General features: G+C 61.5%; 100 protein-coding genes and 2 tRNA genes (1 of these 102 running past the window's edge). 52 read left to right on the top strand and 50 right to left on the bottom strand.

All coding sequences use genetic code 11. The features are described from left to right. Positions 1-377: 377 nt before the first annotated feature. Positions 378-454: transfer RNA gene (locus M8997_RS00005), tRNA-Met, on the top strand. A gap of 429 nt (positions 455-883) precedes the next feature. Next, positions 884-2,446: an argininosuccinate lyase gene (locus M8997_RS00010; protein WP_250020241.1), complete on the top strand. Its 1,563-nt coding sequence runs from the start codon at positions 884-886 to the stop codon at positions 2,444-2,446. Between the two features lie 89 nt (positions 2,447-2,535). On the opposite strand, the gene M8997_RS00015 is transcribed toward M8997_RS00010, so the two are convergent. The 3 genes from M8997_RS00015 to M8997_RS00025 all read right to left on the bottom strand — a co-directional run bounded on the left by M8997_RS00015 (position 2,536) and on the right by M8997_RS00025 (position 5,490). After that, a complete protein-coding gene (locus M8997_RS00015; protein WP_250020242.1) occupies positions 2,536-3,513 on the bottom strand; it encodes a WD40 repeat domain-containing protein in 978 nt (325 codons plus the stop codon). Further along, on the bottom strand, positions 3,513-4,637 hold the full coding sequence (locus tag M8997_RS00020; protein WP_250020243.1) for a GTP-binding protein: 1,125 nt from the start codon (positions 4,635-4,637) through the stop codon (positions 3,513-3,515). The genes M8997_RS00015 and M8997_RS00020 overlap by 1 nt, the downstream gene beginning before the upstream one ends. Positions 4,638-4,728: 91 nt before the next feature. Beyond that, positions 4,729-5,490, bottom strand: coding sequence for a creatininase family protein (locus M8997_RS00025; RefSeq protein WP_250020244.1), 762 nt, complete (start codon positions 5,488-5,490; stop codon positions 4,729-4,731). A gap of 297 nt (positions 5,491-5,787) precedes the next feature. Between M8997_RS00025 and M8997_RS00030 the strand changes: the two genes are divergently transcribed. After that, complete coding sequence (locus tag M8997_RS00030) at positions 5,788-6,273, top strand: MarR family winged helix-turn-helix transcriptional regulator (RefSeq protein WP_250020245.1); 486 nt, start codon at positions 5,788-5,790, stop codon at positions 6,271-6,273. A gap of 170 nt (positions 6,274-6,443) precedes the next feature. Continuing rightward, positions 6,444-7,463, top strand: coding sequence for a LacI family DNA-binding transcriptional regulator (locus M8997_RS00035; RefSeq protein WP_250020246.1), 1,020 nt, complete (start codon positions 6,444-6,446; stop codon positions 7,461-7,463). A 3-nt stretch (positions 7,464-7,466) separates the two neighbouring features. On the opposite strand, the gene M8997_RS00040 is transcribed toward M8997_RS00035, so the two are convergent. Continuing rightward, the gene (locus M8997_RS00040; RefSeq protein WP_250020247.1) at positions 7,467-8,237 is read right to left on the bottom strand and encodes a gamma-glutamyl-gamma-aminobutyrate hydrolase family protein; all 771 of its coding nucleotides are present in this window, start codon (positions 8,235-8,237) and stop codon (positions 7,467-7,469) included. Between the two features lie 186 nt (positions 8,238-8,423). Between M8997_RS00040 and M8997_RS00045 the strand changes: the two genes are divergently transcribed. Together M8997_RS00045 and M8997_RS00050 are read left to right on the top strand one after the other, a co-directional pair. Beyond that, positions 8,424-9,530 (top strand): TRAP transporter substrate-binding protein, encoded by a 1,107-nt coding sequence (locus M8997_RS00045; RefSeq protein ID WP_250020248.1) that lies wholly within the window; start codon positions 8,424-8,426, stop codon positions 9,528-9,530. 142 nt (positions 9,531-9,672) lie between these two features. Beyond that, positions 9,673-10,422 carry an SDR family NAD(P)-dependent oxidoreductase gene (locus M8997_RS00050; protein ID WP_250020249.1) on the top strand — a complete coding sequence of 250 codons (750 nt, stop codon included), beginning with the start codon at positions 9,673-9,675 and terminating at the stop codon, positions 10,420-10,422. Here the strand turns inward: M8997_RS00050 and M8997_RS00055 are convergent. After that, positions 10,419-11,315: a branched-chain amino acid ABC transporter permease gene (locus tag M8997_RS00055; protein ID WP_250020250.1), complete on the bottom strand. Its 897-nt coding sequence runs from the start codon at positions 11,313-11,315 to the stop codon at positions 10,419-10,421. The two genes, M8997_RS00050 and M8997_RS00055, sit on opposite strands and share 4 nt — an antisense overlap. Before the next feature lie 66 nt (positions 11,316-11,381). Here M8997_RS00055 and M8997_RS00060 point away from each other — a divergent pair, with 66 nt between their 5' ends. From M8997_RS00060 to M8997_RS00090, 7 genes are all read left to right on the top strand, one after another. Next, the gene (locus M8997_RS00060; protein ID WP_250020251.1) at positions 11,382-11,984 is read left to right on the top strand and encodes a CGNR zinc finger domain-containing protein; all 603 of its coding nucleotides are present in this window, start codon (positions 11,382-11,384) and stop codon (positions 11,982-11,984) included. After that, positions 11,968-12,477 carry a hypothetical protein gene (locus M8997_RS00065; protein WP_250020252.1) on the top strand — a complete coding sequence of 170 codons (510 nt, stop codon included), beginning with the start codon at positions 11,968-11,970 and terminating at the stop codon, positions 12,475-12,477. The genes M8997_RS00060 and M8997_RS00065 overlap by 17 nt, the downstream gene beginning before the upstream one ends. A 99-nt stretch (positions 12,478-12,576) precedes the next feature. Next, positions 12,577-12,723: a DUF3096 domain-containing protein gene (locus M8997_RS00070; RefSeq protein WP_008124743.1), complete on the top strand. Its 147-nt coding sequence runs from the start codon at positions 12,577-12,579 to the stop codon at positions 12,721-12,723. 113 nt (positions 12,724-12,836) lie between these two features. Then, positions 12,837-13,058, top strand: coding sequence for an aa3-type cytochrome c oxidase subunit IV (locus M8997_RS00075; RefSeq protein WP_250020253.1), 222 nt, complete (start codon positions 12,837-12,839; stop codon positions 13,056-13,058). 133 nt (positions 13,059-13,191) lie between these two features. After that, positions 13,192-14,553, top strand: coding sequence for a Re/Si-specific NAD(P)(+) transhydrogenase subunit alpha (locus tag M8997_RS00080; protein ID WP_250020254.1), 1,362 nt, complete (start codon positions 13,192-13,194; stop codon positions 14,551-14,553). Continuing rightward, a complete protein-coding gene (locus tag M8997_RS00085; RefSeq protein WP_250020255.1) occupies positions 14,553-14,963 on the top strand; it encodes an NAD(P) transhydrogenase subunit alpha in 411 nt (136 codons plus the stop codon). Before M8997_RS00080 ends, M8997_RS00085 begins: the two co-directional genes overlap by 1 nt. Positions 14,964-14,973: 10 nt before the next feature. Beyond that, positions 14,974-16,374: an NAD(P)(+) transhydrogenase (Re/Si-specific) subunit beta gene (locus tag M8997_RS00090; RefSeq protein WP_250020256.1), complete on the top strand. Its 1,401-nt coding sequence runs from the start codon at positions 14,974-14,976 to the stop codon at positions 16,372-16,374. Positions 16,375-16,452: 78 nt separating this feature from the next. On the opposite strand, the gene M8997_RS00095 is transcribed toward M8997_RS00090, so the two are convergent. Both M8997_RS00095 and rpsU read right to left on the bottom strand, forming a co-directional pair. After that, complete coding sequence (locus M8997_RS00095; protein WP_250020274.1) at positions 16,453-17,316, bottom strand: tetratricopeptide repeat protein; 864 nt, start codon at positions 17,314-17,316, stop codon at positions 16,453-16,455. 135 nt (positions 17,317-17,451) lie between these two features. Then, positions 17,452-17,703, bottom strand: a complete 252-nt coding sequence (rpsU, locus tag M8997_RS00100; protein WP_099997993.1) for a 30S ribosomal protein S21 — start codon at positions 17,701-17,703, stop codon at positions 17,452-17,454. A gap of 367 nt (positions 17,704-18,070) precedes the next feature. On the opposite strand from rpsU, the gene M8997_RS00105 reads away from it, so the two are divergent. The 5 genes from M8997_RS00105 to M8997_RS00125 all read left to right on the top strand — a co-directional run bounded on the left by M8997_RS00105 (position 18,071) and on the right by M8997_RS00125 (position 24,621). Next, positions 18,071-19,324 carry a sarcosine oxidase subunit beta gene (locus tag M8997_RS00105; protein WP_250020257.1) on the top strand — a complete coding sequence of 418 codons (1,254 nt, stop codon included), beginning with the start codon at positions 18,071-18,073 and terminating at the stop codon, positions 19,322-19,324. 20 nt (positions 19,325-19,344) lie between these two features. Then, on the top strand, positions 19,345-19,698 hold the full coding sequence (locus M8997_RS00110; protein ID WP_250020258.1) for a sarcosine oxidase subunit delta: 354 nt from the start codon (positions 19,345-19,347) through the stop codon (positions 19,696-19,698). A gap of 2 nt (positions 19,699-19,700) precedes the next feature. Further along, positions 19,701-22,682 carry a sarcosine oxidase subunit alpha gene (locus M8997_RS00115; protein ID WP_250020259.1) on the top strand — a complete coding sequence of 994 codons (2,982 nt, stop codon included), beginning with the start codon at positions 19,701-19,703 and terminating at the stop codon, positions 22,680-22,682. Then, positions 22,675-23,232 carry a sarcosine oxidase subunit gamma gene (locus M8997_RS00120; protein WP_250020260.1) on the top strand — a complete coding sequence of 186 codons (558 nt, stop codon included), beginning with the start codon at positions 22,675-22,677 and terminating at the stop codon, positions 23,230-23,232. Before M8997_RS00115 ends, M8997_RS00120 begins: the two co-directional genes overlap by 8 nt. Before the next feature lie 123 nt (positions 23,233-23,355). Beyond that, positions 23,356-24,621 (top strand): alpha/beta hydrolase, encoded by a 1,266-nt coding sequence (locus M8997_RS00125; protein ID WP_250020261.1) that lies wholly within the window; start codon positions 23,356-23,358, stop codon positions 24,619-24,621. Here the strand turns inward: M8997_RS00125 and M8997_RS00130 are convergent. From M8997_RS00130 to M8997_RS00150, 5 genes are all read right to left on the bottom strand, one after another. Further along, positions 24,548-25,036, bottom strand: a complete 489-nt coding sequence (locus M8997_RS00130) for a MaoC family dehydratase (protein WP_250020262.1) — start codon at positions 25,034-25,036, stop codon at positions 24,548-24,550. The two genes, M8997_RS00125 and M8997_RS00130, sit on opposite strands and share 74 nt — an antisense overlap. A gap of 72 nt (positions 25,037-25,108) precedes the next feature. Next, positions 25,109-26,398, bottom strand: a complete 1,290-nt coding sequence (locus M8997_RS00135; protein ID WP_250020263.1) for an Hsp70 family protein — start codon at positions 26,396-26,398, stop codon at positions 25,109-25,111. Between the two features lie 141 nt (positions 26,399-26,539). Further along, on the bottom strand, positions 26,540-27,565 hold the full coding sequence (gene gnd, locus M8997_RS00140) for a phosphogluconate dehydrogenase (NAD(+)-dependent, decarboxylating) (RefSeq protein ID WP_250020264.1): 1,026 nt from the start codon (positions 27,563-27,565) through the stop codon (positions 26,540-26,542). 117 nt (positions 27,566-27,682) lie between these two features. Beyond that, positions 27,683-28,903: a YeeE/YedE family protein gene (locus M8997_RS00145; protein WP_250020265.1), complete on the bottom strand. Its 1,221-nt coding sequence runs from the start codon at positions 28,901-28,903 to the stop codon at positions 27,683-27,685. 170 nt (positions 28,904-29,073) lie between these two features. Beyond that, positions 29,074-30,798 (bottom strand): PAS domain-containing protein, encoded by a 1,725-nt coding sequence (locus M8997_RS00150; RefSeq protein ID WP_250020266.1) that lies wholly within the window; start codon positions 30,796-30,798, stop codon positions 29,074-29,076. A gap of 160 nt (positions 30,799-30,958) precedes the next feature. Between M8997_RS00150 and M8997_RS00155 the strand changes: the two genes are divergently transcribed. From M8997_RS00155 to M8997_RS00180, 6 genes are all read left to right on the top strand, one after another. Then, positions 30,959-31,591: a CerR family C-terminal domain-containing protein gene (locus M8997_RS00155; protein ID WP_250020267.1), complete on the top strand. Its 633-nt coding sequence runs from the start codon at positions 30,959-30,961 to the stop codon at positions 31,589-31,591. After that, positions 31,588-32,604: a secretion protein HlyD gene (gene hlyD, locus M8997_RS00160; protein WP_250020268.1), complete on the top strand. Its 1,017-nt coding sequence runs from the start codon at positions 31,588-31,590 to the stop codon at positions 32,602-32,604. Before M8997_RS00155 ends, hlyD begins: the two co-directional genes overlap by 4 nt. Then, the gene (locus tag M8997_RS00165; RefSeq protein WP_250020269.1) at positions 32,601-34,355 is read left to right on the top strand and encodes an ATP-binding cassette domain-containing protein; all 1,755 of its coding nucleotides are present in this window, start codon (positions 32,601-32,603) and stop codon (positions 34,353-34,355) included. Before hlyD ends, M8997_RS00165 begins: the two co-directional genes overlap by 4 nt. After that, on the top strand, positions 34,352-35,494 hold the full coding sequence (locus M8997_RS00170; RefSeq protein ID WP_250020270.1) for an ABC transporter permease: 1,143 nt from the start codon (positions 34,352-34,354) through the stop codon (positions 35,492-35,494). The genes M8997_RS00165 and M8997_RS00170 overlap by 4 nt, the downstream gene beginning before the upstream one ends. A gap of 3 nt (positions 35,495-35,497) precedes the next feature. Beyond that, positions 35,498-36,613: an ABC transporter permease gene (locus tag M8997_RS00175; protein WP_250020271.1), complete on the top strand. Its 1,116-nt coding sequence runs from the start codon at positions 35,498-35,500 to the stop codon at positions 36,611-36,613. 122 nt (positions 36,614-36,735) lie between these two features. Further along, a complete protein-coding gene (locus M8997_RS00180) occupies positions 36,736-37,026 on the top strand; it encodes a hypothetical protein (protein ID WP_250020272.1) in 291 nt (96 codons plus the stop codon). Between the two features lie 87 nt (positions 37,027-37,113). Here the strand turns inward: M8997_RS00180 and M8997_RS00185 are convergent, their stop codons facing one another. Next, positions 37,114-38,184: a porin gene (locus tag M8997_RS00185; RefSeq protein ID WP_250020273.1), complete on the bottom strand. Its 1,071-nt coding sequence runs from the start codon at positions 38,182-38,184 to the stop codon at positions 37,114-37,116. Positions 38,185-39,352: 1,168 nt separating this feature from the next. Here M8997_RS00185 and M8997_RS00190 point away from each other — a divergent pair. Both M8997_RS00190 and M8997_RS00195 read left to right on the top strand, forming a co-directional pair. Then, on the top strand, positions 39,353-39,781 hold the full coding sequence (locus M8997_RS00190; protein ID WP_250018328.1) for a VOC family protein: 429 nt from the start codon (positions 39,353-39,355) through the stop codon (positions 39,779-39,781). Between the two features lie 241 nt (positions 39,782-40,022). Next, a complete protein-coding gene (locus M8997_RS00195) occupies positions 40,023-41,342 on the top strand; it encodes a hypothetical protein (protein WP_250018330.1) in 1,320 nt (439 codons plus the stop codon). A 130-nt stretch (positions 41,343-41,472) separates the two neighbouring features. On the opposite strand, the gene M8997_RS00200 is transcribed toward M8997_RS00195, so the two are convergent. Both M8997_RS00200 and cpdR read right to left on the bottom strand, forming a co-directional pair. After that, positions 41,473-41,547 (bottom strand) — tRNA-Val (locus tag M8997_RS00200). A 169-nt stretch (positions 41,548-41,716) separates the two neighbouring features. Continuing rightward, entirely contained in the window at positions 41,717-42,079 is a 363-nt protein-coding gene (gene cpdR / locus M8997_RS00205; RefSeq protein ID WP_008124673.1) for a cell cycle two-component system response regulator CpdR, read from the bottom strand. Positions 42,080-42,341: 262 nt separating this feature from the next. On the opposite strand from cpdR, the gene M8997_RS00210 reads away from it, so the two are divergent. Further along, complete coding sequence (locus tag M8997_RS00210) at positions 42,342-43,232, top strand: N-formylglutamate amidohydrolase (RefSeq protein ID WP_250018564.1); 891 nt, start codon at positions 42,342-42,344, stop codon at positions 43,230-43,232. A gap of 222 nt (positions 43,233-43,454) precedes the next feature. Then, positions 43,455-44,237 carry a histidinol-phosphatase gene (gene hisN, locus M8997_RS00215; protein WP_250018336.1) on the top strand — a complete coding sequence of 261 codons (783 nt, stop codon included), beginning with the start codon at positions 43,455-43,457 and terminating at the stop codon, positions 44,235-44,237. A gap of 22 nt (positions 44,238-44,259) precedes the next feature. Here the strand turns inward: hisN and M8997_RS00220 are convergent, their stop codons facing one another. Both M8997_RS00220 and M8997_RS00225 read right to left on the bottom strand, forming a co-directional pair. Continuing rightward, entirely contained in the window at positions 44,260-45,216 is a 957-nt protein-coding gene (locus M8997_RS00220) for an alpha/beta fold hydrolase (protein WP_250018338.1), read from the bottom strand. 146 nt (positions 45,217-45,362) lie between these two features. Further along, positions 45,363-45,785 (bottom strand): hypothetical protein, encoded by a 423-nt coding sequence (locus tag M8997_RS00225; protein ID WP_250018340.1) that lies wholly within the window; start codon positions 45,783-45,785, stop codon positions 45,363-45,365. Positions 45,786-46,049: 264 nt separating this feature from the next. On the opposite strand from M8997_RS00225, the gene M8997_RS00230 reads away from it, so the two are divergent. After that, complete coding sequence (locus M8997_RS00230; protein ID WP_250018343.1) at positions 46,050-46,520, top strand: Hsp20 family protein; 471 nt, start codon at positions 46,050-46,052, stop codon at positions 46,518-46,520. Positions 46,521-46,565: 45 nt separating this feature from the next. Here the strand turns inward: M8997_RS00230 and M8997_RS00235 are convergent, their stop codons facing one another. After that, a complete protein-coding gene (locus M8997_RS00235) occupies positions 46,566-47,615 on the bottom strand; it encodes a low specificity L-threonine aldolase (protein ID WP_250018344.1) in 1,050 nt (349 codons plus the stop codon). A gap of 424 nt (positions 47,616-48,039) precedes the next feature. On the opposite strand from M8997_RS00235, the gene gltB reads away from it, so the two are divergent. Next, positions 48,040-52,758 (top strand): glutamate synthase large subunit, encoded by a 4,719-nt coding sequence (gltB, locus tag M8997_RS00240; protein ID WP_250018347.1) that lies wholly within the window; start codon positions 48,040-48,042, stop codon positions 52,756-52,758. Between the two features lie 108 nt (positions 52,759-52,866). Then, the gene (locus M8997_RS00245; RefSeq protein WP_250018348.1) at positions 52,867-54,321 is read left to right on the top strand and encodes a glutamate synthase subunit beta; all 1,455 of its coding nucleotides are present in this window, start codon (positions 52,867-52,869) and stop codon (positions 54,319-54,321) included. Positions 54,322-54,353: 32 nt separating this feature from the next. On the opposite strand, the gene M8997_RS00250 is transcribed toward M8997_RS00245, so the two are convergent. Both M8997_RS00250 and M8997_RS00255 read right to left on the bottom strand, forming a co-directional pair. Continuing rightward, positions 54,354-55,571: a DUF459 domain-containing protein gene (locus M8997_RS00250; RefSeq protein WP_250018349.1), complete on the bottom strand. Its 1,218-nt coding sequence runs from the start codon at positions 55,569-55,571 to the stop codon at positions 54,354-54,356. Positions 55,572-55,579: 8 nt separating this feature from the next. Then, entirely contained in the window at positions 55,580-56,806 is a 1,227-nt protein-coding gene (locus M8997_RS00255; protein ID WP_250018351.1) for a lytic murein transglycosylase, read from the bottom strand. A gap of 218 nt (positions 56,807-57,024) precedes the next feature. Between M8997_RS00255 and galU the strand changes: the two genes are divergently transcribed. Then, positions 57,025-57,924, top strand: coding sequence for a UTP--glucose-1-phosphate uridylyltransferase GalU (galU, locus tag M8997_RS00260; RefSeq protein ID WP_250018353.1), 900 nt, complete (start codon positions 57,025-57,027; stop codon positions 57,922-57,924). A 43-nt stretch (positions 57,925-57,967) separates the two neighbouring features. Here the strand turns inward: galU and M8997_RS00265 are convergent, their stop codons facing one another. Then, a complete protein-coding gene (locus M8997_RS00265; RefSeq protein WP_250018354.1) occupies positions 57,968-59,443 on the bottom strand; it encodes an NCS1 family nucleobase:cation symporter-1 in 1,476 nt (491 codons plus the stop codon). A gap of 200 nt (positions 59,444-59,643) precedes the next feature. On the opposite strand from M8997_RS00265, the gene hemH reads away from it, so the two are divergent. From hemH to M8997_RS00280, 3 genes are all read left to right on the top strand, one after another. Continuing rightward, the gene (gene hemH / locus M8997_RS00270; RefSeq protein WP_250018355.1) at positions 59,644-60,684 is read left to right on the top strand and encodes a ferrochelatase; all 1,041 of its coding nucleotides are present in this window, start codon (positions 59,644-59,646) and stop codon (positions 60,682-60,684) included. 134 nt (positions 60,685-60,818) lie between these two features. Further along, on the top strand, positions 60,819-61,820 hold the full coding sequence (locus tag M8997_RS00275; protein WP_250018357.1) for an SPFH domain-containing protein: 1,002 nt from the start codon (positions 60,819-60,821) through the stop codon (positions 61,818-61,820). Positions 61,821-61,846: 26 nt separating this feature from the next. After that, positions 61,847-62,305 (top strand): NfeD family protein, encoded by a 459-nt coding sequence (locus tag M8997_RS00280; RefSeq protein ID WP_250018359.1) that lies wholly within the window; start codon positions 61,847-61,849, stop codon positions 62,303-62,305. Positions 62,306-62,407: 102 nt separating this feature from the next. On the opposite strand, the gene M8997_RS00285 is transcribed toward M8997_RS00280, so the two are convergent. After that, positions 62,408-63,403 (bottom strand): SIS domain-containing protein, encoded by a 996-nt coding sequence (locus M8997_RS00285; protein WP_250018361.1) that lies wholly within the window; start codon positions 63,401-63,403, stop codon positions 62,408-62,410. A 221-nt stretch (positions 63,404-63,624) separates the two neighbouring features. Between M8997_RS00285 and M8997_RS00290 the strand changes: the two genes are divergently transcribed. Continuing rightward, positions 63,625-65,277 carry an outer membrane beta-barrel protein gene (locus tag M8997_RS00290; RefSeq protein ID WP_250018363.1) on the top strand — a complete coding sequence of 551 codons (1,653 nt, stop codon included), beginning with the start codon at positions 63,625-63,627 and terminating at the stop codon, positions 65,275-65,277. Between the two features lie 34 nt (positions 65,278-65,311). On the opposite strand, the gene M8997_RS00295 is transcribed toward M8997_RS00290, so the two are convergent. The 5 genes from M8997_RS00295 to M8997_RS00315 all read right to left on the bottom strand — a co-directional run bounded on the left by M8997_RS00295 (position 65,312) and on the right by M8997_RS00315 (position 72,393). After that, the gene (locus M8997_RS00295; RefSeq protein WP_371929501.1) at positions 65,312-67,171 is read right to left on the bottom strand and encodes a 5'-nucleotidase C-terminal domain-containing protein; all 1,860 of its coding nucleotides are present in this window, start codon (positions 67,169-67,171) and stop codon (positions 65,312-65,314) included. A gap of 139 nt (positions 67,172-67,310) precedes the next feature. Next, positions 67,311-67,700, bottom strand: a complete 390-nt coding sequence (locus M8997_RS00300; protein ID WP_250018365.1) for a hypothetical protein — start codon at positions 67,698-67,700, stop codon at positions 67,311-67,313. 209 nt (positions 67,701-67,909) lie between these two features. After that, on the bottom strand, positions 67,910-69,355 hold the full coding sequence (locus tag M8997_RS00305; RefSeq protein WP_250018367.1) for a homospermidine synthase: 1,446 nt from the start codon (positions 69,353-69,355) through the stop codon (positions 67,910-67,912). Between the two features lie 282 nt (positions 69,356-69,637). Further along, positions 69,638-70,537: a DUF3445 domain-containing protein gene (locus M8997_RS00310; protein ID WP_250018368.1), complete on the bottom strand. Its 900-nt coding sequence runs from the start codon at positions 70,535-70,537 to the stop codon at positions 69,638-69,640. Next, positions 70,537-72,393 carry a M3 family oligoendopeptidase gene (locus M8997_RS00315; RefSeq protein WP_250018374.1) on the bottom strand — a complete coding sequence of 619 codons (1,857 nt, stop codon included), beginning with the start codon at positions 72,391-72,393 and terminating at the stop codon, positions 70,537-70,539. Before M8997_RS00315 ends, M8997_RS00310 begins: the two co-directional genes overlap by 1 nt. Positions 72,394-72,798: 405 nt before the next feature. Between M8997_RS00315 and M8997_RS00320 the strand changes: the two genes are divergently transcribed. Then, a complete protein-coding gene (locus M8997_RS00320; RefSeq protein WP_250018565.1) occupies positions 72,799-74,703 on the top strand; it encodes a DUF882 domain-containing protein in 1,905 nt (634 codons plus the stop codon). Between the two features lie 102 nt (positions 74,704-74,805). On the opposite strand, the gene M8997_RS00325 is transcribed toward M8997_RS00320, so the two are convergent. After that, positions 74,806-75,444 carry a 2-dehydro-3-deoxy-phosphogluconate aldolase gene (locus M8997_RS00325; RefSeq protein ID WP_250018376.1) on the bottom strand — a complete coding sequence of 213 codons (639 nt, stop codon included), beginning with the start codon at positions 75,442-75,444 and terminating at the stop codon, positions 74,806-74,808. 190 nt (positions 75,445-75,634) lie between these two features. On the opposite strand from M8997_RS00325, the gene M8997_RS00330 reads away from it, so the two are divergent. Both M8997_RS00330 and M8997_RS00335 read left to right on the top strand, forming a co-directional pair. Beyond that, complete coding sequence (locus M8997_RS00330; protein WP_250018377.1) at positions 75,635-76,564, top strand: rhodanese-related sulfurtransferase; 930 nt, start codon at positions 75,635-75,637, stop codon at positions 76,562-76,564. A 96-nt stretch (positions 76,565-76,660) separates the two neighbouring features. Continuing rightward, on the top strand, positions 76,661-77,371 hold the full coding sequence (locus tag M8997_RS00335; RefSeq protein WP_250018379.1) for a tellurite resistance TerB family protein: 711 nt from the start codon (positions 76,661-76,663) through the stop codon (positions 77,369-77,371). A gap of 48 nt (positions 77,372-77,419) precedes the next feature. Here the strand turns inward: M8997_RS00335 and M8997_RS00340 are convergent, their stop codons facing one another. Next, complete coding sequence (locus M8997_RS00340; protein ID WP_250018381.1) at positions 77,420-78,589, bottom strand: pyridoxal phosphate-dependent aminotransferase; 1,170 nt, start codon at positions 78,587-78,589, stop codon at positions 77,420-77,422. Positions 78,590-78,677: 88 nt separating this feature from the next. On the opposite strand from M8997_RS00340, the gene M8997_RS00345 reads away from it, so the two are divergent. Both M8997_RS00345 and M8997_RS00350 read left to right on the top strand, forming a co-directional pair. Then, positions 78,678-79,364, top strand: a complete 687-nt coding sequence (locus M8997_RS00345; protein ID WP_250018383.1) for a GNAT family N-acetyltransferase — start codon at positions 78,678-78,680, stop codon at positions 79,362-79,364. Positions 79,365-79,477: 113 nt separating this feature from the next. Beyond that, entirely contained in the window at positions 79,478-79,960 is a 483-nt protein-coding gene (locus tag M8997_RS00350) for a class I SAM-dependent methyltransferase (RefSeq protein WP_250018385.1), read from the top strand. A gap of 23 nt (positions 79,961-79,983) precedes the next feature. Here M8997_RS00350 and M8997_RS00355 read toward each other — a convergent pair whose 3' ends face one another. Continuing rightward, positions 79,984-81,684: an adenylate/guanylate cyclase domain-containing protein gene (locus M8997_RS00355; protein ID WP_371929463.1), complete on the bottom strand. Its 1,701-nt coding sequence runs from the start codon at positions 81,682-81,684 to the stop codon at positions 79,984-79,986. Between the two features lie 150 nt (positions 81,685-81,834). On the opposite strand from M8997_RS00355, the gene M8997_RS00360 reads away from it, so the two are divergent. Together M8997_RS00360 and M8997_RS00365 are read left to right on the top strand one after the other, a co-directional pair. Continuing rightward, on the top strand, positions 81,835-82,935 hold the full coding sequence (locus M8997_RS00360) for a glycosyltransferase family 4 protein (RefSeq protein ID WP_250018389.1): 1,101 nt from the start codon (positions 81,835-81,837) through the stop codon (positions 82,933-82,935). Next, positions 82,925-83,695 (top strand): polysaccharide deacetylase family protein, encoded by a 771-nt coding sequence (locus M8997_RS00365; RefSeq protein WP_250018392.1) that lies wholly within the window; start codon positions 82,925-82,927, stop codon positions 83,693-83,695. The genes M8997_RS00360 and M8997_RS00365 overlap by 11 nt, the downstream gene beginning before the upstream one ends. On the opposite strand, the gene M8997_RS00370 is transcribed toward M8997_RS00365, so the two are convergent. Then, positions 83,677-84,507: an MBL fold metallo-hydrolase gene (locus M8997_RS00370; RefSeq protein ID WP_250018394.1), complete on the bottom strand. Its 831-nt coding sequence runs from the start codon at positions 84,505-84,507 to the stop codon at positions 83,677-83,679. The genes M8997_RS00365 and M8997_RS00370 overlap by 19 nt on opposite strands. A gap of 194 nt (positions 84,508-84,701) precedes the next feature. Here M8997_RS00370 and M8997_RS00375 point away from each other — a divergent pair, with 194 nt between their 5' ends. After that, entirely contained in the window at positions 84,702-86,381 is a 1,680-nt protein-coding gene (locus M8997_RS00375) for a metallophosphoesterase (RefSeq protein WP_250018396.1), read from the top strand. Between the two features lie 12 nt (positions 86,382-86,393). On the opposite strand, the gene M8997_RS00380 is transcribed toward M8997_RS00375, so the two are convergent. The 11 genes from M8997_RS00380 to M8997_RS00430 all read right to left on the bottom strand — a co-directional run bounded on the left by M8997_RS00380 (position 86,394) and on the right by M8997_RS00430 (position 101,902). Beyond that, on the bottom strand, positions 86,394-86,855 hold the full coding sequence (locus tag M8997_RS00380) for a cyclic nucleotide-binding domain-containing protein (RefSeq protein WP_250018398.1): 462 nt from the start codon (positions 86,853-86,855) through the stop codon (positions 86,394-86,396). Between the two features lie 29 nt (positions 86,856-86,884). Then, positions 86,885-89,599 carry an ABC transporter ATP-binding protein gene (locus tag M8997_RS00385; RefSeq protein WP_250018400.1) on the bottom strand — a complete coding sequence of 905 codons (2,715 nt, stop codon included), beginning with the start codon at positions 89,597-89,599 and terminating at the stop codon, positions 86,885-86,887. Positions 89,600-89,844: 245 nt separating this feature from the next. Beyond that, positions 89,845-90,981, bottom strand: a complete 1,137-nt coding sequence (locus tag M8997_RS00390; protein ID WP_250018402.1) for a glycosyltransferase family protein — start codon at positions 90,979-90,981, stop codon at positions 89,845-89,847. Continuing rightward, positions 90,966-92,210: a glycosyltransferase family 4 protein gene (locus M8997_RS00395; protein WP_250018403.1), complete on the bottom strand. Its 1,245-nt coding sequence runs from the start codon at positions 92,208-92,210 to the stop codon at positions 90,966-90,968. The genes M8997_RS00390 and M8997_RS00395 overlap by 16 nt, the downstream gene beginning before the upstream one ends. A 10-nt stretch (positions 92,211-92,220) precedes the next feature. Then, positions 92,221-93,432 (bottom strand): glycosyltransferase family protein, encoded by a 1,212-nt coding sequence (locus tag M8997_RS00400; protein WP_250018404.1) that lies wholly within the window; start codon positions 93,430-93,432, stop codon positions 92,221-92,223. A gap of 77 nt (positions 93,433-93,509) precedes the next feature. After that, positions 93,510-94,685, bottom strand: a complete 1,176-nt coding sequence (locus tag M8997_RS00405; RefSeq protein ID WP_250018405.1) for an ABC transporter permease subunit — start codon at positions 94,683-94,685, stop codon at positions 93,510-93,512. Continuing rightward, positions 94,682-95,680, bottom strand: a complete 999-nt coding sequence (locus M8997_RS00410; protein ID WP_250018406.1) for an ABC transporter permease — start codon at positions 95,678-95,680, stop codon at positions 94,682-94,684. Before M8997_RS00410 ends, M8997_RS00405 begins: the two co-directional genes overlap by 4 nt. After that, positions 95,681-97,591: an ABC transporter substrate-binding protein gene (locus tag M8997_RS00415; RefSeq protein ID WP_250018407.1), complete on the bottom strand. Its 1,911-nt coding sequence runs from the start codon at positions 97,589-97,591 to the stop codon at positions 95,681-95,683. Further along, entirely contained in the window at positions 97,585-99,480 is a 1,896-nt protein-coding gene (locus M8997_RS00420) for an ABC transporter ATP-binding protein (RefSeq protein ID WP_250018408.1), read from the bottom strand. Before M8997_RS00420 ends, M8997_RS00415 begins: the two co-directional genes overlap by 7 nt. A 119-nt stretch (positions 99,481-99,599) precedes the next feature. Next, positions 99,600-100,541, bottom strand: a complete 942-nt coding sequence (locus M8997_RS00425; protein WP_250018409.1) for a polysaccharide lyase — start codon at positions 100,539-100,541, stop codon at positions 99,600-99,602. Between the two features lie 17 nt (positions 100,542-100,558). Beyond that, positions 100,559-101,902, bottom strand: coding sequence for an adenylate/guanylate cyclase domain-containing protein (locus M8997_RS00430; RefSeq protein WP_250018410.1), 1,344 nt, complete (start codon positions 101,900-101,902; stop codon positions 100,559-100,561). Between the two features lie 369 nt (positions 101,903-102,271). Here M8997_RS00430 and M8997_RS00435 point away from each other — a divergent pair, with 369 nt between their 5' ends. After that, the gene (locus M8997_RS00435; RefSeq protein ID WP_250018411.1) at positions 102,272-103,609 is read left to right on the top strand and encodes a nucleotide sugar dehydrogenase; all 1,338 of its coding nucleotides are present in this window, start codon (positions 102,272-102,274) and stop codon (positions 103,607-103,609) included. Here M8997_RS00435 and M8997_RS00440 read toward each other — a convergent pair. Continuing rightward, positions 103,599-104,771, bottom strand: coding sequence for a DUF3095 domain-containing protein (locus tag M8997_RS00440; protein ID WP_250018412.1), 1,173 nt, complete (start codon positions 104,769-104,771; stop codon positions 103,599-103,601). The genes M8997_RS00435 and M8997_RS00440 overlap by 11 nt on opposite strands. Positions 104,772-105,073: 302 nt before the next feature. Here M8997_RS00440 and M8997_RS00445 point away from each other — a divergent pair, with 302 nt between their 5' ends. Then, a complete protein-coding gene (locus tag M8997_RS00445; protein ID WP_250018413.1) occupies positions 105,074-105,787 on the top strand; it encodes a helix-turn-helix transcriptional regulator in 714 nt (237 codons plus the stop codon). Between the two features lie 12 nt (positions 105,788-105,799). On the opposite strand, the gene M8997_RS00450 is transcribed toward M8997_RS00445, so the two are convergent. From M8997_RS00450 to motA, 7 genes are read right to left on the bottom strand one after another with little or no spacing between them, the layout of a single operon-like run. After that, entirely contained in the window at positions 105,800-106,240 is a 441-nt protein-coding gene (locus tag M8997_RS00450; protein WP_250018414.1) for a hypothetical protein, read from the bottom strand. Positions 106,241-106,265: 25 nt separating this feature from the next. After that, positions 106,266-107,327 (bottom strand): EscU/YscU/HrcU family type III secretion system export apparatus switch protein, encoded by a 1,062-nt coding sequence (locus M8997_RS00455; RefSeq protein ID WP_250018415.1) that lies wholly within the window; start codon positions 107,325-107,327, stop codon positions 106,266-106,268. 14 nt (positions 107,328-107,341) lie between these two features. Continuing rightward, complete coding sequence (locus M8997_RS00460; protein WP_250018416.1) at positions 107,342-108,370, bottom strand: flagellar motor switch protein FliG; 1,029 nt, start codon at positions 108,368-108,370, stop codon at positions 107,342-107,344. 8 nt (positions 108,371-108,378) lie between these two features. Then, on the bottom strand, positions 108,379-108,729 hold the full coding sequence (fliN, locus tag M8997_RS00465; RefSeq protein WP_250018417.1) for a flagellar motor switch protein FliN: 351 nt from the start codon (positions 108,727-108,729) through the stop codon (positions 108,379-108,381). Between the two features lie 24 nt (positions 108,730-108,753). Further along, positions 108,754-109,245 carry a BAB2_0123 family type IV secretion system effector gene (locus M8997_RS00470; protein ID WP_250018418.1) on the bottom strand — a complete coding sequence of 164 codons (492 nt, stop codon included), beginning with the start codon at positions 109,243-109,245 and terminating at the stop codon, positions 108,754-108,756. Beyond that, positions 109,226-110,164 (bottom strand): FliM/FliN family flagellar motor switch protein, encoded by a 939-nt coding sequence (locus tag M8997_RS00475; RefSeq protein ID WP_250018419.1) that lies wholly within the window; start codon positions 110,162-110,164, stop codon positions 109,226-109,228. Before M8997_RS00475 ends, M8997_RS00470 begins: the two co-directional genes overlap by 20 nt. A gap of 9 nt (positions 110,165-110,173) precedes the next feature. Continuing rightward, positions 110,174-111,049, bottom strand: a complete 876-nt coding sequence (gene motA / locus M8997_RS00480; protein WP_371929464.1) for a flagellar motor stator protein MotA — start codon at positions 111,047-111,049, stop codon at positions 110,174-110,176. A gap of 147 nt (positions 111,050-111,196) precedes the next feature. On the opposite strand from motA, the gene M8997_RS00485 reads away from it, so the two are divergent. The 6 genes from M8997_RS00485 to flgC form a co-directional block, all read left to right on the top strand. Further along, positions 111,197-111,976, top strand: a complete 780-nt coding sequence (locus M8997_RS00485; RefSeq protein ID WP_250018421.1) for a DUF1217 domain-containing protein — start codon at positions 111,197-111,199, stop codon at positions 111,974-111,976. Positions 111,977-111,979: 3 nt separating this feature from the next. Next, positions 111,980-112,705 (top strand): flagellar basal-body rod protein FlgF, encoded by a 726-nt coding sequence (flgF, locus tag M8997_RS00490; protein ID WP_250018422.1) that lies wholly within the window; start codon positions 111,980-111,982, stop codon positions 112,703-112,705. A gap of 35 nt (positions 112,706-112,740) precedes the next feature. Beyond that, positions 112,741-114,114 (top strand): flagellar protein export ATPase FliI, encoded by a 1,374-nt coding sequence (fliI, locus tag M8997_RS00495; RefSeq protein WP_250018423.1) that lies wholly within the window; start codon positions 112,741-112,743, stop codon positions 114,112-114,114. Next, positions 114,111-114,674, top strand: a complete 564-nt coding sequence (locus tag M8997_RS00500) for a hypothetical protein (protein ID WP_250018424.1) — start codon at positions 114,111-114,113, stop codon at positions 114,672-114,674. The genes fliI and M8997_RS00500 overlap by 4 nt, the downstream gene beginning before the upstream one ends. 96 nt (positions 114,675-114,770) lie before the next feature. Next, positions 114,771-115,151, top strand: coding sequence for a flagellar basal body rod protein FlgB (gene flgB, locus M8997_RS00505; protein ID WP_250018425.1), 381 nt, complete (start codon positions 114,771-114,773; stop codon positions 115,149-115,151). 1 nt (position 115,152) lies between these two features. After that, positions 115,153-115,343, top strand: partial view of a flagellar basal body rod protein FlgC gene (flgC, locus tag M8997_RS00510; protein WP_250018566.1) — the start only. Its footprint extends 232 nt past the window's final position; the window shows 191 of its 423 coding nt (coding positions 1-191); it begins with the start codon at positions 115,153-115,155; its stop codon lies off the right edge, out of view.

Here is a 115,343-nt window from a genome sequence, read left to right on the forward strand (position 1 = left end):
GCCCCAGCGCCAATGGTACTTCGTCTCAAGACGCGGGAGAGTAGGTCGCTGCCAGGTCTGCAAAACGCAACAGGAAACAACTCTTCAATCAATACCGGCCGCGCAAGCGGCCGTTGCCGTTTAAAAAACAACACGCCAAAAAACGTGACGCGGCACAGAAAACATCGATGTCAAAGGGCGTGCAGCGCCCCGCCCGACGAAGCCACAAGCTTCGAGCACGGGCAAACCCGGAAATCCGGGCTGCCAGCGGCATTCGCCGCAAATCTTGGTGACGCGGGGTGGAGCAGCCCCCGCCCGGTCGCAGAAGCCAAGGGCTTCGAGCACGGGCAAACCCGGAAATCCGGGCTGCCAGCGGCATTCGCCGCAAATCTTGGTGACGCGGGGTGGAGCAGCCCGGTAGCTCGTCAGGCTCATAACCTGAAGGTCACAGGTTCAAATCCTGTCCCCGCAACCAAACCAGACAAGCCAGCAGGCATCAAGCCAGACAAAGCCCCGCAAGGGGCTTTTTGCGTTTCCGGGCCTCCGAAACCGTGTCCTGTCCCATCAGCGCTTCGAGCGCGGCCGTCTCGCCCATGAAGCCGGCGGGCTTCTGGCGCAAGCGCCCGGAACAAACCCCGAAACCAGCTTCTCATCCCCAACTCCACACTCCGCCAGCTCCAGACAAGAAGCAGGCCAAATCCCTTTTTGTTGCATCAGCATAGTGCGTGCTTCGACAAGCTCAGCATGAGGGAGGTGGGGGCTCAGCATGAGGGAGGTGGAGTGCGGCATATTGCATAACCGATGATCTCGGAACCCTACCGATCGCGACCGTTCGTCGGGATTGGACAGATCCGCCAGCGCATGACAAAACTTCTGCAGAGGCCAAATCGCAGGAGGATCATTCATGACGGAGCAAATGGCGGCCAGGACAGGCGAGGGCAGGGCTATCAAGACGAACAGCACGAACAGGACCTTGAGAGCGGCGGTCTGCGCCCTTGTCGCCGGTCTGGCCGGCTCGATATCCATCGCGATGGCGGAACCTTCGTCCAAGCGCGACGAATTCTTCTGGCTCGCCGAGATCAACAAGGCCACCACGGTCATCAACAGCGATGAGGGGCTTCTCGACAAGGCAATGACACCCGCCATTGCCAAGGCACTCGGCAAGGTCATCGAAGCTGCCGACAAGCCGGGCGCGAAACGGCCGAGCACTGTCATCACCTTCGAGCCGCTGCTCATCGAGGCCGGCGGGATCGATGTGACATTGCTGCATGCCGGGCGATCGAGCCAGGACATGCACGCCACCTACCGCGCGGCGATATTGCGCGAAAAGCTGCTGCAGCTCGGCGACCAGCTCAACAAGACGTCGACGACTTTGGTCGAGCTTGCAGCCAGGCACGTCGACACGATCGTCCCCAACTATACCAATGGCGTCGCCGCCCAGCCCAACAGCTATGGCCATTATCTGCTGGGCCATGCGGCCGGCTTCGATCGGGACGCCCAGCGGATCAGGGAGGCCTATGCCCGCATCGATCGCTCGGCGATGGGAACGACGGTCCTCAACGGTTCGAGCTGGCCGCTGAACCGGCGCCGCATGGCGGATTATCTCGGTTTCGGCCAGATCGTCGAGAATGCCTATGATGCGTCGCAGATATCTTCGGCGGACGAACCGGTCGAAGTCGCAGCAATCGTGACCAGCATCGGGTTGCATATCGGCAATTATGTCGAAGACGTCATGACCCAATATGCGCAGTCGCGGCCGTGGATCCTGCTGCAGGAGGGCGGCGCCAATACCTATGTGTCGAGCGCCATGCCACAGAAGCGCAATCCCGGCATTCTCAATTCCACGCGCAGCGATGCCTCCACGGCGGTGACATTGGCCATGGGACCGGTGATCCAGGCCCACAATATCACCCCCGGCATGAGCGACCCGAAGGATGTGGATCAGAATTCGGAGATGATCGACGCCGCCATCAAGGCGCTGACGCGGCTCGACGATGTCTACCAGGCATTGGTCATCGATCCGCAACGGGCGCTCGAGGAGCTCAACAGCGATTGGACCGCATCGCAGGAACTGGCGGACATATTGATGCGCAAGCACAAGCTGCCATTCAGGGAAGGCCATCATTTCGCTTCGGAGGTGGTCAGCCATGCGCGGCAGCACGGGATCAGACCACTGGATTTTCCCTATGAAGAGGCGAAGAAGATCTATGCGCAGGCGGTCAAGGACACCGCGGCCGCCAAGGAACTTCCAATGACCGAGGCGGAGTTCCGCGCCGCGCTCGATCCTGTCGCCATCATTCGCAACAGGGCAACCGAAGGCGGTCCCCAGCCGCAAGAGATGGAGAAGATGATTGCTTCCTCGCGATCGCGGCTGGCGGCGCAGGGCAAGTGGATCGAGGAAAAGCGCCAGCATGTCGACACGGCGCTGCAAAAGCTGGACCAGGATTTCGCGCGATTGCTGAACTAGCAATTGCGTAGCTGGAACATTCACCCCGGCAACCGGCGCGATGCGTTGTTTCGCGCCGGAATGCCAGGCTGGCGGTTGGCAGGGAGAGACTAGGCGGCGGTTATGTCGACCACGCCGCAATCGCCCGGCTCGGTGCCGAAGACGAGGCGGTGGCCGATATCGTCCCAGCCCATGGCCGAGATCGCGCCCTTGCCGGGCCGCCGCAGCACGACTTCCTTCTGGTCGCCGAAACGGCCGACGAGGATCATGCCATCGGAATAGCCGATCGCGACGATTTCCTCGACAGGATGGCAGGCAACGGCAGTCACCATACTATCGCCGCGCGTGCCGAGCTCCAGCGGCGCCTTGCCCATCGGTCCGTCCTTGCCGGCGAACGGCCAGATGATCGCCGCAGGCGCGCCGGAGGTCGCGAGCCATTTGCCCTTGACGCTCCACGACCAGCTTTTCACCTTGGCAGGATAGCCCGTCATGCGCATGTGCCGGTTATCCTCGAGCCGCCAGCCATGCAGGGCATTTTCCTGCATCGAAGTCACGAGAAAGCGGTTGTCGGGTGAATAAATGACGCCGATATGGGCGCCCTTCCATTCCAGTTCGGTCGGCGGGCTTGCCGTAGCCGGCCAGTGCAGCGTCACGCCATTATAGCGCGCCACCGCGAGCCGCAGGCCCTTCGGCGCAAAGCCTATGCCTTCGACGCTGCGTTCATGCGCGATTTCCTTCGTGGTGCCATCGGGCAGGCGCGTCCAGACGAAACGCCCGGAGCCATAGGCTATGGCGCCGTTCGGCGCGGCAGCGAGGGAGGTGATCCATTTGCGCGGCTGGCTGGCGAGTTCCTGCACGGTCCCGTTCAATCCCGTCGAACAGACACGGCCGTCTTCGCCGGCGGTCAGCAGCGCCTTGCCGTCGGCCGTGGGGATGGCGCAAAGCAGCCCGTCATGAGCCTCGACGGTCTTGTGTCCATTGTCGAGCCGATGGACGGAGCCATCGGCGAGCGCGAAAAACGGGACGTTCTGTACGAAACGGGCATCTATGCAGTGCCCGTTCAAATCAAGCGGTGCGATTGTCGGCATCAGGCAAGGCAGCCCTCTAGTCCGGCTTTCAACGCCGCCTCGTCGAGATTGCGCCCGATGAAGACGAGGCGGCTGTCATGCTTCTCGCCCGGCTTCCAGGCGCGCTGATGGTCGCCCTCGATGATCATGTGAACACCCTGGATGACGTAGCGGTCGGGGTCGTTGCTGAATGCGAGAATGCCTTTCAGCCGCAGGATGTCCGGTCCCTGTTCCTGGGTGATCTTCTGTATCCAGGGGAAGAACTTGTCGGCGTTCAGTTCACCGCTGCGCAGCGATACCGAGCGGACAGTGACGTCATGGATCGGCGAGGCTTCGCCATGGTGATGGTGGTCATGATCATGATCATGGCCATGATGGTCGTGATGATGATGTCCGTCATGGTGGTGGTGATCATGGTCGTGATCGCAATCGGGACCGCAAACATGGTCGGGATGATCATGATCCAGGAAATGCGGGTCGCTCTCGAGCGCGCGCGACAGGTCGAACGCACCCCGATCCAGCACCTTGGCCAGATCGATGCCGGCGCGTTCCGTCCGGTGGATGACGGCATGCGGGTTGATGGCGCGCACGGTTGCCTCGACGGCGGCGAGTTCCTTTGCGTCGACGAGATCGGTCTTGTTGAGGAGGACGACATCGGCAAAGGCGATCTGGTCCTCCGCTTCGCGGCTGTCCTTCAGGCGGAGCGGCAGATGCTTGGCGTCGACAAGCGCGATCACGGCATCGAGCGCAGTCTTCTTGCGCACATCGTCGTCCATGAAGAAGGTCTGGGCCACGGGAACAGGGTCCGCAAGGCCGGTCGTTTCGACGATGATCGCGTCGAAGCGTCCCGGCCGGCGCATCAGGCCCTCGACGACGCGAATGAGATCGCCGCGAACGGTGCAGCAGATGCAGCCATTGTTCATCTCGTAGATTTCTTCGTCGGATTCGACGATCAGGTCATTGTCGATGCCGATCTCGCCGAACTCATTGACGATCACGGCGTAGCGCTTGCCATGATCCTCGCTCAGGATGCGGTTGAGCAGGGTGGTCTTGCCGGAGCCGAGATAGCCCGTCAGGACAGTGACCGGAATCTGCGATGTCTGCGCCTCGTTCGGTGACGCTGAAACGGTTTGAGCTTCACTCATCGTGTGCCTCTTTTCTTGATCAGACACAGGATATAGGTGATCGGGCCGGGTTTTGCCACACGTCCTTCGTGCAATAATTCTATGGAAAACATCAATCCTGCTGAAGTGGGGCGCGGCGCAGCGATGCCACGTCGAACGCCGCCACGTCCCCCAGCAGTTCGACCGTCGCCGCCAGGCAATGTTCGATGATCGCCTCGCCGGCCGCGGCACTGGCGAGATCGGCCCGTCCTGCCACACCCTGCGCATTGAGGTCCGTCATCTTCCAGCCAAATGCGTGCGGGCCATAGGCGCGCAGATGCTTGAACTTGCGGGCGAAAAGCGCCTGCCGGGAAGGGAAGTTCGCCGCCGCCGGAACATTCACCAGGTCCGGATGCAAAGCCAGCATCACCGAGGTTTCGATGAAGCCGCCATGGATGTCGAGCGCCTTCTCCTCAGGCGAAATCAGGCCCGCCGGCAGGCCGAACCGTGTCCAGCTCGTTGCGACGGCCAGCATGTCGAAACGGACGCGCAGTTCGGTCGCGACGATGGTCATCAAAGGCGAATTGCCGCCATGGGCATTGAACATGACGAATTTGGCGATGCCGCGCCTGGCCAGGCTTTCGCCGATGCCGATCCAGCGATTGACGGCCTCGTCGAACGAGAGGCTGCGCGTTCCTTCGATGTCCATATGCTCGACGGAGTAGCCGACGGTCTCGGTGGGGAGAAATTCCACGTCGAGTTCGCGCGGCAGCAGGGGTTTCAGCCTCTCGACAAGGCCGGAGGCGATAAGCGCGTCCGTTTCGAACGGAAGATGCGGGCCATGCTGCTCATGGGCGCCAAGCGGCAGGATCGCTATTCTATTGTTGGAAGCCATCCCGCGGTTCTAGCTCAAAACAGCGGCATTTTCACCATGGGAAATGAAAATAGGGCGCGCTGCTTAATCGCCTAGAAATTCGTCGGCAAATTTCATCTGATTGTCACACAAGCATAGTAACGCCATTCCAGCCTTGCAAATTCGGTGCTTCACGGCACTGCCCGACATGCGCCAATGGCGAGCCGACACGCGCCATTGGCGGAATGATTTGTAGAAGATTCACCTGGTTAATAAGTTAGACTAGTCCTGTCGTAGCCAACTCATCGTCATTGTAGTCCGTAAGGAGCAAGAGTTCGAATGGTCAAGGATCGCAAACCGTTAATTCTCCATCGCCTCCAGGCGACAGCGCGACTCACCCGGACAGCGCTCGCCATTCGGCTGCTCGGCCACGGGCTTTATGCCGGGCAGGATGCTGTGATGCTGCAGCTCGCCCATGAGGACGGGCTGTCTCCGAGCGTCCTTGCCAAGCGGCTGGGCGTGCGCCCGCCGACGATCACCAAGACGATTTCGCGGCTGCAGGCGCAGGGCTTCGTCAAGAAGGAAGGTTCGGCTACCGACCAGCGCCAGGCCCATATCTTCCTGACCGTCGCCGGCAACGAGGCGATAAAATCCATCGAGAAGTCGATCCGCAAGACGGAGAAGGACGCGATGAAGGGCTTCGACAAGAAGGATCGCAAGACGCTGGTGAAAATGTTGTCGCGCCTCGAAATGAACCTTTCGGCGGCGGACCTGCTGCGCCAGACCGGCTCCGAGGATGTGGACGACGATTCCGAAGATGAATGAAGGCGGCGCAGGATGTCCCGGCGGCCGATGGAGCATATCCGGCGCATCGGAAAGACGGTGGCAAAGTCCTGTTGCTTCGCAGATGAAAGAACTTTGATTTATCCGGCAGCAATGGCATAACGCGAGACGAATGTTCTGTTCGGCGAACAGAATCGCGGGAGGCCTTTCTTTTGGCGCAAAAAATTAAACTATCGACAATTGCCGACGCGCTGAAAGTGTCTACTGCCACGGTATCCCTGGCTTTGCGCGACAGTCCCTTGGTGGCGGACCAGACAAGGGAGAAAATCAAGGAACATGCACGGGCGATCGGTTATATCTACAATCGCCGCGCGGCAAGCCTGAGGACTTCGCGGTCCGGTATTGTCGGCGTCGTCGTGCACGACATCATGAACCCCTTCTTTGCGGAGATCCTGCGCGCCATCGAGGGCGAGCTGGACCGTTCCGGCCAGACCTTCATCCTGTCCAACCATTATGATCAGGTCGAGAAGCAGCGCACCTTCATCGAGACGCTGCTGCAGCTCGGCGGCGATGGCGTCATCATGTCGCCGGCAATCGGCACGCCGGCCGAAGACATCCGCATGGCGGAGGACAATGGCCTGCCGGTCGTGCTCATCGCCCGTACGGTCCAGGATGCCAATGTGCCGGTGTTTCGCGGCGACGACGCCTATGGGATCGGCCTTGCCACCAATCACCTCATCTCGCTCGGCCATACGCGCATCGCCATGGTCGGCGGCACCGACCAGACATCGACCGGGCGCGACCGTTACGAGGGCTATCTCCAGGCGATGCAGAAGGCCGGGCTCGAGGCCAAGCCCGAATGGCGTATCCCCGGGCCAAGGACGAAGCAGGCAGGTTTTGACGCGGCGCCGCAGTTCCTGGCGCTGAAGGACCATCCGACGGCGGCGGTGTGCTGGAACGATCTTTGCGCCATCGGCATGATGAACGGCATCGCCCGCGCCGGGCTGGTGGCCGGCGTCGATATTTCCGTGACCGGATATGACGATCTGGAGGAGGCGGCCATTGCGACGCCCGCCCTGACGACGGTGTGGAACGGCCAGCGGGAGGTGGGGCAGCGCGCGGCGCGGGCCTTGCTCGATCAGCTCAATGGCGCCGACACGCATGCGCGGCAGGAACTGATCAAGCCGGAACTGCGCATCCGGCAATCCACTTCGAAACCACGGGAACGGTAGGCTCTATTCGGCTGCCTGAAGCCCGGACCGGCGCGCCTTGTGCGTCCGTACCGCTTCGCCGAAGGCCTGGAACACCTTGCGCGAGGCGCTGTCGGTCTTGACCCAATATTCCGGATGCCACTGCACGCCCACGGCGAATGCAGCGGCATTCTTCACGGATACCGCTTCGATGGTGCCATCTTCGGCGGTTGCCTCGATTTCCAATTGTGCGGCCGGCCGGTCGATCGCCTGGCGATGGACCGAATTCACCTTGATCGTGCCTTCGCGCATGATGTCGGCCAGGCACGAGCCGGGCTTGATCCGCACCGGGTGGCGTATGGCGAAGCGCTCGGCCTGATCTTCCGATTGCGGCGCGCGATGGTCCATGCGGCCGTCCAGCTCCTGGATCTCCGTCGCCAGCGTGCCGCCGAGTGCAACGTTCAATTCCTGGATGCCGCGGCAGATGGCGAGAAGCGGGACGCCGCGCTCGATGGCGCGGCGGATCAGCGGCAGCGAGGTAGCGTCGCGGGCGGGATCGAAGGGTTCATGGGCTTCGCTCGGCTGGACACCGTAGAGCGACGGATGGACGTTCGACTTCGAGCCGGTCACCAATACGCCGTCGACGCCGTCGAGAACGGCATCGACATCAAGGCTGGCGCCGAAGGAAGGAACGATCAGCGGGATGACGCCTGCCGCATCGAAGGCGGCCATGAGATACTGGTCCGGGGCAGCATGCCATGTGTAATTCTCGAAACTGCGGACATCGGATGTGATGGCGACGAGGGGCTGCCGCATTGCATGTACTCCAACCAGGATTTCCACCAATGTAATGCGACTCGGGCCGAATTCCAATGGCATGGCCGCTCGTGATGCTGGACTAGCCGCGACGAGTGTGTAAGGTGCGCGAGAATCGGAGAACGAGGCGGAACGCCCGTCGATCGGGGCCGAGAATTGGTGGTGTACCCCATGGGAGGAGAATAGATGGATCGTCGTTCCTTTATCACGAAAGCAGGTTTTGCCGGCGCCGGCGCTGTTGCGGCTTCCGGTCTGGCGGCGCCAGCGATCGCACAATCCCTGCCAAAGATCACCTGGCGCTGCGCCTCGTCATTTCCGAAGACGCTGGCGATCCTTTTCGGCGCAGGCGAAGCATTCGCCAAGCGGCTGAGCGAAGCAACGGACGGCAATTTCACCATCCAGCCCTTTGCCGCCGGCGAAATCGTCCCGGCGCTGCAGGTGGCCGACGCAACGGCGGCCGGCACGGTCGAGATGTGCCATTCGGTCGCCTATTATTACTGGGGCAAGGACCCGACCTGGGCGCTGGGCGCCGCGGTTCCGTTCGCGCTGAATGCGCGCGGCATGAATGCCTGGCACTATCATGGTGGCGGCATCGACCTGATGAACGAGTTCTTCAACAAGCAGGGGTTGCAGGTCTATCCGGGCGGCAATACCGGCGTGCAGATGGGCGGCTGGTTCCGCAAGGAGATCAACACGCTCGACGATCTCAAGGGGTTGAAGATGCGCGTCGGCGGCTTTGCCGGCCGTATCCTCGAGACGCTGGGCGTCGTGCCGCAGCAGCTTGCGGGCGGCGACGTCTATCCCGCCCTGGAGAAAGGCACGATCGATGCCGCGGAATTCGTCGGTCCGGCCGATGATGAGAAGCTCGGCCTGCAGAAGGTGGCGCCCTATTACTACTATCCCGGCTGGTGGGAAGGCGGTCCGACCGTCAGTTTCATGGTCAACAAGGAAAAGTGGGATTCGCTGCCGCCCATCTACCAGTCGCTGTTCCGCACCGTGGCGCAGTCGGTCGATGCCAACATGCTGCAGCAATATGATTATCTCAATCCAAGCGCGATCAAGCGGCTCGTCGCCGGCGGTGCGCAATTGCGGCCGTTCAGCCCCGAAATCCTCAGCGCCTGCTTCACCACGGCCAATGATATCTATGCGGAACTCGAAGCCAATAACGAGCCGTTCAAGAAGATCTGGCAGTCGATCAAGGCATTCCGCAACGAGCATTTCCTTTATGCGCAGATAGCGGAATATACTTTCGATACGTTCATGATGGTGCAGCAGCGCAACGGCAAGCTCTGAGCCCTGTGGCCGGCGCGTCTCGATGCAGGCGCGGCGGCCATGCCCTCGATCAAGCTACTTGCGGCCAGCTACTTGCGGTTGTCTTATGCCGATGAGCAGGTTAACAGGATCGGATGAACGTGCGGCTCATCGGTGATGGTCAATGACAGTTGATGGATGTCTTTCCGTCGCGGGGAAAACCATCGTGGTTACCGGCGGCTCCTCCGGGCTCGGCCTGCAGATGGCGCAGGTATTGGCCGCCAATGGCGCCAATGTCGTTTCCATATCGCGCACGCCCGCGCCGGACAATGCCCGGCACCCGAACATATTGAACATCATTGCCGACGTCACGATAACCGACGACATAGCCCGCGCCTTCGATGAAGCCGAGCGCTCGTTCGGTCTCGTGACGGTGGTTTTCAACAATGCCGGCATTGCGTCCATCGAACGGGCGCTGACGACGACGCATGAGCAGCTGCGGCAGATTTTCGAGGTCAATGTCGAAGGCGCATTCTTCGTCGCGCAGGAAGCCGCGAGACGCATGATCGCGCAGAAGCGCGGCGGTTCTATCATCAACCTGTCCAGCATATTGGCCGATGCGCCGATCAAGGGCTCGTCAGCCTATGCCATGTCCAAGGCGGCGGTGACGCAGATGACGCGCTCCCTTGCGCTCGAATGGGCGCCATACGGCATCCGGGTCAATGCCATTGCGCCCGGCTGGTTTCCGACACGGTTGAACGAAACGATCATGGATGGACCCGCCAAGGGCTTCTTCCAGGGACGCAATCCGATGCGCCGGCTGGGTTCGCCCGACGATATCGACGGCACGGTGCTTCTGCTGGCCTCGGATGCCAGCAGCTATGTCACCGGCACCGTCATCACCATCGATGGCGGCCACAGCCTGCAGGGCTAGACGCGTTCATCGTGCGGAAACGTCCGCACGGCCAGGACGAACACCAGCAGCGAGAAAATGGCGGCATCCTTCCACAGGACAGGGAAATAGCCGCCCCATAGCGACTCCGCCATGCCGACCGCCGCAGCGCCCAAGGCGGCAAGCAGCGGCTGCGAAAAGCTGCCGGCGGCGGTGATGAAGAGGATCTTCAGGCCGAACACCATCCCGGTCGTGAAGCTGATATTGCCGTAGTAGAGCGCCGCCAGAAAGCCGGTCAGCGCACAGATCGCATAGGCGGCGAATACCGCGAGCATGCGCACCCGGCGCGGGTCGATCCCGCAGAGGGCGGCGGCGGCCGGTTCGTCGCTGACGGCGCGCCAGGTCCTGCCTGCCGCCGTCAGGCGCATGACGAACTCGCCGGCGGAGATGATGGCGATGGCAGCCGCGACATTGACGATCTGCATCCGTGTAAGGCTGACATCGAGCGCGCCGGCCATGCGCACCGGCTGTGCCAGCATGGGCGGCAGCCAATAATCGCGGGTATTGGCGGCGATCCGCGACAATTCCATCAGGAAGATGCTCAAGCCCAGCGTCGCGACGAGCACCGTGTTGCGGCTTCCCGCATCTTGCAGCGGCTCATAGATGTATTTCGTTATGAGACAGGCGCCGAGCCCGACATAGATCACGGCGACCATCAGGCCGAAGCCCATGGCCGCCGGCAATGTCATCCACAGGGCGGTCCAGCCGAATGCCGTGCCGAGAATGAAGGTCTGGCCGGAAAAGGCGAAAACCGAGCCGAGGGACAGGTCGGTCCGGTGCGTCAGGCCATGGATGAGGACATAGCCATAGGCCAGCAACGCATAGAGCGAGGCGTTATGAATGCCATTCAGGAGAAGTTGCAGAAAATAGCCCATTCGGTCTGTTCCAGCCTGAGCGCTATTCTAACTTGCAAAACGCTTTTTACCAGTTAGAATTTAGCCATGACATTTGCGTGGACGGAACATCGGTTCAGCGGCGGTGCGCTGGCGCTGGACCTCGTCAATACGGTGATCTACCGGCAGGCGCCGCAACGGGCGCTGGACCGTTTCGACGACCGCGTACAGATGGCGGCATTCGCCGCGGCGGCCTCGCGGTTTCGTGCGGAAGAACTGGGCGGCGCACGGCTGCGGGCGCCGGCGACGGAGGAACAGGCGAGCCGCCTGATCGATCTGCGCGAGGCGATCAACCGGCTGTTCCGCGATGCGGTGGCGGATGAGGCCTATGGCGCGGCGCATATGGCTAGCTTCCTGCGCCTTGCCGCCAATGGCGTTGAAGAACAGCCCGATGCGAGGCTGAGGCTTGCCGGCGGCGGCAATGGCGATTTGGGCGACCTGCCACTCAATGTCGCCGCCGTTCTTTCCGCCATGCGGCTTCTCGATCAGCGCTGGCAGTCGCGGATCAAGATTTGCCCGAATTGCCACTGGCTTTACCTTGATCAAAGCCGCAATCGCAGCCGCCGCTGGTGCGACATGGCGATCTGCGGCAACAGGGCCAAGGCGAAGCGCCATTACAGCCGCAGGAACGCCGATGAAACCGCGCTCTAGGCCGACAGGGGGGCTCCGCCATCCGGGCCTTTGGCTGGCCCTGCTGCTGGTCCTTTGTGCCTGCCGCGATGCCGGGCAGGCCGATTATCTGCAGGTGAGCGGAAAACTGTTCGTGTTCAATTACCGGATTGCAGAGGCGACTTACCTCCTGACGCTGAACAGGCTGCGGCCGCTGCCGGAGGAGACGCGCCTGAAGGCGACATTCGACAATCCGGCCGGCGGCGAGCCCCTCGTGGTCGAGCAAAGGATCTGGCCGACGATGGAGCGCATCACGGTGCAGAGCCCGCCGGTCAAATGTGTGAAGGCGCACAAGGAATATCATGTCGTGATCGAACTCGTGGACGCCGGCGGCGCGAAGCTGCAGACCATCGAGCGCATGATGGTCTCCGATACGGATCAGTCGCTGATGCCCGACAAGCCGCTCGTCGTCGGGCCACTCTATGATGCCAACCCCGACCGAACGCCGGACAAGCAGGATTGCCCCGCTTCATGATGCGATGATCTGGCGGCAAAGTCGCCTCCGGGCTTGCATTCGGTGGGGTTTTAGGCTCGTCTCCCTGTGGCCCATGGCAGGCACCAAGGAGAGATATCCATGATCACCCAAATCGCAATTGCCCCGCTTGTCGCGCTGATCGCCGGCATCCTGATCCTGATCGCGCCGCGCCTGCTCAATTATGTCGTGGCGCTCTATCTCATCATCATCGGCGTGCTGGGGCTGTTCCCGAATCTGCTGAACTGACGGGAAAAAGCCCGTTGGCCTCCGGCGAGGCGCAAGGGCGACTATCTGCGCATTGCGCTGGAACGCCGTTTTCGCTATTGCGAATGGGACGTCGATATTATGAGGATTTTGAGATGGCGGAACATCACGACACGGCTCCCGCAGAGCTTGGCGCACCCATGGACTACAAGGAGCATGAAAACACCTACAATCTGTTCCTGAACCTTTCGAAATGGGGCGTGATTACCTGCGTGGCATTGTTGATTGCCATGGCTTTCGGCTTCTTTGCCGGCGGTTTCTTCTCGGCGCTCGTGCTTTTCATCGTCATTTGCGTGGCCGCCTGGTTCTTTGTCTGAGGTACGGGCTTCGTACGCAGTTTCTGGCATTTGACCGGCGGTCGGACCCGCCGGCCGGCCGGGTGGGGTCGCGGATGTAATTTTGCGTGAGCGGCGGCAAGCCGTTCGGCGTGCAGCTTCAGGGGGGTAGAGCTTGGCTCAGACATTATTCATACCGAAAGAGACTGATGCCACCGAACCGCGTGTTGCGGGCTCGGCGGAGACGGTTCGCAAGCTTATAGGGCTTGGTTTTGCCGTCGTGGTGGAAAGCGGCGCCGGCACGGCATCGCGCATCCCGGACAGCGAGTTCGTAGCGGCAGGCGCGACAATCGGCAAATCATCCGATGCAAAGGCCGCCGACATCATCCTGAAAGTGCGGCGGCCATCCTCCGCCGAATTGAAGTCCTACAAGCGTGGCGCCGTGATCGTCGCCATGCTCGATCCCTATGGCAATGATGCTGCCGTGAAGGAACTTGCCGATGCCGGCGTGACCGCCTTCACCATGGAATTCATGCCCCGCATCACCCGCGCGCAGGTCATGGACGTGCTTTCGAGCCAGGCCAATCTCGCCGGTTACCAGGCCGTCATCGACGCCGCGGAGGAATATGACCGCGCCATGCCGATGATGATGACTGCTGCGGGCACGGTGCCTGCCGCGAAAGTCTTCATCATGGGCGTCGGCGTCGCTGGTCTTCAGGCCATCGCCACGGCGCGCCGGCTCGGTGCCGTCGTGACCGCAACCGATGTGCGGCCGGCGGTGAAGGAACAGGTCGCTTCACTGGGGGCGAAGTTCCTGGCGGTGGAAGACGAAGAGTTCAAGGCCGCCGAAACGGCAGGCGGCTATGCCAAGGAAATGTCCAAGGAATACCAGGCGAAGCAGGCGGCCCTCGTTGCCGATCACATCGCCAAGCAGGACATCGTCATCACCACGGCGCTGATCCCCGGCCGGCCCGCGCCAAGGCTCGTGTCGCGCGAAATGTATTCCCGCATGCGGCCGGGTTCGGTGATCGTCGATCTGGCGGTCGAGCGTGGCGGCAATGTCGAGGGCGCCAAGGCTGGCGCGACCATCGAGGTCGACGGCGTGAAGATCGTCGGCCATCTGAACGTTGCCGGCAGGATCGCCGCCACCGCGTCGCAGCTCTATGCCAAGAACCTTGTCGCTTTCGTCGAAACGCTGGTCGACAAGGAAGCGAAGGCGCTCAAGATCGATTTCGAGGACGAACTGGTGAAGGCCACCGTCCTGACCCATGACGGCCGGGTCGTGCACCCGAATTTCGCCAGCGCGCAAGCGCCGGCTGCCGGGAAGCCGGCGGTAAAAGCCGCCGCCCGCGCAAAGAAACCATCCACGGCCGAGAAGGCTCCAATCACGAAAGCCCCGGTCACAAAGGCTTCGGCCGAGAAAGCTTCGGCCGAGAAAGCTCCGGTCAAGAAGGCTCCGGCGCGCAAGGCCGCTGCTCCGAAAAAGACTGCACAGGCTAAGACTACGCCGCCCGTCAAGACGGAAGGAGAGGCATGATGGCTGAGGATACATTGAATAAAGCGCTCGAGACGCTGAACCAGGCGACGGAAATGGTGCGCCAGGCAGCCGAGACCATGCCGGACGCAGCGGGCGCCGCGGCGCATGCCGTTACCGGTGGGGCGGTGGATCCGTTCGTGTTCCGCCTTGCCATCTTCGTGCTGTCGATCTTCGTCGGGTATTATGTGGTCTGGTCGGTTACGCCGGCGCTGCATACGCCGCTGATGGCCGTCACCAACGCCATCTCGTCGGTCATCGTCGTCGGCGCGCTGCTCGCGGTCGGCCTTTCGGCCAGCGGCGCGGCAACGGGCTTCGGTTTCATCGCGCTCGTCCTGGCGAGCGTCAACATCTTCGGCGGGTTCCTCGTGACCCATCGCATGCTCGCCATGTACAAGAAAAAAGAAAAGTGAGACCAGAAGCATGAGCGTTGATTTCGCAGCTTTTCTCTATCTCGTCTCCGGCGTGCTTTTCATTCTTGCATTGCGCGGGCTTTCGCACCCGACCACCAGCCGGCAGGGCAATTTCTACGGCATGATCGGCATGGGGATTTCGATCGTCACCACGCTTGCCCTGGCCGAACCAAGCTTCAAGGGCCTGGGGCTGATCATTCTCGGCCTCGCCATCGGCGGCGGTGTCGGCGCCTATATCGCCAAGCAGATCGCCATGACCGCCATGCCGCAGCTCGTCGCGGCGTTCCATTCGCTGGTCGGCTTTGCCGCCGTGATGGTGGCGGCTGCCGCGATCTATTCGCCGGATTCATTCGGTATCGGCGAAATAGGCAGCATTCACGGGCAGGCGCTGGTCGAAATGTCGATCGGCGTCGCCATCGGTGCCATCACGTTCACGGGGTCGATCATCGCGTTCCTGAAGCTCGATGGCCGCATGTCGGGCAAGCCGATCATGCTGCCCGGGCGCCATTTCATCAATGCGGCCCTGCTTCTGGCGATCGTCGTGCTGGTGATTGCGCTGGTGATGACCGAAAGCCACACGGTATTCTGGCTGATCGTCATCCTGTCGCTGGTCCTCGGCGGTCTCATCATCGTGCCGATCGGTGGCGCCGACATGCCGGTCGTCGTCTCCATGCTCAACTCCTATTCGGGTTGGGCGGCGGCGGGCATCGGCTTCACGCTGGGCAATCTTGCACTGATCATCACCGGCGCGCTGGTGGGATCCTCAGGCGCCATCCTGTCCTACATCATGTGCAAGGGCATGAACCGGTCGTTCGTCTCCGTCATCCTTGGCGGTTTTGGCGGCGAAACGGCCGGGGCTGCCAGCGGCGAGGTCGAGCAGCGGCCTGTCAAGCAGGGTTCTGCCGACGATGCGGCCTTCATCATGAAGAACGCATCGAAGGTGATCATCGTCCCGGGCTACGGCATGGCAGTCGCGCAGGCGCAGCATGCGCTGCGGGAAATGGCGGACAAGCTGAAGGCCGAGGGTGTCGAGATCAAATACGCCATCCATCCGGTCGCCGGCCGCATGCCGGGCCATATGAACGTGCTGCTGGCGGAAGCCAACGTGCCCTATGACGAGGTCTTCGAACTCGAGGACATCAATTCGGAGTTCGCGCAGGCGGATGTGGCCTTCGTCATCGGCGCCAATGACGTGACCAATCCGGCTGCAAAGACCGATCCGAAATCGCCGATCTTCGGCATGCCGATCCTCGATGTGGACAAGGCCGGCACGGTGCTCTTCATCAAGCGCGGCATGGGTTCCGGCTATGCCGGCGTCGAGAACGAGCTGTTCTTCCGCGACAATACGATGATGCTTTTCGCCGACGCCAAGAAGATGGTCGAGAACATCGTCAAGGCTCTCGACCACTGACCAAAAAAAGCCCGGCACTGCCGGGCTTTTTCATATCCATGGATTGGGTAGGGGGCTCGGCCTCGGCAAATGGCCGCGTCAGGCGCCGCCGCCGCGCGTACGGGCGAGGCCGTCCTTGGCCGGCTTGTAGTTCGGATCGAGCTGAACGGCCTTGGCGTAGGATTTGGCCGCGCGGGCCTTGTCGCCGCGACGCTCATAGATCAGCGCCTGGTTGGCCCAGCCCTCGGCGATATCGCCATCGAGCTTGATCGCCGTATTGAAATCGTCAAAGGCATTGTCGTCGTCGCCAAGCGCCGCATAGGATATGCCGCGGCCATTATAGGGCTCGGCGGCATCGGGCTGCAGCGATATGGCCGTCGAGAAATCCTCGATCGCTTCCTTGTGCTGATTGCGCGCCTGGTAGATCAGGCCACGATTATGGTAGGCGCGGGCGTCCGTGGTGTTGAGCTGGATCGCCTGCTGGAAATCGCTCAGCGCTTCGTTCAGCCGGCCGGCCTGGCGGTACAGATTGCCGCGGCCGATATAGGCGGTGTCATATTGCGGGTTGATCTGGATCGCCTTGGAATAATCGGCGGCCGCCTGGGCGGTGTTCCCCATGTTGCGGTAGACGAGGGCGCGGTTCGCATAGGCCTGGTAGAAATTCGGATTGATCTGCAGCGCCGTGTTGAAATCCTTTATCGCATCATTGTTGCGGCCGGCGCGGCCAAAGGCGGACCCGCGCACATTATAGGCTTCGGGATCCTTGGGATTGTTGCGGATGACGTCGTTCAGCGAACTGATGTTCTCGGCCGACCCTTGCGCCTTGTCGATGCCCACCATGCTGGAGGTGGGGGTGCTCTGACAGCCCGCGAGCGCCAGAAGGGCGACGGAAGACAAGGCGAAACCAGTGGTGCGTATCGATCCGACCAGCGATCGGGCGCGGCTGCTTGATGGCGTTTCCATAGTCTTTTTCATCTTCCCTGTTCCCGTCCAACAAAAAGCTTTGGGTACAAAACCGTTCCCATGTCAAACGAAAAAGGGCGGTGTGACGCAAGCCACTCCACCCTTGACCTCGGTCAAGCCGACGTAAACTACGACTTAGCGTGCCGCTGATGCGCGAACCGGAGCCTTGCGGGCCGGCATCGGCAGAAGGCCTTCGCGCTGTGCCTGCTTGCGGGCAAGCTTGCGGGCGCGGCTGATGGCTTCGGCCTTCTGGCGAGCGCGCTTGATCGAAGGCTTCTCGTAGTGGTCATGCATCTTCATTTCGCGGAACATGCCTTCGCGCTGCATCTTCTTCTTGAGAACGCGGAGAGCCTGATCAACATTATTTTCGCGTACGAGTACCTGCACGTTATTTCCTGTCTCTTAGAATTTCGTTGAGCCCGGTCACCTGAAATTAGGAACAAGAACCAGACTTCGCGATGGGTCCCCACCGCAAACTGGTGTCGGCATTAGCAGAAAGTCTGCGCCATGTCCACCGGAGTCATTCATGCGCGGCAGCTTTTCCTTCGCGGCGGCCCAGCCTCAATCGCGGCTTTCAAAGCCTGAGCGCCAATCTCCGTCGCAAAATGGCAAAAGACCACTGGCCGAATGCGATACTGATGCATAAAAGCGTGGTTCTTCGTTCGGCGTTCGAGGGCGATTGCCGGGCAGGATTTACGCAGTATTCTCCGCGAGGCCGGTGCTTTTTCGGGGATGATTTGCCAAGGATTGGATGATGCGGAAATATTCGGTATTTGCATTGGCACGCGAGGCGATGCGCGCTCACAAGGGCTGGGACCAGCAATGGACCTCGCCCGAACCGAAATCGGAATATGACGTCATCATCGTCGGGGCGGGCGGGCATGGCCTTGCCACGGCCTATTACCTTGCCAAGGAGCACGGCATTACCAATGTCGCCGTCCTCGAGAAGGGCTGGCTCGGCGGCGGCAATACCGGGCGCAACACCACGATCATCCGCTCGAACTATCTCTATGACGAATCCGCCGGGATCTACGAGCACGCGGTCAAATTGTGGGAAGGCCTGAGCCAGGACCTTAACTACAATGTCATGTATTCGGCGCGCGGCGTCATGATGCTCGCCCACAACATTCACGACGTGCAGGTGTTCAAGCGGCACATCCACGCGAACCGGCTCAACGGCATCGACAATGAGTGGCTCACGCCCGAGCAGGTCAAGGAATTCTGCCCGCCGATCAATATCTCGTCGGATGCGCGCTATCCCATCATCGGCGCGGCGCTCCAGCGTCGTGGCGGCACCGCGCGCCATGATGCGGTTGCCTGGGGCTATGCGCGCGCAGCGGCGGATCGCGGCGTCCACATCATCCAGAATTGCGAAGTGACGGGCATCCGCCGCGCGCCGAATGGCGCGGTGGTCGGTGTCGATACCAGTCGCGGCCCGATCAACGCCAAGAAGGTCGGTGTCGTCGCGGCGGGCCACACATCCGTCATCATGAACATGGCGGGCGTGCGCATGCCGCTGGAAAGCTATCCGCTGCAGGCGCTGGTTTCGGAGCCGGTCAAGCCGCTGATACCATGCGTCATCATGTCGAATACGGTCCACGCCTATATCTCGCAGTCCGACAAGGGCGAGATGGTGATCGGCGCCGGCACGGATCAATATACGTCCTATTCCCAGACCGGCGGGCTCCATATCATCAACCATACGCTGGATGCGATCTGCGAGATGTTCCCGGTGCTGACGCGCCTGAAAATGCTGCGTTCATGGGGCGGCATCGTCGATGTGACGCCGGATCGCTCGCCGATCCTCGCCAAGACGCCGGTGCCCGGCCTTTATGTCAATTGCGGCTGGGGCACTGGCGGTTTCAAGGCGACGCCGGGCTCCGGCAATGTCTTCGCCCATACGATCGCCCGCGACGAGCCGCACCGGATCAACGCGCCATTCACGATCGAACGCTTCACAACGGGCCGTCTGATCGACGAAGCCGCCGCCGCCGCCGTGGCGCACTGAATCTGGAACGAGGCCAACACATGCTTCTCATCAAATGCCCCTATTGCGAAGAAGAGCGTCCGGAACTCGAATTCCGCCACGCCGGCGAGGCGCATCTCGTGCGCGAGGGCAAGATCATCGACCAGTCGGACGAGGATTTCGCTGCCTTTCTCTATCTGCGGCAGAACCCGAAGGGCCTTGTCTATGAGCGCTGGCGGCATATTCACGGCTGCGGCCGGTTCTTCAATGCCATACGCGACACGGTTTCCGACAAGTTCCTGACCGTCTACAAGGCCGGCGAGCCGCGCCCCGACTTGACGGCGATCAAGGCGGAGGGCGCCGCCGCTCCCACCACCAGAAAACGCCGCTCCCGCACCACCAAATCGGAGCTCTGACAATGAGTTCGTCACTTTCTTCCGGAAGCAACCGCATTGCCGGCAAGGGCCGCCTCACGCCGGCGAAGACTGTCCGCTTCACTTTCGACGGCCAGAACCTGACCGGTCTTGAGGGCGACACGCTGGCTTCCGCGCTGCTCGCCAACGGCATCCACCTCGTCGGGCGCTCGTTCAAATATCACAGGCCGCGCGGCATTCTCTCCGCCGGCAGCGAGGAGCCGAATGCGCTTGTCGATATCGAGCGTGACAAGGCGCGCCGCCAGCCCAATGTCCGGGCGACCGTCCAGGAAATCTACGATGGTCTGAAGGCGAAGTCGCAGAATCGCTGGCCGTCGCTGACCTTCGACGTCGGATCGGTCAATGATCTCTTCTCGCCGATGCTTCCGGCCGGCTTCTACTACAAGACGTTCATGTGGCCGAAATTCGCGTGGAAGTCGATCTATGAGCCGAAGATCCGCGCTGCCGCCGGCCTCGGCGTGGTGCCGGGAGAGGCCGATACCGACCGCTACGCCAATCGCTTCGCCCATTGCGACCTGTTGGTGGTGGGCGGCGGCGCCGCCGGTCTTGCCGCCGCGCTCGGTGCCGCCGAAACCGGCGCAAAGGTCATCCTGTGCGACGAGCAGCCGGAAATGGGCGGCGCGCTTCGCTATGAAAGCGGCGTCACGATCGATGGCCTCGATGCCTATGCCTGGGCCGAGGCGACCGCAGCCAGATTGCGGAACATGAGCAATGTGACGGTATTGTCGCGCACCACCGCCTTTGGCTATTACGCGCAGAATTTCGTCGGCCTCGTCGAACGGATCAGCGACCATCTGAGCCGGCCTGCCGCCGATATGCCGCGCGAGCGGCTGTGGCAGGTGCGCGCCAGGAAGGTCGTCCTCGCCACCGGCGCCATCGAGCGCCACATGGTCTTTGCCAATAATGACCGTCCGGGCATCATGCTCGCCTCGGCGGCGCGGCTTTTCCTCAATCATCACGGCGTGGCGGTCGGCCGCAAGGTCGGCGTCTATACGGCGAACGATTCCGCCTATGCCGCCGCGATCGATCTCAAGCGGGCAGGGATCGACATCCCCGTCATCGTCGATACGCGCGACAATCCGGCGTCGCCGGTGGTCGAAGAAGCGCGCGCGCTCGGCATCGAGGTCCTGGCCGGACACGCGGTGTTCAGTGCGGGCGGCAAGCGCCGGGTATCGTCCATCCAGGTGAAGCCCAACAAGGGCGGCGGCAATGAGCGCAGGATCACGGTCGATGCCCTGATCATGTCGGCCGGCTGGACACCATCTGTGCACCTGTTTTCGCAATCGCGCGGCAAAGTGGCCTGGGATGCGGCAAATGAACGTTTCCTGCCGGGCGATCATGCGCAGGATTGCGTTTCGGTCGGCGCTTGCAACGGTACCGACGATCTGCAGGCAACGCTGGACGAAGCCCTCTCCGCAGTCGCCGCCAGCGGGACCAGGCTTGCAGCGTCGGGCGGTTCGGGCTGGGTCGGCGGCATGGTGGGTTCGGCCCCCGGCGCCGGTGCGGATACGACCGTAAAGGCCTTTGTCGACTTCCAGAACGACGTCACCGCCAAGGATGTTCGCCTCGCCGTGCGCGAGGGCATGCACTCGATCGAACACGTCAAGCGCTTCACCACGAACGGCATGGCGACCGACCAGGGCAAGACCTCGAACATGCACGGGCTTGCCATCGCCGCCGAAGCGCTGGGCAAGCCTATCCCCGCGGTCGGCCTCACCACCTTCCGCGCTCCGTTCACGCCGGTGACGTTCGGCAGCATCGTCAACAATGCGCGGCACGGCCTGTTCGATCCGACCCGGCGCACGCCGATACATGCGTGGCACGCCGCCCAGGGGGCGCCGTTCGAGGATGTCGGCCAGTGGAAGCGCGCCTGGTATTACCCGCAGGCGGGCGAGGACATGCACGCCGCCATCAATCGCGAATGCGTCGCGGTGCGCAATCATGCCGGCATTTTCGATGCCTCGACCCTCGGCAAGATCGAGGTGGTGGGACCGGATGCGGCCAAGTTCCTTGAACTGCTCTATACCAATCCGTGGGAAAAGCTCGGCGTCGGGCGCTGCCGCTATGGCATCATGCTGCGCGAGGATGGCTTCATCTATGATGACGGCGTCGTCGGCCGCCTCGCCGAGGATCGGTTCCATGTGACGACGACCACGGGCGGCGCGCCGCGTGTGATGCACCATATGGAGGATTATCTCCAGACGGAATTCCCGCATCTCGATGTCTGGCTCACCTCCACGACGGAGCAATGGGCCGTCATCGCCGTGCAGGGGCCGAAAGCCCGGCAGATCATCGCGCCATTGGTGGAAGGCATCGACCTTTCCAACGAGGCGATGCCGCATATGAGCGTGCGCGAGGGCAGGATTTGCGGCGTTCCGACCCGTCTCTTCCGCATGTCCTTCACGGGCGAGGCCGGCTATGAGATCAATGTGCCGGCCGATTACGGCCAGGCGGTGTGGGAGGCCGTCCATGCCGCGGGCAAGCCGCTGGGCCTGACGCCCTATGGCACCGAGGCCATGCATATCCTGCGCGCGGAAAAGGGCTATATCATCGTCGGTCAGGATACGGACGGTACCGTCACGCCGCATGATGCCGGGTTGAGCTGGGCCATCGGCAAGAACAAGACGGATTATGTCGGTATTCGCGGCCTGCTCCGGCGCGACCTGGTGGCTCCGGGCCGCAAGCAGCTCGTCGGCCTGCGCACGAAGAACCCGAGGACGGTGCTCGAGGAAGGGGCGCAGATCGTGGCCAACCCGAACCAGCCGGTTCCGATGACGATGATCGGCCATGTGACGTCGTCCTACTGGTCGGAAAATTGCGGCCGTTCGATCGCGCTGGCGCTGGTCGTGGACGGGACGAAACGCATGGGTGAAACGCTTTATGTGCCCATGCCCGACGGAGTGATCGAAGTGGAAGTGACCGGCACCGTGTTCTTTGACGAAAAGGGAGAACGGCTGAATGGCTGACATGAGCTCCGCAACCCGCCTCCATCCCCTGCGCGCCGACAGGCAAAGCGGGCGCACGGTCAGCGTGACGCCGGCTGGCGACGCGACGCGCATATCGCTGAGGGCACGCCCCGATGCGGTGGCGAAGCTTTCGCGCCTGCTCGGGCTTTCCCTGCCCACGCGGCCAAAATCCACCGCCGTCGCGAAAGACGGGCGAGCCGCACTCTGGCTCGGGCCCGACGAATGGCTGCTGATCGACGCGCCGGACAGCGACGTTGCTGCGGTGCTGGCGCGCGCCGACGTGCTCCATTCCGCGGTCGACGTCTCGCACCGCAATGTCGGGATCATCGTGTCGGGCGAAGGCGCCGACCGCACCATCAGCGGCGGTTGCCCGCAGGACCTGTCACTGGCCGCTTTTCCCGTCGGCGCGGCATCGCGTACGGTGCTCGGCAAGATCGAAGTGATCGTCTGGCGCACCGGCGAAGACAGTTTCCGCATCGAATGCTGGCGCTCGTTTTCCGAATATGCCTATTCATTTCTGCAGGAATCTGCCAAGGATTGCGGCATCTGACAGGGTGACCGCGCGGCACTTATTCTTCAGGTGTGGTTCAACCACACCACAATTACGCCGTGCTTTTTTCTGAATAGACGCAGGTGATTGCCATCCGGCGGTTACAACTGCCGAGAAAAGAAGATGGCGATCAGGAAGCGTCTGGTAATTAATTTTACGGGTTACGAGGGCCTGCGGCCGAACGCCGTGCGCGACCGCTACCTGAACAGTGCGGCGGATTTCGACCAGTTGTGGCATGCCACGACCTCGTCCACGCCGATGGCGCCCGCCGGCGGCGACATCGCCGCCATGACCCTCACCACGACGGGAGCCGATTGGGAAACCGAGACGGAATTCGTCCAGTTCGGCACGGCCGGCATATTCGAGGATTACGCGGCCAGGAGCGTGCCGACCCGTTTCGCCTCCGGCCTTTCGGCCTTTCTCGATATCATCCTTTCCGGCACCTTCTATCGTTATTGGCGCACGAGCTGGCGTTTCTGCCTGTTCTTCCTGTGGCCTTTCGCGCTCGCCTGCTTCCTCGTCTCGTTTCTCGTGGCGGCGGGCCTTGCCCCGCTGTTTCTCGAATCCAACCCATGGCATCTTGCCTGGACCATCCCGACGGCGGCGATCATCTGCCGCATCCTGATCCGCTGGCCGGGAGACCGCCTGTTCTTCTCCTATCTGCTCGATGACTGGGCGGCTGCCTCCGACCGGATCCACGGCCGCAGCGCATTGCAGCGCGCGGCGAAATTGCGGTTCGCCGAGATGTTTGCCGAGAAGCTGCGCGCGAGCGAGGCGGAGGAGATCGTGGTGGTGGCGCATAGCCTCGGCACCGTGCCGGCGGTCGAGGCCATGGCCGATCTATGGCGCAGCAATCCGGAGCTGATGCGGAAGAAGCCGATTTCGCTGGTCGCGGCCGGCTCGTGCCTGCTGATGATTGCGCTGCACCCGCGCGCGGGGATGCTGCGCGAGGATGTGCGGTTGCTGCTCGAGGAATCGCCGCTGCTGTGGACAGAGTTCCAGGCGGTGACCGACATCATCCATTTCTATCGCTCGGACCCGGCCAGTTCCCTCGGCATCCGGCCGAAACAGGCGCCGATCATCAAGCGGATCGGCTTCAAGAACATCCACAGGCCGGCGCGCTATGGCCGGGCGAAGAACAATTTCTTCAAGATGCACCTGCTGTTCCTCAAGGGCGCGCAGATCCGCAACGAGTACGACATGGGCATGTTCGTGCAGGGGCCGATACCGTTCCGCGAACTGGTCACCACCTATGCAGGAGAGCCGGCGCCGCTCGACGAACTTGGCAGGCTGGCGCCGGCGAGGGCGGACAATGTCAGAGTTCGTCCATCTCGGGCGGATTTTCCAGGACCGCCAATGTCAGCCAGTTCGCTACCAGCGCGGGCTTGAGCGTGTTCTCGATTTCGAGCGTCACCTCGTAATTGTTGAGCACGCGCCCGGATGGCCGGATGTCGGCATCGGCGAGCTTGAAGCGCGCGCGCACGCGCTTTCCCGTGTGCACCGGCGACATGAACCGGACCTTGTCGAAGCCGTAATTGATGCCTATCGTCGCGCCTTCCAGCATGGGCAGCGCCTCATATGCCAGGGTCGAAAGCAGCGACAGCGTGAGGAAACCGTGCGCGATCGTGCCGCCGAAAGGGGTTTCCTTTGCCGCACGTTCAGGATCTGTGTGAATGAACTGGTGATCGTCGGTGGCGTCGGCAAACTGATCGATCATTTGCTGGGTGACGACGCGCCATTCGGAGCAGCCGATCTCGGTGCCGATCGCTGCCTTCAACTGTTTCAGGGAGATCGCGTCCTTCATGGGTTCCTATCCTGACTCTCTGCCATTCCGGCTGCTCTAGCGCTTTATCGGCGCATTGTCACCCCGGCTGGCTCAGGCCGTCCATTGGGCGATATCGTCGCGTTCGCCGATGAGGGCAAGCCCATGGGCGATGGACAGCAATTCGCCGCCGCTTTCTATGCGGCCTTCGTCGAAGCGCCGCGTGAAGATGCGGCGCACGGCGGGAACGAAGGAGGTGCCGCCGGTCAGGAACACCTTGTCGATCTGCGCCGCGCTGGTGGCCGTCCGTTCGAGCACGTCGTCGAGCGCCGCTTCGATCTTTTGCAGGTCGGGCGCAATCCAGCTCTCGAATTGCGGCCGTGTCACCACCCTGCTGCCGCCGGGTCCGAGCGGTGCGAATTCGAAGCGGGCCTCTTCCTCGGCGGACAGCGCGATCTTGGTGGCGGAGACGGCCTGGTAGAGCGGGTAGCCCTCGTCATGCTCGACGAGATCGATGAAAAGTTCCAGCTTGTCCGGGTCGAGGCTGTCGCGCAGGAGCTTCTTCAATTCGGTGAATTCGCGCGAGGTCTTGAAGATGGAGAGCTGGTTCCAGCGGCCGAAATTGGCGTAATAGGACGATGGCACTTCCAGGACCTTGTCGAAGCTCCTGAAGAAGGTGCCCTTGCCGATCTGCGGGGCGACGATGTTCTCGATCATCCGCGAGTCGAAATGGTCTCCTGCGATGCCGACGCCCGAGTGGCCGACGGGAATGGCGCGCAATCTGCCGGCGGAACGTTCGAAGCGAATGACGGAATAGTCCGTCGTGCCGCCGCCGAAATCCGCGACCAGCACGGTTGCGTCACGGGTCAGGCTCTGGGCGAAGTAGAAGGCCGCGGCGACCGGCTCGTAGACGAAGTGAAGTTCGGGAAAGCCGAAGCGCCCCAGCGCTTCGTTGTACCGCTCGATGGCAAGCGCGGGATCGGGCCTCGCCCCGGCGAAATGCACCGGCCTGCCGACGACCACGCGCGAGATCGCCGATGGCCAATCCGCCTCGGCATAATGGCGCAGGCGGCGCAGGAACACCTCCATCAGGTCTTCGAATGTCTGCCGCTTGGCAAAGACCAGCGTGCCTTGGAACAGCGCGCTGGCGGCGAATGTCTTGATGGATTGCAGGAACCGGCATTCGCCCGGATTGTCGATGAACTGGCGGATGGCCGAATGGCCGGCCTCGACCTTGAGCGCCGTTGCGCCGACGACCGGGTCCTTCATGAAGGAGAGGGCGGTCCGCATCGTATCCGAACTGCCCGTCGGACTGTTGAAGCGGACGGAGCGTGTGCCGTTTCCCTCCGTCAGGGCGAGCACCGTATTGGTCGTGCCAAAATCCAAGCCGAGAGCCTGTGCCATGGGTGCATCCTGTGTGGAATCCATCGAAAATCAGGAGCGCGGCGCCGCGCGCCCCGAAGGGGACGCGCCTAATGACACATCATCGCCCAGGGTGCAAGTCTGGAGGGTGCAAGTCTGTGGGGGTGCAAGTTGGGCTGCGGATCAATCCGGCTTCTTGGGCTTCTCCGAATGGCCGCCAAATTCGCTGCGCATGGCGGAAAGGACCTTGTTGGCGAAATCGGCATTGCCGCGCGAGCTGAAACGCTGTTGCAGCGCGGCGCTGAGGACCGGCGTCGGCACCGCCTCGTCGATCGCGGCAATGGCGGTCCAGCGGCCTTCGCCGGAATCGGAGACATGGCCGGCGAAACGTTCCAGGGCGGGGTCTTCATGCAGCGCATCCGCGGTCAGGTCCAGCAGCCAGGAACTGATCACGCTGCCGCGCCGCCACACTTCGGTAATGTCCGGAATGCTGAACTGGTATTGATAATGCTCGGGATTTTTCAGCGGCGTCGTTTCCGCATCGACCTCATGGCTCTGGAGACCGATATCGGCATTGCGCAGGATGTTGAGCCCCTCCGCATAGGCGGCCATCAAGCCGTATTCGATGCCGTTATGGACCATCTTGACGAAGTGGCCGGCGCCATGCGGCCCGCAATGCAGGAAACCCTGGTCGGCCGTATTGGCCGGGTCTTCGACGCGGGTCGCGGTGGGCGCGACGCTGCCCTTGCCCGGGGCGAGGGAAGCGAAGATGGGGTTGAGGCGGGTCACGGTCGCCTTTTCGCCGCCGATCATCAGGCAATAGCCGCGTTCCAGGCCGAATATGCCGCCGCTGGTGCCGACATCGACATAATGAATGCCTTGTGCCGCGAGATCGCGGCCGCGGCGGATATCGTCATGATAATAGGAGTTGCCGCCATCGATGAGTATATCGTCCTTGTCGAGCAGGGGGACGAGTTCGGCAATGACACTGTCGACGATCGCCGCCGGCAGCATGAGCCAGATCGCCCGCGGCTTGGCCAGAAGCGACACGAATTCGCCGAGAGACGTGCTGCCTTTCGCCCCAAGAGCCTGCAATTCAGTCATGCTTTCGGCCCGTTTGTCATGGACCACGCATTCATGTCCATGTTTCATCAGCCGCTGGGCCATATTGCTGCCCATGCGTCCAAGTCCGATCATACCAAGCTGCATCTCATGTCTCCGGGAGGAAAGTTGGAAATAATTAGGTGATGGCCGCCGGCGATGCCGGCGGCGTCCATTTATAGCCAATTTTGCAGCGATGCTCAGTGAAAAAAACTTGAAGAGCAGCTATCCGTCCGCGCGGGATACGGCCTTGCGTTCGAGGAAGAAGAACGGACGCAGTTTCACGCCGAACACATTGCCCGCAAAGGCCGCTGCCGCCCAGAGCCAGCCGTGAAGGCTGCCGGAGGCGATGCCGGAGAAATAGGCGCCGATATTGCAGCCATAGGCGATGCGGGCGCCATAGCCGAGCAGCAGGCCACCCGCGACGGCGGCCAAAAGTGACCGCAGCGGTATGTTGAACGACGGCGCGAACTTGCCGGCGAGCGCCGCTGCCAGCATCGCGCCTGCGACGATGCCGAAATCCATCACCGAGGTGATATCGGCGAAGACGCTTTCGCCGAGCGCCTTGGCATTGCCGGGTGTCTGCCAATAGGCCCATGCGGACGGGTCCACGCCGATGATCTGCGCGCCCTTCGCGCCCCAGAGGGCGAATGCGGAGGTGATGCCCCACGGCCGGCCGGCAATGGCCAGCGTGACGAAGTTCAGGAGCGCCAGCGCGACGGCGCCGAATACCAGCGGCCAGGGTCCGCGCAGATAGCGCGGCAGGCCGTGGCGCGGCGAGGGCGCCGGTGTTTCGAGCGCGCCATGGCGACGCTTCTCGACCAGTACGGTCAGGCCGGCGATCGCTAGGAACAGCAGCAGCGAAATCGCGATGCCGCCCGCCGCGCCGAACGTGCTGACCAGCGATATGGGCGGAAGCGCCGGCAGGCTCGTCCACCAGTCGAAATGGACCGTGGCGACGACCGAGCCGATGATGAAGAAAAGCAGGGTGACCAGCATGCGCGCATTGCCGCCACCGGCGGTGAACAGCGTGCCGGAGGCGCAGCCGCCGCCAAGCTGCATGCCGACGCCGAACATGAATGCGCCGATGATGACCGACAGTCCGGCCGGCGATACGGAGCCCTTGACCGCGGTGCCGAAGAGCGATCCGCTCGCCAGCGGCGGGAAGAACAGCAGGACGGCGAGCGCCAGCAGCAGCATCTGCACGCGCAGGCCCCGGCCGCGGCCATCGGCGATGAACACGCGCCAGGCGGAGGTGAAGCCGAAGGCCGCATGGTAGAGCGTGATGCCGAGGGCGCCGCCGACGAGGAACAGCGCGCCCTGCGCGGGTCCGTAGGCGAGGCCCAGCGCAAGCGTGCCGATGGCGAGCACGAGGAGCGCTCCCAATCCGGGCGTGCCGAGCGGCGAATGCGCCGTCGGGTTCTGGTCGAGGGTGGTTGCAGACATGATCGATATCCTTCTTTGCGCGGACCATACGCCTGCGCCGGAAGCCATGCCAGAAATCACCTTGCCCTTATTGGTTGGGTAAGGAACGATATTCTCCGGTTCCGGATAATAGTGGAACGATATTCCAATCGGGCTGTTGCAAACTTGCAGGAGAACCACCTCCCGGTGGATCAGGACGAGGGAGTTGGGCGATACAGCGCCACGCGGTTGCGGCCCTGCGCCTTGGCCGTGTAGCAGGCGGCGTCGGCCTGTGCCAGCGCCTCGCCAAGGGTGATCGCACCATCGCCCAGCAGCGTGACGCCGATGCTCGCTCCGACGTCCCTCAACTCGCTCGGACTGGCGGGACCCACGCCGAGCGCGCCGACGAGCTCGTTGGCGAGCGCAATGGCATCTCCCTCGCTGCCCACAGTGACAAGCACGGCGAATTCGTCGCCGCCGAGCCGCCCGGCAATGGCGCCATGCGGCAGGATGCGCAGCAATATCTCGGCGAAGGATTTCAGCAATTTGTCGCCGGCGGCATGGCCATAGGTGTCGTTCACCGACTTGAAATGATCGAGATCGATGTAATAGAGCCCGTACTGGACGCCGGCGGCCAGCCGGGCGAGGGCCGAGGTGGCCGCCGTCTCGAAGGCGATGCGGTTGCTCAGTCCGGTCAGCGGGTCATGCGACGCGGCATGGGCGAGCTGGCGCTGCAATTGCCGCGCGGCGGTGATGTCCTGGACGATGAGAACCGCGCCCGTGATGCGGCCGGTCAGGTCGAACAGCGGCGATGCAAGATTGCGCAGCGCGCGCCGCTCGCCGTCGGGGCGGAAAAGCAGATTGTTCTCGGCGCCCTCCACGGTCCGGCCGCTCCTGATCGCCAGCATGCTGCTCAACAATACCGGTTCGCCGGTCAATTCGTCCCGCAGGGCAAAGACCGCGTCCACCGTCTCGCCGATCAGGTCGGCCTTGCTCTTCAGCAGAAGGCTTTCCGCCGCCGGATTGGCGAAGGTGATGCGGTTTTCCACGTCGGTCGTCAGCACCGCATCGCCGATGGAATTCAGCGTGATCCGGTAAAGCTCCTTCTCCCGCGCCAGCGCTTCCGCGCCGACGACTTCATCGGTGACGTCCCAGATGCTGCCCATCAGCAGCGTCGACGCCCCATGCGTCACCCGCCTTGCAAGCGCGATCACATGGCGTATATCGCCGTCGGGCTTGACGATCCGATAGCGCATCTTGGCCGGCTGCCCGGTTTCCAGCGTGCTTTCGATCTGCGCTTCGGCGCTGGCTGCGTCGTCGGGATGGAGCAGTTCGTGCCAGGTTTCGCGCGCAATGGTGCGCTCGCCCGGCGGCAGCCCGAAAATCTCGCGCATGCGCCGGTCCCAATAGACCGTTTCGGTCGCCGGATCGAATTCCCAAAGCCCGATCTGGCCCGCATCGAGCGCCAGCTGCACGCGCTCGTTCGAAAATTTCAGCTGGCTTTCCACCTGCTTCTGGCTGGTGATATCGGTCTGCACCCCGATCATGCGGGTGGGCTTGCCATCCGCATCCCATTCCACCACGCGGCCGCGATCCAGAACCCAGACCCAGTACCCGTCCTTGTGGCGCAGCCTGAACTCGGTCTCGACACTGTCGCTGAGCCCCTTCACATGGCGCTCGCCGCTTTCCACGGCGCGCAGCCGGTCTTCGGGATGAATGAGGGTGAGCCAGAGGTCGCTGCGGTCGCCGAGCTCCTCCGGGCGGTAGCCGAGCATGCGCTTCCAGGTAGGAGAATAATAGCACTGGCCGGTGACGAGGTTCGAATCCCAGACGCCAAGACCGGCCGATTCCAGTGCGAAGCTCCAACGATTGGCCTCCGCATCTTCCTTCGTAACATTCGGGCCGGAATGCAGCCTGATATTGGGAACGTCCGTCATGGCCGGATGCTAGCACAGAATAGGGCAACTGACAGTGTCCTCGCACGCATCGGGACTCAATTCATTCGATTGACTTAATTTGTCTCGCGCCTATAATGCGGGCATGGAAAAAGTCGCGAAAGATGAAGCCAGGGTCCCGGACCGGGGCGAAGCCACGCGGATGAAAATCCTCCCTGTCGCGCTCGACATGTTCGGCCGCTACGGCTTCGACGGAACCAAGACGCGCATGATCCGCGATGCCGCGGGCGTGAACCTGCAGGCGATTCCGTACCATTTCGGCGGCAAGGAAGGGCTGTACCTGGCGACGGCCGAATATCTCGGCGACCGCATCGACGCCCATGTGGCGGAGCTGCGCGGCCAGATCCGCGGCCGGCTGGAGCAGCTCGCCGCGGAGGGGCTCGCTCCCTCGCGCGAGGAGGCGGGAATGCTGCTCGGCTCGATCCTGAAAAAGATGGCGGCGGTGTTCGTCAGCGATGAATCCGCGCCGTGGGCGCGGTTCCTGCTTCGCGAGCAGATGGAGCCGACTGCGGCATTCCAGATCATCTATGGCCGCGTCATGAAGCCGATGCTCGAAGTCGGCACGCGGCTTGTCGGAACCATGCTCGGCGAAGACCCGGCATCCGAACATGTGCGCCTGCGCATGCTGGCGCTCATCGGCAGCATGCTCGTCTTCCGCATGGCCAATGCCGCCGTGATGGCGCAGATGCAGTGGTCCGGCGCTGGCCCTGCCGAAGTCGAGCGCATTCAGGCCCTCGCCGAGGAACTGATCGCCGATCTTGGAGCGAAACGATGAACAGGCGGGCGCTGATCATCGGTCTTGCCGGCATAGCCCTGCTCGCTGGCGCCGGCTGGTGGTTCGACGTTCCGGCACGCATGGGCTGGGCCGAGCCGTCGGCGGCGGAGCGGACGCTCTACGGCAATGTCGATATCAGGCAGGTCCAGCTCGGATTTCGCGTCAATGGCAGGATCGACAGGCTCTTCGTCGACGAGGGCGACGATGTGAAGGCGGGGGCGGTCATCGCCCAGCTCGACGACGAACCCTACCGCAATTCGGTTGCGGCGGCGGAGGCCGATGTGGCGGCGCTGCGATCGACATTGGAAAAGCTTGTCGCGGGGCCAAGAAAGACCGAGATCGCCCAGGCCGAAGCGACGCTGAACGAACGCCTGGCCGATTTGAAGAACGTCTCGCTTGCCCATGAGCGCGCGGCGCGGCTGCGCCCGAACGGCACGATTTCGCAGGCGGGGCTCGATGAAGCCGCCGCAGCCAAGGCCGCAGCCGCCGCGCGGGCGGATTCGGCGCGCGAGGCATTGGCGCTGCTCAACGAGGGCTCGCGCAGCGAAGACATCGCAGCGGCGCGCTCCAATCTTGCGGCAGCCGAGGCGCGGCTTGCCTCGGCGCGCACGTCGCTTGCCGATACGCAGCTGCGGGCGCCCAATGACGGCGTCATTCTTTCGCGGGTTCGCGAAGACGGCGCAATCGTCAGTCCGAGCGACATCGTGGCGGTCCTGTCGCTGCATGAGCCGCTATGGGTGCGCAGCTATGTTTCCGAGACCGAACTCGGCAGCATCCGCCCGGGAATGGAAGTATCGGTGTTTACCGACAGCGATCCCGGCATGGCGGTGAAGGGCAAGATCGGCTTCATATCGCCAGTGGCGGAATTCACGCCGAAATCCGTCGAGACGCCGGATCTGCGGACGGACCTCGTCTACCGGCTGCGTATCGTCATCGACGGCCGCGCGGCCGGCCTGCGCCAGGGCATGCCGGTAACGGTGAGGCTGCCGCCGCCGGCAGTTGCATCGAGATGACAAACATCGCCTCCAGCGCGCAGGAACCGGCCGATGTGGTTCGCTTGGACGATGTGAGGAAAACCTTCGGCGACGGGCCGCCGGCGCTCAATGGCATTTCCGGGCGGATCGGCTCGGGCCAGATCGCCGGCCTTGTCGGCCCGGACGGTTCAGGCAAGACGACGCTGGTGCGCCTGATGACGGGGCTGATGCAGCCCGATAGCGGCAGCCTCACGGTGCTGGGCTTCGATGCCGCGCGGGAGGCGCGTTCCATCCAGCAATCCATCGGCTATATGCCGCAGCGATTCGGCCTCTACGAGGACCTTTCGGTCAGGGAAAACCTCGATCTCTATGCGGATCTGCGCGGCCTTGCGCCGGATATCCGCAGCGCGACTTTCGACGAACTCCTGACCTTCACCGATCTCAAGAGCTTCACCGGGCGCCTCGCCGGAAAACTTTCCGGCGGCATGAAGCAGAAGCTCGGCCTCGCCTGTGCGCTGCTGCAGAAGCCCCGGCTGCTGCTGCTGGACGAACCGGGCGTCGGCGTCGATCCGATCTCGCGGCGCGAATTATGGCGGATGGTCGAGGACCTGACCAGGGAGGGCGTAAGCGTCGTCTGGTCCACCGCCTATCTCGACGAGGCCGAGGCCTGCGACAGCGTGCTGCTGCTCAATCAGGGCGAACTGCTCTTCGCCGGCGCGCCGGGCGAACTCACCGACCGCGTTGCCGGGCGTGTCTTCCGCATCAGCGGCGTTTCCGGCGGCAAGCGGGCGGCCCTCGGCAGGATATTGGAGCGCGAGGATGTCATCGACGGCGTCATCCAGGGCGACGCATTGCGGATCGTGCTCAAGCAGGCACCGGAGGCCGGGGCGCCGCGCGCCGACCTGCCGGCGGGGGCGAGCATGGCGCCGGCCGAGCCGCGCTTCGAAGATGCCTTCGTCGATATGCTCGGCGGCGGACCGGGCGGCCGTTCCGCCCTGGCGGAAGCGGCGACGGCGCGGGACCCGACCGGCGGCGACATCGTCATCGAGGCGAAGGGCCTGACCAAGCGTTTCGGCGATTTCACCGCTGCCGATGATATCAATTTCGACATTCCGCGCGGGCAGATATTCGGCCTTCTCGGCCCGAATGGCGCGGGCAAGTCGACGACCTTCAAGATGCTGTGCGGGCTGTTGAAGCCGACGCTGGGCGAGGGGCGTGTCGCCGGATATGATCTGCGCCGGGATACGGCGCAGGCGCGCAACCGGCTCGGCTACATGGCGCAGAAGTTCTCGCTCTATGGCGATCTCAGCGTCGCCCAGAACCTCGATTTCTTTGCCGGTGTCTATGGGCTTTCGGCCGGGCTGCGGCGTGAACGCACCCGGCTGATGAAGGAGATATTCGCCTTCCGGCCGGTCGAGGCGATGTCGGCCAAGGACCTGCCGCTCGGGCTGAAGCAGAGGCTGGCGCTGGCCTGCGCCGTCATGCACGAACCGGAAGCGCTGTTTCTCGACGAGCCGACATCCGGCGTCGATCCGATCACCCGCCGTGAGTTCTGGACCCATATCAACGGCCTGGTGGAAAAGGGCGTCACCGTGCTCGTCACCACGCATTTCATGGACGAGGCGGAATATTGCGACCGGATATCGCTCATCTACCGGGGCAAGTCGATCGCGCTCGGCTCGCCCGACGAACTCAAGGCGAGCGTCACCGGCGCCGACATGCCGGACCCGACCATGGAAGATGCGTTCATCGCCCTCATCAGGCAATCGGATGCCGGGAGCAGCGCATGAGCGAGGCGACAAGGCCGCAGGCAAGCAGCTCCGTCCGCCGCCTCGCCGCGCTGGTGCGCAAGGAGACGTATCAATTGCTGCGCGATCCCAGCAGCATGTTGATCGCCTTCGTCCTGCCGCTGGTGCTGCTCTTCCTCTTCGGCTATGGCGTCTCGCTGGATACGACCCGCGTCAGGATCGGCCTCGTCGTCGAGGAGCAGACGCCGCTGACCCAGGATCTCGGCTTCAGCTTCAAGGCGTCGCGCTATTTCGAGGTCGTATCCGGCCAGGACCGGCGCCAGTTCGAGAAGGCGCTGGTCGATGGCGACATACGCGGGATACTGGTCGTCCCGGCGGTTTTCGCGTCCGATTTCGCGGCGGGTTCCGAGGCGCAGATTCAGGTGATCGTCGATGGCACGGACCCCAATACCGCCAATTTCGTGCAGAACTACGCGCAAGGCGTCGTCGCCTCGTGGCGCGCCATCCGTTCGGCGGAAACCGCGACGGCCGGACGCGGCATCGAGGTCGAACAGAGGTTCTGGTTCAATCCCGAACTGACGAGCCGCTACTTTCTGGTGCCGGGCTCCATCGCCATCATCATGACGCTGGTCGGGACGCTGCTGACGTCGCTCGTCATCGCGCGGGAATGGGAGAGGGGTACGATGGAAGCGATGATGGCGACGCCAGTCACCTCGCTCGAGCTTCTTGCCGGAAAGATACTGCCCTATTTCGTCCTTGGCCTGACATCGATGACGCTTTGCGTCCTCGTCGCGGTCTTTCTCTTCGGCATTCCGTTTCGGGGCTCCATCGTCGCGCTTTATGTGCTCGCGGCGACGTTCCTCGTTCCGGCGCTCGGCCAGGGGCTCCTGATCTCGGCGGCGACGAAGAACCAGTTCCTGGCGTCGCAACTCGCCCTGATGTCGGCCTTCCTCCCGGCATTCCTGCTGTCGGGCTTCCTGTTCGAGATCAATTCGATGCCGACGATCATACAATGGGTGACGCTGATCGTTCCCGCCCGCTATTTCATCCCCAGCCTGCAGACATTGTTCCTGGCCGGCGATATCTGGCCGATGTTCGCGCGGGCGGTCGCCGTCATGCTGGCGATCGGCGCCCTGTTCTTCGTGCTTGCCGCGCGCAGCACCCGCAAGCGGATCGAGTAGGCCATGTGGTGGACCCGGCTGAGAGCGCTGATCGTCAAGGAACTGCTCGCGGTGCTGCGTGATCCGAAGGGCAGGGCCATCCTCATCGTGCCGCCCATCCTGCAGCTTCTGGTGTTCTCCTATGCGGCGACGCTCGAGGTGCGCAATGTCGATATCATGGTGCTCAACCGTGACGGCGGCTATTGGGGCAGCGAGCTCATCCAGCGCATCGATGGCGCGCCGACCTTTCGCAGCGTCGCCCGGACGCAGGACGAGGCGGCGATCAGGCGGGCGATCGACAGGCAGCAGGTGGTGGCGGCGCTGGTGATAGGGCCGACCTTCTCGCGCGACATCGCGGCGGGTACCGTCGCAGACGTCCAGATCGTCCTCGACGGGCGCAAATCCAACGCATCGCAGATCGTCGCGGGCTACCTGAACCAGATCGTTCTTCAGCTCGGGCAGGAGATATCGTCGTCGGCGGGGCGCGGGCCGCCGGGCGGGGTCAAGGTGGTGGCGCGCAACTGGTTCAACCCCAATCTCGACTTCCAGTGGTTCATGGTGCCGAACCTCATCGCCAGCATAGCCATGCTGATCGGGCTTGTCGTCACCGCCCTTTCCATTGCCCGCGAGCGCGAACTCGGCACGTTCGACCAATTGATGGTTTCGCCGCTGCGCACGCATGAAATCCTGATCGGCAAGGTGATACCGCCGATGATCATCGGCCTCGTCCACATCACGATCTATCTCCTTGCGGCGATATTCCTGTTCGAAATCCCTTTCCGCGGCTCGCTGGCCTACCTCTATGGCAGCGCGCTCGTCTATCTGTCGGCGATCGTCGGCGTCGGTCTGTTCATCTCGGCGCTGTCGGCGACGCAGCAGCAGGCCATCCTCGGCGCGTTCCTCTTCATCGTGCCGGCGACGCTGCTTTCCGGCTTCGCAACCCCGATCGAGAACATGCCCGCCTGGCTGCAGCCGATCACGCTGGTCAACCCGCTGCGATATTTCCTCGTCATCGTGAAGGGCGTGTTCCTCAGGGATATCGGGCTGGAGGAAGTCGTGCGGCAAACGGTTCCGCTGATGATCATTGCCGCCTGCACGCTGACGGCCGCGGCATGGCTGTTCAGGCGGCGCCTGGAATGATGCACCCCGATCACGCGCGGACTCACGGTAATTTGTAGCGCCCGCCGGGTCCGGCGGCACAATTCCGGGCCATTCCTGCCCGATCTTTTCCTCTCCAGTTACGCAGAGCGAGGAGTTTCGTGATGAATCGCAGAGATGACAGCTACCCCGATTATGTCCGTGAATGCGCCGGTGCCGCCGATGGTCTCGGCCGCAAATATGGTTCGGGAGCCGCCTTGTTCGGGCTGCTGCTCGGCGGGCTGGTGGTGGGCGACCTGATGAGCCGGCCCGAAGGAATCAACGTGAACAGGGCCATGGACAGGGCCATGGACAGGGGGAATGCCGTCGAAGGCGGCGGCGGGGCGAACAATGCCGTTCTGGCCAGCCTCGACGCGCAGAAGGCGCGCTCCGGCCCCTTGCTTTGCAATCTTTAGCTTTGCAATCTTTGGCCCGGGTCTTGGGCGCATAAAAAAACAGAGGGCCGGAGCCCTCTGTTCACAGGTCGATAATTCGTTGAAGGATTAGAAGTTGCGCTGGAAGCGGATGATGCCCTGGAAAGCGTCGTCGCTGTCGGAAACGTCACCACGATCGCCATCAAACTTGGTGTAGTTGATTTCCGGGGTGATTACGAAGCCGGGAACCAGCTCGTAAGCAACGTTGGCAGCGGCAGCGAACGTGCCGTCGTCTTCGTATGCGCCCTGCAGGTTGACGGTTGCCTTTTCGGAAACCTTGGCAGCGATACCGCCCCAGACAGCGAAGTCACCATTCCAACGACCGAAGTAGTTGTTGCGGTATTCGTCGCCATTGGACTTGTAGCCACCCATTACCCAGGCCTGAACCGTATCGGTAACGTTGACGTTCAAGCGGATCTTACCAGCGAACTCTTCGGAAAGAGCGTCGTAACCGGCAACGGCACCGATCATGCCCCAAGCCTGTTCGAACTTCGCACCGGCAACGACGTGCGGCATGTAATCGTCGATTACGTAGTTGTCGCTTGCGCCGTAGTAGGAGTTGAAGCCTGCATCGTCACCCTGTTCCAGGCCGATCGTGGCCGAGAAACCATTGCCGCCGGCAAAGGTGTAGCTGATCTGGTTGGAAACATAGCCACCGAACTCGATGACGTCATCCGAGATCATGTCGCCGGCATAGCCGAGGTAGGACGTGAACTGCGAATCGGTTGCACCGACGCGGAAGCCGCCGAGTTCGATGAAGCCGTTGTTCAGCTCGACGGAGTCGGCATTGGCGCCATCGTCGAAGTTGTAACGCAGTTCGATGTACGAACGCAGCGTGCCAAGCTCGGTCTCGTTACGAGCGTCGACGCGCAGGGTTGCACGAGTACGCTTTGCCCAGGTGTCGCGCTCGACGCCGGTGTAGGCATCGTCGCCAGCCTTGGCGTCGTAACGCAGATAACCGCTGATCTTCAGGCAGGTTTCGGTGCCGGGGATGTAGAAGAAGCCAGCGCCGTAGGTGTCGCAAACGCGAACATATTCAACGGGCTCCGGCTCGGCAACGACGACTGCGTCAGCAGCACGTGCGCCGGTTGTTGCAACGAGTGCAGCGGCGGAGCCGATCAGAAGGCTCTTGATGTTCATTTGGATCTCCTTGGTTGTCTTGGGTTGCACCGTTCTAGACCCGTGTTGAGATTGCGGCAATTGAAAATGCAACCTGAAACCCAGCTTCGTTTGGGGGTGTTGCCATAATAGCACAAATTTTGTCCAACCCATTGAAAGTGTTAAGAAATGATTAAGTTCGAGCTTGGCAGGGGCATTTTTTTGCGCGGTTTCAGGGTGTCAAAAGCGCCTGGCATGCGGGACCTTCCTGTCTAACCAGGGCCGGGATTCTGCCAATTCGCTGCCACAAACCGGCCGTTTATTTGATAGATCCGGGGCAGGGCCGGCGGCGAATCATTGGGGGATCGCCACTGAGCCTTTCCTTATGCTGAGCCATCTCCCGGTTGATTGCACCGCTGTTGCTGCAATCCCTTTAAAGCGCTGCATGAGGGAGAATTGTTGATCGCGGAAACGGAGGGGGTCCGAGATTGAAACCTCTCAAAACTACCTCCTTGCAATCAAACCCAATCCCTCATCCTGAGCTTGTCGAAGGGCGCTGCAACGTTTGTGCAGTCTCTTGTTAAATACACAAAACCCTCACCACGCCCGCGAAATCGCGTCTGGTCATTGAAATGGGGGGAGACGGGCGGTCTTCAGCGCGTCAGTATGGTATCAGGGTCGAGGTCCGAAGACCGCCCGCGACGTCTTTGCCTGCTGTTGCTGCGCTTGTCAGACGCAACAACCCGGAAAACGAAGCGCCACCTCCGTTTCCTTCTGCAGTTTGCTGGCCAGTCGGGTTTGTCACTTCCGACCGTCCGGCAACGCCATCCTTCCCCAGCTTGTCGAAACAGCACCGGAAGCTGCTCCCCCACTGGAAAGGACCGAATCACAATAACCCGGTTTCAAAGTGGTGGGATAAGTTTCCATTTATCCCACCAGAGGGGACGGGCGTTGCATTACTGTCGTGGGGTCCTTCGACAGGCTCAGGATGAGGGACGTTGATTTGATTGCAGAAAAGCAGGGAGCCCAGGTTTGCAACCTCGCAGAATTATCCCCCTCCCACCCACCCAATTCCCTCACCATGAGGGCTCACCACGAGGCTGGTTGGCTCACCATGAGGGATCTGATTTGATGGCATGAAGGCTGGAAAATCGGCAGGGTTGCAGTCATGGTGTCACTTCCCGAACGAAGCCCGAGGGAGGAGCGAATCATGGCGACCAACGAATTGCATCGCGGACGACTCATCGATCACATCCAGCTGGTGGTGGAGGACCTGCCGGCATGCCGCCGTTTCTACGAGGCCGTTCTCGGCACGTTGGGCGTGCCGATCGGCGGTGCCGCGGAAAGCTTTTTCTGGGCGGACGAATTGTTCGTATCGTCGGTGGACAGCATGGCGGCCCAGGGCCGGCCAACCGGCCGCCATCACCTTGCCTTCCAGGCGGACAGCCGCGCAATGGTGGATGGCTTTTATGCGGCGGGATTGGCGAATGGCGGAACCGACAATGGCGCGCCCGGCGAGCGGCCCTATCATCCGGGCTACTATGCCGCGTTCCTGCTCGACCCGGCCGGCAACAACATTGAAAGCGTCTATCATGGCGAGGCCCGGCGCAGCGCGCCTTCCGTCAAGATCACGTTCTAGGCGCCCGCGGGGCAGATGGTGGGCGTGAACCTGTGACCCCTACGATGTCAACGTAGTGCTCTCCCGCCGAAATATCCGGCGCGCAATCTCGACTTTGCCGTGTCCGAGATATTGGTTGATCTCTTCCATTCGACACACCTGTGAGTTGGTGGACATCGCTCGTTACTGTTGCTAACCAGCGGGTATGCAACACCTGGGTAGAGCAGCCATCTTTGTCGTCGCCTTCGGAGCCTGGGTATCGATGTCGCCTTATTGGCTATGGGGCGAGCCTCGCGCACTTTCCTACGTTGCAGCAATGGCCATGGTGGCGTTTGCCGCGCTGCTGGTGTCGGGCCGCAGAATCCGGTTTGAGCCTGTGGAGATGGCCGGCGTTGTAATGCTCGGGCTGTTTCTCATCTACATCAGCGTTCAGCCGCGCATGGATGGAGGCCACACGAAATGGATCGGTATCCTCCCATTCCTGGCCTCTCTGGCTGTGATGAGTGACAAAGACCGCCGCAAATGCTTTTTAGATTTTGCGACGATCTTCGCCATTACCCTTCTGCCCTCGGTGATTGTGTCTCTATGGATCGCGGCCGGTGGACCGATCACGTTTGAAAGCATGCGCCACGTCAATCCAACGATGGCGGCGGGTGGCGCTCGGGCGTTGTTGGTTCCAGGTGCGGTTTTCGTAGAATCCAATAGTATCGTTCTACCTTGGGGCGGCGTCCTGTTTCGCATTTGCGGGGTGTATGACGAACCTGGAATGGTCGGCACCGTGGGGGCCCTTAGTCTCGCTGCGTTCCGATTTCGGCTGGCTGATTGGCGCGCGTGGATCATCTTTGTTGGCGGCGTTTTGTCGTTCTCGCTCGCGTTCATGGCGATGTCGGCAATAGGGTTCATCGCGCGAGCGATCTTCGCACATAAGATGGCAGTGGCAGTGGCCGTTGCTCCGATAGTGGCGGCAGGGTTCATTGCAACGGGCGTCTGGCATATCTCTGCGCCTGGAGGTGTCGCAAGCGCAGTGCAGATTGAAACAGATGGGGGCCCAGGGGACCGTATGGCCGTCGAGGGCACAAGGAGCATTATTGCCGGACGACAGGAATTGCGCCAGACCGGCGCGATAAACAATCGTTCTCTACCCGAAATGGAGAAGTTGAAAGCCGAGTTCTTCGCAGGTGATTTGAGTGTTAAATTATTTGGGATAGCCAGTGACGCAAGCGTCGCTAGGGGCGGCGTTAGTCAAGTCTGGACGCGGCTGCTTACCGATCATGGTTTTGTCGGATTCGGACTTCTCATGATGGGGTGCGCTGCCGTGACAATAGCAGCGTGGGTGCGTTCGCAATACTCTGCTTGGAGCGTGGTATTCGTGGTTTTGTTCGCGGTCTCTGTATATCAAAGGCCAGTGGTATGGATGCCCTATACGTTGCTTTTGTTATTTGCCGGCCCCCTGTTCGCGGCCGTTCCTCGAAGGCGGGTGAGGACTACACGCCCGCTCAACACCGCTTCGCAATACGCCTTGGAAATTCCCTCTGCACAGGCAATTGGCGCGGAATTCGGCGTCAAAAGAAGCCATTCCTAAAACTGCGGCGCCAGAGGCGTGATTCGCCCTAGATAAACGGTGGCTGGGTTCACCGAATCGGAATCGAAAGAGCGCTATGTATTCCTTCGATCCGGGTATCGCAATGTATTGATTATATGGAGGGGTCAGATGGTGGGCGTGACAGGGATTGAACCTGTGACCCCTACGATGTCAACGTAGTGCTCTCCCGCTGAGCTACACGCCCATCCGACGGGGCGCATACACCATATTGGTTCAGCCTCGTCAATAGGTTGCCATGCAAGTTTCCGCCTTTTCGTTGCGAAAGGCGCGAAAGCCCATGATCGCTAGTGTGGTGGAACTGAAATACGCCTCGCAGCGGCGGCAGGGCCGGGGCGTGTTTCAGATTCGGATCACTAGGCGGCTACCAGCATTTTCTCGATCTCGTTGACGAGATCGCGCAGGTGGAATGGCTTGGAAAGCACCTTCGCATCTTTCGGCGCCTTCGAATCCGCGTTGAGGGCGACAGCCGCAAACCCCGTTATGAACATGATCTTCAGATCGGGGTCGATCTCGGAGGCGCGCCGCGCCAGCTCTATCCCGTCCATTTCCGGCATGACGATGTCGGTCAGGAGAAGGGAGAAGGGCTCTTCGCGCAGCCGGTCATAGGCGCTCGCACCATTGTCGAAATGGGTAACGTGGTAACCGGCCTTCTCGAGCGCTTTCACCAGAAAGCGCCGCATGTCATTGTCGTCTTCAGCAAGAAGTATTCGCTTCATCGGTCCGTCCGAATTCCATATCGCCAGATCATCCCCAGATCAGCGTTCCGTCTGCCCCACAGAGAACGCTTTTAAGGTAAAGATCGCGTGAATGATTTGCTAGAAATAAGGCCGAACGGGACAAATGTCGAGTTGAGACGCCAAGGCGGAAGCATCAGGCGCAAACGTGTCGGGTTTGGCCGTCTCTCCATTTCCATCTTTGGAGAACTTGCATTAATGTGAGGCGACAAAAATGCGCGGCCCGACAAATCCCGATGGAATGATGACAGCACATAGCGACTTCCCCGACATGCCTCCGTTCGAGTTGCGGCGCCCGTCCGACCAGCGCATTCCATTCCTGTTCAATTCCCCGCATAGCGGGCGCTACTATCCGGAGGCCTTCCTGCGCCAGTCGCAGCTCGATCCGCACAGCATCCGCCGGTCGGAAGATTGCTATGTCGATCAATTGTTCGCCGCCGCCGTCTCGCTCGGCGCGCCCTTGATGGTGGCGCATTTCCCCCGCGCCTATCTCGACGTCAACCGCGAGCCCTACGAGCTCGACCCGAAGATGTTCGTCGAAGCGCTGCCTTCCTTCGCCAACGGGCACTCGGCGCGGGTGGCCGGCGGTCTTGGCACGGTGCCGCGACTGGTGGGCGAGGGGCAGGAGATCTACGCGCAGAAAATCCACCTTGCCGAGGCGATGGCCCGCATCGACGAGATCTACAAGCCCTACCATGCCCTGCTGGCACAGGTCCTCGGCACGACGCGGGACCGCTTCGGCTATGCCGTCATCGTCGATTGCCACTCGATGCCGACGGGAATACGGTTTCCGGAAAACGGTCTGCGGCCGGATTTCATCATCGGCGATCGATTCGGTACCAGCTGCTCGGCGGAACTCGCCAATGCCGCCATCCACCTGCTGCGCGACCTCGGCTATCTCGTCGCCCATAACAAGCCCTATGCGGGCGGCTATATCACCGAACATTACGGCAGGCCGGCGAAGCAGTTCCACGCGCTGCAGATCGAGGTCAATCGCGGCCTCTATCTCAACGAACAGACCTATGAGAGAAAGCCGGGCTTCGAGCAGCTCCAGCGGGACATGGCCCTGTTCATGGCCGATCTCGTATCGCTGCCGGACTATTGCTTCCTCGACAAGCCGCTGGCCGCCGAATAGCCAAAAAAAAGACCGCGCGTGAGCGCGGCCCAAGTCTAGGGAGGAAACGCCCAAGGAGGGCATAGACAAGTCGCCTTGTCTGTCCATCACTCTATGCTGCATCGCACAAATGTCAAGACGTTTTGTGTTGTTTTTGGGCAATAACAATAAATGCCTAAAATAGATGCAGTAATTCTTCATTCAGGCCATTATTGAGAACAAAACAGCCGCCGAGGAGCCATTTTGACGATCGAACTTTCCTTTTTGCGCAGCCTCGCTGCCGCCGCCAGCGAGCAGACATTGCCGCGATTCCGCAATATTTCCCTCGTGGACAATAAATATACGACCGGATTCGACCCGGTGACCGAGGCGGACCGCGAGGCGGAACTCGCCATCAGGCGACTCATCAACAAGACCTATCCGGATCACGGCATCCTCGGCGAGGAATTCGGCGGCGAGAATCTCGACCAGTCGCATGTCTGGGTGATCGACCCCATCGACGGCACGCGCGCCTTCATCTCGGGCGTTCCGGTCTGGGGCACGCTGGCGGGACTGACCATCGACGGCGATGCGGTCGCCGGGTTGATGTCGCAGCCGTTCACGCGTGAACTGTTCATGTGCGACGGCGAGGCGTCCTGGTATGAGGGGCCGGATGGCGGGCCGAGGCGGCTGCAAACGCGCAAGACGACCGACCTTGCCGAGGCCACGCTGTTCACCACCACCCCTGTCATGTTCAAGGACGCGGCGCGCACCGCCTATGACCGCGTGGAGGCCGGCGTGAAACTCGTGCGGTACGGCACGGATTGCTATGCCTATGCGATGCTGGCGGCGGGTTTCGTCGATCTCGTCATCGAAACCGGGCTGCACAGCTATGACATCATGGCGCTGATCCCGATCATCGAGAAGGCGGGCGGCGTGATCACGACATGGGATGGCGGGCCGGCCGAGAACGCCGGCGCCATCGTCGCGGCGGCGACGCCCGAGCTTCACCAGAAGGCGCTGGAGGTGCTGCACAGGGTGGCCTGAACATGGTTCGCCGAGGCCGGCCTCAGTCCGTTTCGGCGCCTGTTCCCGGGATAAAGGCGTCGAAGGCAGCGAAGAACTGCTCCCGGTAATAGTCCTTTTCCTGAAGGATTTCGTGCTGGGCGCCATCGATCGTCAGCAGCGTCGCATTGCGAAGCTGCAGCGCGTAGCGTTCGATGGCCGGCGTCGATACGACCCTGTCGGCCCCGGCGGCGACGATCAATGTGGGAATCCTGATGGTTTCCATGAATTCCGGCCGGTTCACCTGGTGGCCGGCCTTGGCTGCCGCCACGATCCAGCTTGCCGTCGGCCCGCCGAGCGCAAGCTGCGGCGCATGTTCCAATGTCTCGAACTGGCGGTTGAAGCGCACTTCGTCGGAGGTGAGGATATTGCCTTCGAAGGGCGGGATCCGATGCGGCCCGGCGACCATATAGGCACTGCCGAAGCCGCTGAGGCGCAGGGTGCGTGCGAGGGTCGTCGCCAGGTTTCGCCGAAACCGCGTCGTCGGAACGTCGAGCAGCGGCGAGATCAGCACCATGCGCCTGATCCTGTTGGAAAGGCGGGGCGACGCCAGCAGCGCCACCAATGCGCCGGTCGAATGGGCCAGGATGTAGAACGGACCGCGGCAATCGGGCAGAAGCAGCGTTTCGAACACATATTCCAGATCGGCGGTGTATTGGTCGAAACTGCCGATGTGGCCGCGGGCGGCGTCGCGGATGAGGCGGCTCGACGCGCCCTGGCCGCGCCAGTCGAATGTCGCGACGGTGAAACCCCGCGCGGTGAGGTCAATGATGGTTTCGAAGTATTTTTCGATGCACTCGCTTCGTCCGTGCAGGATCAGCACTGTCCCGAGCGGTGGCCTGGAGCCGGCAGCGGGGAAGATCGCATATCGAAGCTGCTTGCCGTCTGGCAGGGCAAGATTATCCGCGCGAGCGCCCGGCGGAATGGGGTTCGAAGGCGTTTCGACGAGAGATTGGATCATTCTTTGGCGTATCCGTTTCGAAAACTGATAGAACGCGCCAGAAGCAAGGTCAAACGGGGAAAAAGGTTGACCGGGAACCCGCCTGAGAGTTCCCGGTCAGGTGTTGCAGGTGGAAGGGACGTTACACCTGCAACAATCTCGGCCTTTTAGTATGCCGGGTTGATCTCGATGCTGAAGCCGGAACGGTTGCGGTCGTAACGATCGCGGCCGACACGGCGCGTGTCGAGAATTTCGCCATCGCGGGAGACCACCACCAGCACCGGATTGCCGCGACGCGAGGCGCGCACGAAATACCGGCCGCGCTCATAATCCACGTCGCGTACACGGTAGCCGCGGCGCTCCAGCATCCTGGCGACATCGCGCGGGCCGAAACGGTCGCGGCGGTCCTCGTAGTGGCGGCGGTCGCGGTCGCGATACCTTTCCTGAACCAGGATGCCGCCCTCGTCGCTGTCTTCGAAATAGATGGCCGCGCCGGAATCCCGGTCATATCGCGACTGGGCAAGGGCGGAGCCCGCTCCTGCGGTCAGAAGCACAGCCGCCGACAGTGCAATGGCAGTAAACTTCTTCATGATCATCATCCTCGTTCATGGCCGGGAAATTCCTGCCGTTGGAGCAATATCTAATCCTGCCCGACTGAACGAATCCCGAAGGAAGCGTTCATCTTCGGTTCATCATGGTTTTGGCGGTGAAGCTCTTGAAACTGCGAAATTGCCTAACCAAATTAGACCTGCAGTCGCCAGTGAGGGGCTGCTGGTCCCGCGATGCCCGCCAATGAAGGGGGCATTAAAAAAGGACCAATACGCAACTTTGTCGCTCTAAAGGAGGGCTTTACAATGCGTCACGTGGATTTTTCACCACTCTATCGTTCGACTGTCGGTTTTGACCGGCTTTTCACCATTCTCGATTCGCTGGCCCAGCCAGACGGCTCCCAGACCTATCCGCCCTATAATATCGAGCGGACGGGCGAGAATGCCTATCGCATCACCATGGCCGTTGCCGGTTTCTCTGAAGATGAAATCCAGATCGAGGCCCATCGCAACCAGCTCAAGGTGACCGGTGAGAAGAGCACGGAAAATGCCGACGAATCGGCTGAAACGCTCTATCGCGGCATTGCATCGCGCGCATTCGAGCGCCGGTTCCATCTCGCCGATTTCGTCGAGGTCAGTGGTGCCAGCCTGAAGAACGGGCTTTTGCACATCGACCTCAAGCGCGAAATCCCCGAGGAGATGAAGCCACGCAAGATCGCTGTGACGGCACTTTCCGACAAGGAAGCCAAGCAGATCGAAGCGAAGGCAGCCAACTGATCAGTAGCTGACCAGTCTCGAAGGAAGCGGCGCAATGCGCCGCTTCTATTTTATGAGGTCGCCGAAACGGTCGATCTCGTCCGGCGAAGTGGCAAAGCTCGTCACCAGCCGCACAAGTTTCTCCCCATCCCGCAATATCTGCCCTTCGGCCCCGGCCATCGACCATTCGTGGAAGATCGCGCCCTTTTCCCTCAGCGCCGCCGCGGTATGGCCCGGCATGATCGCGAATACCTCGTTGGCCTGCGGCTGCCATGCCAGGCGGCAGTCCCTCGATGCGTCGAGGCGTTCCGCCAGCGCGGCTGCCATGGCATTGGCGTGCGCCGCAAGCTCCAGCCAGAGACCGTCGGCGAGATAGGCCTCGAACTGCGCGGCGATGAACCGCGATTTCGAGAACAGCTGGGCCGCGCGCTTGCGGATGAACGGCATTTGCCGCGCGTGCTCCGGGTTCATGAAGACCAGCGCTTCGGCGCACCAGCAGCCATTCTTGGTGCCGCCGAAGGAAAGAATATCGACACCCTGCCGCCAGGTCATATCGGCCGCCGAACAGTTCAGCGTCACCAGCGCATTGGCGAAGCGGGCCCCGTCCATATGCAGCGGCAGGCCCTTCTCCCTGCAGATGGCGGCGATGGCGGCGATGTCTGCCAGTTCGTAGAGCGTGCCGATCTCCGTTGCCTGCGTGATCGATACGCCCATGGGCTGGCCGACATGGACATTGCCGGGCGCAAAGCCGTCGATCGTCGATCGCAGCCCGTCACGATCGATGCGGCCGAGGTCGCCGTCGACGCCCTGAAAACGGGCGCCGGCGGAAAGGAAACCGGGCGCGCCGCCCTCATCGGTGATGATATGCGCTTGCGAATGTGCAAAGGTAACGCCGCCGGGCACGGAAATGCTGGCCTGGGCCAGCGAATTGGCGGCCGTGCCGGTCGCGACGAAGAAGACGGCGACATCGCGCTCGAATATCTCGCTGAAACGGCGGTCGACTGCGCGGTCGATCTCGCTGGTGCCGTAGGCGGACGCGAAACCTTGCGCGTGACGGCCGAGGTTCTCGGTTATCTTTTCATGGGCACCGGCCCAATTGTCGGAAGCGAATTGCATGGGAAGGCCTCAAGCAGGATAGTGGTGCCTGGACGCTTACGACTTTCGGGCAATGGTGAAAAGAGCCGTAAAAGGGCATGATGGAGAAATCGCCTAGCGCAAACGGGTTGTATGGTGGAATAATCCACCCAGGCAATGAATGGCAGTATTCCGGCACTTTTGCGCAATCTTATTACGGCAAAGGTCCAGATTTTTTGCTTTTCCATCTTGTCTGTTTGGAATAATTCTGGCATAGGCTGATACGACAGCAATGCTGTCCTAATTTGTGGGAGTGGTCGAAAGGGATGGCTGCGGATGCTGCCGTCCCCATTGCAGCGCCTGCAATCAGCAATCGGAAGATATGCCGCATAAAGCGGGACAGGAATTCATGCTATTCCGTCCCATGACAATTTACCGCCGCAATGGCGCAATGGAGGAAATGACGATGACGGATTTGACGCCATCTGTAACGACTGAAATCGCTCAGGCCGTACAGAATCGTGCGGTCAAAACCAATAAATCGTCGGCGATACCTCCGCGCCAGGGTCTTTATGATCCCCGCAACGAGCATGATGCCTGCGGCGTCGGCTTCGTTGCGCATATGAAGGGCCAGAAGTCGCACAAGATCATCGAAGATGGTCTCTTCATGCTCGAAAACCTGACCCATCGCGGCGCCGTGGGCGCCGATCCGCTGATGGGCGACGGTGCGGGCATCCTCGTCCAGATACCGGATGCGCTGTTCCGGGCGGAATGGGCTGAACAGGGCGTGGAGCTTCCGCCCGTCAATCATTATGCGGTCGGCCATCTGTTCATGCCGCAGGACCCGGAAGAGCGGGCGCATATCGAGGCGGTCATTTCCGAAGTCATCGCTTCGGAAGGCCAGTCGCTGATCGGCTATCGCGACGTGCCGGTCGACAATGCGTCGCTGTCGAAGGCGCCGCATATCGCCGCCACCGAGCCCTATCACCGGCAGGTGTTCATCGGGCGCAATCCCAATATCGAATCCAACGAGGATTTCGAAGGGCGGCTCTTCGTCCTGCGCAAGGTGATTTCGAACCGCATCTACCAGGAGAATGGCGGCAAGGAGAGCGATTTCTACGTCGTTTCCATGTCGGCGCGCACCATTGTCTACAAGGGCATGTTCCTGGCCTACCAGGTCGGCGCCTACTACAAGGATCTGAAGGATCCGCGCTTCGTCAGCGCGGTCGCGCTGGTGCATCAGCGGTTCTCGACGAACACGTTCCCGTCGTGGAAGCTCGCCCATCCCTACCGAATGGTCGCCCATAATGGCGAGATCAACACCCTGCGCGGCAATGTCAACTGGATGGCCGCGCGCCAGGCCTCGGTCGATTCCGAATATTTCGGCAATGACATCTCGAAGCTGTGGCCGATCTCCTATGAAGGGCAGTCGGACACGGCGTGCTTCGACAATGCGCTGGAGTTCCTGTTCCAGGGCGGCTACTCGCTGGCGCATGCCATGATGATGCTGATCCCCGAGGCATGGTCCGGCAACAAGCTGATGGCCGACGACCGCAAGGCGTTCTACGAGTATCATGCGGCGTTGATGGAGCCGTGGGACGGGCCAGCCGCCGTGGCGTTCACCGACGGGCGCCAGATCGGCGCGACGCTCGACCGGAACGGCCTCCGTCCGGCCCGCTATCTCGTCACCGACGACGATTTCGTGGTCATGGCTTCCGAGGCCGGCGTCCTGCCGGTGCCGGAGGAGAAGATCGTCAAGAAGTGGCGCCTGCAGCCCGGGCGCATGCTGCTCATCGACATGGAGAAGGGGCAGATCATTTCCGACGACGACATCAAGTCGGAAATCGCCAACCGCCATCCCTACAAGCAGTGGCTCAAGAACACGCAGCTGATCCTCGAAGAGCTCAGCCCCGTCGAGCCGCGCGCGCTGCGCAGGGATGTCAGCCTGCTCGATCGCCAGCAGGCGTTCGGCTATACGCAGGAAGACACGCGCATCCTGATGGCGCCGATGGCGACGACAGGCCAGGAAGCCATCGGCTCCATGGGCACGGATACGCCGATATCGGCGATGTCGGACAAGTCGAAGCTGCTCTATACCTATTTCAAGCAGAACTTCGCGCAGGTGACGAACCCGCCGATCGATCCGATCCGCGAAGAGCTGGTGATGAGCCTCGTATCCTTTATCGGGCCGCGCCCCAACCTGTTCGATCTGGTCGGCACCTCGCGCCGAAAGCGCCTCGAAGTGCGCCAGCCCATCCTGACCAATGGCGACCTCGAGAAGATCCGCTCCATCGGCCATACCGAAGACCGGTTCGACACGAAGACGCTCGATATCGCCTATGCGATCGAGGAAGGCGCCGCCGGCATGGCGGGCGCGGTCGAGCGGCTGTGCGAACGCGCCGAAGCTGCCGTTCATGGCGGCTACAACATCATCATCCTGTCGGACCGGCAGGTGGGACCGGACCGCATTCCAATTCCCGCCTTGCTGGCCACCGCCGCCGTCCATCATCACCTGATCCGCAAGGGCCTGCGCACGTCGGTCGGTCTGGTGGTCGAATCGGGCGAGCCGCGCGAGGTGCATCATTTCTGCTGTCTCGCCGGTTACGGCGCCGAGGCGATCAATCCTTATCTTGCCTTCGACACGCTGCTGGAGATGCACCGGCGCGGTGAGTTTCCGCCCGAGGTCGATCCGAAGGAAGTGGTTTCGCGCTACATCAAGTCGATCGGCAAGGGCATTCTCAAGGTCATGTCCAAGATGGGCATTTCCACCTACCAGTCCTATTGCGGCGCGCAGATATTCGATGCGGTCGGCCTGAAGTCGGATTTCGTCGAGCGCTTCTTCTTCGGCACGGCGACGACCATCGAGGGCGTCGGGCTCGAGGAAGTCGCCGAGGAAACCGTTCGGCGCCACCGCGATGCCTTCGGCAATGATCCGGTGCTGCTCAACACGCTGGAAGTCGGCGGCGAATATGCCTATCGCATCCGCGGCGAGGCGCATCTGTGGTCGCCCGACGCGGTCGCCAAGCTGCAACATGCGGTGCGCACCGAATCGCCGGCGACGTTCAAGGAATATTCCGACATGGTGAACAGCCAGTCGGCGCGGGCGCAGACCATTCGCGGCCTGTTCAAGATCAAGACCGCCGAGGAAGTCGGGCGCAAGCCGGTTTCCATCGACGAGGTCGAGCCTGCCAAGGAGATCGTCAAGCGGTTCTCGACAGGGGCGATGTCGTTCGGTTCGATCAGCCGCGAGGCCCATACGACGCTGGCCGTCGCCATGAACCGGATCGGCGGCAAGTCGAACACCGGCGAGGGTGGCGAGGAGCCGGACCGGTTCTACCCGCTGCCCGACGGGCGGTCGAACCCCGAACGGTCGGCGATCAAGCAGGTCGCATCCGGACGCTTCGGTGTGACCACGGAATATCTCGTCAATTCGGACATGATGCAGATCAAGGTGGCGCAGGGCGCAAAGCCCGGCGAAGGCGGCCAGCTGCCGGGGCACAAGGTCGATGCGACGGTCGCCAAGACGCGCCATTCGACGCCCGGCGTCGGCCTCATCTCGCCGCCGCCGCACCACGACATCTATTCGATCGAGGATCTGGCGCAGCTCATCTACGACCTGAAGAACGTCAACCCGGCCGCCGACGTATCGGTCAAGCTGGTGTCCGAGGTCGGCGTCGGCACGGTTGCCGCCGGCGTTGCCAAGGCGCGCGCCGATCACATCACCATTTCCGGCTATGATGGCGGGACGGGCGCATCGCCGCTGACCTCGCTGAAGCATGCCGGAAGCCCATGGGAAATGGGCCTTGCCGAAACGCAGCAGACGCTGGTGCTCAACGGCCTGCGCTCGCGCATCGCGCTGCAGGTGGATGGCGGCTTGCGCACGGGCAGGGACGTCGTCATCGGCGCGCTGCTCGGGGCCGACGAGTTCGGTTTCTCCACCGCACCGCTGATCGCCGCCGGCTGCATCATGATGCGCAAGTGCCATCTGAATACCTGCCCCGTCGGCGTCGCGACGCAGGATCCGGTCCTGCGCAAGCGCTTCAAGGGCACGCCGGAGCATGTCATCAACTTCTTCTTCTATATGGCCGAGGAAGTGCGGCAGTTCCTCGCGCAGATGGGCTACACCAAGCTCGAAGACATCATCGGCAAGGCGGAAATGCTGGAAAAGCGCGAGATGATCGAGCATTGGAAGGCCAAGGGACTCGATTTCACGCGCATATTCCACAAGCCGGAGGCGGATGCCGACAAGATCCGCTGGACGGAACGGCAGAACCATCCGATCGTCGATATTCTCGACAGGAAGCTCATCGAGCAGGCGCTGCCGGCGCTGGAAAGCAAGCAGCCGGTGAAGATCGAGGCGGCGATCAAGAACGTCGATCGTTCCGTCGGTGCGATGCTGTCCGGTGAAGTTGCCAAGCGCCACAAGCACAGGGGCCTCAAGGACGATACGATCGCCGTGACCTTCCGCGGTACCGCCGGCCAGTCCTTCGGTGCGTTTCTTGCGCGCGGCGTCTCGTTCGATCTCATCGGAGACGGCAATGACTATGTCGGCAAGGGGCTCTGTGGCGGGCGTATCATCATTCGTCCACCCGAGAACGCCAAGATCGTCGCCGAAGACTCGATCATCGCCGGCAATACGGTGCTCTATGGCGCAATCGAGGGCGAGGCCTATTTCCGCGGCGTGGTCGGCGAGCGTTTCGCCGTGCGCAACTCGGGCGCCATTGCCGTCGTCGAAGGCACAGGCGACCATGGCTGCGAATACATGACCGGCGGCGTGGTCGTCGTCATCGGCCAGACCGGCCGCAATTTCGCGGCGGGCATGTCGGGCGGCGTCGCCTACGTGCTGGACGAGGCCGGTGATTTCGCCCAGCGCTGCAACATGGCGATGGTGGAACTCGAACCGGTACCCGAGGAAGACGACATCCTCGAAAAACTGCACCATCACGGCGGCGATCTGATGCACAAGGGCCGCGTCGATGTCTCCGCGAACATGACGCGTCATGACGAGGAACGGCTGGTGCAGCTGATCTCCAACCACATGCACTATACGGGCTCGAGCCGGGCCAAGGAAATCCTCGACAATTGGGAGAGCTTCCGGCCGAAATTCGTGAAAGTCATGCCGGTTGAGTATCGTCGCGCGCTCGAAGAGATGGAGCGCATGCGCATGGGTGTCGCAGCCGAATAATGTCAACGCCAGGCTTAGAGCGTCCCTGCCCGGATGCTCGGCCAAGGCACATGCTGCCCGCTTCCCGCCGGGAAGGGGTGGTCCTCCGAGAGGCGAGGGAGCAGTTTGATGGGTAAGGTTACAGGGTTTCTCGAGATCGACCGGCAGGTCGCAAAGTATCAGCCGGCATCCGACCGCATACGGCATTTCAGGGAATTCACCATTCCCATGTCCGACAGCGAGGTGAAGAAGCAGGCGGCGCGCTGCATGGATTGCGGCATTCCCTTCTGCCATGGGCCTACCGGCTGCCCGGTGCACAACCAGATTCCGGACTGGAACGATCTCGTCTACAACGACAATTGGGACGAGGCGATCCGCAATCTGCATTCGACTAACAATTTCCCGGAGTTCACCGGCCGCATCTGCCCGGCGCCCTGCGAAGAGGCATGCACGCTGAACCTCGAAGACGTGCCGGTCTCGATCAAGACCGTGGAACAGGCGATCGCCGACCGCGCCTATGAAAAAGGCTTCATCATTCCCCAGCCGGCCGCATCGAAGACAGGCAGGAATGTCGCCATCATCGGCTCGGGCCCGGCTGGTCTCGCGGCTGCGCAGCAGCTTGGCCGCGCCGGCCACGAGGTCCATGTCTATGAGCGCGAAAGCAAGCCCGGCGGGCTCCTCCGCTACGGCATTCCGGACTTCAAGATGGAGAAGCACTTCATCGACCGGCGCGTGAGCCAGATGGAAGGCGAGGGCGTCACCTTCTTCTGCGGCGTCAATGTCGGTGTCGACAAGCCGGTGCAGGAACTGCTCGACAGCTATGATGCCGTCCTCTATTGCGGCGGCGCGGAAACGCCGCGTCCGGCCGGAATTCCCGGCGCCGACCTCGAAGGCGTGCATGATGCCATGAATTATCTGGTGCAGCAGAACCGCCGCGTCGGCCGCGAACCGATCGAGTCCGTTGCCTGGCAGAGCGAATCCATCGTCGCGGCGGGCAAGCATGTCGTCGTCGTCGGTGGCGGCGATACCGCTTCCGATTGTGTCGGAACCGCCTTCCGCCAGGGCGCCGTAAAGGTAACGCAGCTCGATATCCGGCCGCAGCCGCCTGAAAAGGAAGACAAGCTGAGCGTCTGGCCCTATTGGGCGACGAAAATGCGCACCTCTTCCTCGCAGGCCGAGGGCGCGGACCGTGAATTCCAGGTGGCGACGCTCGAATTCATCGGCGAGAACGACGTCCTCACCCATGTGAAGTGCTGCGAAGTCGATGAAAACCGCAAGCCCGTCCCGGGCACCGAGTTCTTCATCAAGGCCGATCTCGCCTTCATCGCCATCGGCTTTTCCGGTCCGTTCGAGAAGGGCCCCGTGGCGGAACTCGCGGGATCGCTCGACATGCGCGCCGACCGGCGCGGCAATCGCTCCGTTGCGGCGGATGAGAACAATTATCGCACCAGCGTCGAGAAGTTCTATGCGGCCGGCGATGCGCGGCGCGGACAGTCATTGGTGGTCTGGGCGATCCGGGAGGGTCGGCAGGCGGCTCATGCCGTGGACGCGGCGCTGATGGGCAGTTCCGTCCTGCCCCGCTGATCGGCGCCGGTTGGTCAGCGCAGGTTAATCGATCAGCGCACAGCACCTGTCGTAGCGCCATCCGGCGTGCGGCGGGGCCATGAGAAATCATCGACGCGTCCGGGCTGGGCCTGGCGCGAATTTTCCCGGTCGTTCAGGCTTCCGCGATCCTTCCCGCCCGGGGTCGTGACCGCGCCGAGCAGATCGGTTCCACCGTCGAGTTCGGGATCGTTCAGGCTGATGGGTGCAAGCCGATCGACCTTTACCGGGCCGGTCGCGCCTTCCGGCAAGGCTTGTACCGGCGCACCGGGCTTCACGGTGGCGATGTCGGGCGCCGTGGCATTGCCCAATATCTGCCGCAGCGGCTTTTCCACGTAGAACGCCACCTTGCGCTTGCCCGTGGGGGTGAGGCCGATACCGTCATTGTTGCGCAGGCGCGCGGTCTGCCCCGCCATGTCGAAGCCGGTCAGGGTGAAGCTGCCGCTCTGGTCGACGAAGCCCTCCCATATATCGACGAAAGTACCGTCGGCCTTTTCCACGGCGTTGCGATAGAGTTCATTGAAGGCCAGCACGTCATCGGTCATGCTGCGCGTCTTGAAGGATGGCTGGCCGACCCAGATGACCGGCTTGCCGGTTTTCTTCACGGCGTCGAGGAAAGCATTCAGCCGGTCCTGGTATTCCTTCGACCATTCTTCGCTCAGAAGCGCCTTGCCATTGGCGAATGGCTGCCTGTCATTGGCGCCGGCCATGACGATGACGACTTCGGGCTTTTCCGCTTCGATCATTCCGCCGATCGCTGCCGGCCAATCGAGATGATCGGCGCGTACGAAGCCGGAGGAGCCGTTGGCCTTATCGATGATCTTGACGCCGGGACTGTCGACGAAGGCCGCATCCAGTCCCTCCGCGAGGCCGGACGCCATGAAATCGCCGACGACGAGCACCGCCTTCGCATCCGGCAGCTTGGGTGCGACTGCGGGGGCGGCCGCGGCATTGGGCGCAGGGGCGGCGGCCGGCCGGTTTGCTGCCGGAGCCTTGGGCCGCGTGCGCTTGGTGCGGTTCCTGGGCCGGCTCCGGCGACCGTCGTCGATCAGCCTGTCGGTATCTTCCTGCAGCACGGAGCGGCGGCCCAGCAACATGTCGAGAAGCGTCCTGGCGGAGGCGATATCGGAGGCGACGATGCAGAGGGCGGGCGTCAGGGCGCATATCACGACCCAGCCGCGCCAGGCAGCGCGGCGGCTCGGGTTCTTCTGCTCGTCAATCCGTATCGACAACTTCCCTGTTACCTCTTGCGGAGGATCGTCAGAACTTCCTTGCTCGGATGGCCATCGGGGTCAAGTCCCATGCGGCTCTGGAACGCCTGAATGGCATTGCGCGAGCCGCTGCCGATCTTGCCATCGACCTTGCCGTCATAATAGCCGAGTTCGGTGAGGTGCTGCTGCAATTCCTCGCGCTCTTTCATCGTGATCGGCGTAAACGGGCGGTTCCAGTCCTTCTGCAGGCCGCTGGAGCCTGCGATCTGATCCGCCAGCAGCCCGACGCCGAGCGCGTATTTATCGGCATTGTTGTAGGCCTTGATCACAAAGAAGTTCTTCGTCATCAGGAAGGCCGGGCCGCCGCGCCCATCCGGAACCTTGAGCGTGGCCTTCATGCCGCGGCTGGGGAAGGCCTTGCCATTGGCGCGCACCACACCGAGCTTCTGCCATTCGGCCAGGGTGCGCGAGCCGGCAGGGAATTTGCGCCCGGCGGGAAGCACCACCTCATAGCCCCAGGTCTGCCCGGACTGCCATCCATTCTTGCGAAGAAGATTTGCGGCGGTCGCCAGTGCATCCGGAACGGAGGTCCATATGTCGCGCTTGCCATTGCCGTCCATGTCTACCGCATAGGCGAGGTAGCTGGTCGGAATGAACTGCGTGTGCCCGAGCGCGCCAGCCCATGAGCCGGTGAGATGGCTGCGGTCGATATCGCCCCTCTGCAGAATCTTCATCGCCGCTATCAGCTGCGTGCGGGCAAATTTGGCCCGGCGCTTATCGGCATAGGCGAGCGTCGCCAGCGACCTTACGGCATCGCGCATCACATCGTCGCGCTTGAGAATCTCGCCATAATTGGTCTCCATGGACCAGATCGCCAGGAGGATATTGCGGTCGACGCCATAGGATTTCTCGATGGCGCCGAGCCAGCGCGAATATTTGCGCGCCATCTCGCGGCCCGTGGCGACGGATTCCTCGTTGACGCGGTTGTCGAGATAGTCCCAGACGGGCGCGGTGAATTCCGGCTGGAATCGCGCCTTTTCCAGGACTTCCGGGTCGATTTCCGTCACGCCGGCAAAAGCGCGCCTGTAGGTCTCGGCGCTGATGCCGCTATTGAGGGCTGTCGTGCGGAATTCTGCGATCCAGTTCTGGAATTTTGCGTCGGCGGCCGCATTGCCGATATTAAAGGCAAGCAGGAGTCCCGCCGTTGCTGCCATCATGCCCAGACGTTTGGCAAATGCGGATGAAGCTTCAATCATGATGTACCCTCGAATGTGTTCCCATAGGTTCAAATCACAATCTTACATCTCAAAGTTAGGAATTGGTTTACCATGCCCCCGTGGCCTGCAACATTAACACGGGCAAAGAATGTTTATTTTACACTACCGTGCATTTTGGGTCTTACAAAGGGAGTTGTCCAGCATCCAGAGCGATAGGCAGATGCTGATACAACCGCATGCAACAGCAAGAGGTACTGATGACGACAGTGAAGAAAATTCGTAAAGCCGTCTTTCCAGTTGCGGGTTTCGGGACCCGCGTCCTTCCCGCCACAAAATCCATACCGAAAGAAATGCTGACCGTCGTCGACAAGCCGGTCATCCAGTATGTCGTGGACGAAGCGCGCGAAGCTGGTATCGAACACTTCATTTTCGTCACGGGGCGAAACAAGGCCGTCATCGAAGATTATTTCGACGCCCAGTACGAACTTTATTCGTCGCTGAGCGAGCGCGGCAAGACGGCGCTGCTCGATGAACTGCAGCAGATCCAGCCGCGGCCCGGAACGACGAGCTTCACCCGCCAGCAGGTGCCGATGGGCCTTGGCCACGCCGTATGGTGCGCGCGCGACATCGTCGGCGACGAGCCGTTTGCGCTCTTGCTGCCGGACATGATCATGCAGCCCGAGAAGAAGGGCTGCCTGGCGGATATGGTCGAGCTCTATAACCAGACCGGCGGCAATATCGTCGCCGTGCAGGAGTGCGATCCGGAAGAGGCGCACAAATACGGCATCGTCGGCCAGGGCAAAACGGTCGGCAATGGCTTCGAACTCACGGAGATGGTGGAAAAGCCCGCAAAGGGAACCGCGCCCTCCAATCTCTACATCAATGGCCGTTATATCCTGCAGCCCGATATTTTCGGCATCCTGGAAAACCAGGAGCGCGGTGCGGGCAATGAGATCCAGCTGACCGATGCGATGCTGAAACTCACCAAACAGCAGGATTTCTTCGGATATCACTTCAAGGGCCGGACCTACGATACCGGCTCCAAGGAGGGTTTCGTCGAGGCCAATGTCGCCTTCGCGCTATGGCGCAAGGACATCCGCACCGGCGTCATGGACAATATCCGGACCATGCTGGATACGATCCAGCCGAAGTCCTGAAGCCGAATGCCGCGCCCATCCGATAGACGGGCGCGGCATCACTTCACGCCTTGGCGCCGACCGAGATCGCCAGGGATGAGCGCCGCATCAGCAGATAGTGCAGCAGACCGCCGCTGACCGCGCCGACCAGCCAGCCCCAATCACCGCCGTTTGGCAGATATTGCATGGCTCCAAGCACCGAGAGGCCGATGGACAGGATGCTGGCCACGAGCAGCGCCAGCAGCGCGCGCCTGTTCCAGCCCCTCTCGAAATAGAGCGAGCCCGTCGGCGACATCGTATAGAGATCCTCCAGGACCACCGTCTGCTTCTTCACGAGGTAGTAGTCGGCGATCATGATGCCGAAGATGGGGCCGAGGACGGCGCCGAAGATGCTGACGAAGATGGTGATCGCCTGCGGGCTCGAAACGAAGAGCCAAGGGCAGACCAGCACCGACAGGATCGAGGTTATCAGCCCGCCAAGACGGAAATTGATCTTCTCGGGGAAGAGATTGGCGATGTCATAGGCGGGGGAGACGAAGTTCGCGACGATGTTGATGCCCATGGTGGCGACGATGAACGTTACCGAGCCGAGGATGACGATCCACGGATTGTTGATGCGCTCGACAATGGCCACCGGGTCGAGAATGGCTTCGCCGAAGACCTGTACGGTGCCGGCGGTGACGATGACGACGATGATGGCAAAAACGATGAAATTGACCGGAAGACCGAGGAAGTTTCCGGTTTTCATCGCCCTTTCATCCGTCGAAAAGCGTGAAAAATCGCCGAAATTCAGGAGCAGCGCGGCAAAATAGGCGACGATCAGCATGGCGGCATTTGCCATGTGCAGCAGCGAGGAACCTGCCGCAGGCGGCGCCAATTGCAGCGACAGGCTGGAAATGCCGGTCTGGCTCACGATCCAGATGGCGAGAGCGAACATGACGACATAGACCACGGGCCCGCAGAAATCGATGAACTTCCGGATCGACTCCATGCCCCGCATGAAGATCAGCAGCTGGAACAGCCACATGAACAGAAAGCTGAGCCAGCCGAGCGTGGACAGGCCGAGGATGTCGTTGCGGGTCAGTTCCACCGCGCTGGGGGCGAGGGTGATGACGAGGGCCTGGACGGCCTTGGAGGCGAAATAGGTCTGGACGCCATACCAGACGATGCCGACCACGCCGCGCAGGACGGCCGCAAGGTTTGCTCCCATGATGCCGAACGACATGCGCGCCACCACCGGAAAGGGCACGCCATATTTCAGCGAGGGCCGGCCGATGAGGTTCATCAGGAAATAGACCGCCGTTATGCCGACGATCATCGAGATCAGTACTTCCCAGCCCGTCAGGCCGAGGAAGAACAGGCTGGCTGCGAACGTATAACCCCCGACGGAGTGTACATCCGACATCCACATGGCAAAGAGGCTGAAGGTTCCCCAGGTCCGCCCCTTCGGCGCCGTGGGTGCAAGGTCCTGATTGTAGAGCTTTGGATGTGCCCCGGTAACGACGAGCACGGGAGGCGATTCATGCGTGTGGCCTGACATTGACATCGTTCCTTTCATGGGTGCACGAGCATGATGAGTTAAGCGCAAGTTTCGGGCCATGGAAAGAGCAGTTGTTTTGCTGGCAAAGCCCTTGCCGTGCCCGGATCGAAGCGCCGCGCGGCGGAACATGCGGCCTTACGCACAGTTGCAATAAGCCGGGCGATCACTACGTTCCTGCCGAAGTTTGGAGTTGAGAAGAAATGACCGGCGAGGCATTGGCGTTGAGCAGACCACAGGATCACCCCGATATCAGGACGTCGAAGGTCGGCATATTGCTGGTCAATCTCGGCACGCCGGACGCCACCGACAAGACTTCCATGCGGCGCTATCTGAAGGAGTTTCTTTCCGACAGGCGCGTGATCGAATGGCCGCGGGCGATCTGGCTGCCCGTTCTCTACGGGATCGTCCTCAATACCCGCCCGAAGAAATCCGGCGCGCTATACGACAAGATATGGAACCGCGAACGCAATGAGTCGCCGCTGCGGACCTACACGCGTGCGCAGGGCGAAAAGCTCGCCGCCAGCCTGTCGGACTATCCCGATGTGGTGGTCGATTGGGGAATGCGCTACGGCAAGCCCTCGATAGAGGAAGCGCTGGAGCGGCTGGACAAGGCGGGCTGCAAGCGGGTTCTCATGTTCCCGCTCTATCCGCAATATTCGGCGACGACCACGGCGACCGTGAACGACAAGTTCTTCGAGGCGCTGATGAAGATGCGCTTCATGCCGGCGACCCGCACCGTGCCTTCCTACCAGGACGACGAGACCTATATCGACGCCCTGGCGATCTCGATCGAGAAGCATTTTGCCACGCTGGATTTCGTGCCCGAGGTGGTGATCGCCTCCTATCACGGCATCCCGCAGAGCTATTTCAAGCGCGGCGATCCCTATCCCTGCCATTGCTGGGCGACGACGCGCCTGCTGCGCGAGCGGCTGGGCTGGAGCGAAGACAGGCTCATAAGCTGCTTCCAGTCGCGCTTCGGCCCGGAGGAATGGATGCAGCCCTATACCGACAAGACGCTGGAGAAGCTGGCCAGGGACGGGGTGAAATCCGTAGCGGTCTTCAATCCGGGTTTCGTCTCCGATTGCCTTGAAACATTGGAAGAAATCGCCGGCGAGGGGGCGGAAATATTCCGCCACAATGGCGGCGTCGACTTCACGCATATTCCCTGCCTCAACGATTCCGACGAGGGAATGCGCGTGATTGAAAAGCTGGTGCGCCGGGAACTGGGCGGCTGGGTCTAGCGATCAGGTCTTGCGCGGGACTAAACCGTGGATAAGTATCGCAACCGCGCCCGTGGAGCGCGTCATTCCCACCTTGGTCCAATAGTGCCGCGTGGAAAAAGACGGTAATGTTCCTTCAAACGAAGGAGGCGGGCATGAGCGGCTTTGATTTCACGATACCGGTGTTGGCCATTCTGGTCCTGGTAATCCTGTTTGCCGCGGTGAAGACGGTTCCGCAAGGATTCAACTATACGGTGGAGCGCTTCGGCCGCTACACGCGCACGCTCTCGCCCGGTCTCAACCTCATCGTGCCGTTCTTCGACCGAGTCGGCGCCAAGATGAACATGATGGAGCAGGTGCTGGATGTCCCGACGCAGGAGGTCATCACCAAGGACAATGCCAATATCGCGGTCGATGGCATCGCGTTCTTCCAGATATTGAGTGCACCCCAGGCCGCCTATCAGGTGAGCGGGCTGAAGAATGCGATCCTCAACCTGACGATGACGAATATCCGTACCGTCATGGGGTCGATGGACCTCGACGAACTGCTGTCCAACCGTGACGCGATCAATGATCGCCTGTTGCGCGTGGTCGACGAGGCGGCGAACGCATGGGGCATCAAGATGACCCGCGTCGAGATCAAGGACATCAATCCGCCGAAGGACCTGATCGATTCCATGGCGCGGCAGATGAAGGCGGAGCGTGACAAGCGGGCGCTGGTTCTCGAGGCGGAAGGCGACAGGGCAGCGCAGATATTGCGCGCCGAGGGGTTGAAGCAATCGCAGATACTGGAAGCGGAAGGCCGCCGCGAGGCTGCCTATCGCGAGGCCGAGGGCCGCGAGCGCCTGGCCGAAGCGGAAGCCAAGGCGACGCAACTCGTATCGGCGGCGATCGATTCCGGCAATGTCCAGGCGATCAACTATTTCGTCGCGCAGAAATACACCGAGGCCTTCGCCAAGCTTGCCACCAGTCCGAACCAGAAGATCGTGCTGATGCCCATGGAGGCATCGTCGCTGATCGGTTCGCTCGGCGGCATCGGGGCAATCGCCCGTGACGTATTCGGTGAAGGGGATGCGGCCGCCCGGGCAGCGCGCCCTGCCACGCCGCGCTCGCGCACTGTCCCCGGTACCAGCGGCACCAGTGGTACGAGTAGCTAGCCAGGCCGAAAAGGAGGCTGCAACAGGTGTTTGAGCGTCTCATTGCCGAACTCGGACCTTGGAACTGGATTGTCCTCGGTTTCGTGCTCCTGATCCTTGAAGTATTCGCGCCCGGCATATTCCTGCTGTGGTTCGGCATCGCCGCGCTGATCGTCGGCGCGCTCGCCGTGACGCTGGGCGGAACGCTGATGCTCGGCTGGCAATTGCAGGTCATACTGTTCCTGGTCCTGTCCGTCGTTGCCGTTCTCATCGGCCGCCGCCTGATGGGCGCGACCGATGCCGAGAGCGACGAACCGATGCTCAACCGGCGCGGCCAGCAATTGATCGGCCAGCTCGTCACGCTGGAGGAGGCCATCGTCAATGGTCGCGGCCGGGCGCGGGTCGGCGACAGCCTGTGGCGTGTCATGGGGCCGGATCTGCCGGCGGGCTCGACTGTCCGCATCACGGGGATGGACCAGGGCTCGCTCATCGTCGAAGCTGTCTGAAACGGTCGCCGGACTATTCTATCAAGGAAACGCTTCAAATGACGAATTGAGCGAAGTGCGATTCGCAGAGATCGCGCTTGCGTGGAGTTTCAGTCGCTGGCCTCAGGCCGCGCCGATCCGCAGCAGGTCGTGGAAGTGGACGATGCCCACCGGGTGCCCTTTCTCGACCACGATGAGCGCGGCGATATTGTGATCGTTGAGCAGTGCCAGGGCGGTGCTGGCCAATGTCGTTGGCGGCACGGTCTTGGGGTTGCGCGTCATGATCTCCTCCACCCGCATCTCGACCAGATTGCGGTGAAGATTGCGGGAAAGGTCGCCATCGGTGATGATCCCGGCAAGCGTCCCATCCTCGTTCTGGATGGCGATGCAGCCGAAGCGCTTGGCGGAAAAGACCTGCATGGCCTCCGGTATCGGCGTTCCAAGCGGCACCAGCGGAAGGTTGTCGTCGCGGTGCATGATTTCATGGACATGGGTGAGGCTGGCACCGAGCGAGCCGCCGGGATGGAAGGTCTTGAAATCGGTGGCCGAGAAGCCACGTGCTTCGAGCAGGGCCACGGCGATTGCGTCACCCATCGCGAGCTGCAATAGCGTTGACGTCGTCGGCGCCAGTCCGTGAGGACAGGCTTCCGTTACCCTTGGCAGCAGCAGCACGATATCGGCGGCAGTGGCCAGGGCCGATTTCTCGCCGGCGGTAACGGCAATCAGCGGGATGCGGAAACGGGTGGCATAGCTGACGATGCCCTTGAGTTCAGCCGTCTCGCCCGACCAGGACAGGGCGAGGATGGCATCGTCCACGGCGATCATGCCGAGGTCGCCATGATTGGCTTCCGAGGGGTGCACGAAGAAGGCCGGAGTGCCCGTCGAGGCGAAAGTCGCGGCGAGCTTGGAGCCGATATGGCCGCTTTTGCCGACGCCGGTGACGATGATGCGCCCCTTGATCGAAGCGATCTTCTCGATCGCGCGGCAGAACTCCTGCGCCAGCGAATCCTCGAAAGCCTCGCCAAGTGCGGCGAGCCCCTCGCGCTCGGTCAGGATCGTGCGTTTCGCGGACTCGACCGCGGCGGATCGGTCCAAGGTGATGTCGTTGATTGCCTGCATGGCAGAACCGTTAGCGCTTTGTGCCTTTGCTGTCCAACTTTTGTTGATGATGCGTTGTTCTCCAGCCGAGCCGCATCCGGTTCTTATCAAGTCGTTAACCATGGCTGTTTACCATCCTGCAATGTTCGAACAGGTTGGCAGATCCCTTGATACAAAGGCGGAAAACACATGCGAAGGCGCTCCGGGAGGGTCGCCGCAACCCTGCGCTCAATCGCTGTTTCATGGCGGTTCTGGCATGCAGCGTCGCATTGTCCTGCGCTCCGCCCGTCCATGCCCAGCAATCCACGGAACTCAGAGGAACCCTGTCCGATACGCGTCCGGCCAGCGCGGCGCCGCCGCCGGTGGCGGCAGGACCGGAGGCCGAAGAGGGCCTTTCTCCGCGTCCCTATGAACCGGTGAGCCCCGGCGCGCTTGAAACTGTCGATGATTCGGAAAATCTCGGTCTGCTCGGCGTTCCGGTGGAGGGTGTTGTTCCTTCCGGGCCGGCCGATGACAGCGGTGGAACCGAGCCACGCTCCACACTGCCTGCCGATGATGTTGCAACGCCGGCGGAGCGTCCCGCGAGGCGCACCGAAGATGCGGCCCTCGATACGGTGCGCGAGAATGCCCCGGCGGAGGTCGAGCAGCCCTATCTTGGCGCGGTCGAGCAGGACCGCGAAGCAAATCCGGCCGAGAGGCGCGCCGATCGGGACAATCTGCCGGCTTCGGCCATAGAGCGCCGGGTGCTGCGGCCCGACCCGCAGCCATTTGCCCCGCTGGGGATAAGGGCGGGGGTGGTCACGCTTCGCCCTTCGATCAGCCAGGGCCTGCGCGCCACCACGAATGCCGACAACAGTGCCGATGGCGATTCTGCCGTCCTGTCGGAAACGCGTCTTCGATTGCGGGCGGATACGGACTGGTCCCGTCACTCCGCCTGGCTGGATTTCGACGGAACCTATGACAAATCCATCTCCGGGGAGGAATATTCCGCCCCGAATGCGGCATTGCGGGCAGGTTTCCAGCTCGATCTCGGAGAAAGAACGACGGTGACCGGCACTGCGGGTTACCGTTACAGGCAGGAAGACCCGAGTGCGCCGACAGCGATTCTCGGCACGTCCAACCGCCCGGGCGTACAGGAGCTCGATGCCGATCTCGGCGTGCGGCACGAGTTCGGGAAGTTCTTTGCGGACGTCAAAGGCTCCGTCACGCGCACGACCTATGGCAATGCGGAATTCTCGGATGGCACGGTGATCAGCCAGAAGGATCGCGACAATACGTTCGCCAGTATCGCGCTGCGCGGCGGTTTCGAGATGTCGCCGGCCATCAAGCCGTTTGTCGAGGTGGAGATAGGCAAGCTTCTCTATGATGAATCGGTGGATTTCAACGGATATCGACGTTCAGGCGTGAGAACGGCGCTGCGCGGCGGCGTCGAACTCGACCTTGGCGAAAAGACTTCCGGTGAAATCGCCGTCGGTTATCTGCGCCAGGGCATCGATGATGAGCGCCTTGAAGATGTGGACGGCCTGAGCGTCGATGCGGCGTTGAAATGGTCGCCGCAACGGGGAACGGATGTCGATATCGGGCTTCTGACGCGGGTCGAGGGAGCGACCGCGCCCGAAGATAGCGGGTCGATTTATTATGAGGGCACAGTCGGCGTGAAGCGGCAGGTTCGTGCCAATCTCGATCTGAACGCCAAGCTCATTGCATCGCTGCGGGACAACCGGGACGGTTCGGGTCTCGACAAGGGCTTCGGCGCGGAAATCGGCGCCACCTACTGGTTCAACCGGTTCATGGGCCTTGATGTGAGCGCCCGCCATCAGCTCAACCGCAGCGAAGTCGACAGCCGCCGGACCGACGAGACGAGCGTCTATGTCGGCGTGACATTGCAGCGGTAGAGCCCCGGCGCAACGATAGAAGCCAGGCCCGTGGCTAGGTCGCGGGAACCTTCATTTCCGCGCCGATCGGCAACTTCATGACCGGCATGCCGGGATTGGCCTCGGAAAGACGTTTCCAGTCGCTGCCCTTGCCGTAAAGCTGCTCCGCAATATCCCAGAAATTGTCGCCGCGTTTGATGACATAGGTCGCGGGCGTCGACTTTGCGGGTTCCGTCGCCGGCTTGGCGGTTTCGCCGGTCCCTGCGGATGGCGCAGTTGTCGTCGATGCAGCGGCCGCCGTCACTCCAGCCGCCACGATCCGCCCGTCCGTATAGGGCTTATAGGGACTATGCTGGGCAAAATATTCCGCCAGAACCTCTTCCAGGCCCGGGCCATAATCATAGGCGTTGAGGCCATTGGTCGCGAAGATCTTGTAGCCATCGCCGCCGGCGCGCATGTAATTGTTCGACACGACGCCATAGGTCGCGGCCGGATCGATCGGCCGGTAGGCCTCGCCCTGCAAAACCTCGACGTTCGAGATGCGGCCATCGACGGGTTTCGACAGGTCGTAACTATATTTCAGGCCCGCCACCTGCGGAAAGCGGCCCGCTCCCTTTTCGATCTGGCTGACGCCATTCTCAAGCGCGGTGACGATATCCGAACCGCGCAGCTGGAACGTGGCGAGCGTATTCTGGAATGGCAGGACCTCGAGGACTTCGCCCATAGTCACATCGCCGGCATCGATCGAGGCGCGCAGCCCGCCGCCATTGATGATTGCGATGGTGACGCCTTGCGCCCTTACCCGCTCCAGCATCGCGTCGGCGACGAGATTGCCCATGCTGCATTCCTTGATGCGGCAGACCTCGCGCGCCGCCTCGATGGGCGCCGTTGCCTCGCCGACGCGGCGCGCCTTGAGTTCCTCGATCGGCTTGGCAAGTTCCTTGATCCGCTCTGCGATAGCCGCATCCGGTTTTACGGACGAATCGAGCAGGATCGGCGCACCTTCGCTCGCGGTGACATTGCCGTCATCGTCGAATGTAACTTTCAACTCGCCGAGATATTTCGAATAGGACTTCGCCTGGACTATGGGCACGTCGCGGCCCGATGGTCCCTTCACCAGTGTCGGGTAGGGGCCGGCCGCCTCCGGATCGGTGTTCGACAGCAGCGTGTGGCTGTGGCCGCCGACGATCACGTCGATTCCATCGACTTTCTCGGCGATCTCCTTGTCCTTGACATAGCCGACATGGGTGAGCGCAATGATCTTGTTGGCGCCTTCGGCCTTGACCGCTTCGACCTGCCTGGCCAGCGCCTCGATCTCGTCGGAGAATTTGATCGTCGGCCCGGGCGTCGAAATTTCGGCTGTATCGACCGTAACGGCCGAGATCACGGCAATCTTCTGCCCGCCTATCGCCTTGATGAGGAACGGCTTGTACTTGCCGGCGATGGGCGCGGCCGCATCAGCTTGCGTATTGGCGGAGATCACCGGCAGCTTGATCCTGTCGAGGAAATTGCCGAGCGTTTCCGGTCCGCCGTCGAATTCGTGATTGCCGAGCGCCATGGCGTCGAAGCCGATGGCATTCATGAATTCCGCCGTGTCCTCGCCCTTATAGGTCGTATAGAACAGCGAGCCCTGGAACTCGTCGCCGGCGTCGAGAACGATGACATTGCCGCCATTCTGCGAGAGTGCCGCACGCCGCTCATCGATCTTGGCCTTGACGCGGGCAATGCCGCCAAAGCACTCGTTCTTGCTCTCTTCTTCAGTGGAGCAGGTGGAATCATATTTGTTGATCGCTTCGACACGCGAATGCTGATCGTTGATGTGAAGAATATTCAACGTGTAATCCGCCATGGCGGCGGTGCTTACACCAAGGCTGGCACCAAGGGCCGTGGCGGCGAGAAAGAAGCTGCGTAGCATGCCCGACATAGTCAATTGCTCCTCAAATGAATTCGTCGCCGGCAGCACCCGCCGGAAGCGCCGCTCATGGGCGCATCCGCATGCTTTCACCAGTTTTTCGACGATGCAAGAGAGGAGAGGGCGTACCCTCTGTTTTCAGCTAGGCCTGGCCTTGACGGCGCGTCAGTGAGAACTGCTGCCCGGTCGACGAGGTGCAGTTCAACTGGCCGCCGCTGACGAGCGCGCAATTGACCTTGGAGTGGGTTCCACGGGCGAGGGAGCGCAGGTCGATCTCGATGAGATTGGCCGAAACCTGCCTGTAATTGCCCTCGGCAAGCTTCTCCTTGGTGTCGTTGGCGCGGGTTTCGAATACGCCGCCATTGAAGTTGGAGAAGGCGACGCCGGATGTGTCGAACCATTGTCCCTGGACGGCGTCGGCTGGGCGGGAAACGACGGCCGCGCCGCCATCTTGTATCGGTCCGCTGCTCATGCAACCAGCGAGTGCGAGTGTGACTGCGGCTGAACCGGCGGCGAGGGATAAACGTTTCATATCTGTCTCCCGAGATTGTGACCTATTAAATGCCGTGGAAATCCAGCAAAAACAAGAATTAAGTTTGTTTGCAATGTTGAATCACCGTGGCGGATGCCGCTCGTGGGGGCACTGGCCCTGGGGCGATCGATGCAACATTCCGGGCCGGGCGGAACCGGCAATGCGGCTGCGGAGGCGGCATGTGAGCCGCCTCCGGCGATGATTTCGCCCTAGTGGACGAGGATATTGCGGAACTGCCAGGGATCGCTCGCGTCGATATCTTCCTTGAAGAGGCCGGGGCGATTCTCCAGCGGCGTCCAATCGGTGTAATGGCCGCGCAATGGCCCGAGATAGGGCGTCTGCACCTCGAGGCAGCGGCGGAAGTCCATTTCGTCGGTTTCGACGATCCCGGCTTCCGGGTTCTCCAGGGCCCAGACCATGCCGGCGAGGACGGCGGAGCTTACCTGAAGCCCGGTGGCGTTCTGATAGGGAGCAAGCTTGCGCGCTTCCTCGATCGTCAGCTGCGAGCCGTACCAATAGGCATTCTTGTCATGCCCGTAGAGCAATACGCCGAGTTCGTCGGCGCCGTCGACGATTTCGGATTCCTCCAGCACGTGCATCTCCCTTTGCGGCTTGCCCGCGGCGCCGAACATTTCGTCGAGCGAGAGCGTCGCCACATTGGCGGGATGATAGGCATAGTGACAGGTGGGCCGATAGCTCACCTTGCCCTTCTTGTCATGGGCGGTGAAGAAATCCGCGATCGAAATGGATTCATTGTGGGTGACGAGAAGGCCGAACTGCGCCCCTTCGGTGGGGCACCAGGTGCGGATACGCGTATCGGCGCCGGGTTGTTCGATGAAGATGGCGGCCTTGTTGCCCTTCTTCTGCTTCCGGGCGTTGCGCGGCATCCATTTCTCGTGGGTGCCCCAGCCAAGCTCGGCCGGCTGCAGGCCTTCGGATATGAAGCCTTCCACCGACCAGGTGTTCCAGAAAACGCCGAAAGGCTTCGGGTCCCTGGCGCGCTGCGTGTCGCGCTCGGCAATGTGGATGCCCTTGACGCCGACGCGCTTCATGAGCTTGGCCCAGCCCTGGCGGTCTGCGCGCTCCGGCTCGGTGTGCTCGATATCGAGATCGCGGGCGAGGTCCAGCAAGGCGCGCTTCACGAACCAGGAGACCATGCCGGGATTGGCGCCGCAGCACGACACGGCGGTCGGTCCGCCGGGATGCTTCTTGCGCTCCGCCAGCAGCGTCTGGCGCAAGGCATAATTCGTCCGGTCGGCATTGTCGACATCGTCGGCATAGTAGAAACCGGCCCACGGCTCGATGACCGTATCGATATAAAGCGCACCGGCCTTTCGGCACAGATGCATGATATCGATCGAGGACGTATCGACCGAGAGGTTGACGCAGAATCCCTGGCCGCCGCCTTCGGTGAGGAGGGGCTTGAGCAGCGTCTTGTAATTCTCCTTCGTCACCGCCTCCTGAATGAAGCGTATGCCGCGTTCATCGAGCAATTTCTTGTTGGCGTCGCTGGGATCGATGACCACCAGCCGGGACTTATCATATTTGAAGTGGCGTTCTATCAGGGGCAGGGTACCCCGACCGATGGATCCAAAGCCGATCATCACGATCGGACCGGTGATTTCTCCATGTACAGGCCATTTAGCCTTCGCCATTTTTTGCGTGCTCCTAATTTTCATCTCCATCATTGAGGACGGCGGCTCGGCCGCTATGGAGAAACCATAGAGCATAGTGATGACAAAGAGCAAACAACCCTTTGGCGAGAAAGGAAGAAATTCATGATATTGTTAACTTCGAGAGGCCGGGAAGAATAGCCGGCGCGATGTTTTTGGCGCTGCTTCACGGGCGCAGCGCAATAATTCTAGCCAATACATGCGGGACATTCAGGTCGGCGGCCGAGCCGTCGGCACTTATTCAGCCTCCAAACGGAGTGCTACTTAGAACTTCTCAAGAGCCTGGATCAACCTTTCGCGGACCGCCATGATGCCCTTGTAATTGGCTTGATCGGCGTTCAATTCCGCAAGTTCGCGGCAGAACGCCTGTGCCAGCGGCCTGCTCTGCGGATGTTTCTTCAGGGCTTCGAGCGGATCGAGGTGAATCCTGATCGTGAACAGGATGTCGCCCGTCCGCGGCAGCTTGCGCAGGGTCTGGCGTTCCACCCGGACATGGGTCTGCTCGACCATGTCGCGGTCGGTATAGCGTGCGCCCTTCTGGTTGCTGGCGAGTGGGTGGTACAATTCGCCGTCCGGCTGCAATGACCAGTTGAAGCGATAGACCGAACGATCGGGGCGAAGATTGTCGAACATGCGGGTGATAAGGCCGGCATTGCGGGTCCCGGCGCTGAAATCCGGCACCGGCGCATGGATTTCGTCCATGGAACGGCCGAATTTCTCCAGAAGCGTCCACGATGAGGGGAAAGACAGCGACGCCGCGGCGAGGTGCCAGCCGCGCCGCTCGTCCTTGCGCATCAGAACGAGATCTTCCTGAACGAGGCTCGCAGCCTTGTGCAGGATCGATGCCGCGGGCCCGTCCAGGTCGACAGCCTCGGCGCCGCCGGCGATACGGATGACGTTGCCTGATCTCGTATAGACCTGCGGAAAATGCGCCGGGAGATGCTCGACGAGAAGGTCCAGAACTTCCTGCTGGCCTGCCTGACTGCCTTCTTCCTCCACGACGATGCGATCCCCGTGGAGCTTGAGCAGGCGGGCCTTCTCGGCCAGATGCACCGGCAGAAGTTCGTCCACCTCGATCCAGTCGATGAGGTCGAGCTGGTGCAGGCCGATGGTAAAGGGCTTGGCCGAGCCGTCATAGGGAGTATGGGCCGGAATTACGCGCATCAGGCAGCGTCCATTGCCTCCAGCTCGTCGATTATGCCCTCGATGACCGAAAGGCCCTTGTGCCAGAACGCCGGATCGGTCGCATCGAGGCCGAAGGGCTGCAGCAGCTCCGAATGATGTTTCGTGCCGCCGGCCTTCAGCATGTCGAAATATTTCTGCTGAAATCCCGCCTCGGCGTTCTGGTAGACCGCATAGAGCGAGTTCACCAGGCAATCGCCGAATGCGTAGGCATAGACGTAGAATGGCGAGTGGATGAAGTGCGGGATATAGGTCCAGAAGGTCTCGTAGCCCGGCCCGAAGCGCACCGCCGGTCCCAGGCTTTCCTTCTGCACATCGAGCCAGATCTCGCCTATCCTGTCGGAGGTCAGCTCGCCATTGCTGCGTTCCGTGTGCACCCGGCGCTCGAACTGGTAGAAGGCGATCTGGCGGACGACCGTATTGATCATGTCTTCCGCCTTCTGCGCCAGCATCGCCTTGCGCTCGCGCTTGTCGCGCGTCTTTTCCAGCAGGGAGCGGAAAGTCAGCATCTCGCCAAAGACAGATGCGGTTTCGGCCAGCGTCAGCGGCGTCGAGGCCATCAGCGCGCCTTGGCCGCCGGCGAGCACCTGATGCACGCCGTGCCCGAGTTCATGGGCAAGAGTCATCACGTCGCGCGGCTTGCCCATATAGTTCAACAGCACATAGGGATGGGCCGAGGGCACGGTGGGATGGGCGAAGGCGCCCGGCGACTTGCCCGGCCGTGTCGGTGCATCGATCCAGTTGCGGTCGAAGAAGCGCTGGGCGATGTCGGCCATCTCGGGGGCGAAGCCGCTATAGGCGGAAAGCACCGTCTCCCGCGCCTCATGCCATGGTATCAGGGCCTGCGGCGTTTCAGGCAGCGGCGCGTTGCGATCCCAGCTGTTCAGATATTCGAGGCCGAGCCACCGGGCCTTCATGGCATAATAGCGGTGCGACAGGCGCGGATAGGCGGCGCGGACGGCTTCACTGAGCGCATCGACGACTTCCCGCTCGACGCGGTTCGCCAGATGCCGGCTGTCGGCAATGTCCTCGAAGCCACGCCAGCGGTCGGATATTTCCCGGTCCTTGGCGAGCGTATTGGTGATCAGCGTGAATATCCGCACATTGTCCTTGAACGTCTTCGCCAGCGCCTCCGATGCCGCCTTGCGGCTGGCTGGGTTTGCCTCCTGAAGCAGGTTCAGCGTCGGTTCCAGCGCAAGCTCCTCGCCATCCACTTCGAAGCGCAGCGAGGTCATGGTTTCGTCGAAGAGGCGGTTCCATGCACCGCGGCCCGTCACCGACTTTTCGTGGAAGAGCTGCTCCAGCCTGTCATCCAGCTGATAGGGCTTGTCCTTGCGCAGGTCGATCAGCCAGGGCCGGTAATGGGCGATTGCCGGGTTTTCTGCCATTGCCCGCTCAAGCACATCGTCGTCGATCCGGTTCAATTCCAGGCCGTAGAAGATGAGATGGGTGCTGGCATCGGTCATCTTCTGCTGGATGTCGCCATAGAGCTTGGCATTCTTCGCATCGGACGTGTCGCCGGCATAGACGAGGCCGGCATAGGAAACGATCTTTCCGACCAGTTCCTCGATAGCCTCGAATTCGCTGATCGACACGGCAAGATCGCCGCCCGCAGCCTTGGCGGCTTCCTGCGCCAACGTGCCTTTCCAGCGTGTCTCGAAAGCCTGGGCGAGATCGAGAGCCTTTTTCAGGTCCTGCTTCAGTTCGCTGCTTTCCGCCGAGGGGTAGAGATCGGCCAGGTTCCATTCGGGGAGGGCGCCGAGGCCGGCGTCGTTCTTGACGGCAGCCGATGCGACCTGCGCTGCTCCGGCCGGCTGGTAAAAGGGGAAATTGTTCATGATAATTGCTCGCTCAGATCTCGTCGCTGTAAGGAATGGTCAGTGCAATGTGGCCCACGTCTGAAGGTGGCGAATCACGGCCGCGATCCGCGCCTCGTCAACATAGGTGCCTGCGGCGGCAGGTTCCAGCCTGCCGTGGCGCGTGGACGTCACATTCCTGACTCCTGCCCTGATTGCGCCATCCTTGGGGTATTTCCGTAATAGTGGGTGGATTCCTGTGCAAAAACAGCTTATTCATGCGTTAACCACCCGTTGACCATGTTTGGAATCTGCTGATTCAGTTCAGTTTTCTGCCATGCTCTCAACGTATTTGATGTTCAATAAGTGACCATTAACCATTAAATCGGACAATTCGGCTATTCGGGGGCTGAAAATCGGTCAAGGTTGGGACGAAATTTGTCAAATGTGCTTCATGTAAAGAACGGTAAGTCGGCGGGTCTTCTCAACCGCACTGCCTGGGCTGCATTCGTGATTGCCCTGACGGCCATGTTTTTCGCTTCGGCCCCGGCATCGGCCGAAACGAGGACATTGAAGCTCTATTACATCCACACCAAGGAACGGGCCGAAATCACGTTCAAGAGGAACGGCCGTTTCCAGCAGGACGGGCTCAACAAGCTCAACAAGTTTCTGCGCGACTGGCGGCGCAACGAGCCGACCAAGATGGATCCGCGCCTCTTCGACCTCGTCTGGCAGGTCTACCAGAAGGTAGGCGGCCGCGATTACATCCATGTCGTGTCGGCCTATCGCTCCCCGGCAACCAATTCGATGCTGCGCTCGCGCTCGCGCGGCGTTGCCAAGTCCAGCCAGCACATGCTCGGCAAGGCCATGGACTGGTATCTGCCGGGCGTGAAACTATCGACGCTGCGCGCGACGGCATTGCGGTTCGAGGCTGGCGGCGTTGGCTATTACCCGACCTCCGGTTCGCCCTTCATCCACACGGATGTCGGCAATGTGCGCCATTGGCCGCGCATGAGCCGCCGCGAACTGCTCGCGGTGTTCCCGGATGGCAAGACGATCCACGTGCCTTCCGATGGCAAGCCATTGCCCGGTTATGAACAGGCCGTTGCCGCCTATGAATCGCGCAAGCGCAACGGTGGCTCAATACAGATAGCAAGCTCGGGTTCCTCCCGCCGCGGCAAATCGCTGTTCGGCATGCTCTTTGGCGGCGGCGCCGACGAGGAAGAGGATTCCAGCGAAAGCTCGGTAACGGTCGCTTCGGCGCCCAAGCCGACGCGTGCGGTCGCGTCCGCTCCGGCTGCAAAGGCCGAGCAAGCGCCGCCTGCCCGGGCACCGGAACCCGCAGCTGCACCCGCTTTGCCGGTTCGCGATGCACCCGCACCGGTGGAAGCGCCGCGGCCTGAAGCGCCGATGGCCCTGTCGCCCGAAGACAACCAGGCGCTTGCCTTCGCCATTCCGGTTCCCATGCGCCGGCCTGAACATGCGCCGGCGATGCCCGAACCGTCGACGCTGAATGCCCTGGCCGCGGACGATGCAATGCAGATCGCGGCTCTGCCTTCGCCACGGCCGCAGGATAGCGCCAGCGCGATTCAGCAGATGATCGAGGCCAATCCGGCCCCGGAAGTTGCGGAAACCGCGCAGCCGCAAATGGTCAATGCCCTCGTTCCGGTACCCTTCGAGAAGCCGAAGACGGCGCCGAAGCAGAATGACCTGATGGTCGCTTCGGTCGTGCCCACGGCCCGTCCCGTCGCTGCGCCGGCATCGGTCGAAGCTGCGATCGAAGACGGCGGTGTCATCCCCGTGCCGGAGGAAGACGATCTGACGGCGCTGATCAACCAGTCCGACCTCGAGCCAGGTGCGCCTGCCGCCGCCTCAGCCTCGACTGAAGCCTCGACCCCGGGTTCGACCTTGCCGACGCTTCCCGGCGAACGTGGTGGTCGTGTGAAGAAGCAGACCGCCAATGCCGCCGTAGAGGTCGCTTCGGCGTCGCCTCAGCCGTCGCTGCGCCAGACCATGCTTGAAGCCAAGGGCGATCCGGCAGAGCTGTTGAACAGCGGCGTGGTGACGACGGCCAAGGCAGCCAAGCCGCGTCGCCAGTCACAGGAAACGGCGAAGGCCGTGCAGGTGGAGTCGGAGGTGCCGGATCGCGCCCTGTCCAACCAGCAGGTGGCGGAAACCGCGCCCGAGACGACGCCGGCGGTCATCCGCAACCAGACGCTGCGCACCGCTCCGACGACTGTCTATGTCGGAGGGTTCCAGCAAAACCTGCCCGTTGCGAATACCAATCGCTTCACCGGCAAGGCTGTCACCTTCATACAGATCGCCAAGTTCAATCCGTCGCAGGGCTCGTAAAGGCCCTGCACCCGATGCGCCGGCGCGCATAATCAGAATAGTGGAATTGCTACCGGCAGGCCGCGGGCGAGGGAACCTCTTCCGCGGCTTGCTCATATGTGGCTATCGCGCGAGACCGGCGGCCTCTGCGGCCAGTTTCGTGATCGCATCCCATTGGCCGGATTGCACCAGTTCCTCCGGCGCCACCCAGGAGCCGCCAACGCAGACCACGTTTGGCAGATCGAGATACGTCCGGGCATTGGCAGCCGATACGCCTCCGGTGGGGCAGAAACTGGTGCCTGCCAGTGGCGATGACAGCGATTTGAGGAAGGCTGCGCCGCCAGCCTGTTCGGCCGGGAAGAATTTGAGCATGCTGTAGCCGCGTTCGCGCAGGCTCATGATCTCGCCGGGCGTGATCGCGCCGGGAAGCAGCGGCACGGGGCTTGCGTCGGCCGCTTCCAGCAATTGCGGCGTGACACCGGGGCTGACGATGAAGCGCGAGCCGGCATTGGCAGCTTCATCGAACTGCCTGGCATTGAGAATGGTGCCGGCGCCGACGATCGCTTCCGGTACCTGATCAGCCACGGCGCGGATGGCGTCGAGCGCCGCCGGTGTCCGCAAGGTGATTTCGATGGCGGGCAGCCCGCCGGCTGCAAGCGCTCGCGCCAGCGGCACCGCATGGGCCGCATCCTTGATCAGAAGCACGGGAATAACCGGCTGGCCCTTCAGGATGGGTAGCAGCTCTTCGGTTTTCTGGCTCATTGGGCGTCTCCATGTCTTGAGGGTAAAAAGTCTTGAGGGTAAAAAGCCTTGAGGGGCGAAAGTCTCGAGGGGTTGAAACGATTTAGTGGCCGGGGTCCGCTTTGTCTACTGCCGGTTTGGTGTAGCGATGCGCCATTCGCAAGGCAATTCGCTTGAAATTGCCGCAATGCGGCAGTAGTTGATGGCCATCATGACCGATCTGTCCTCAAACTTGCCTTTCAAGGTGGCGGCGCTCTATCGCTTCGCCCGCCTCGCGCATTATGAAACATTGCAGGAGCCACTGGCAAAGCTTTGTTGCCGGAACGGCATCAAGGGAACGCTGCTGCTCGCGGCCGAGGGCATCAATGGCACGGTGGCAGGCTCTGCCCGGGCGATCGCGGAGCTCATCGATTTCCTCGGGAGCGAGCCGGCGCTGGCCGGCATGGAAATCAAATATTCCCATGCGAGCGAGATGCCTTTCAAGCGCATGAAGGTGCGCCTGAAGAAGGAGATCGTCACCATGGGCGTCGATGATATCGATCCGCTGCAGAGCGTCGGCACCTATGTGCCGGCGTCGGACTGGAATGCCCTGATCGCCGATCCGGACACCGTCCTCATCGACACCCGCAATGATTACGAGACGGCTATCGGCACGTTTTCTGGTGCGATCGACCCCAAGACCAAGACGTTCCGCGAATTTCCGCAATGGGTGGAGGAGCACCGGGACGAACTGGAGGGCAAGAAGATCGCGATGTTCTGCACGGGCGGTATCCGCTGCGAGAAGGCGACCGCTTTCGTCAAGGGGCTGGGGTTCGACGACGTGTTTCATCTCAAGGGCGGTATCCTCAAATATCTGGAGGAAGTGCCCGCCGCGGAAAGCCGCTGGGAGGGGGAATGCTTCGTCTTCGACGAGCGCGTCTCCGTCGGTCATGGCCTGATCGAGGGGGAGGCCGAGCTCTGCCATGCCTGCCGCAATCCGATTTCTCCGGACGACAAGCTTTCGCCGCTTTATGCGGAGGGCATTTCCTGCCCCAATTGCTATCATGAGCGCACGGAGGAGGATCGCGCGCGCTTCGCGGAGCGTCAGAAACAGGTGCGGCTCGCAAAGGAGCGCGGTCTGAAGCAGCATATCGGTTCGTGAGCCGACGCCGCCGCAAAAACAGCTGCAGTCATTGCAATGCCGCAAAGGCATCCCTAATTACGGCTGGCACTTCACGCAGCTACGAGGGAGAAATGCATGCTTGACGCGAAGAAAATTCTCACCGATTTCCTGGGAAGCAACATTCCTGGAACAGGGGGCACGGTGCGTGAGACCGCCGGGAAGGCTACTCAGCTCGCCAAGGACAACCCACTGGCGACCGGCGCATTGGCGGCAATTCTCCTCGGGACGGGCACCGGCCGCGAACTGGCAGGCGGTGCATTGAAGCTCGGCGGCCTCGCAGCTGTCGCGGGCCTCGCCTACAAGGCCTATCAGAACTACCAATCCGGCAATGCGCCGGCGGAAGCCGCAAAGGCGCCGATGGATGGCGAGCTTCTGCCGCCGCCGAACGATTCAAGCTTCCATCCGGAAACAGCGCCCCAGGGCGAGCATGAATTTGCCCTTGTGCTGGTGCGCGCCATGATCGCGGCTGCCCGCGCGGACGGCACGGTGGACGATGCCGAGCGGTCGCGCATCATCGATAAATTGTCCCTGTCCGGCATCAACAGCGACACGCAGGAATTCCTCAACCAGGAACTGAGCGCGCCGGTCGATGTGGACAAGCTCGTCGCGGCTGCCGTGACCGACGCGCAAAAGGTCGAACTCTACACCGCCTCGCGTCTCGCCATCGAACCGAAGACGCGGGCCGAGCGCGGCTATCTCGATCTGCTCGCCGGGCGTCTCAAATTGCCCGACAGCCTCATCGATCATATCGAAGCAACGGTTGCCCAGGCCAAGACTGCTGCCTGATCGACCGTTCATTCTGGCAGGCGATCGCCTGCCAGAACCGCCCGCCGCTCAACGGGTCAGGAATTTCTCGATCCTCTCGATTGCGCGCAGGATGTTTTCTTCCGAATTGGCATAGGACAGGCGGATATAGCCTTCCCCGAGGATGCCGAAATCAGGACCGCCGATAAGCGCCACCCCGGCCTGCTCCAACAGGTCCGAAGCCAGTTTCTTGGCCGGCAGGCCAGTCTCCTTGATATTCGGAAAGGCGTAGAACGCGCCCTTGGGCGTCGTGCAGCTGACGCCGGGGAGGCTGTTCAGTCCATCCACGACGATGCCCCTGCGCCTGTCGAAAGCGCGGCACATCTTCTCGACGTCGTCCTGCGGGCCGTCAATGGCCGCGATGCCGGCATACTGGCTCGGTGCATTGACGCAGGACCAGCAATTGACGGCGAGCTTCCGCACCTTGTCGTAAAGACCGTCCGGCCAGATCGACCAGCCCATGCGCCAACCGGTCATGGCCCAGGTCTTCGACCAGCCATTGAGCACGATCAGGCGGTCGCGGATTTCCGGGAAGGTCAGCAACGAACAATGTTCCTCGCCATCATAGGTCATGACGTCGTAGATCTCGTCGGAAAGGATGGCGACGTGGGGATGATCCGCCAGGCCCTTCACCAGCTTCTCGATCTCGGCCTTCGGCGTGACGCCGCCCGTCGGATTGGCCGGCGAGTTGAGAATGAGAAGGCGGGTGGCCGGCGTTATGAGCGCAAGTGTCTCCTCGGCAGAGAATGCGAAGCCGTTTTCCTCGCGAATGGGCACGGGAACGGGTTTCGCGCCGGTGAATTCGATCATCGACCGATAGATCGGAAATCCGGGGTCCGGATAGAGGATTTCGACGCCCGGCTCGCCGAAGCACAATATTGCCGCGAACATGGTGACCTTGCCGCCCGGCACGATCATGATGTTTTCCGGCGACACCTCGACGCCGGTCGTCGTCAGCGTGCGCCGTGCCACGGCTTCCCGCGTGGCCAGGAGGCCGGTGGCGGGCGTATAACCGTGGTGCCCGTCCTTCAACGCCTTGATCGCGGCCTCGACGATGTGATCGGGCGTCCTGAAGTCCGGCTGGCCGATGCCGAGATTGATGATGTCCTTGCCCTGGGCGCCAAGGGCCGAAGCCCGGGCCAGGACGGCGAAAGCGTTTTCCTCACCGATCCGGTCGAAGCCGGATATAGTCCGCAGCATTTTCTTGTCTCACATACAATTTTCGATTTCTGATTTGTGCTTGCCCCGTCGTATGGAGTCAATTCCTGGCAGCTGGACCACATGTGATATGACTGATCTGACACAATGGACGCCGCGTCCGAGGCCCGACCGCGTGACGCTTGATGGCCGCTATGTTCGGCTGGAACCCGTAGATGTGGCCCGGCACGGCCAGGGCCTCTACGAGGCCTCCACGGTGGCGGATGCCGACGACCGTTTCCGCTATCTGTTCGAGACGCCGCCTGCAAATCCCCAGGAGTTCGAAGCCTGGCTGAGCAGGATCGCGGCCAGCGATGACCCGCTGTTCTTCGTCGTCATCGACAAGGCGACGGGCAAGGTGGCGGGCCGGCAGGCGCTGATGCGGATCGACCCGGCCTTCGGCGTCATCGAAATCGGCAATATCTATTGGGGGCCGGCAATCTCGCGCAGGCCGGCCGCGACGGAAGCGCAGTTCCTGTTCATGGAATACATATTCGACCAGCTCGGCTATCGGCGCTATGAATGGAAGTGCAACAATGAGAACGAGCCGTCGAAGCGCGCGGCAGAGCGATTCGGCTTCAGGTTCGAGGGCATTTTCCGCCAGCACATGGTGCAGAAGAGCCGCAATCGCGACAGCGCATGGTTCTCCGTCATCGATGGAGAATGGCCAGAGCTCAAGGCGGCCTATCAGGCATGGCTCGCACCGGGCAATTTCGGCCCGGATGGGCAGCAGCTTCGCAAGCTGGAAGACTTTCGCGCCGTTCTGACGAAAAAGTGAGTGAATTCATGCTGTCCGGCGCATGAATTCGGTGCGCTGCAGTGCTTTTGCGTTCCAATCGGCCCCATTTTGCTCCAATACGGTGCTGTATGGATGAAGTGGAAGCCCGACCAATGAGTCGTCTGGACAGTTTTATTCGCCGCATGACGGCGCAGCGCGATGTTCTCAATCATATTTCCGGTAAAGTTCGAAAGATCGAGGGTCCCATCATCGAATTGGGGCTTGGAAACGGACGGACATTCGACCATCTGCGCGAACTGTTCCCGGATCGGCGGATCATAGCTTTCGACCGGGCCGTTGCGTCCCACAAGAGCTCGACGCCGGACGCGGAAAATCTCGTCATTGGCGAAATCTGCGAAAGCGGCGCCCGGTTCCACGGCATCGACGCCGCGCTCGTTCATGCCGACATAGGCACCGGCTACGACGCGAAGGATGCCGTCACCCTGACATGGCTGCCCGGGCTTGCTGCCCATATGCTTGCGCCCGGCGGTATCGTCGCGAGCGGCCTGCCGCTGGTTCATCCGTGGCTCGAGCAACTGCCGCTGCCATCCAGCGTGAAGGCCGGCCGATATTTTCTGTACCGGCGGACGTCCTAGTCAAAAATCAGGCTAGTCAAAAATCAGGCGAAACGCCCGACCGTCTCCTGCGGCACGACATAGGCGCGCAGCGGCTCTGCACGGCCACGGACATTGATCTCGCGGCTTTCGAGATCGGTCATGTCGCTGGCGGCCAGCCTGACCGTGGGCTCGGAGACGACCAGCGTCACGTCAAGCTCCTTGGCCACGGCCTCCAGCCGGCTCGCGACATTGACCGTATCGCCGATCGCCGTCAGGTTCTTGACGTTGCCATGGCCCATCGTGCCGACGATCGCGGTTCCCGTGTGAATGCCGATGGCGACCCGCAAGGGCACGCCGAGATCGGGAGCCAGTTCCTTGCTGAGCTGCTCGATCTGCCGCGCGATGAGAGCAGATGCGCGCAGAGCGCTGCGGCAGGCGGCATCCATGGTGCCGCGAAGCCCGAAGAGCGCCATGGCGCCGTCGCCGATGAACTTGTCTACCCGACCGCCCGACTGTTCGACTGCGTGGCCGACGATGGCGAAATAGCGATTGAGCAGGAACACGATGTCGAACGGCAATTGCGCCTCGGTGAGCGCGGTGAAATTGCGGATATCGCAGAACAGCACGACGATTTCCTGCTCCCGCCCCGGATTGGCCTCCTGCGTGCCCGGAGGCAGATTGGCTTCGAGGGCAGGGGCAAGCAGCGGAACAATGCTGATATCGCTCTGTGGCCTGAGCTGGCACGCAAGGCGGACGTCGGCGTCGGCGTTGATGCGGCGAAGTGTATTGCGTTCCGTCGCATCCGGTGCGGGCAGGTCCTCCGCGCCTTCGATGACCAGCACGCGGCAGGTGGAGCAGCGTCCCTTGCCGCCGCAGACCGCATAATGGGGGATGCCGCCAAGGCGGCTCGCCTCAAGGACACTGAAGCCGCGGGGAACCCGTACCGTCTGGCCTTCCGGATAGCGAATGGCGATCTGGTCGGCACGCTCCCGCCATCGGCGATAGGATCGTAGAGCCACCACGCCGATCAGCATCGAGCCGAAACCACCATAAAGGGCATATCTGACGTGATCGACCGTTTGCTGCGCCGCGAGATCTTGGGCCAGACGGTGCTTGGCGGCGCCATAGCCGCTGCCAAAGCTGGATTGCACAGGTTCGCTTGCCAGGACGCGGCCGGCATCGGCGAAACCCAGCAAGGCGAGGACCGGCGCGAGGATGGCAATCGTCAGCAGGAAGGGCGCGGCCGCGGCGTACCACTGGCGATAGCGCAACCAGAAATGGACGCCGATGCAGCCATGGATCCATACGATGACGAGCGTGATCGCCTGTTTCACGCCATTGGCGGGAGATTCGATCCACAGGCTGCGGATGACGAACTCGTAATTGTCGTTGAGACCGGCAATCTCGTGCCGGAGGCGGGTCCCGACCACATGCTCGATCAACAGCAGCGGAATCAGAAGCCCCAGCACTATCTGCACGGCCTCGCGCGGCGGCATGACCAAGGTGCGGCGGGCATAGATCGCCCGCATTACCAGCACGACATGGACGAGGGCGGCGCCATAGAGCAACAGCGTGCCGAGAGGGTTGCGCCAGATCAGAAGAAACCAGTCGCGACCGTGTTCGGCGGCTTTCAGGGAAACGAGGTTCAGCGCGTGGTTGGAGAGGTGCAAGGCCACGAAAACGAGCATGATCAGGCCCGTGATCAACCGCATGCGGCGTAGGGAGCGTTCCGAAAAGAGCGGTCGGGTTTTGCTGTCGGTCATATAAGCCAAAGAATTTCGTCGGGTCAGCTTAGTCGAGGGTCGATGATTTGGCGAGGCGAAGTTGTTACAGGTTGGGCTCGGCGAGCGGCTTGTGAACAAAAGCGCGTTACCCCATTGTGCATCGACTTTCCCTGCGTCACAGAGACGGACATGCGCATTGCCTTTTACGCCCCGCTGAAATCTCCGAACCACCCGGTTCCCTCCGGTGACCGGCAGATGGCGCGACTGTTGATGAAGGCGCTGCGCAGCGCTGGTCATCATGTCGAGCTCGTATCGGAGCTGCGCAGCTTCTCCGCCACGCCGGACGCCGATATGCGGCGCGATATTGCCGCCAGGGCCGACGCCGAAAGGTCGCGTCTTGCGGCCAGCTGGCGTCAGGGGGGCATGCCGGACGTCTGGTTTACCTATCACCCGTATTACAAGGCCCCCGACCTGATCGGTCCGCCGCTCGCGCAGGCGCTCGGCATCGTCTATGTAACGGCCGAGGCCTCATACTCCGAAAGGCGCAATGATGGCGGCTGGCGTGAGCTTCAGGCCTCGGTGAGGCAGGCGGTAGGCCTTGCCGCGCTCAATTTGTGCTTCACGGCACGCGACCTGCGCGGGCTGGCGGAAGCGGTAACCGGGGCAAGGACGGCCCGGCTGCTTCCCTTCATCGATATTGCTCCGTTTTCAGATGCCGGAGGGATCGGTGACCCGCGCCGGCTGGTCACCGTGGCCATGATGCGTTCCGGCGACAAGCTGGAAAGCTATACGCGGCTGGCGAGCGCGCTCCAGTTGATCGAAAACCGCCCGTGGCGGCTGTCGGTCATCGGCGATGGTCCGCAGCGGGCGGCGGTCGAGGCGATGTTCGCTCGGTTCGAGCCCGGCAGGATCGAATGGCGCGGCGAGTTGGGACAGGAAGAACTGATCGGCGCGCTCGCCGGCAGCGGGCTCTATGTCTGGCCGGGCGTCGGAGAGGCCTATGGCATAGCCTATCTCGAAGCGCAGGCGGCGGGGCTTCCAGTCATCGCCCAGTCTGTCGCCGGCGTGCCGGAGGTCGTTGTCGACGGCCAGACCGGCCGTCTGACGGCGGATGGCGATACGGGCGCCTATGCGGCGGCGATTGCGGCCCTCCTGGACGATCCCGCCGAACATGCGGCCATGAGCAAGACGGCGCGCCATTTCGTGGCGACGGAACGCTCGCTTGAAGTGGCTGCAAAACGATTGGACCAACTGCTGCAATCCCTGATAGGCGATAAGAATGATGGATGACGATATCTGGCTGCCGCTGCGCCATGAGCTGGAGCGTTGGAAGAAGGCGAAGCTCCGGCCCCTTTTCTGGCTGCGGGATGACGATGCCGTCGAGCCGACGCCGGCGCTGGATCGATTGCTGGCGCTGACAAAGGCCCATGCCGTGCCGGTCGCTCTCGCGGTCATCCCCGCAGGCGCCGGCAAGGCGCTCGCGGCGAGGCTGGAAGAGGCGCCGAATGCGACCGCAGTGGTGCATGGCTGGTCGCATGCCAACCATGCGGCAGCGGGCGAGAAGAAGCAGGAGCTTGGTGCCCATCGGCCGGTGGACGAAGTCACCTGGGAACTGCGGCAGGGTGTTGCGCGCTGCGCCGAGCTTTTCCCGGGCAATTTCGCGCCGGTTCTGGTGCCGCCATGGAACAGGATCGACGGAAATCTGATCCGCTGTCTTCCCGGGCTGGGTTTCAAGGCGCTGTCCGTGTTCGGGGCTGCCAATGCCGCGAACGGGGAAATTCTGCCGCATATCAATACGCATGTGGACCTGATGGATTGGCACGGCACGCGCGGCGGCCGTCCTCACGGCGAATTGGTCGCGGCCATCGTCGAGCAGATGCAGCTGCGCTACGAGGCGGGGGGCGGGGCGATCGGCATCCTCACGCACCATCTCGTCCATGATGAAGGCGCCTGGACATTCCTGGAGCGTCTGTTCTCCATCACCGCGAATGACGAGGGCAATGACTGGGCCTCGATCAGTGACCTGATGGTTCAGAGATCGATGACCTGAAAGTCGCGCGCGGCGAAGGCGCCGCCGAAACGTTCCTGCGATCGCTTTTCGAATTCGTCCAGCGATTTGTCGGTTCTTGACGGCGCGTGGTGGAAAAGGGCGAAGCCGCCGATATTGGCGGCGGCGGCAAGCTGGACGCCGTGCTGCCAGGTGGAATGGCCGTAGCCGAAGCGGCGCGGCATCTCATCTTCCGTATAGGTGCAATCGTAGACGACGAGCTGTGCGCCCTCGATCAGCTTCATCACCACGGGATCGAGCTTGCCTTTTTCGTGCTCGGTATCGAAGATGAGCGCCAGAACCTTTCCCGCCCATTCGATCCTGTAGCCGACGCAGCCGCCGGGATGATTGAGCCGATCGGTGATGATACGGACGCCGGGATAGGGCTCCAGCACATCCAGCGGGCGGAAATCGCTGAAATTCAGGCAAGCCTTGCAGATGTCGGGTTCCACCGGGAACCAAGGCGGCCGCATGAACTGCCGCACCATCTCCGCGGTACTCATGATGCCCGCCATATGGCCGGACCACAGCCGGACACTCATTTTCGGGTCATAAAGCGGCGTGAAGTAGGGCAGGCCGATAATATGGTCGTAATGGCAATGGGTATAGAAAATGTCGATGCTCTCGACGCCCTCGCGCGTCAATGCCTCGCCGGCCTGCCGAATGCCCGATCCGGTGTCGAATATGAGGCGATGTTTGCCGCACTGTACCTCGATACAGACAGTATTGCCGCCATATTTATGGAATTCCGGCCCCGATACGGCAACGCTGCCTCGTGTGCCCCAGAATTTTACCCGAAATAAGTCCTCGTCCATTACACTCTTTGCACCCGGTCCCCATTTTTCGACCATCGTAATCAAACGGCATCCGATATGCGAGGCTTGGATTTCGTTTTATTTGTCGGCAACGCATCAAAAATTCGCGTTACTTCCTATTTAAGCGATAGTAGTTCGATTTTTAAGCTTTATGACAAATGGTCAGTCACTCGAAAATTTGAGCACCGGATTGAATGACGAAACCCCCGTTTCCGCCAATTGCCGTCATAGCAGATGCACATTACCACGATCTGCATGGTGATTATGATTTCGAGGGTATCAGGACAGGCAAACGCCGCCTGACCGCGCGGCGCCTGACGGATACGATGCGCTCTACGCGGGTGTTCAATGAGAGTTTTCATGCACTGCGTGCAACGCTGGACGACATCGCGTCACGTGGGGTGAGGCATGTGGTCCTGCTCGGCGACTATTCGGATGACGGGCAGAGGGCGACGCTCGCGGGTCTGCAGCGTCTGCTGGAGACCTATTCGCGTGATCATGGGCTGATATTCTACGCCGTCCCCGGCAATCACGATATTTTCGGCCCGGCTGGACGGCATCATGGCAAGCGTTTCCTCAGGCCTGACGGCAACTATGCCTTTGTGGCGAGCACCGATGATTTCATCGATGACGAGGCTCATGACTATATCGTCACGGACAAAATGTTCTGCCCTGGCTACCCTGAGGGATTGGAACTGCTCGCGAATATCGGTTTCTTCAAGCGCGACACCGATCTCCATTGGGAATGTCCCTTCGGCCTGGACGATAGTCCTGCCGCAAGGCGCTACACGGCACGGTCGCCCGACGGGACCAACAGCTACAGCCTTGTCGATGGTTCCTATCTGGTCGAGCCGGTGCCGGATCTCTGGCTGTTGATGCTCGACGCCAATATATTCGAGCCGCGCGACGGAGCCCATGACGACCTGAGACGTGCATTCGACGACAGTTCCGATGCAGGCTGGAACGCCGCACTGACGCAAAAACCGTTCCTTTTCGACTGGATCGGCGATGTCACCAGACGGGCGAGAGAGCTCGGCAAACGCGTGCTGGCATTCTCGCACTACCCGATGATCGACGTGCTGGACGGTACCCGTGCGGATGAAATGGCGCTGTTGGGAGAAACGGGATCGGTCCGGCGCACGCCGCGGCGCGAGGTTGCCGAGGCGGCTATGACTTCCGGCCTCGGCGTTCATTTCAGCGGCCATCTGCACGTCAACGATACGGCTGCGATCAGCCATGGCTCCGGCTTTCTAGTCAACATAGGCATGCCTTCGACCGCTGCATTTCCCGCTGCCTACAAGATCATCGATCTCGGCGGAGGCGACGCCTCCGTCAACACCGTCACCCTTGACCACCTGCCGCTGGACGCCGACCTGCAGGCGATCTACCGGAAGGAGATCGCCATGGCGAAGAAGCAGGCCGGCCACCTGCTCGAAGCCTCCGATTATGGCGAGTTCCTGTCGGCTCACATCGCCCAGACCGTCACGCACCGTTATCTGAAACGGGAGTGGCCGGCGGAATTGGCCCGGATCGTAAAGGAATGGAACGTCATTGATCTGTTCGAGCTGGCCGGCCATACGCCATCGCGCAGCATCGCACCGGAGCTTCTGTCCCTGCCGGTCCTCGAAATGATCGGCGATTGGTACCGCTTGCGGATGGGAAGCGAAATCGCGCTGGACTGGATTGCTGCCGACCGCCTGGAAGTCTACCGCGCCCTGATCGATTGTTTCGCGGATTTGGCCGAACCCGAAGGCGTGCAGCTGCAATTCTCGATCGTCATGCGGATGATGCAGGCCTATCTTGCCGGGCAGCCCTCGCGCAACTTCCGCATCGACCTGACGAGCGGCGATATCGTTCCGCTTGGGGATGATTGAGGCCGGAAGCGTCTATCTAGCCTGCTTCTGCTTGCTGCGGGCCTCGCTCAGCTCGGTCGTCGTCTGGCTGAGGCGGTCGGCCAGCACCCGCATGATCTCGATCGTCATTTCAGGATAATCGCTGAGCAGCTTGAGAAAATGATCCTTGTTGATGCGCAAGGCCTCGAGCGGCGTATTGGCGCGCACGGTGGCCGTGCGCGAAACATCGCAGAGAATGGCGATCTCGCCGACGATGGAATCATGTTCGATCTCGGCGACTTTAATCTCGCCGCTGGGCGAATCCGCCAGGATGTCGGCAGCGCCGGTGAGAATGACATAGGCAGCGTCCGCCGGGTCTCCCTGGCGGAACAGCGTCTGCCCGGCCTTGTAGCTCACCCGTTCGGAAGTGAAAGCCAGCAGCTTGAGCTTGGCTGGTGCAACCCCCGAAAACAATGGCACCCGCCGCAACATTTCCACTTCGTCTTTAAGCAACATCGATCCCTACGCCCTTCAGGTCACTGGAACTACGACGCCAGTTGTTTGAATGCCCCATCCTTTTGCAGGAGAGTATCATATGTTCCGTCCTCGACCAGAGCCCCATTTTCAAAGACGATGACGCGATCGAACGACTCTGCCAGTTCGGCATTCGACAGGACCCAGATCACGGTCAGCGAATATCCTTCCGTGCCCAGATACTCCAGGATGTTGCGCGTGATGCGGTCCTGTATGCGCTGGTCGAGCGCCGGCAACGGCCGGTTGAAGATCAGATAGTCCGACTTCTTCAGCAAGGCCCGGGCCACATTGAGCTTCTGCCGCTGCACATTGGTGAGCCGTTTCCCGCCCGAGCCGACATCGAAGTCGAGGCCGATCGAAAGCACGCTGTCGAACAGGTTCAGCTTGTCGAAGATGTCGCGCAGGATCAGGCGGATGCGCTCCGGACCGTCGGCCTGGCTGTAGCCGATCCTGCCGAACAGCACATTGTCGATCAGGCTTGCCGAAGCGATGAACCTGTTCGGGTCATAGCGCTCGATCACATCCTTCAGATCGTCGGGCATGCCGTCATGGAAGCGGCCGCGCGCATCCACGATCTTGGCCATGAGTTCGTCGTTCAGCAGGCCGAAACGATGCCTGGGCTCGATATAGGAGAAGCTCAACCGGATGATGTTCGAACGTTCTTCCGCCGAAGCAGCCTCGATGCCGCGGCCCTGCAACTTCTGCAGCATGAGCTGATAGGCGGGAATGTCGTCAGCTGTCATGAAGGTCAATTGCTGGAAGAAAGGGTGATCCGGCGGCAGGTCCTGGAAGAGTTCCACTGCGTTCGCCGCGATTTCGAGACCCATCATGTAAAGGTCGATATATAGATCGTTTTCGCGCAGCACCGAGCGGAAATAGGGATGGGCCGCGAGCTTGCGGTTCGTCATGAACGGGCGCTTCATGGAGCCGAACAGCAGGTTTTCGCCGATCGTCGCCTGCGGATTATAGTCCTTGAGGCGGAAGGGGACGACGAGATCGTCCAGGTCCTCCTTCTTCAACCGCTTGCGCAAGGCCTGCCGCAGCTCGACGATGCGATCGACGATATCCGCATGGGTGTCGGTATTGACGTTGGACCGCAGCGCCATGTCCTGGATGTCCTGCGAGATGAGGACCGCATCGAGCACCGGGCGCACCGCCTTGAATATCTCGGCGGGGCCGCTGACGCCGGCCGAACCATAATCGACCCAGTCGCTGTTCAGGTCGAATTCCGGGTTGCCCGCCCGGCGCGCCTCATTGATGTTCCACTTCTGCAGCGCGGCCTGCTTGCCCTCATATTGAACCTGCGTCAGCGGTGCATGTTTAAGGCCGTAGAGCAGGTTGTCCCGCAGGGTGCCGTGGAAGAAATACGTGTCGGAGGAGGCATAGGCGATGCGCCGCCCGGTTACGGATTCCGGCAGTTCGAGCAGGTCCCTGCCGTCGATGGTGATGCGCCCCTGGTCGGGCCAGACAAGTCGCGCCAGCGCCTCGGCAATGGCTTCGGCGCCGCTGCCGCTGGTTCCGACGATGGCTACGGTTTCGCCGGGGTGAATCTCGAGGTTGACGTGGCGCAGCAGTGGCGCCCCCGTATCGTCGGAGATGGTCAGATTGGTGGCATGGAGCGAATGTTCGAGCCGGCCGACGCTGGCCGGGACCACCGCCTGTATCTTCGGATCGACGAGCTGGTCCACGTTGAACTGTTCGACGACCTGCGCATATTTGACCTGAACGTCCTGCCTCGCCTGATCCCAGTCGATGAGTTCCTTCAGCGGGCCCGGCAGGTCCTTGTAGGCGTTGATGACCGCTACAAGCTGGCCGATATCGAGACGGCCCTGGAGCGCGAGCAAGCCGCCGATCGAGTAGAACAGGAACGGCGTGACCTGCGCCAGGAAATTATTGATGAACTTGACCAGGAATTTCCACTGGTAGAGGTCATAGCGGATCGAGAAGATCAGCCCGAGGCGGGCCGCGATGTCGGCGCGTTCGTAGTTGGACGTATCGTTGCTGTGGATGGTGCCGATGCCGTCGACGATCTCCCCGACGCGGCCCGAAAGCTCACGCGCCGTCAGCTGGCGCTGGCGGCCGAGTTCGAGCAGCCGCCGGCGCATTCGGGGGATGACGACGCCCTGGATGGCGACGATGGCCGCGGCTATCATGCCGAGCCAGAAGTTCTGCATGATGATGAAGATCAGCGCCGTCAGCGCCTGCCCGCCGAGAAGCGCCGGCTGCACGAAGGCGTCGCCGGTAAAGCCGCCCATCGGCTCGACCTCGTCCTTGATCATGGTGGCGATTTCAGCCGACTTCACCCGCTTGAATTGTGACGGCGGAAAGCGCAGCACGCGGTCGATCAGCTCAAAGCGGATACGGCGCAGCATCCGCTCGCCGAGGCGGCCCTTATAGGTGTTGATATAGAGCTTGAAGAGACCATTGATGACGACGAGCAGCAGGAAGACCAGGCTGAGCGCCATCAGCATCTGGAACCGATTGAGCTGTAGCCCTTCGAAGAACACGACATCGCCGATGAAAGGCAGGTCGTACTGCAATCGCATGAATGTCTGGGTGGCGCCCGGGTTCTCGAAGCCGACGCCCTGAATGGGCCCGTTGACGATCTGCTTGGGCAGATCGAATGAAAGGAAGTACGGCACCATCGAAATGGCCACCACCACCAGAATCCATATCTGCTGCAGCCGCGTATTAGACCAGATATAGCGCGTTAGGCTTTTTTCCATGAACAACCGTGAACTGTAAAATATCAGCAGAATTACGAAAGTATGCGGGCTGTGCGCGGCGATGCACGTCGGGTTGAATCAATGAGAGATTACAACATCACATTCACGCGCGCCACATGCGTTCCGTCTGCCTTGGATCAAGATGGAGGTTGGGGCGGAGCCTCGTTCATGGCAAAGCAGAATCGAAGCCCGGCTACCCTTATACTCCTCGAACCAGCGAGAGAAACCCGCTTCTTGCAAGCTGACTATAAAAGTTGCCGCAGGATTTGTGCGGTCTGGCTGGCGCCATCGAGTTTCAGTGGGTGCAAGGGGGGAGGCGGACCGTTCAGCATGGTGCCGACAGCAGCAGCCAGTACCTCGCTGTTCAGGCCATCTTCCGGGATCGCCGTTGCGAGGCCGAGGGTTTCGAGACGGGTGGCGCGCACGCTCTGTTCTGTTTCCCCGCCGGCCGTGAACGGCACCAGGATGGACCGGCAGCCAGCCTGGAGAATATCGCAGACCGTGTTGTATCCCGCCTGGGATATCGACAGTTCGGCGTTGCGCAACAATGACGGAAAATCCCGGCGAAAGCGCGTGACCGACACATTCGCCGGGGCATCCGCCGACAGATTGCTGAATTCGTTCTCGGGCAGGTTGGGGCCGGTAATCAGACACCAGGACCGCGACGAGGTTCGGGCGACCCCGTAGGCGGCGCGCAGCAGATCATAGCCGACGGCACCACCGCCGGCCGACACCACAATGTCGAAACGGTCGTCGACTGGTGGCGGAGGGGGCGCGGCGACCAGTCCCGTATAGACGATCTTGCCGGCGATCTGGCTGGCGAGGGGAAATGTCTCCGGCAGGGTGACGAAATCCGGGTCGCCATGGACAAGGATGCGGTCGAAATGGGCTTTGACGAGCGCGACAGTCTCCTCGTCGCGTCCGGGTTTCGTGCGCTCCTGCAGGATGTCGCGAACCGATGTCAGCAATAGCGGCCGCGGCCTGCTCGCAGCGATCGCGTCGAGCAGGGGCAGCAGTTCGAACCGCATCTGGCGCCGGCCGAAGGGAAACGCTTCGACGATGACGATATCGGGCTTTTCCCGGCGGAATGTTTCGAGAAGCTGGTTGCGCCGCCGGTCGAGATAATCCTGGCTCGCGATCGCGCCCTTTTCGTCGGCAAGTCCGGAAAAGCCTGCGCTGGCGGCGAGGAGCGGCGGCAGCGCCTCGGACCTTACGCGGCCGCTGGGAAATCCCGGCACGGCGGAACCACCCGTGACGACGAGGACATCGAATTCCGCTTCCGCCAGGGCATCGGCGATACGGCTGGCACGGGCAATGTGGCCAATGCCGAGAAGATGCTGCACGTAGAACAGAACGCGCGGGGGCTTCATCGGCGCTGCCATTCATCCTCGAACAGTCCTGCCAACTGGCGGATGCTCGAATTGTGATCGAAATGCTCCCGGACGCGCCGCTCCGCCGCAAGGCCGAGCCTGTGCCGCAATTGCGGATTGCGGATCGCCGTTTCAAGCGCTCGCGCCAGGCCGTGCGGATCGTCCGGCGGGACCAGGATGCCGTTCTCGCCGTGGGTGATCAGTTCAGGGATGCCCGATATCGCCGTGGAAACGCAGAGGAGGTTCTGGCTCGAAGCCTCGACGAGAACATTGGGCAGCCCGTCCCGGTCGCCATCCTGCGCGATCCGACAGGCCAGGGCAAAGACATCCGCGCGGCGATAGTGATCGAGGACATCCTCCTGTGCCAGCGCTCCCTTCCAGATTATGCGGTCGTTTATGGCGAGATTGTCGGCCAGGGCGCGCAGGCGGGGCAGTTCGTCGCCGCCACCGATATGCACGAAACGCCAGGCGAGCTCGGGCGGCAGAAGCCCGAGCGCCTGCAGCAGGATATCGTAGCCCTTCTTGGTTACCGCTCGCCCGACGCTGAGAATTTCCACCGGAGCGTCAGGATCGGTGCCGTCGCGGTCGGACCTTGCCTCGGCAAAATGCCCGAAGCGGGCAAGATCAAGCCCGTGATAGCTCAAATGGACCTGGCGCTTGCGATCGGTCAGGCTGCGCATGTGGTCGAAGCCCGACCTTGTGCAGGTGACGCTCCACCGCGCCTCCGCCAGCTTCTCGTTCAATTCCCAATCGGCCGAGGTCCAGATATCCTTGGCATGGGCCGAGCAGGTCCACGGCACGCCCGTCAGCAGGCTCGTATAGGCGGCCACGGACGCCGGCGTATGGATGAAATGCGCATGCAGCCATTCGCCCGCATTCGGCCATTCACGCGCCAGAACCATGGCCTGGCCGAGCCGGCGGAAGCGATTGCGGCTGAAATCGCGCATCAAATCCCGCCAGAAGCGGCGCAGGACCGCGCCGAGCCGTGGCGAACGCATGCCGGCAACAAGGCCCTTGAACACGCGCAGGGGTTCCTCATGCAGATATTCGGGCAGGTAGACAACCGGCGCCTTGATCTCGTCATGGATCGGATGGCGCTTCTTGTCGGTCGGCCTCCGCATCGATATCAGCGTGAGATCGAAGCCGGCCTTTTCGAGGCCGAGCAGTTCCTGCGCGATGAAGGTTTCGGAAAGGCGCGGATAGCCTTTCAATATCACCAGTATTTTGCGGCGTATCGGCAAGTGCAGTCTCTTATTCGGCGACAGCGGGAAGCGCCTCCTCGGCGCGTTCGTCCAACCATCCGCCAACGATTTCGGAGATGTGGACCAATCCCTCGAGACGCAGGCCGTTCTCCACACGACGCGAGGGCGGCGTGCGCTCGGGCAGACGCTTCAACGCCTGCGCGAGCCGTAAAGGGTCCTCGGCATCTTCCGGTAGAAGCATATCCACCAGGCCGAGTTCCGATGCGCGCTTTGCGCGGATGAGTTGCTCCTCGCGCGGGGCGAGGCGGGGGACGATCAGCGCCGGCTTGTCGAAGGAAAGAATCTCGCAATAGGTGTTGTAGCCACCCATCGCAACGACGGCTTTTGCCCCGGCGATGAGTTCTTCCATGCGATTATCGAACTCGATCACCTGAATATAGGGGATTTTGCTGCCTTTTTTGACCAGTTTTGCGCGCTGTTTCGCTGGCATATACGGCCCGAGCACGATGAAAGCCTTGTGCTGCAGGTCCGGATCCTGCTGGTAGGCGTGGATGACATTGTGCACCAGATCCGCGCCGTCGCCGCCGCCGCCGGTGGTGACAAGGATATAGTCGCCTTTCGGCACATGTTCCGAGGCAGCCTCGTGCGACACGCTGCGCTGCAGGAAACCGACAAAGGTCATCTTGTCGCGAACCTGCTTCGGCACGTCGAGATTGACCAGCGGATCGTAGAAATCCGGCGGGCCGTAGACCCAGACATCGTCGTAGAGCTGGTCGATCTTGTGCATGACGTCATTCTGTTTCCACTCGGCATCCAGCAGATGCGGCGCGTCCATGACTTCACGCAGGCCCAGCACCAGTTTCGTGCCGCGCGATTTCAGATAATGCAGCGTTTCCTCCACCTCGCCCTTCAGGCCCATCGGCTCCTTATCAACGATAAAGATATCCGGCTGGAAGGTTTCGGCGGTGTGGCGGATGATCGACTGGCGCATCTTCAGCGTCTCGTGCAGATCGATGTGACGCGCCATGGAGGTGTATTCGCCGTTGCGGAGCTTGATCACGCTCGGGACTTTCACGAAGTCCACCCTCGCACGATAATCGAAGGCGCCGGCAATGGTTGCACCCGAAATGATCAGGATGTTCAATCCCCGGTAATCTTCGACCAGGGAATGGGCGATCGTCCGGCATCGGCGCAAATGGCCGAGCCCGAACGTATCGTGACTATACATGAGGATCCGCGCATCATCGTAACGCCGCATCATGGCCGAAACCTTCTTTGGTGCGGGATGATCCGCATGTGTGAACCGGTCGGTTTGTGTGAAAGCAACCTGTGTGCCTTTTATCTGTATGGATCGGCTGCGTCGCGCAAGCCGTCTCCCAAGAAATTGAACGCGAGAATCACCAGGATGACCGGGATCATAGGGAAGAGCAGCCACGGATAGAAGGCAATTACACTCACGCTGCGTGCCTCCGTCAACAATATGCCCCAGCTTGTGATAGGCGGTCTTAGTCCCAGGCCGAGAAAACTCAAGGCCGTTTCCCCCAGAATCATGCCGGGGATCGAGATCGTCGCAGTGGCGATAAGATGCGACATGAAGCCTGGAACGAGGTGCCGGCCGATGATGCGGCTGCTTTTTGCCCCCATGAGCTGCGCCGCGAGTACATAGTCCTCCTCGCGCAATGCAAGGAGCTTCGAGCGCACAGAGCGCGCAAGCCCCGTCCAGTCCAGCATGCCGAGAATGATGGTGATGCCGAAATAGATCAGGATCGGGCTCCAGGTGACGGGCATGATGGCGGCAAGCGCCATCCAGAGCGGCAGACTAGGCAAGGATTGCAGCACTTCGATGACGCGTTGGACGAGAAGGTCGAATACGCCGCCATGATAGCCGGCAAGGCCGCCGATGACGATGCCGAGAACGAAGCTTATCGTTATGCCGATCAGGCCGATCGTGAGCGAGATGCGCGCGCCATAGATTATGCGCGAAAGCACGTCCCGGCCGAGGCGGTCGGTGCCAAGCAGGAACATCTCGCCATTCTCGGCGGGGCAGACGAAATGGATGTTGCCTTTGACCAGCCCCCAGAACCTGTAATCGTCGCCGCGGCAGAAAAAGCGCAGCGGCTGCACGTCGCTTCTGTTCTCCGGGTAAAGCCGCCGCATCTTCTCCTTGTCCACGCTGAATGTCCGGCCATAGACGAACGGGCCGACAAAGCGGCCATTGTCGAAGAAATGAACGCGCTGGGGCGGGGAGTGGATGAAATCGGTGTTGCGGGTGTGCAGATTATACGGCGCCAGGAACTCGGCTATGACGATCATGCCATAGAGCAGGGCGAGGAATATGCCCGAGGCAAGGGCAAGCCGGTGCCGCTTGAATTTCCACCACATCAGCCGCAATTGCGACGCCTTGTGGACCTTTACCTGCGCCTCGGTCATGGCCTCGATCGACATCGGATCGAAGGGCGCACTCGACACGTAATGCGGCAGCGGTGCGCCTGGAGGAGGAAGTTGGGCCGTCACTTGGTGCTCCTGCCGGCAAGCCGGATGCGCGGGTCGAGGAATGCGAGGGCGATATCGGAGACGAGCACGCCGATGACCGTAAGGAAGGCAAGGAACATCAGGAAGGAACCGGCGAGATACATGTCCTGGCTCTGCAGGGCCTTGATCAGCATCGGTCCCGTGGTTTCGAGCGAGAGCACGATGGCGGTGATCTCGGCGCCGGAGATGATCGCCGGCAGGATCGATCCTATATCCGAGACGAAGAAATTCAACGCCATGCGCAGCGGATATTTGACCAGCGTGCGGAAAGGATGGAGCCCCTTTGCCCGCGCCGTCATCACATATTGCTTCTGCAGTTCGTCCAGAAGATTGGCGCGGAGCCTGCGGATCATGCCTGCGGTGCCGGCTGTGCCGACAATGATGACCGGTATCCACAGATGCGACAGGATCGAACGGGCCTTCTCCCAGCTCATGGGCTCGTTCAGATATTTCTGGTCCATCAAATGCCCGATCGAGGTGCCGAACCAGATATTGGCGAAGTACATGAGGATCAGCGCCAGCATGAAATTCGGGATTGCTATGCCGATGAGCCCCAGGAATGAGAGGCCGTAATCGCCCCAGCTATATTGATGCGTGGCAGAATACATGCCGATCGGAAATGCAATGAGCCAGGTGAAGAGGATCGTCACGAAGGACACGAGGATGGTGAGCCACATGCGGTCGCCGATCACGTCTCTCACCGGCAGCTGATATTCGAACGAATAGCCGAAATCGCCCTGCAGCATACCGCCCAGCCAGTTGAAATATCGCAGGACCGGCGGCTGGTCGAAGCCGTACTGGTGGCGCAGTTCCTCGATTTCCTGCAGATTGACGGTCTCGCCCTGCGCCCTGAGTTCGGCTATCTGGCTTTCGAAGAAATTGCCGGGCGGCAATTCGATGATCACGAAGACCAGCGCCGAGATGATGAGCAGCGTCGGTATCATCGCGGCGATGCGCCAGAGTATGTATCGCAGCATCTACGCCTGTCCTTCGCTGAACCAGAATGTATCGGGCATGTAGACGCCGAGATAGCAGGTGGGATTGAACCCGTAGAGGCCGCGGCTGGGCACATTCTGCAGCCTTGAAGAGCGCAGGATCGGCTGTTCCGTGCCATTCACTATGCCGATGGAGAGAACCTCCTGGGTATAGAGGGAGAGCATCTTGTGCCAGATGGCGGTGCGGTCCTTTAATTCGGCGGATTTCTGCCATTGATCGAGAAGTTTGGCGAGTTCCACGGCCGTCGGCATGTCCGGCGCGGTGCCCTGTTCGCCGTGAGACAGGTGATACATGCCCCAAAGCGGCCATTGCATCTGGTCGTCCATGGTCGGCGCCAGCTGGCCCGGGTTCATGTCGGCCGTCGCGACGCCATTGTCGAGGCCGTACCAGATGGACATCATGATGCGCCCGCCCATTGCCCGGCTGCGGAAGATTTCGCGCTGCGATGTCCGGACGAAAAGCGCGATGCCGATCCGCCGCCAATGATCGGTCACGAGCTCGAGGACATCGGTGTCGACGCTGCTTTCCCCAGGGGTTTCGATGGTTATTTCCGCCGGACGGCCATCGGGAAGCAGGCGGATATCGTCGCTGTTGCGTTTGTCGAGGCCGGCTTGATCCAGCAGCCGGTTGGCCTCCTCCGGATCATGGGCGATCCAGGCATTGGCATATTCGGGCCTGAACAACGGGCTCTCGGGCAAGACGGTATCGGCGCTCGGCGTCGCCAGGCCGAAGAAGACCGCCATGTTGATTTCGTGGCGGTCGATCGCCAGGGAAAGGGCCCGCCGCACCCGGACATCGTGAAACAGGCGGCGCCAGACCTCGTCCTGGCAATTGAGGTTCGGAAATATGGCGACTCTCGACCCGCGCGTCGACTTCCAGAGATCCACCTTCACCGGATAGCGTTTCTCGGCATCTTTCAGGAATGTGTAGTCGCTGAAATCGATCCCGGTCGCCTGCAGTTCGCTTTCGCCGGCGCCCGTCTTGGCCGCTATGATGGCGGAGGAACTGACATTCAGGATGAACCGGTCGATATAGGGCAGCTGCCGCCCATTCTCGTCGACGCGGTGGAAAAAGGGATTGCGTTCGAAGACGAATTGCTCGGCCGGCGGCTTCGTCGTATTGCGCCATGGATAGAGGGTCGGCAGTTCCGGGTTTTCGGGGCGGTATTCGCGCGCCATCTTGATGTGCAGATCGGCCCATTTCTTGACCCGGTTTTCCTGCATAAGGGCCGCAAGCCGGAAGGAATCCTGGTATTTCTCGTGGAATTTCTTCAGATAGGCCGAAGGTCCGACAAGGATGAGCGGCTGCGGGGCGGCGATGCTCGGCAGGAAATTGGGATTGGGCGCGTCCCAGGAATAGCGGATGGTGAGTGCGTCGAGGACCTCGAAACGCGGAAGCTTGCCATCGACGCGAAGATCGAGCGAACCGCCGCCGGGTGTCAGGTCCTTGTTGAGAATGACGTCCTCCCACCAATAGCGGAAATCGTCGGCGGTGAGAGGCGATCCGTCTGACCATCTGTGTCCGTCACGAAGCGTGAAGGTGAAGACGGTGTCCCGGTCCGCCTCGAACGCTTCAAGGATATCGGGCTGAAAGTTCAGCTTCTCATCATAGCCCACGAGCCGCGCATAACCGTAAATGGTCATGAAGCGGATATCCTTGGCGCTGCCGATAATGGTGCGCACGGTGCCGCCATAGCGGCCCGGGATCCGGCCCATTTCCTTGAGGCCGACGATCCGCGGACGTTTCGGTATGCGCTGGACGAGAGGCGGGATGCTTCTCGCCTTCAATTGGGGTTCGAGAAATTCCGGCTCCAGCTCACGGTCGGCGCAATTGGCGGCACCGGGAAGGAGCGAGCAGCCGATTCCGGCAAGCACGGTGCGGCGGGTTACCATGAGCGCAGCTCCCGGGCATCGACATTGCGCCGGGCAAGAACGAGATGGCCGCCTCCGAGGTCAGCGGCGGCAAGCGCCCCGGCCTCGTTGCCATCGTCCGAGAATTGCGGCCCCCAGGCATTCTGGTCCATCGCCTCGCCGGTGCGCAAGGCATTGAAATCAAGTGGCCGGTCGAGGTCCGGGAAGGGCACGGCTGCCAGCAACGCCCGCGTATATGGATGTACCGGGCGGCGAAGGATGATCTCCCGGGGTGCGATCTCGACGATCTTTCCGGCGCACATGACGGCGATCCGGTCCGCCATGTAATCGACCACCGCGAGATTGTGCGAGATGAAGAGGTAGGTCAGGCCCAGTTCCTTCTGCAAATCCTTCAGGAGATTGAGAATCTGCGCCTGTACCGACACGTCGAGGGCCGAGACGGGCTCGTCGCAGATCAGGAGCTTCGGCCCAAGGGCGAGCGCCCTCGCGATACCTATCCGCTGGCGTTGCCCGCCGGAGAAACTATGCGGATAGCGGTTCAGATAGCGCTGGTCCAGGCCGATGGCCTCGATCAGTCCCTTCACCTTTTCCGCGCGATAGGCCTTGTCGCCGCGGTCGTGGATTTCGAGCGGTTCGCTCAGAATATTCTTCACGGTCATGCGCGGAGACAGGGAAGAAACCGGGTCCTGGAACACCATCTGGATGCGGGACCGCAATTCCATGAGCGTGTCGCCCTGCGCGGCGAGCACGTCGATCTTGCCTCGGCCATCGTCAAAGGTGACGGAGCCGCTGTCCGGGGTAACGCCGCGCATCAATATCTTGCTGACGGTGGTCTTCCCACTGCCGCTTTCGCCGACGAGGCCGAGGCATTCGCCGCGCATGATATCGAAGCTGACGCCATCAACCGCCTTCACTCCGTGGCCGCCTTCCGTGCCGAACAGGCCCGATTTTCGTGTCTTGTAGGTCTTGACGAGATCGCGGACGCTAAGGAGCACATCGGGAGCATCGACCGCATCGCGGGCCTTTTTCGCCCAGAGCGTGCCGGAATTGACCTTCACCTCGCGCAATGCCTTCAGGCGTTCGCCCGGCTTCATGTCGAAATGCGGCACGGCGGCCATCAAGCCCTTGAGATAGGGGTGCTGCGGGCGGCGGAAGATGGATTCTACTGGACCCGCCTCCATTATCTCGCCGTGATAGATGACCACGACTTCATCGGCCATGTTTGCCACCACGCCGAGGTCGTGGGTGATCAGCAACATTGCCATGTTGAGCTTGCGTTGCAGGTCTTTCAGCAAGTCGAGTATCTGCGCCTGGATGGTGACATCGAGCGCGGTGGTGGGCTCGTCGGCGATGAGGAGCGCCGGGCGGCAGATCAGCGCCATGGCGATCATGGCGCGCTGGCGCATGCCGCCCGAAAGCTCGAATGGATACATGTCGTAGGTTCGGGAGGGATTGGCGAACCCGACGAGGCCCAGCATCTTCTCGGTCTGGGCGCGCTGCTCGTCCCGGCTGGCCGCCGTGTGGATGGCGAGGACTTCGCTGATCTGGTTGCCCACGGTGTGCAGCGGGGACAAGGACGTCATCGGTTCCTGGAATATTTTCGCCATGCGGCTGCCGCGCAGTGCGCGCAGTTCCTTGCCGTCGCGCTTCAGCTTGAGAATATCCGTGGATTTTCCCGTCAGCGGATCGGTGAATATGATCTGGCCGGAAACCCTGGCCGTATCGGGCAATATGCCCATCACCGACTGGCTGATGACGGACTTGCCGGAGCCGGATTCACCGACCAGCGCCGTGACCTTGCCGGGAAGAACGCGCAAGTTGGCGCCCTTCACCACCTGCAATCGCCCGCCGAGCATTGAGAACGAGATTCCGAGATTCTCGATGCGTAAAAGATCCGATCCCGACGTCATGCCAGCGATGTATTCCCCAAAGAGCCATTTTATTTATGCAAAGGAGGTTAGCTCAGGGGCAAACGCGAGTCCAGTTGACCCGGCGTTCTTTACAATATGTCACAAAACTACTGCAAATTTTATGGATTGGGGCAGGCGCTGGCGTCGAGAACGTCGCTGCAATGGGGCGAACGGCGGAAATTATCGTAATAAAGCGACCATTCCCGGTTATCGGCCGCGCGATAGGGCCCGAACTTGAAATACTGGTTCTTGCCGAGGCCTTCATCATTATGCCCGATATGGCCCTTCACGCTGACGATCCACTTGTTGTTGGCAAAAATCTCGATCTGGCCGGAACCATCGGGACCGGGTTTCGTATAGATGGCAAAGTCGATCCAGCCTGAATCCGGCGCCGGCAATTTGTTTCCCCGGTCGGTGACGGAGATCGCGTCGGTGCAACTCTTGAAGACGGTGCCGTCCTCCGGCGTCCAATTGCCATCCGTCGCCACGAGCGCGCGCATCTGGTTGGTTTCCGGACGGAACCAGACCGGCGTCCGGGCATGGCCGCAATCTTCGACGACGGAAGAACTGCCTTTTCCGTTGGAAGGTTCAACGTAGTTGGTTTCGACCGTGGCGAACAACTTTCCCTTGTTCAGCCTGAGCGCCAGGAAGGGGCTGAAATCTCCGACGGCGCCCGGGCCGATCTCGCGCTTCCACTGGGCGATAAGATAGCGATGGTCGCCATTCGGAATGGGATCGGCGAACTTGACGGCAAATCCGTACCAGACGCCTTCATTATAGGGCACGCGCTTCTGCGTTTTTTCCCAGATCTCCGCACGCTCGCTGCAGCCCTTGCGCGGCTTGGGACAAAACGGCTTGACGGTGAGCTTCAAGGCACCGCTGCCGGTCAGCTTGACCTCCGACTGGAACTCCACCGTGCCGGCGCGTTGTTCGAAATTCTTGCGGTAGTAGAGGCCGCCTTCAGGCGCGAAGTCGGTGCCGTCGAAACCATCGCGCAATATCTCGCTGGTCGGTTCGGATGCCGCACCTGTCACCCCGAGGCTGGTCGCAAGGAAAGCCATAGCGCATAGTTTCCATATCATTGCATGAATTTCTCAAGGAGCGGCCGCTGGACTTGCGTCTTCGCGTCGCGATGGAGAAGCATGACCTGCTCTGCTTCCGAGAGCCCGTCATAGGCAACTTCGTCCAGCGCCTCCTCGATGGCGATTTCCCTCGTTGCCTGCTTCGGCAGGAGAACCGTTACCTTCTGGCCGACGCCCCGCAATTTTTCCTCGCCCAAAGTCACCCAGTCACCGCCACAATAGGATGCGAAGGCCTGGCTGGCCACAACTTCCCGCGAATATTTCTTGGTCAGGTTCTGCAGGCGCTGAACTTCGTTCACGGCGGAACCGAAGGCAGAGAAGGTCAGGCGATCCTTGAGGCCGACATTGCCGAACATGACGTTGCCGACATGCAGGCCGACGCCGTAGCGTATGTCGCTGAGGCCTTCCTTGCGGCGTTCCTTGTTCAATTCCGCCACCCGGGCCTGGGCCTTGAAAACGGCCGAGAGCGCAGCCTGGCAGGCGATCTGCGAGGGATCCTTGTGCCTTCCACAGGGATATACGGCGAGAAAGCCGTCGCCCATGAAACTCAGGATTTCGCCGCCGCCCCGGTTGAAAGGCGCTGCGATCGCGTCGAAGAAGTGGTTGAGCGTATCGATATAGGCCTGCCGGCCTTCCTTCTCCGCCAGCATGGTCGATTGACGCATGTCACCCATGACCAGCGCCGCGCGGATCGTCTCGCCGTCACCGCGCCGGATCTGGCCATTGAGGACGCGCTTGCCGGCATTGCCGCCGAGATAGGTGGTGAGCATGTTGTCGGCGAGCTTGCCGAGGACGGCCATCTTGGCGGCTACCGCCAACTGGTTCTGCAGGCGCAACAGCGCGGCCACCATGCCTTCGCTGAAGCCATGCTTGTTGTCCGTCGACCAGGAGCCCATCATCCCCTGCGTCGATTCCCCGCCGAAAGGCTGGACGAAAGCGAGATAATCGGTAACGCCCAGTTCCTTCAGTTCCTCGAAGATCGGGAATTCTACCGGCCCATCGGCATCGATGCGGCGGCGGACATGTTCAAGATTGTTGCTCAGCAGATAGAAATAGGGGCTGAGAAGAAAACGCTCCGGCTTCTTTTCATTGCCGTGCCGATAGCCTTCCACGGTCATGCCGCTGGCCCGGTGCCATGTGAAGCCGAGGGCGTCGTAAAGCGGATGCAGCATGGAGAAGGTGAGGTGTACGCGCACCAGCGGCAGCCCTGCTGCGGCGATCCGCTCGCAAAAGCCGCGGATGATGGTTTCCAGATTGTCGCCGGCGAGTGAAGATTGCGTCAGCCAATCGGCGACCTTGTCGAGGAGTATTGTGGATACATCAGACTGGTTCGTGCTCATCCGTCGTCCCTGCAAAATTGAGCCACGTCCGTTGCCACGGCACGCCTATTGCGTGACCACGCTGAAAAATGGAGAAAACAACCCCAAGATGAGTGAATCGGCAAAATGTGTCAACGCCGACCAACCAGGAGCCGGCTATGCAATAGCGCCATGTCACTCCACTGCGACGGCGACCAGACGGGCATCCTCTATCGTTCGTTGATCAGTTTTGACTAGATGGGTTTGGCGGGGCTCTTAAACAATAGGTTGTAGACCATTGCGCTCAAAAATTTGCGCCCGCGTCGCTGCTTGACAGTCCAGCATGTTGCAGCCATTTAACCTTATCATGCAACGACACGCCGGCAGCGGCGTCGAGACAAAGAGTTTGCGTTGGCCCCCTCCACATTCGTCGCCCTTTCGGAAAAACTTCGCGCGCAGCAGGCCGTGGCCGGCGTCATCGGCCTCGGATATGTCGGCCTGCCCCTGGCGATCGCCCTTGCCAGAAGTGGATTTCAGGTCACCGGCTTCGATATCGATCCTGGCAAGATCGTCGAGATCGAGGCTGGCCGATCCTATATCGAGGCGGTGAGCGCCGACGCCCTGAATACGGAGCGGCGCAATCGGCGCTTCGACGCGACGACGGATTTCGATCGGCTCGGCGCATGCGACGTGATCGTGATCTGCGTGCCGACCCCGCTGACGAAACATCGCGATCCGGACCTCTCCTTCGTCGAAGCCACCTGCCGTTCGATCGCATCGAGGCTTCGTAGCGGCCAGCTCGTGGTGCTTGAATCCACGACCTATCCCGGCACGACCGACGAGGTGGTGAAGCCGATATTGGAGGCGTCGGGACTTCGGTCGGGAACGGATTTCTTTCTCGGGTTTTCGCCGGAACGCGAAGATCCCGGCAACCGGAACTTCGACACGGTGACGATCCCCAAGATCGTCGCCGGCGATGGCGACGAAGCCCGCCAGCTTATGCAGCTGTTCTACGGCAATGCGGTGAAGACGGTCGTGCCGGTCTCGTCCAATGCGACTGCGGAGGCGGTGAAGCTCACCGAGAATATTTTCCGCGCCGTGAACATCGCGCTCGTCAACGAGTTGAAGACCGTTTACTCGGCGATGGGGATCGACATCTGGGAAGTCATCGAGGCCGCGAAAACCAAGCCCTTCGGCTATATGCCATTCTATCCAGGGCCTGGATTGGGCGGGCATTGCATTCCCATCGATCCGTTTTACCTGACCTGGAAGTCGCGCGAGTTCGAACTGCCGACGCGGTTCATAGAACTGGCAGGCGAGATAAATTCAGCCATGCCGCGCTATGTGATCTCAAAACTGGCCGAGGCTCTCGACATGCGGGCGGGCAGGGCCCTCAGCCGCGCGCGCATATTGGTCATCGGTCTCGCCTACAAGAAGAACGTTCCCGATATTCGCGAAAGCCCATCGCTTCGCCTGCTGGAACTGCTGCAGGAGCGTGGAGCCGTTGCCGATTTCCACGATCCGTTCGTTGCAGAAGTGCCGGCAACGCGTGAATATATGGCGCTGAAAGGCCGAAAATCGGTCGCGCTGACGCAGGAAAGCGTTCAATCCTACGATGCCGTTCTCATTTCGACCGATCATGACGATATCGATTATGAGGCGCTTTCGCGCTGGGCGAGCCTGATTGTCGATACGCGCAACGTCTTTGGCCGCCACGGCATCGTGACGGACAATATCCTCAAATCTTGAGGGTGGGCGAGGCGAGCTTCGCCTTGAGGTTGTTCGCCGCCATTGCATAGCCTCCGGCGGCACCATCGATGAAGTGGATGTGTTCGCGGCCCATGGGCACCGGGACGAAGCAGGTGAGGAGCGCCGAATCCTGCTTGTGCAGTCCATATCGCGCCACGCCCGAGCTTGAAGCTTCTTCAAGGACCTGCTCGATCCTCGCCAGCCGCGGTGCGTCGATGTCGATCGTCATCTTCAGGCCGTCGTCGAACTTCCTGAAATCCGAATTCTGCGCCAGTTCCTGCCGGTAGGTGCGGGCATTGAAACCGCCGGCGCTGCGCCCGGTCTTGTCGAGGATGTAGGTCAGCGCGACCTGGCCGAAAATCGCCAGCTTGCGGAAAAAGCGCTTGCCGGCGGGCGCCGCGGCCCTTGCTTCGCGGCCGATGCCGCGAAGGTTGAAGACGATGGGCGGGCCTTCCTCGGGCAGCGGATGGGAAGCGCGGCGTTCCTCGGCAGCAATCCCGATGATCTTGCCGACGAGTTCCTGGAAGTTCGTCTCCACATCCGTGCTGGCGGGCACGGCGATGATGGAGACGATCTGGCCATTGTGCGACTGGATGGGGTTCCAGCGGCAGGAGAGGCCCGTAAGGTCCGGGCGGGTGCCGGCTGGAGACGGCTGGACGACATAGCGGCCCGCCTTCATCTGTGCCTCGGCCCAGCTGGCGCCGCCACCGGTCAACATGGCGTAGGAAATGTCCGGGCTTGCACCGAAACGGGCGACGCGGACATCCAGGCCCTGGGCGCGGACATCCTCCATCGGAACGATTGCGGCGCGCAATGTCAGGTGCAATTCATCGCTGACCCAGGCTTGCACCGCCGCAAGCGCGTCCTTTGCGGTCTGGAGATAGCCGCCGGGCAAGGCCACCAGTGCACCATCGCCACCGAATACGAAGGGAAAGGTCTTCCGGCCGACCGCGTTCAGAACGGCGGAGATGACGCTGGCGCCGGCCATGTTGACGGCCTTGTACTGCCCCTCCGCGATCGCCGATGTCGATCCGACGATATCAGCGGTGGCGAGTATCCAGTCATTGGGCAGAGGCTGGTAGTTTTCCGCAAGCGCGACGCCTTCGAACTGTGTGAAGACAGGAAGGCGCTCAAAGAAGCTGTCGCTCGCTGCGGGGGTCATTGCGGAGCCTTATCATATGCTGTGCGGGCAGACGAGGGGAAGTTGTTTTCCAGCCGTTTAAACATGTGAGAATCCCCAAATACAATGGTGTTCCCGGTTGTGCCGCGGTCATGGCCTATGCCACCATGGCGCCGGGGCTGAGTCAGGATATTCCGACGCACTCACAATCTTAAAAACAAAGACAATGTGGCAGCAATTGCCGCCGTGGGGATTATTGCGGTTCGATGCACTTCAATCTGGCTCATTTTCCCGACTTCCAGGAGGGATTTTTCAGTGGGACGGTAGACCACGAAATATTGGAGATGCTGATAGAAATCCGGCAACAGCTCGGCTGCCTGCATCTCACGCATCTTGGCTATGCCGACCAGACCGTCACCAAGGCCGGCCCCATTCCGGACATAGCGGTCCTGACGACCCTGCCGACGACCTGGGCGCTTCGCTATTCCGCCAAGAACTACTACAAGGTCGATCCCCTGATGCGGACGATAACCTTGTCTGGAGAGATCAGCCCGATCCGCGGCACCGTGCGCGATCTGGGGCAGGATGCCCTGGCGGGCGGGGATAGCGCGACGTTTCAGCGTGACCGGGAGCGGCGTGGCCTCGGAAACCTGTTTCTCGGCGTGAACAGCTCGAACAGCTATGGTTTCCGCGGGCTGACGGAGTTCACCTTCCAGGTGGAGCCGGCGGAGCAGCGGCTATTCACCGAGCGCATCCGCAAAAGGCTTGTTGCGATCGCCTCCCGCATCCATACGGCCCTGCATGGCAGCCGCAATCCGGCTCTCGCCGCGGCAGCAGCCAAACTCCTGACGAAACGCGAAATCGACTGCCTCTACTGGGCCGCCAATGGCAAGACCGATGGTGAAATCGGCGAGATCCTGGACATAGCCCGGTGGACGGTCGTGACCTACCTGCAAAATGCCAAGAACAAGCTCGGCTGCGCCAACAGGACGGCTGCAGTCGTCACCGCCCTGGCGCTGGGCGTCATCGAGATGCCGGTTATCTCGCATCGGTTCTGAGGCGGCGGAACTCTATTCCATCCGTTCGGGCGCGGCGAGCTGGGGCAATCGCGCATCCTGAAAGGCTGCGTCCAGGAGTTCGGTGTTCTCGGCGGGGCTGCGCCCCGTCTCGGCAAATCTGAGATGGTGCAGATCGATCTTCGATTCTTCGGCTGACAGGATGAGCCTGAAATAGGCGCTCACACCAAGATTGCAGAATTCGAGGTCGAGGGTGACGACTGGGCTCGATGCCCAGTCGAGAATGTAATCGCCGCCGAGACCGAAAGTGAGCGTGCCCGGATGAAAATGCAATTCGGTTGCCGAGTTGACGATATCGGCGATGTTCCCGAACAATTCGCAGCGTATGAAGGCGATGTAATCGGCGGCATCCACCAGGCGCAGATCGCGCACGACTTCCGTCAGGTGACTGGTGATGAGGTCGACGCGCTGGGTAGAAAATTGTGTTCTCTTCATATGGCACCCGATATGGACGGCTATTCTAGCGTCGGCGACTGTTAACGAACTGGATCAGTTCCGCGACTGCCTTGTAAAATTCCGGCGCGATTGCATGATTCACCTGCACCTGGCTGTACAATGAACGCGCCAGCGGAACGTTTTCGACAATCGGTATGTCATTGGCCTCGGCGATCTCCCTGATTCTCATCGCGATGATGTCCTGCCCCTTTGCAACGACCACCGGTGCCGCATCCTTGTTCGGTACATAGCGCAAGGCAACGGAGAAATGCGTCGGATTTGCGACGATCAGCGTGGCGGTCGGGACCGTCGCGATCATGCGCTGGCGCGCGCGGTCCCGCCCGAGCGACCGCAAGCGCGACTTGAGCAGCGGATCGCCCTCGGCCTGCTTGTGCTCGTCCTTGACTTCCTGACGCGTCATGCGGAGCTCGTTGCGCCAATGAATTCTCGACCAGGCGAGGTCGAATGCGGCGAGCGCGGCAACGGCGATGGCTATCGAGGAAAGCAGTCTCGTCAGATGCGTGCGCACGAGTTCGGGCAGTTGCCCGGGCTCTGTCATCAGGGCGTCGACGAAGAAACTGCTGTCCCGGAAGAAGATCATGAAGACGATCGTGCTGGCGGCGCCGAACTTGAATACCGACTTCAGGAACTCGACGCGGCCTGCGGGCCCGAAGATGCGCTCCCATCCCTTGGCGGGAGAGATGCGCGAGGCCTGGGGTTCGATGCGCTGCATGACGATGCGGGGGGCGTTCTGCAATACGGATGCCAATATGCCAGCGCCCGGGATGAGGATCATCGCCGGCAGCAGTGCAAGACCGACGGCGGCGCCGATGATCAGGAACACTTGCTGCGCATCCTCCGCGCCATCGAGCCGCCAATCATAGGATTTGTCGACCAGCTCCGCGAGGAAGCGGGAAAGTTCGGCACCGCTCGGCACGGCGACGAATATGAGGACCAGCAGGAAGGCGACGATGGAGGCGAGTATCGGAGCCTCGCGCGAAAACGGCAGGTTTCCCTTCTCGATGGCATCACTGACCTTTTTTTCAGTGGCCTCTTCTGTCTTGCTATCCTTGTCGGACGGCTCCATTCAGCACGGCCCGCTCATGACGCGGCTTCCTCGGGCTCAAGGCGAAGATCGCCTCGCTCGGCAAGAAGGATGGCTGTTCTCGCGATCGATCGCCTCGCCTGCGTCACCGTATTCGCATTGATGTTGGTCTGGTTGGCAAGTTCGGTCTCCACCATCCGCCGTCCACGGGTGGAGAGCGATTGCAGAATGAGCTCCTGCAATTGCGGCTCGCAGCCATGCAGGGCGTTGGTGACGACATCCGTCGCGATATCGTCGAAGAGGATCAGGCGCGCGCGCTGCGACAGGCGGACAATATCTTCGAAGGTGAAGAGCTTGGCCTTGATCTTGGCCAGATCGTCGCTGCTCAGGCCGTCGAGGTCGGACAACAGTTCGTCCATCTCCGATTTCTGCAACTGGTTGATGATGTCGGCAACGACGCCGTGATGGCTCTTTTCGGTATTGCCATTATCCTTGCCGGTCACTTCGCGCTGAAGCATTCCTTCGAGGATTTTCACGGCGCCGGCGTTGACGTTGCGGATGTGAAGCGTCCGCTGGATGATGCCGCGGCGTTCCGATCCGGCAAAGCGGATCAGGAGACGCGCCGCCACGTCCGATGGCAGGCGGGAGATCACATAGGCGGTGATCTGCTGATGCTGTCCGCAAAGATAGGCGTGCAGCACTTCGAGCGGAACACGCTGCAACTGGTCCCAGACCGATTCCTGTGCCAGCAGTTCGGGCCGGCGGTTCTCGATAACGGCACTGGCTTCATCGGCCGATAGCGATTCCCGCAGCAGGCCCTCGAAGCGCATTCCCGCCTCGGATAGCGGCGCGCCGTCCGCAAAGGCGTTTTCGAACTGCTTGACCAGTTCCTCGAAATCGCCGGGCGTGATCGGTTCGAGCTTTCGCGCATGTACAGCGAGCGATCGCAGATCATCGGCCGAAAAATGCTTCAGCAGCCGCGAGGCGGATGGTCGCCCGATCGCGACGAGCAGTGCAGCGACCTTCTCCGGGCCGGTAAGGTCGTTCACGGCGCTCGGCTCCAGAGGTGTTTCATGCTCGCTCATATGCCGGCCTAGCTTCCGCTGCCGATCACTTCAGTCAGGCTGACGCCAAAGCGCGAACTGTCGTCCTCGAGCACGATGACTTCGCCGCGCGCGATGACGCGGCCATTGACGACGATATCGACAGGATCGCCGATCTGCTTGTCGAGGGTCACGATCGAGCCCCGGCCGAGCTTCATCAAGTTTGCGACGGGCATCGAGGTGCTGCCCAGGACGACCTGTACATCGACCGGGATACCCATGATGAGGTCGAGATTCGGCTTCGGATTGACGGGGCGTTTTACTTCCGGCTCGTCGCGCTTCAACTCTTCGATCGCTTCGTTGAGTTCGTCTTCGATCGATTGTTTGTCTGAGATTGCCATGATGAAGATCCTGAATCGAAGGAGTTATAGGACAGCGTTGGCGACGTCGGCGCTTCGCACGATCCGGTTTACAAAGACAGGCAGTTTTCTCGGCTGTTCGGCCGGTCGCGCATCGACGGTGGCGGCAGGGCGCTGCGGCACGAAAACGGCAGCCGCTTGCCGCTGGATGGCCGGCGCCGCCGGTTCGGCAACGGGTTTCGTCGCCGGCACGAAATTCTCCTGAAGATCGAGCCTGGCGCGCTTTACGAGATCGACTGCCCGGTCCATTTCGGAGCGAACCCTGTCGGAATCGCGCAGCCGCGCCTCGAGGCGAATGCTCTCGTCGCGGCAGGTTTCCCGCTCGGCCTGGAGGATTGCCAGCGCCTTCTGCAGATTGCTGGCGGAGCTTGCGACCTGTGCCGCCATCAGACGGCTCATGGCGGTCAATTGACTGGCCTTGCGCAGCGCGGCAAAGAAGATGATCAATGAAAACGCGCTCAAAATCACGGAAATCAGGTTAGCCAGCTGCAAGCTCATCCAGGAGATCCTCTTCTTCGTTGACGGGTTCGGTAAGGCGAACGGTGAAAGCGGTACCGGCTTTTCCGAGGCGGCACTTATAGAGCGACTGGCCGCCGCTGCGGAGGCGGAAGTGGTCTATGGCGTCCTTTGGCAATTGCAGGATCTGCCCCGGCCGCAGTTCGGCGATCTGCGCAAGCGTCATCGTGCCCTGCTGCAGATAGGCCTCGAGCTCGACATGGGCGCGGCTCACTTCCAGGCGCATCTTCTTCGCCCAGGCGGGATCGAGATGATGTGCCGGGCGCCGGAGCAACCGGGCAATGGCGTCCTGCATCGGGCGGAAGCTCGAGCGTGGCAGCAATATGTCGACAGTACCGCTCACGCCTGCCGCCTTCAGGACCAGCGAGCAGCAGATCATGCGTGCTTCGACAGGCGAGCCGGAAGGCAGGTGCGCGGTCTCGGCAATGTCTCCGAGCTGGAACAGGGTTTCGCTGCCGGAGGCGAATATCTGATCGAGAGCGGCGGCGACTTCGGCGAAGACGTGCCTTGCGACCGAGAGATCGATGGAAGTCAGTGGACGCGACGGCGCTTCCGCCAGAGTGACGAAGCCGGACCCGAACAGTATCTCGGTCGCGCATTCGGCAAAGGCCCGGTCGGCGGCAAGCAGCAGCCGGGAGCCCCATTTCGGAACGGCCACGGTGCCAAGCAACGCCGAGCCGGTGATCGATCCGGCAGTGTCGGACTTCTCGAGTGTCCTTGCACCGGCGAAATCGAGGACGACCGGCACTTCGGTTTGAGCAGCAAGCCGGGCAGCGAGCGACGCAGCGAGGTCACGGAATACCGTCTCGACGGATTTGAGATCGTCCACGGACAGGCCGGCGGCGCGAAGGATGCTCTCGGCCAGCGCGTCCGGTTTTTTCTGTTCGGTCTCTGCTTCCATCGCCGCCGCCTATGCCGCTTGCTGAAGCGGGGTCGTTGGCGTCAGCGTTTCCTGCTCGACCACGTCGATGGATGGACGGTCATAGGCGGAAATGGTCTTGCGGCCATATTCGAGGGCGATCTGCGGCAGGGCGCCATTCATATAGGCGAGCAATGTCTGCTTGACGATGACATAGAGGCGGTTCTGTTTTTCGCGGGTCATCTTGATCTTGCCGGCGATCGGCCCGACGACGCCATAGGAAAGGAAGATGCCGGCGAAGGTGCCGACCAGCGCCGCCCCGATCAGATGGCCGAGGATTTCCGGCGATTCGTTCAGCGCGCCCATGGCCTTGATCACGCCCAGCACCGCGGCGACGATACCGAGCGCGGGCAAGCCTTCCGACACCGTCACCATCGCGTGGTAGGGTTTGAGCTTGTCCCGGGAGATCGTGTGGATCTCCTCATCCATCAGGGCCTCGATTTCATGCGACCTTGCATTGCCGATAATGATGAGGCGGCAATAGTCGCAGATGAAATTGGTGAGGTCGTGGTTCTTGAGAACGCTCGGAAACGACTGGAAAATGACCGAGTCGGCGGGATTATCGATGTGGACCTCCACCTCGTTGCGGGATTTTGCCCTCAATTCGCGCATGAGCGCATAAAGCACGCCCAGTACGTCGAGATAGTCCCGCTGCTTCGGTACCTTGTTGGTGAAGGCTTCCATGCAGGCGCGGCCGGCATCCTTCACTGCGGAAAATGGATTGGCGATCAGGAACGTACCGAGAGCCGATCCGCCGATGATGACGAACTCCCAGGGTTGCACGAGCACGCCGACATGCCCGCCCATGGCGATGAAGCCGCCAAGCAGACAACCCATGGTCACGACCAGGCCGATGATGATACCCAAGGCATTCTCCTGCATATTTCTTGCGCTGAAGCACTAGCAATTCCGGCTTGCGCGAACCTTGCAGGCCGGCGAGGCCGTAGCTTTGCCTGCGACAGGTTCAGGCAAGCTTGATCTGCAAGAACCGGCGCAGATATCAGGAGGCGCCGCATGACCAGTACGATGACGAGCTACCGTTTGATCACTGCCGACCTGCAGCGCTCGCTCACGCGCGTGGCCAAGGAGCCGATGGTGCAGAGGGAGAGCGAGTACTATCTCGCGAACATCGGCAAGGTGAAGTCCATCGACGAGTTCATGAAGGATACGAAGCTCTACAATTATGCCCTGAAGGCCTACGGTCTCGACGACATGGCCTACGCCAAGGCCTTCATCCGCAAGGTGCTGACGGAAGGCGTAGCCGACAAGGACAGTTTCGCCAACAAGCTCACCGATACACGCTACAGGGAATTCGCCGCAGCCTTCGATTTCGAGAAATATGGCGCCGAGACGACGGGACGCAAGGAGGTGCGGCAGCCGGTAGTCGACAGTTTCGTGCGCCTGACCCTTGAGATGGAGACCGGCAAGGACAACGATGGAACACGGCTCGCGCTCTATTTCGCGCGCAAGGCCCCGAGCATCAAGAACCCCTATGAGATACTCGGCGACAAGAGGCTGTTGAAGGTGTTCCAGACCACGTTCAACATTCCTGCGGAGGTCTCCCGGCTGGATATCGACCGGCAAGCCAAGATGATCGAGGAAAAGCTCGACCTGGAAGATCTGCAGGATCCGGCAAAGCTGGAAAAACTGCTCACGCGCTTCACCGCCATGTATGACATCGCCAATCCGACGACGACGGCAGCGCCCTCGGTGCTGCTTGGCGGTGCTCCGACGATCGGCATCTCCGCGAGCATTCTGACGACCCTGCAATCGTTCAAGCTCGGGGGCAGATAGGCCATGCAGAATTCGATCTATGTCGGGCTGTCGTCCCAGATATCGCTTGAGCGCAGGCTGGACGCCCTGGCGCACAATGTGGCGAACATGTCGACACCGGGATTTCGGGCCACCGGAATGAAATTCGACGCCATGGTATCCAAGGCTGCGGAGGATTCCAGTTTCGTGACGGCCGGCGAAAGCTATATCAAGACCGAACCGGGGCCGATCACCCAGACGGGCAACCCATTGGATGTCGCCGTGAAGGGCGATGTCTGGTTCGCCCTGCAATCTCCCGCCGGCCAGGTCTATACAAGGGACGGGCGGATGAAGATGTCGCCGGTCGGGGAACTGCTGTCCGTGAAGGGCTATCCCATTCTCGATGCGGGCGGCCAGCCGCTGATCATCGATCCGAATGGTGGTCCGCCGCAAATATCCGCCGACGGCGCCGTCTACCAGAACGGCAGGCAGCTCGGCGCCATCGGCCTTTATTCGATCGATGCCAAGGCCAAACTCGACTATTTCGACAATTCCGCCGTCATTCCCAGTGTGGCGGCGCAGCCGGTGCTCGACAATCCCAATGCCGGCGTCATCCAGGGTGCAGTCGAAGGCTCCAATGTTGATGCGATCAGCGAAATGACACGGCTGATGAGCGTGACCCGCGCCTTCGAACGGGTGGACGCGCTGTTGCGCAGCAATGAATCCACCGTTTCGGAAGCGATCAAGACGCTCGGATCGTCAAATGGGTGATGCCATGAACGAGCCGGCGGGATCGTGAACCCGATATGGCGGTGAATGACCTCCTGCAGGAATTTGGCGGCGGATCGCCAAGCCTCGAGCTGCTGGCGAATGTGCTGTCGCACGCGGCTGCCCTGCCGGTGAAGGTGGCGCGCGGCGGCTATGTCGAAGAGGTCTCGCATGCTGCGGTCACGGTCGGGGGTATTTCCGATTCCGTCCAGCTCGGCGATCTCGTCGAGATACGCTGCAAGTCGCGACTGCAGCCGGCCGAGGTGATCCGCCTCGATCGCCAGAGGGCGATGGTCAAGCCGTTCGACGACCGGCTGGCACCGGCGCTGGGCGATGCCGTATTTCCTGCGGGTCCGTTGCGGATCCGGCCGGCACCGGGATGGAAGGGCAGGGTGATCAATGCTCTCGCCGAGCCGCTGGACGGCAAGGGCGCCATGCCCGCCGATATGGTCGCCATGCCCGTCGATCGACCGGCGCCGTCCGCCATGGGCCGCCGCCGCGTCGAGCAGGGCCTGCGCAGCGGCGTCAATGTCATAGATGTCTTCGCACCGCTGTGCTTCGGCCAGCGCATGGGCATCTTTGCGGGGTCCGGCGTCGGCAAATCGACCTTGCTCGGCATGATGACGAGAGCGGACGATTTCGACACGGTCGTCCTGGCGCTGACGGGAGAGCGGGGCCGGGAAGTTCGCGACATGCTCGAAGGCACGCTGGCGGGCAAGCTCGACAAGATGGTCGCCGTAATCGCGACCGGCGACGAGAGCCCGATGATGCGACGGCTTGCACCAAACACTGCGACGACCATCGCCGAATATTTCCGCGATCGCGGCGACAATGTGCTGCTGATCGTCGATTCCATCACCCGTTTCGCCCATGCGTCGCGCGAAATCGCCATCGCGGCGGGGGAACCGCCCGTATCGCGGGGCTATCCGCCGAGCGTTTTCAGCCAGTTGCCGCGCCTGCTGGAGCGGGCAGGTCCCGGAACGGATGGCGCCGGTACGATCACGGGCATCTATTCGGTGCTGGTGGACGGCGACGATCATAATGATCCGATCGCCGATGCTATCCGCGGAACATTGGACGGCCATATCGTGCTCGACCGCGCCATCGCAGCACAGGGGCGATACCCTGCCGTCGATATACTTTCGTCCATATCGCGCCTGGCGCAGCACAATTGGACACCGGAGCAGAACAGGCTGGCAACGAGCCTGCGCGGGCTGATTGCAACGTTCGAGGAGACACGCGATCTGCGCATGATCGGCGCCTACAAGGCCGGGAGCGATCCGGCCGTCGATCAAGCGGTCAACCTCGTGCCCCTTATCTATCGAAGCATGCAGCAGAACCCGTCGACGCCGTTGTCGCAGGATCCCTATGCGGACCTTGCGGCGGCGCTCAGACCAAAGGAGGCATCGTGACCGGCAAGCAAGACACAATGACCGCAAGCGGGCTGGCCGAGAATGCCGAACCGGCGCCGCAGCGCGACAAGCGGTTTGACGGCATCCTGAAATGCGCCGGCATCATCCTTGCGGTGTTTTCCGCGGTGCTGCCTTTCGTGACCTATTACGACGTATTCGATGCCCGGTCCGATCCTGTCGCGTCGGGCATGGCGATTCGCGACCCGTTGAACCGTGCCGACCAGAAGGTGGTGCGCCAGTCGGATATGCGGCAGAGCGAGCGCAAACATGCCCGCCCCGCGGAGATCGATCCGATGACGACGGCAACGACGGGCGCGCCGGACGACAGGGTCGTTACGGAGGCGAATGCCGAACAGCCATTCCCGGCCAAGCCGAACTTTCAGGTGAGGGAGGTCGTTGGCGGGCTTGTGATGATCGAGGACGCGAGCGGCTACTGGTTCGTGGAGAAGGGTTCGCCCTTGCCGGATGGGAGCAGGCTCGTCGCCATTCAGCGCGGAGAGACGCCCGGCAGCTGGAATATCAGGACCTCGGACGGAAACGTGATCACACGGGTGAATTGACCGCCGGAAGCCGCCGCTCGGTGCCGCAAGTCTCACGCAAGTTTGGACGCCTAGATTAAGCCTGCGTTAACCATCTTCCGTCTTCCGGGGTATCACATGCAAGGCATCTATCTGTTCGATCTGGCATCGCGCCAAGCGGAATGGCTGTCGGTTCGTCAGGCGGCGGTCTCGGGCAATGTGGCAAACGTCAATACGCCCGGCTTCAAGGCCCGCGATGTGGATCCCTTCCGGGAAGTTCTCGCACAGACGCAGATGACCATGGCGGCCACCGACCCCCGTCACCTGGAGGTCAATGCCTCGGGCGTCGCGGCGACGACTTTGCGCAAGGACGCCGTGACGGAACAGAATCACTCGAAAAATACGGTCAATCTGGAGATGGAAATGGTCAAATCCGGAGAGATCAACCGCGAATTCGCTTTGAATACCAGCATCGTCAAGGCGTTTCATCGCATGATGCTGTCATCGGTGAAGGGTTGAGCTGATGTCGGATCCCCTGCAGGCGGCATTGAAGGTTGCGGCATCGGGTCTTTCGGCCCAATCGACCCGTTTGCGCATCGTCTCGGAAAACCTCGCCAACGCCCAGTCGACGGGCAAAACGGCAGGAAGCGATCCCTATCGCCGCAAGACAGTTTCCTTTGCAACCGAACTCGACCGCGCCACCGGCGTCGA

Origin of the sequence: Phyllobacterium sp. 21LDTY02-6 (assembly GCF_023554255.2) — a bacterium.
Lineage (GTDB): Bacteria > Pseudomonadota > Alphaproteobacteria > Rhizobiales > Rhizobiaceae > Phyllobacterium.

What these genes read in the sequence shown, in the direction of transcription:
- M8997_RS00010 (WP_250020241.1), top strand. Translation starts at nt 884, where the DNA reads ATGACGGAGCAAATGGCGGCCAGGACAGGCGAGGGCAGGGCTATCAAG.
- M8997_RS00015 (WP_250020242.1), bottom strand. Translation starts at nt 3,513, where the DNA reads ATGCCGACAATCGCACCGCTTGATTTGAACGGGCACTGCATAGATGCC.
- M8997_RS00020 (WP_250020243.1), bottom strand. Translation starts at nt 4,637, where the DNA reads ATGAGTGAAGCTCAAACCGTTTCAGCGTCACCGAACGAGGCGCAGACA.
- M8997_RS00025 (WP_250020244.1), bottom strand. Translation starts at nt 5,490, where the DNA reads ATGGCTTCCAACAATAGAATAGCGATCCTGCCGCTTGGCGCCCATGAG.
- M8997_RS00030 (WP_250020245.1), top strand. Translation starts at nt 5,788, where the DNA reads ATGGTCAAGGATCGCAAACCGTTAATTCTCCATCGCCTCCAGGCGACA.
- M8997_RS00040 (WP_250020247.1), bottom strand. Translation starts at nt 8,237, where the DNA reads ATGCGGCAGCCCCTCGTCGCCATCACATCCGATGTCCGCAGTTTCGAG.
- M8997_RS00045 (WP_250020248.1), top strand. Translation starts at nt 8,424, where the DNA reads ATGGATCGTCGTTCCTTTATCACGAAAGCAGGTTTTGCCGGCGCCGGC.
- M8997_RS00050 (WP_250020249.1), top strand. Translation starts at nt 9,673, where the DNA reads ATGACAGTTGATGGATGTCTTTCCGTCGCGGGGAAAACCATCGTGGTT.
- M8997_RS00055 (WP_250020250.1), bottom strand. Translation starts at nt 11,315, where the DNA reads ATGGGCTATTTTCTGCAACTTCTCCTGAATGGCATTCATAACGCCTCG.
- M8997_RS00060 (WP_250020251.1), top strand. Translation starts at nt 11,382, where the DNA reads ATGACATTTGCGTGGACGGAACATCGGTTCAGCGGCGGTGCGCTGGCG.
- M8997_RS00065 (WP_250020252.1), top strand. Translation starts at nt 11,968, where the DNA reads ATGAAACCGCGCTCTAGGCCGACAGGGGGGCTCCGCCATCCGGGCCTT.
- M8997_RS00070 (WP_008124743.1), top strand. Translation starts at nt 12,577, where the DNA reads ATGATCACCCAAATCGCAATTGCCCCGCTTGTCGCGCTGATCGCCGGC.
- M8997_RS00075 (WP_250020253.1), top strand. Translation starts at nt 12,837, where the DNA reads ATGGCGGAACATCACGACACGGCTCCCGCAGAGCTTGGCGCACCCATG.
- M8997_RS00085 (WP_250020255.1), top strand. Translation starts at nt 14,553, where the DNA reads ATGGCTGAGGATACATTGAATAAAGCGCTCGAGACGCTGAACCAGGCG.
- M8997_RS00090 (WP_250020256.1), top strand. Translation starts at nt 14,974, where the DNA reads ATGAGCGTTGATTTCGCAGCTTTTCTCTATCTCGTCTCCGGCGTGCTT.
- M8997_RS00095 (WP_250020274.1), bottom strand. Translation starts at nt 17,316, where the DNA reads ATGGAAACGCCATCAAGCAGCCGCGCCCGATCGCTGGTCGGATCGATA.
- M8997_RS00105 (WP_250020257.1), top strand. Translation starts at nt 18,071, where the DNA reads ATGCGGAAATATTCGGTATTTGCATTGGCACGCGAGGCGATGCGCGCT.
- M8997_RS00110 (WP_250020258.1), top strand. Translation starts at nt 19,345, where the DNA reads ATGCTTCTCATCAAATGCCCCTATTGCGAAGAAGAGCGTCCGGAACTC.
- M8997_RS00115 (WP_250020259.1), top strand. Translation starts at nt 19,701, where the DNA reads ATGAGTTCGTCACTTTCTTCCGGAAGCAACCGCATTGCCGGCAAGGGC.
- M8997_RS00120 (WP_250020260.1), top strand. Translation starts at nt 22,675, where the DNA reads ATGGCTGACATGAGCTCCGCAACCCGCCTCCATCCCCTGCGCGCCGAC.
- M8997_RS00125 (WP_250020261.1), top strand. Translation starts at nt 23,356, where the DNA reads ATGGCGATCAGGAAGCGTCTGGTAATTAATTTTACGGGTTACGAGGGC.
- M8997_RS00130 (WP_250020262.1), bottom strand. Translation starts at nt 25,036, where the DNA reads ATGAAGGACGCGATCTCCCTGAAACAGTTGAAGGCAGCGATCGGCACC.
- M8997_RS00135 (WP_250020263.1), bottom strand. Translation starts at nt 26,398, where the DNA reads ATGGCACAGGCTCTCGGCTTGGATTTTGGCACGACCAATACGGTGCTC.
- gnd (WP_250020264.1), bottom strand. Translation starts at nt 27,565, where the DNA reads ATGCAGCTTGGTATGATCGGACTTGGACGCATGGGCAGCAATATGGCC.
- M8997_RS00145 (WP_250020265.1), bottom strand. Translation starts at nt 28,903, where the DNA reads ATGTCTGCAACCACCCTCGACCAGAACCCGACGGCGCATTCGCCGCTC.
- M8997_RS00150 (WP_250020266.1), bottom strand. Translation starts at nt 30,798, where the DNA reads ATGACGGACGTTCCCAATATCAGGCTGCATTCCGGCCCGAATGTTACG.
- M8997_RS00155 (WP_250020267.1), top strand. Translation starts at nt 30,959, where the DNA reads ATGAAAATCCTCCCTGTCGCGCTCGACATGTTCGGCCGCTACGGCTTC.
- hlyD (WP_250020268.1), top strand. Translation starts at nt 31,588, where the DNA reads ATGAACAGGCGGGCGCTGATCATCGGTCTTGCCGGCATAGCCCTGCTC.
- M8997_RS00165 (WP_250020269.1), top strand. Translation starts at nt 32,601, where the DNA reads ATGACAAACATCGCCTCCAGCGCGCAGGAACCGGCCGATGTGGTTCGC.
- M8997_RS00170 (WP_250020270.1), top strand. Translation starts at nt 34,352, where the DNA reads ATGAGCGAGGCGACAAGGCCGCAGGCAAGCAGCTCCGTCCGCCGCCTC.
- M8997_RS00175 (WP_250020271.1), top strand. Translation starts at nt 35,498, where the DNA reads ATGTGGTGGACCCGGCTGAGAGCGCTGATCGTCAAGGAACTGCTCGCG.
- M8997_RS00180 (WP_250020272.1), top strand. Translation starts at nt 36,736, where the DNA reads ATGAATCGCAGAGATGACAGCTACCCCGATTATGTCCGTGAATGCGCC.
- M8997_RS00185 (WP_250020273.1), bottom strand. Translation starts at nt 38,184, where the DNA reads ATGAACATCAAGAGCCTTCTGATCGGCTCCGCCGCTGCACTCGTTGCA.
- M8997_RS00190 (WP_250018328.1), top strand. Translation starts at nt 39,353, where the DNA reads ATGGCGACCAACGAATTGCATCGCGGACGACTCATCGATCACATCCAG.
- M8997_RS00195 (WP_250018330.1), top strand. Translation starts at nt 40,023, where the DNA reads ATGTCGCCTTATTGGCTATGGGGCGAGCCTCGCGCACTTTCCTACGTT.
- cpdR (WP_008124673.1), bottom strand. Translation starts at nt 42,079, where the DNA reads ATGAAGCGAATACTTCTTGCTGAAGACGACAATGACATGCGGCGCTTT.
- M8997_RS00210 (WP_250018564.1), top strand. Translation starts at nt 42,342, where the DNA reads ATGACAGCACATAGCGACTTCCCCGACATGCCTCCGTTCGAGTTGCGG.
- M8997_RS00220 (WP_250018338.1), bottom strand. Translation starts at nt 45,216, where the DNA reads ATGATCCAATCTCTCGTCGAAACGCCTTCGAACCCCATTCCGCCGGGC.
- M8997_RS00225 (WP_250018340.1), bottom strand. Translation starts at nt 45,785, where the DNA reads ATGAAGAAGTTTACTGCCATTGCACTGTCGGCGGCTGTGCTTCTGACC.
- M8997_RS00230 (WP_250018343.1), top strand. Translation starts at nt 46,050, where the DNA reads ATGCGTCACGTGGATTTTTCACCACTCTATCGTTCGACTGTCGGTTTT.
- M8997_RS00235 (WP_250018344.1), bottom strand. Translation starts at nt 47,615, where the DNA reads ATGCAATTCGCTTCCGACAATTGGGCCGGTGCCCATGAAAAGATAACC.
- gltB (WP_250018347.1), top strand. Translation starts at nt 48,040, where the DNA reads ATGACGGATTTGACGCCATCTGTAACGACTGAAATCGCTCAGGCCGTA.
- M8997_RS00245 (WP_250018348.1), top strand. Translation starts at nt 52,867, where the DNA reads ATGGGTAAGGTTACAGGGTTTCTCGAGATCGACCGGCAGGTCGCAAAG.
- M8997_RS00255 (WP_250018351.1), bottom strand. Translation starts at nt 56,806, where the DNA reads ATGATTGAAGCTTCATCCGCATTTGCCAAACGTCTGGGCATGATGGCA.
- galU (WP_250018353.1), top strand. Translation starts at nt 57,025, where the DNA reads ATGACGACAGTGAAGAAAATTCGTAAAGCCGTCTTTCCAGTTGCGGGT.
- M8997_RS00265 (WP_250018354.1), bottom strand. Translation starts at nt 59,443, where the DNA reads ATGTCAGGCCACACGCATGAATCGCCTCCCGTGCTCGTCGTTACCGGG.
- hemH (WP_250018355.1), top strand. Translation starts at nt 59,644, where the DNA reads ATGACCGGCGAGGCATTGGCGTTGAGCAGACCACAGGATCACCCCGAT.
- M8997_RS00275 (WP_250018357.1), top strand. Translation starts at nt 60,819, where the DNA reads ATGAGCGGCTTTGATTTCACGATACCGGTGTTGGCCATTCTGGTCCTG.
- M8997_RS00285 (WP_250018361.1), bottom strand. Translation starts at nt 63,403, where the DNA reads ATGCAGGCAATCAACGACATCACCTTGGACCGATCCGCCGCGGTCGAG.
- M8997_RS00290 (WP_250018363.1), top strand. Translation starts at nt 63,625, where the DNA reads ATGGCGGTTCTGGCATGCAGCGTCGCATTGTCCTGCGCTCCGCCCGTC.
- M8997_RS00295 (WP_371929501.1), bottom strand. Translation starts at nt 67,171, where the DNA reads ATGCTACGCAGCTTCTTTCTCGCCGCCACGGCCCTTGGTGCCAGCCTT.
- M8997_RS00300 (WP_250018365.1), bottom strand. Translation starts at nt 67,700, where the DNA reads ATGAAACGTTTATCCCTCGCCGCCGGTTCAGCCGCAGTCACACTCGCA.
- M8997_RS00305 (WP_250018367.1), bottom strand. Translation starts at nt 69,355, where the DNA reads ATGGCGAAGGCTAAATGGCCTGTACATGGAGAAATCACCGGTCCGATC.
- M8997_RS00310 (WP_250018368.1), bottom strand. Translation starts at nt 70,537, where the DNA reads ATGCGCGTAATTCCGGCCCATACTCCCTATGACGGCTCGGCCAAGCCC.
- M8997_RS00315 (WP_250018374.1), bottom strand. Translation starts at nt 72,393, where the DNA reads ATGAACAATTTCCCCTTTTACCAGCCGGCCGGAGCAGCGCAGGTCGCA.
- M8997_RS00325 (WP_250018376.1), bottom strand. Translation starts at nt 75,444, where the DNA reads ATGAGCCAGAAAACCGAAGAGCTGCTACCCATCCTGAAGGGCCAGCCG.
- M8997_RS00330 (WP_250018377.1), top strand. Translation starts at nt 75,635, where the DNA reads ATGACCGATCTGTCCTCAAACTTGCCTTTCAAGGTGGCGGCGCTCTAT.
- M8997_RS00335 (WP_250018379.1), top strand. Translation starts at nt 76,661, where the DNA reads ATGCTTGACGCGAAGAAAATTCTCACCGATTTCCTGGGAAGCAACATT.
- M8997_RS00340 (WP_250018381.1), bottom strand. Translation starts at nt 78,589, where the DNA reads ATGCTGCGGACTATATCCGGCTTCGACCGGATCGGTGAGGAAAACGCT.
- M8997_RS00345 (WP_250018383.1), top strand. Translation starts at nt 78,678, where the DNA reads ATGACTGATCTGACACAATGGACGCCGCGTCCGAGGCCCGACCGCGTG.
- M8997_RS00350 (WP_250018385.1), top strand. Translation starts at nt 79,478, where the DNA reads ATGAGTCGTCTGGACAGTTTTATTCGCCGCATGACGGCGCAGCGCGAT.
- M8997_RS00355 (WP_371929463.1), bottom strand. Translation starts at nt 81,684, where the DNA reads ATGACCGACAGCAAAACCCGACCGCTCTTTTCGGAACGCTCCCTACGC.
- M8997_RS00360 (WP_250018389.1), top strand. Translation starts at nt 81,835, where the DNA reads ATGCGCATTGCCTTTTACGCCCCGCTGAAATCTCCGAACCACCCGGTT.
- M8997_RS00365 (WP_250018392.1), top strand. Translation starts at nt 82,925, where the DNA reads ATGATGGATGACGATATCTGGCTGCCGCTGCGCCATGAGCTGGAGCGT.
- M8997_RS00370 (WP_250018394.1), bottom strand. Translation starts at nt 84,507, where the DNA reads ATGGACGAGGACTTATTTCGGGTAAAATTCTGGGGCACACGAGGCAGC.
- M8997_RS00375 (WP_250018396.1), top strand. Translation starts at nt 84,702, where the DNA reads ATGACGAAACCCCCGTTTCCGCCAATTGCCGTCATAGCAGATGCACAT.
- M8997_RS00380 (WP_250018398.1), bottom strand. Translation starts at nt 86,855, where the DNA reads ATGTTGCTTAAAGACGAAGTGGAAATGTTGCGGCGGGTGCCATTGTTT.
- M8997_RS00385 (WP_250018400.1), bottom strand. Translation starts at nt 89,599, where the DNA reads ATGGAAAAAAGCCTAACGCGCTATATCTGGTCTAATACGCGGCTGCAG.
- M8997_RS00390 (WP_250018402.1), bottom strand. Translation starts at nt 90,981, where the DNA reads ATGGCAGCGCCGATGAAGCCCCCGCGCGTTCTGTTCTACGTGCAGCAT.
- M8997_RS00400 (WP_250018404.1), bottom strand. Translation starts at nt 93,432, where the DNA reads ATGATGCGGCGTTACGATGATGCGCGGATCCTCATGTATAGTCACGAT.
- M8997_RS00410 (WP_250018406.1), bottom strand. Translation starts at nt 95,680, where the DNA reads ATGCTGCGATACATACTCTGGCGCATCGCCGCGATGATACCGACGCTG.
- M8997_RS00415 (WP_250018407.1), bottom strand. Translation starts at nt 97,591, where the DNA reads ATGGTAACCCGCCGCACCGTGCTTGCCGGAATCGGCTGCTCGCTCCTT.
- M8997_RS00420 (WP_250018408.1), bottom strand. Translation starts at nt 99,480, where the DNA reads ATGACGTCGGGATCGGATCTTTTACGCATCGAGAATCTCGGAATCTCG.
- M8997_RS00425 (WP_250018409.1), bottom strand. Translation starts at nt 100,541, where the DNA reads ATGGCTTTCCTTGCGACCAGCCTCGGGGTGACAGGTGCGGCATCCGAA.
- M8997_RS00430 (WP_250018410.1), bottom strand. Translation starts at nt 101,902, where the DNA reads ATGAGCACGAACCAGTCTGATGTATCCACAATACTCCTCGACAAGGTC.
- M8997_RS00440 (WP_250018412.1), bottom strand. Translation starts at nt 104,771, where the DNA reads ATGACCCCCGCAGCGAGCGACAGCTTCTTTGAGCGCCTTCCTGTCTTC.
- M8997_RS00445 (WP_250018413.1), top strand. Translation starts at nt 105,074, where the DNA reads ATGCTGATAGAAATCCGGCAACAGCTCGGCTGCCTGCATCTCACGCAT.
- M8997_RS00450 (WP_250018414.1), bottom strand. Translation starts at nt 106,240, where the DNA reads ATGAAGAGAACACAATTTTCTACCCAGCGCGTCGACCTCATCACCAGT.
- M8997_RS00455 (WP_250018415.1), bottom strand. Translation starts at nt 107,327, where the DNA reads ATGGAGCCGTCCGACAAGGATAGCAAGACAGAAGAGGCCACTGAAAAA.
- M8997_RS00460 (WP_250018416.1), bottom strand. Translation starts at nt 108,370, where the DNA reads ATGAGCGAGCATGAAACACCTCTGGAGCCGAGCGCCGTGAACGACCTT.
- fliN (WP_250018417.1), bottom strand. Translation starts at nt 108,729, where the DNA reads ATGGCAATCTCAGACAAACAATCGATCGAAGACGAACTCAACGAAGCG.
- M8997_RS00470 (WP_250018418.1), bottom strand. Translation starts at nt 109,245, where the DNA reads ATGAGCTTGCAGCTGGCTAACCTGATTTCCGTGATTTTGAGCGCGTTT.
- M8997_RS00475 (WP_250018419.1), bottom strand. Translation starts at nt 110,164, where the DNA reads ATGGAAGCAGAGACCGAACAGAAAAAACCGGACGCGCTGGCCGAGAGC.
- M8997_RS00485 (WP_250018421.1), top strand. Translation starts at nt 111,197, where the DNA reads ATGACCAGTACGATGACGAGCTACCGTTTGATCACTGCCGACCTGCAG.
- flgF (WP_250018422.1), top strand. Translation starts at nt 111,980, where the DNA reads ATGCAGAATTCGATCTATGTCGGGCTGTCGTCCCAGATATCGCTTGAG.
- fliI (WP_250018423.1), top strand. Translation starts at nt 112,741, where the DNA reads ATGGCGGTGAATGACCTCCTGCAGGAATTTGGCGGCGGATCGCCAAGC.
- flgB (WP_250018425.1), top strand. Translation starts at nt 114,771, where the DNA reads ATGCAAGGCATCTATCTGTTCGATCTGGCATCGCGCCAAGCGGAATGG.